Below are 111,861 nucleotides of genomic sequence, written 5' to 3'. Positions count from 1 at the left end.
TCTGTCCCATGCCTACGCCCAAGACCATTCTGATCATCGACGACGACGACGACCTGCGCGAGGCCTTGGCCGAGCAGTTGAACCTGCATGAGGAGTTCAAGACCCAGCAGGCCGCGACCGCGACCGATGGCGTGCGAATGGGGCGCGAGATTCGCGCCGACCTGATCCTGTTGGACGTCGATCTGCCCGACATGGACGGCCGCGAGGCCTGTCGCCTGTTACGCAAGGACGGGGTTTCGACACCGGTGATCATGCTGACGGCGCAATCGGCGGACGCCGACGCCATCCTGGGCCTGGACGCCGGAGCCAACGACTATGTCACCAAGCCCTTCCGGTTCGCCGTGCTGCTGGCGCGCATTCGCGCCCATCTGCGCAGCCATGAACAGTCCGAGGACGCCGTCTTCACCATTGGCCCCTATGAGTTCCGGCCCGCCGCCAAGGTGCTGATGGACGCCAAGGGCAAGAAGGTGCGGTTGACCGAAAAGGAAACCAACATCCTCAAATATCTCTATCGCGCCGGGGCCAAGCCGGTGTCGCGCGAAGAGTTGCTGACCGAGGTCTGGGGCTACAACGCCGGGGTCACGACCCATACGCTGGAAACCCACATCTATCGTCTGCGGCAGAAGATCGAGCCGGAGCCGGGCCATGCCCGCCTTCTGCTGACCGATGCGGGCGGATACCGCCTGCAGCCTTAAGGGCTCAGTCGGCCGTCTTCGGGCGGACCGTGAACAGCGGCAGGAAGACGTGGACCAGCGGGCCGATAGTCAGGGCGTAAAGCAACGTGCCCACCCCGACCGAGCCGCCCAACAGCCAGCCGACGGCGATAACGGCTAGTTCGATGGCCGTCCGCACCCATTTCACCGGCCAGCCTGTGCGCGCGACGATGCCGGTCATTAGGCCGTCGCGGGGGCCGGGACCGAGGCCTGCGCCGATATAGGCGCCGCTGGCCACGCCATTCAGGACAATGCCGGCGATGAGCAGGCCGGCCCGGAGCGGTAGGCCCAGGTCGGACGGGATCGAGTCCAGGCCGAAGTTGGCGACCGTGCCGATGACCAAAACATTGGCGACGGTCCCGATCCCTGGCTTCTGGCGCAGGGGAATCCATAGCAGAAGCACGGCCATACCGATCAGATTGACCACCAGACCGAAGCTCATACCGGCGGGTTTCGCAAACCGCTCGAACACCCCTTGGTTCAGTACATCCCACGGATCCAACCCGAGATCGGCGCGGACGATCAGGGCGATGGACAGGCCGTAGAGAAAAAGGCCGGCGAAGAGCTGGATCAGGCGACGGGTCATAAATCGATCTGATGCGCCAAACTGGCTATCGAAAATAGAGCCAGTTATGCCATTCTGGCCTGATGTCGTCGCGATCGATCGGTCTTGTTTCCCTGACGCGCCATCTCTGCGCCTGGCGGTCGTCGGGCGCAGGCGCGGCCTATCGGCAGCTCGCAGGGGCGATACGACTGCTGATTCTGGATGGCCGACTGCCCTTGGCGGCGCGTTTGCCCGGCGAACGGGAAATGGCCCAGGCGCTGGGCTTGAGCCGAACGACCGTCTCGGCCGCCTACGGCCGCTTGCGGGATGACGGGTTTCTGACCGGCGGGCAGGGCGCCGCCGCACGCACCAGCCTGCCGAACGGACCGGCACCGCGTCATGAGGCGACGCAAACGGACAGGTCCGGCCTGATCGACATGACCGCCGCCGTCCTGCCGGCCGATCCCAATGTGCATGCAGCCTATGTGCGGGCGCTGGAGCGATTGCCGGCGAACCTGCCAAGACACGGGTATGAGACGGCGGGGCTAGAGGAACTGCGCGAAGCGGTGGCGGCTGGCTATCGGCGGCGCGGCCTGGCGACCTCTTCGGGTCAGATTTTGATCACGCACGGCGCGCATAACGGCCTGGTCCATCTTCTGCGCCTGACGACGCGCCCCGGCGCCCCGGTGGTGTTCGACCATCCCACCTATCCGCAGGCGATCGACGCCATCCTGGCGGCGGGCGGTCGCGCCGTGCCCGTCGCCTTGCCGGACGGCGAGGGCGAGGAGGGATGGGATGTCGAGGGTCTGGTTGCGGCCTGCCGAAGCAGCAACGCGGCTATGGCCTATCTGGTGCTGGACCACAACAATCCGACAGGCCGGATGATGCGGGCGGCGGACCGGACGCGCTTGCTGGCGGGGCTCAAGGGGTCGGAGACCCTGCTGGTGCTGGACGAGACCCTGGTCGAACTGACGTTGAGCGGGCCGCCGGCCCTCAGCGCCTCTGCCGTCGATGCGCCGCGCATGGTCCGGCTTGACTCCATGTCCAAGAGCGTCTGGGGCGGCCTGCGAATCGGCTGGATCCGCGCGGACCGGGCGGTGATCCAGCGCCTGGCCCAAAGTCGCGCCAGCTTCGATCTGGGTGTTCCGATCCTGGAGCAGCTGGCGGCGGTCGAACTTTTGAACGACGGCGGCAAGGCCTTGGCGGCGCGCCGGCCCCTCTTGCGCGCCCGGCGGGATCATCTGCGGGCGCGGCTCGCCGAAAAACTGCCTGAGTGGGTCTGTCCGCGCCCGGCTGGGGGACTGTCCCTGTGGGCGCGGCTGCCGGGGCCGATCAGTTCCGCTTTGACGATCGCAGCCGAGGCCGAAGGCCTGCGACTTGCCGCCGGTCCGCGATTCGGCGTCGACGGCGCCTTCGAACGCCGGCTGCGCCTGCCCTATACCTTGCCGGAAGATCAGCTGGACGAGGCGGTGGTCCGGCTCGGGCGCGCCGCCAGAAAGGTCGGCCGGGGGCGAAAGGCGCCGGCGTCGGTCAAGCCGGTCGCCGTCTATTGAGGATCAGACGTCCAGATCAACCGTGACCGGCGCATGGTCGCTGGGACGATCCCATTCGCGCACATCGTCGTGGATGCGGGCGGTATCCTTGACCACGGCGGGGGTCAGGCCAGGGGAGGTCCAGATGTGGTCCAGGCGCAGGCCGCGATTCGATTTGCGGAAGTCGGCGGCGCGGTAGCTCCACCAGCTGGCCAGTTTCTGGGGCTCGGGGAAACGGTCGCGCAGCACATCGGCGAAACCGCCCGTCTCCTGAAGCCGGTTCAGGGTCTCGACCTCGATCGGCGTGTGGCTGACGATCTTGGACATGTAGCGGTGGTTCCACACATCGCCTTCGCCGGGCGCGATGTTGAAGTCGCCGGCCATGACCAGAGGGCGAGACTTGTCCTGCTTGGCCACGATCTCGGTCAGCTGTTCGTAGAAGTCCATCTTGTGATCGAACTTGGGGTTCAGCACCCGGTCGGGGATGTCGCCGCCGGCCGGAATGTAGAAGTTCTGCACGTCGATGCCGGACACGCGGGCCGAGACGCAGCGCGCATGACCCAGTTTGCACACCTGGAAGGTGTCGCTGTCCTCAAGCGGCAGGCGGCTGGCGATGGCGACGCCGTGCCATCCCTTCTGGCCCGCCACGCGAAGGTGGGGCATGCCCATGTCCTCGAAGGCGCCGCGCGGGAACTGGTCGGTGGTGCATTTGATCTCCTGCAGCATCAGGACATCAGGCTCGCGTTCGGCGACGAAGCGGGCCACCTGATCGATGCGCAAGCGGACAGAGTTGATGTTCCAGGTGGCGAGGCGAAGGGTCATGCCCCCGTCTAGCAGGCGCGCCGCGTAAAAAAAGCCCGGCCGCGACGGGCCGGGCTCTGGGAGGTTCGTCTCTCTCGCCGCCGGGGAGGGGGATATTCCAGGGCGGTAGAACGGCCGCCGCCGCTCGTGTGCTCAAAGTGTCACTGACGATCATAAAAGTCAAATCGTCACAATTGTCCGCTTGCGCGTGCTGATTATGAAACAGTCAGGACGCGGATCAGTCTCGCGGCGTATGCGCCTGCGGCGCCGTCGTCCATTCGCCGCGCCAGTCGTAGCTGAGCGTCACGCAGTGTCGATAGGCGCCGTCCGACCACCGACCTACGGCCTGCATGGTCAGGGAACGGGGCGCACGGACACGACCCATAATCAGCCAGACCCCGTCGGCGCCGGGACACAGGGCGCGCGACAGGCCGCGGCCGTCGCCGTCCTGATCGATGGCGTAGATGTCGTTTTCCTCAGCGCCCTGGGGCAGGACGCGTCGCGCGTCGTCCGGTCCGCCGCGCGTGAAGCCTGCCGTGCCGCGCGCGGTGGTCGAAAACAGACGTTCCACCTGCACCGCGCCGAACAGACCGCGCCGCACCTGCAAGGTGACGCCCTTGGTCAGCGCCTGGGTGATCCGGTCCGACGCATTATAGGCCAGGTAGCGGGTGTCCGCATGAGCGGGCGCCGCTGCCGAACCGACGATGATCAGGGCGAGAGCGGTGGCGGTGATACGGCGCATACGTTTCTCTTCCTCAGGTTTTGCGGCGAGAACGGGGCCTGATCCGATCAGTGTTCGCCGAGGCAGCGCAGCGCGACCTCGAGATTGCGCAGGCCGTCTTCGCCGGTGACCGCCGGCGTTTCGCCGGTCGTGATGGCGCGGGCGAAGGCCTCCAGCTCCTTTCTAAGCGGTTCGGCCGGCCAGCTGTTCAGCATCCGGGTCGAATAGGAGCCGTCCGGCTGCTGGCCGAAATATTCTGTGACCTGGCGCGTGATCAGATCGGCGACGATGAACTTGGTCTTGGTCGCCACCTGCAGCGTGCGGGTCTTGTAGGGCGTGACCCAGTTGGTGGTGATGTGGGCGATGACCCCGCTGTCCAGGCGGAACTGAAGCAGGGCCGTGTCCTCGCGATCGGCGCGGGTACGGGCCAGTTGCGGCTGGACCTCGACGATCTCCGAGCCCGTCAGGTGGCGGATGATGTCGATGTCATGCACGGCGAGGTCGATGACCACGCCGACCTCGCCCATGCGGGGCGGGAAGGGACCGACCCGGGTGATCTGGATCGAGATGATGTCGTCGTCGGTAACGGCGCGCTTGACGGTTTCGACTGCGGGATTGAAGCGCTCGACCTGACCGACCATCAGAACGCGGTCATTGGCCTTGGCCGCATCAATCATGCGCTGGGCATCGGCGACGCTGGCGGCGATCGGCTTTTCGACCAGGACGTGGACGCCCTTTTCCAGCAGGGCGACGCCGATTTCGGCGTGGAATCGGTTGGGCGTGGCGACGATGGCGGCGTCCAGACCGGCGTCGACGAAGGCCTGGGCCGTCGTGACAGGTGATGCGCCATAGGCGGCGGCGACGCCCTCGGCCGTCACCGCATCGGGATCGAAGACGGTGGTCAGGTCGAACTCGCGCATCTCGGAGGCGACGCGCGCATGGTTGCGGCCCATGACGCCGACGCCGGCGACGCCGATCTTGAGGGCGGGGGTGTTCGGCATAGGCTTAGCCCTTGTAGCTGGCGACGGCGGCGACGACCTTGTCCTGGGTCGCCTCGTCCAGATCGGCGTGCATCGGCAGGCTGAGGACCCGGTCCCTCAGCCGTTCGGTGACGGGCAGGCCGCCCGCACCCTGAGGGAAGCGCTGATAGGCCGGCTGCATGTGCATGGGCACCGGATAATAGACGGCGGTGGGCACGCCCTGATCCTTCAGGTGCGCGGCCAGCCCGTCGCGGTCCTCATGCTCGATCGTGTACTGCGCCCAGATGGAGACGCCGCCGTCGATGACGTGGGGCACGGCCGAGACATGGGGTGCGAGGCGTTCGTTGTAGCGGGCGGCGATCCGGTTGCGCCACTCGATCTCCTGACCGAAGACCTTCAGCTTCTCGATCAGGATGGCGGCCTGGATGGTGTCCAGCCGGCTGTTCATGCCGATGCGCATGGCCAGATATTTGGGGTCGTGGGCGAAGGCGGCGGCGCCGGCCTCCAGGTCCTTGGCGACGACCTTGCCGTGCACGCGAAGGGAATCCATTTCCTGAGCCAGATCGTCGTCGTCGGTCAGCACCGCCCCGCCGTCGCCGTAGCAGCCCAAGGGCTTGGCCGGGAAGAAGCTGGTCGTGGTGACATCGGCCCACTTCAGCGGATGATCGCCGTTCAGGCTGCAGCCGAAACCTTGCGCCGAGTCCGAGATCAGCTTCAGCCCATGACGGTCGCAGATGGCGCGGATTGCGGGATAGTCGGCGGGCTGACCGAACAGATCGACGGCGATGACCACCTTGGGCGTCAGGCGACCTTCGGCCTTGACCGCTTCGATGGCCGCCTCAAGCTTGGCCGGGTCCATATTGTAGGTGTGGGCGTCGACGTCCACGAACACGGGCGACGCGCCCAGCCACGGCACGACCTCGGCCGTGGCCGTGAAGGTGAAGCTGGGGCAGAAGACGGCGTCGCCGGTGCGGACGCCCCAGGCGATCAACGGCAGGATCAGAGCGTCGGTGCCGTTGCCGCAGCCCAAGGCGTGCTTGGCCTGACCGAAGGCGGCGAGGTCGGCCTCGAACTGGCGGACCTGCGGACCCATGACCCAGGCGCCGCCGACGACGGCCTCCTGAACGGCGGCCTCGATCTTGCCGCCAAGGCGCTGGCGCTGGGCCTGAAGGTCGATGAAGGGGATCATGGGGGACGCTCTCCACGGGGGATCGGTGGCGGCGGCCGGACAGGCGGGCCGCGAATGTCGGATCGTCCTAGCAAGATCGGGCGCGCGGGCCAAATCGCGCGGCGTCACATCGCGTTGCCCTTTGCTACCGCACACAGGTCTTGGCGCCCGTCGGCTTGCGCCGTAAGCCAGCGCCATGACGACGCTTTCCGCCGCCCGGACCAGGGTCTCGAACTGGCTGTTCGACCAAGCCCTGCCGCTGTGGGCCGAGCGGGGCGTGGATGCGCAGGGGCGCTTCTTCGAGCAGCTGGATTTCCACGGCCGGCCGGTCACCGGTCTTCGTCGTCGCACGCGGGTTCAGGCGCGCCAGATCTATGTGTTCTGCGAAGCGGCCGCCTTGGGATGGGCGCAGGGCCGAGCGGTGGCCCAGGCCGGGCTGGATCAACTGATATCCAGTCGCCGACGAGACGACGGCCTTTGGGTCTCGGCAACCGATGACGACGGCGTGGTGGTCGATGAGACGCCTGATCTTTACGACCTGGCCTTCGTCCTGTTCGCGCTCGCGGCGGCGCAGCGCGTCCTGAGTGATGCGCGAGCGCGGCCTCTAGCGCTGGAGACGCTGGCTGCGATCGATCGGTTGATGGCGTCTCCGCATGGGGGATGGGAGGAGGCCCTGCCGCCACGCCTGCCGCGGCGTCAAAATCCTCACATGCATATGCTGGAGGCGATGCTGGCCTGGCAGGCGATTGCGCCTGATCCGGCGTTCGAGGTGGCGGCGCGGGTGTCGCTGGACCTGTGCAAACATCGCTTCCTGGTCGACGGCACGATCCGCGAATATTTCACCGAGGATTGGTCCGCCGATCCAGCAATGGGTCATGTGATCGAGCCGGGCCACCTCGAAGAATGGGCCTGGCTGTTGAAACAAGGCGGGGACGGTTCTGATCTGGCCACGGCGCTGCATCGTCGGGCGGCAGCGCAGGGTTATCGCGACGGATTCGCCATCCGCGAGATCGGCCCGGCGGGAGAGACGCTGGATGGCGGACGGCGCCTGTGGGCTCAGACCGAGGCCATTCGCACAGGATTGAGTTTTGGCGACGCGGGCGTTTCAGCTTTGATCGTCGCCGTGTTCGACACCCATCTGGCCACCACTGTGCCGGGTCTATGGGTGGACAGCTACGACGCCCAAGGCCGCTCTCACGATGCGGCGGCGCCTGCGTCCAGCCTCTATCACCTGATGACCGCCTTTTCGGAACTGCATCGGAGCGACGCATGACCGGCCGGCCCGCCGCCTTTCTGGATCGGGACGGGGTGCTGATCGAGGACAGCGGTTATCCGCATCGGCCCGAGGATCTGAAGCTAATCCCCGGCGCGGCGGCGGCGGTGCGGCGGATGAACCAGGCCGGCTATCGCACCGTGATCGTGACGAACCAGTCGGGCGTGGCGCGGGGCCTGTTCAGCGAAGAGACGATGAACGCTTTCAACGCTCTGCTGGTCGCGCGACTGGCCGAAGAGGGGGCGATCATCGACGCCATCTATTCCGCGCCCTTCCATCCCGAGGCGATCGAGGCGCGCTATCGCCATCCCGACCACCCTGATCGCAAGCCCAATCCGGGCATGTTGCTGCGCGCTATCGCCCAGCACGATCTGGATCCGACGCAGTCCTTCATCATCGGCGATCAGACGCGCGATCTGCAGGCCGGTGAGCGGGCCGGGGTGGCGGGCTACCTCTTCGAAGGCGGCGATCTGGCCGTTTTCGTGCGCGATGTGGTCGGTCTCTAGGACCGGGCGTCGCATTTCCTCGCTTGGTGAATTACTCTGAGCCAAAATCGGAGGACATCGCCAATGAGCGCGCCCTATCCATTCGTTGAACGCCGCTGGACCTCGCCGGATGGGCTCACGCTCTTTGCGCGGGATTATGCGCCCGGTTCCGGCGTCGCGCGTCCCCCGGTGATCGCCATCCACGGCCTGACCCGCAACAGCGCCGATTTCGAAGCCATCGCGCCGCTGCTAGCCCAGAGCGGGCGGCGGGTGCTGGCGGTGGACGTGCGTGGACGTGGCCTGTCGGACCGTGCGCCCGACCCCATGACCTATATGCCCGACGTCTATGCGCGCGACGTTCTGGCCCTGATGGAGCAGGCCGGGATCGATAGAGCGGTCTTCGTCGGCACCTCCATGGGCGGGTTGATCACCATGGCGCTGACGGCGATGCGGCCCAAGGCGGTGGTCGCGGCCATCTTGAACGACATCGGGCCGGAGGTGGCGCCGGAAGGTCTGGCGCGCATCGCCGCCTACAGCGGTCAGCCCGTCGAGATCGGCTCTTGGGCCGATGCGGCGGCCTATGCAAAGCGGATCAATGCGGTGGCGTTCCCGCACTATACGGATGCGGACTGGGACGCCTTCGCCCGGCGCATTTTCCGCCAGCAGCCGGACGGTGAGATCGCGCTGGACTACGATCCCGACATCGCCGTGCCGATCCGAGCGGCGGGGGCTAAGGCGCTGGTCCCGAACCTGTGGCCGATGTTCCGGCGGCTGGCGAAGAAGAAGCCGACGCTGCTGGTGCGGGGCGCTCAGTCGGATCTGCTGAGCGCCGACATCGCCGCGCGGATGAAGAGGGCGGCTCCAACCATGGCCTATGTCGAGGTTCCCGGCATCGGCCACGCGCCCATGTTGGATGAGGCCGAGGCCAAGGCGGCGATCTTCGAATTCCTGGCCGAGGTCGATTAGTCCCTGGTCGGATCGACCCGCGACGCATCACCGTAGGTCAGGGCCAGGAAGACATCCTCCAGGTCCGGATCTTCGGTGGTGATGTCGGCGATGGTGACGCCGGCGGCGCGCACAGCGTTGATGACCTGTTCGACCGATGACTGCCCCTTCTTATAGGCGACCGCGAAGGCGCCGCCCGGACGAGATGTCACCTCGAAGCCGGCCAGCACCGGCGGCGTCGCCTGGGGCGTTTCCGGGGTCACGACGACATTGCGGCTGTCCAGACGGCGCAGAAGCTGCGGCGTCGGCTCGCAGGCCACCACCTCGCCCCGGTTCACGATGGCGATGGTGTCGCAAAGCTCCTGCGCCTCTTCGAGATAGTGGGTGGTCAGGACGATGGTCACCCCCTCTTCGTTGATGCGGCGGACGTAGGCCCACAGCTGGCGACGCAGTTCGACGTCCACGCCGGCTGTCGGCTCGTCCAGGATCAGAATGGGTGGATTGTGGACCAGGGCCTTGGCCACCATCAGGCGGCGCTTCATCCCGCCGGACAGGGCGCGGACATAGGCGTTGGCCTTGTCCGACAGGCCCAAGGCGGCCAGCAGTTCGTCGGACCGGCGCTCGTCCTTGGGCACGCCGTAAAAGCCCGCCTGCACCTCCAGTGATTCGCGCGGTGTGAAGAAGACGTCGGCGACGATCTCCTGCGGCACGACGCCCAGGGCGGCGGCGGCGTCGCGCGGCTCCTTGTCGATGTCGCGGCCCCAAATGGTCACAGAGCCTTCGGACTTCTTCACCACCCCAGCCAGGATGTTGATCAGGGTCGATTTGCCGGCGCCGTTCGGGCCCAGCAGGCCAAAGACGGAGCCGCGCGGAATGACCAAATCGACGCCGCGCAAGGCCGTCTTGGGGGCAGCCTTTTTGGACCTGGCATAAGTCTTCTTCAGTCCCCGCACCTCGATGGCGTTGTCGGGCAGGGCGGGGGTCTGTGACATGGTCGGCTATTCACTCGGGCGGGACGGCGAGCGGCATAGGTAGGGCGAGCGATCGCAATCGCCAACCTGCCTCGCCGACAGCATCAGACAAGCAGGCCTGTCTATGTGTCAACGGTGCTTGACTTAAGCAACTGATGTGTCTAGTCTGCTTGTCATAAAGACAACCAACCTTGATGGAGATCGCCGTGACCCCCGTTCAAAAAGCCAAGACGCCTCTGACCCGTACCCGCCTGATCGGCTTCGTCGCCATGGCGGTCTGCGCCATTGGCTACATTGGTGGAGGACTGTCGCTGCTGGCGGGCAAGACCGATCAGATCGAGATGACGCATGCCGCCATCGCCGGCGCCGTTCTGCTGCTGATCGGCGAGATCGGTCTGTGGGTCGGCGCGGCCTGTCTGGGCCTGACCTTGTTCAAGAAACGCAAGGCGATGCTGAACCGTCTTCTGGGCCGTCGCCCGGCGGCGCCCAGCGAGGTTTGACCTTCGGGTCCGGTCCGCCTAGGAAGCCCGCAAGCCTTTCAGACCCGGACCGGACCATGCCTCCCCGCCATTCCGACGCCATCATCCCGCCGCCCGAAGAGATCGTCGTCTCGACCAAACGCGTGGCCTGCGACGGCGGCGGCGGGGCCCTGGGCCATCCGCTGGTCTATATGGACATGGGCGAGGACGACTTCATCGAGTGCGGCTATTGCGACCGGCGTTTCGTCCTGTCGGCCCAGGCGCACGACGAAAACGAATATCTGAGCCCTGCGGCCCGCGCGCCCGAGGCCCACTGAGACCGTAACCTCAGTTCAGTCGCGGTGTTGCGGAGGTTGGGTCTATAGACGGCTGACACGCTGTTCGGACGGAGACGAGCCTTGCGCTATCTGCACACCATGGTCCGGGTAAAGGACATCGACGCCTCGCTGCACTTCTATTGCGACCTTCTGGGTCTGCAGGAGGTGCGCCGCACCGAGAACGAGGCGGGTCGGTTCACCTTGGTCTTTCTCGCAGCGCCCAAGAATCTGGAACAGTCGGCGGCGGAGCGTTGCCCCGAGGTCGAGCTGACCTTCAACTGGGATCCGGAAGAGTATCAGGGCGGCCGCAACTTCGGTCACCTGGCCTATAAGGTCGATGACATCTACGCCGCCTGCCAGACGCTGATGGACGGCGGGGTGACGATCAACCGTCCGCCGCGCGACGGCAACATGGCCTTCGTCCGCTCTCCCGACGGCATCTCCATCGAATTGCTTCAGGAAGGCGCGCCGCTGGCGCCGGCCGAGCCTTGGGCCTCCATGCCGAACGTCGGCGCCTGGTGATGACGGCGCGGACGGCGGCTCTGCTGACGGTTGCGGCGGTCGTGCTGTCGGCCTGCGCCTCGACCACCGAAAGCAACACCGGCCGCACAGCGACGGAGCAACTGCTCTTGGCGCGCGCCTCGGACCGGGCGGTCGAGGGGCTGGTCTTGCCATTGCCGACGGGCGCTTCGGTCTTCATCGACGACGCCTATTTCCAGGGCGAGGGCACACGCTACGCCGTCAGCGCGATCCGCGGCGCGATCTCGGACGCCGGTTTCAGCCTGGCCCGCAACAAGGACGAGGCGAACGCCGTGTTCGAAATCCGCGCCGGCGCGCTTTCGCTGGAGCAGATGCGGCGCGTCTTCGGCATTCCCGAGATGCGGATCCCGATCAACGAGACCTTTAACGTCGTCTCCCTGCCGGAACTGTCGGTCTACAGCCACCGCGACCGGGTCGGGGTCGCCGAGTTTTCCGGCTTCCTCTACGAAGCCAAGACCGGAGCGCCCTTGGGCGCTGTGGTGCCGATGATCGGCACCTATCGCATCCGCAGCCACAAGGCCTTCATGGTCGTGTCCTGGGGCCAGCAGCAGGCCCAGCCGGGTCAACGCGATCCGGGATCGAGCTGGACCGAATTCTGACGCTGACGCGGGGGCGTTGGAGCCCTATGTTCCCGCCATGACCGAGACGACTGCGCCCAAAAATCCAGAAACTGAACGCCAGATGACGCAGGACGGCCCTGCGCTGCGTCTGTGGATGATCGACGCCTCGGCCTATATCTTTCGCGCCTATCACGCCCTGCCGCCATTAACGAGAAAGTCCGACGGCCTGCCGGTCGGCGCGGTCCAGGGCTACTGCAACATGTTGTGGAAGCTGCTGAAGGACATGAAGGGCGCCGATGGCCCCACCCATCTGGTGGCCATCTTCGACCATTCGGAAAAGACGTTCCGCAACACCCTGTACGATCAGTACAAGGCCCATCGTCCACCGCCGCCCGAGGATCTGGTCCCGCAGTTTCCGCTGGTGCGCGAAGCGACGGCGGCGTTCGGCGTCCATTGCGTCGAACTGCCCGGGTACGAGGCCGACGACCTGATCGCGACCTACGCCTGCAAGGCGCGCGATGCGGGCGGGGAGGCGGTGATCGTCTCGTCCGACAAGGATTTGATGCAACTGATCGGCGGCGGCGTCGTGATGTGGGATCCAATGAAGGACCGGCGTCTGGCCGAGCCTGAGGTCTTCGAAAAGTTCGGCGTCGGCCCCGAGAAGATGGTCGATCTGCAGGCCCTGATCGGCGACAGCGTGGACAATGTCCCCGGCGCGCCAGGCATCGGACCGAAGACGGCGGCGCAGCTGCTGGACGAATACGGCAATCTGGACACCCTGTTGGCCAGCGCCGGTGAGATCAAACAGCCCAAGCGCCGCCAGACTCTCATCGACTTCGCCGACCAGATCCGGCTGTCGCGCGAGCTGGTGCGCCTGACCTGCGATGCGCCGGCGCCCGAGGCGATTGACGATTTCGCCGTGCGCGATCCCGATCCCGCGATCCTGTCGGCCTTTCTGGAGACGATGGAGTTCCGCTCGCTGCAGCGCCGCGTCGGCGACGGCAAGGCGGGACCCAGCGACGTCTCCGCCTTTGCGCCCAAGCGTGCGCCGAACCTGAACGCGCCGGTCGCGACCCCTCGCTACGGCCAGGTCGTCGAAGGCCCGGTCGAGGTCCAGACCTTCGATCACGCGGCCTATGAATGCGTCCAGACCGAAGAGGCCCTGGATCGCTGGATCGCGCGCGCGACCGAGGTCGGCGTCGTCGGCTTCGACACCGAGACCGATACGCTGTCGGCGACCCATGCGGGACTGTGCGGCGTGTCGTTGGCGGTGGGGCCGAACGAGGCCTGCTACATCCCCCTGACGCATGAGCACGAGCCGCAGGCCGGCGAGGGCGGTCTCTTTGGCGAAGCGGGAGAGGTGCCCGAGCCGATCCATCAGCTGGACAAGCCCACGACCCTGGCCAAGCTGAAGACGTTGCTGGAAGACCCGTCGGTCTTGAAGGTGCTTCAGAACGCCAAATACGACATCGCCGTCATGGCGCGTCGAGGCATCCGCGTCGCGCCTTATGACGACACCATGCTGATCTCCTATGTGCTAGAGGGCGGACTGCACGGGCACGGAATGGACGAGCTGGCGCGCCTGCACCTGGGCCACGAGCCGATCGCATTCAAGAGCGTGGCGGGTACGGGCAAGAGCCAGAAATCCTTCAAGCACGTCGCGCTGAAACCGGCCTCGGAATATGCCGCCGAGGATGCGGATGTGACGCTGCGGCTGTGGCGTATCCTGAAACCCCGTCTGGCGCGGGAGGGCCTGTCCACCGTCTATGAGACGCTGGAGCGCGGCATGCCGACGGTGCTGGCGGACATGGAGCTGAACGGGGTCCGCATCGATCCCGACCGGCTGAAGCGTCTGTCCAGCGAGTTCGGCCTGCGCATGGCCGAGCTGGAGGCCCAGGCCCATGAGATCGCAGGGCGCCCCTTCAACATCGGCTCGCCGCGCCAGATCGGCGAGATCCTGTTCGGCGAACTGAACCTGCCGGGCGGCAAGAAGACCGCCTCGGGTCAGTGGGGCACCGACGCCAGCGTGCTGGAGGAACTGGCGCTCAGCCACGATCTGCCGCGCGCGATCCTGGACTGGCGCCAGCTGTCCAAGCTGAAGGGCACATACACGGACGCCTTGACCGCGGCCGCCGATCCCAAGACGGACCGCGTTCACACCAGCTATCAACTGGCCGCCGCCACCACGGGCCGCCTGGCGTCCAGCGATCCCAACCTGCAGAACATCCCGATCCGCACCGAGACGGGCCGCGAGATCCGCCAGGCCTTCATCGCCGCGCCCGGCAATGTCCTGATCAGCGCCGACTACAGCCAGATCGAGCTGCGCCTTTTGGCCCATATCGGCGACATCCCCGAGCTGAAGCGCGCCTTCAAGGCCGGTTTGGACATTCACGCCGCCACGGCCTCGGAGATGTTCGGCGTCCCCGTCGAGGGCATGCCGTCCGAAACCCGTCGCCGGGCCAAGGCCATCAACTTCGGCATCGTCTACGGCATCTCGGCCTTCGGCCTCGCCAACCAGCTGGGCATCGATCAGGGCGAGGCGGGGGCCTATATCAAGACCTATTTCGAACGCTTCCCCGGCATCCGCGCCTATATGGACAAGACCAAGGCCGAGGTGCGCCAGACGGGCTTCGTCTCGACCGTCTTCGGCCGCCGCATCCACATCCCCGCCATCCACTCGAAGTCGGGCGCCGAACGCCAGTTCGGCGAGCGCGCCGCCATCAACGCCCCGATCCAGGGCGCCGCCGCCGACATCATCCGCCGCGCCATGATCCGCATGCCCGCTGCCCTGACCGAGGCCGGTCTGGCGACGAAGATGCTGCTCCAGGTCCACGACGAACTGGTGTTCGAGGCGCCGGAAGCCGAGGCCGACCGCGCCATCGCCGTCATCAAACGCGTGATGGAAAACGCGTCGGACCCAGCCGTGGTCCTGACCGTACCCCTCGTAGTGGATGCCCGCGCGGCGTCGAACTGGGACGCGGCGCACTGATCGTTACATGAGCAATGAAATTGAAAACGCTTTCAGGTTAGGTTAAGAACAATCCGAGGTTTGTGGTCTGCGGGGCTGAGATATGTCTGTTGGGCTTTTATTCGCAACGGTTTTACTGGCTGGCGGAGGTCAGGCGATACAGCCTTCGAATGCGAGCGGCCCTGTTCAAGTTGAAGACGTCATCGTCAACGCCCGGAGATTCGAGGATGCAGCCGAACAATACGTTGGCGCTGTAGCCGATCCTGCTGGCGCAAGAGGTTTGGCGCGTTGGCGGGATGGCGTCTGTATTGGGATCATCAATCTGCGCGCCGATGTGGCTCAGGAAATTGCGGATCGTCTGGGGGATACGGCTCGCGGACTGGGCCTCCAGGTGGGGGCGCCGGGCTGTCGGCCAAACATCAAGGTCACAGCTTCAGATCAGCCATCGAAACTGGCTGGAGCACTTGTGTCGCAGTCGTTCAGGGCGTTCCACACAGGCGGCAGCGGCACTGATCAAGGCCGGGCGAAGCTCGATGCTTTTATCAACACTGACCGTCCTGTGCGCTGGTGGCAGGTCAGTTATCCCGGTAATGCCGAAACAGGCGAAGTCGCCGTTAGACTGCCCGGATACTACAACACACTTGCGATGGGGTTGGACGGTAACGATGTTTTAGCCTACGCGCCAAGTGTTCGCGTAACAAGCCCCACCCGCCTGCGTTCATCAATCTCTGACTTTCTTTATCATATACTCATCATTTTAGATGTCGATCAGGTGCAAAGCGCCTCCATAGATCAACTGAGCGACTACCTGTCTATGGTAGCCTTTGCCCAGATCGACCCCGCAGCACAGACCAGAGATTTTGCAACAATCCTCAATCTGTTTTCAAATCCCGAAGATGCGCCATCGGGTTTGACGAGTTGGGACAGGGCCTATCTGGACGGACTTTACCAATCCGACCTGACCCGCATCCAAATCGGTAACCAAGCGTCGGCATTAGCGTCCTCCGCACGAGCGATGAAAGCTGCTTCTGATAGAGCGGTCATAGACGACTAGCGGTATGAATTTAGGCCAGCCCGCCGTCGTAACGTACGCTACGCCGCGATCATGCCGATATCGTCGGGAAGTTCGCCGCGGCCGAGCAGGCCGGTTTCGAAGTCCATGAAGATGTCCATCAGCTCCTCGACGTTCACCGGAGAGGCCGACGGGCCGAAGCGGAAGCGCCAGTAGCTGACGATGTGCTGGACGGCGCCTAGCTGGTCCCCCAGCTTGGCGAACATGGAGGGAGCGTCCAGCAGGAAGTCGCGGAAGGCGATCGGGCGGCCTTCCTGGGTCAATTTGGCGTAGGCGTCGTCATAGACGCGCAAGGTGCGGCTGACTTCGTCGCAGGTCTTGATGATGCGGCCGCGCAGGACATCGCGGCTGCGCGCCAGATATTCCTTGGCGGCGCGATCGACCTTGCCGACGGGCTTGATGGTGCGCACGGCCTCGGCGACCCCGGCGACCTCGCCCAGCAGGGCGGCAAGCGTCCACTTGTAATAGAGGAAGCCTTTCCAGCAGAAGACGCCCTCCTGATATTGTTCGGGCGCCAGGCGCAGGGTCAATCGCAGGGCGTCCAGCTGATCGCCGGGCGTGTTCGACAGAATCTTGGACGCCATCCGCCCGGCGGAATCCGAATTCACGGCCACCGTATCCGCGCCGAGGCTGAGCGTCACCAGCGGCTCGATCTCGCTGCGGACGAAGGCCAGCATTCGCTGAAGATCACTGTCGCTGATCGAGAAGTAGCAGGGCGAGGGGTCCAGGCCGCCGCGACGCAATTGCTCGCGCAGCAAAAAGGGGTCCAGCGACGGCAATTTGTCGATCAGGCGCAGGGTTTCGATATCGGGGTGGTTGGGCGCAACGCCGAACGCCTCCATCATCATCCGCTCAAAGCCGATCTGATTGACGAAGACGTATCGGCCGCCGGTCTTCAGGTCCGCATCGTCGATGGGGATGACGACCTTGGTCGCCACCTGGCGTCGGCCGGTGAACAGATCGGTCTCGTTGCGCCGCAGACGATGTTTGATGATGAGGGCGCGGTTCAGGGCCGCCGTACGGAAGATCGGACGCGCCGCCCAGTCGGGATTGCGTACGGCGCCGTCGGGCGCGCTGTCGCCGTTCTCCTCCCACACACGCAGCAGATTCAGCACGCGAGCTGTGGAGGCCGAGCTCTTGAGGTGCTCCAGGTTGCGGACGGCGCGATCAGTCATGGCGCTGACGTTACGCCAACAATCGTCACCAAATGGCTTAGCTCGGGAAATAAAATATCTTCGGTCGGCGAACTTCTGCCGTTCGATCCTGCGCGTCGGACAATGGCTTTGAGCGCTGCGCTGGCGCGTGACGGCGATCCGGGTCTAGAACGGCGGCATGCAGATTTTCGACATTCTGATTATCCTCGCGATCCTGGCCGTGACGATCACCTTGGGCTTCGGCCTCTATTCGCTGTTCCGGGGCGGGGACTACGCGCGCAGCCATTCCAACAAGCTGATGCGGCTGCGCGTCGGGCTTCAGGCGGTGGCCGTCATCCTGCTGGTCGTCGGCATGATGTGGAAGGCGACGCAGGGGGCCTGATCATGGTGACGTTGAACAAGATCTACACCCGCACGGGCGATGACGGTCGCACGCGGCTGGCGTCTGGCGCGCCAGTTTCCAAAAGCAATGCTCGGGTCGAGGCCTATGGCGCGGTGGATGAGCTGAACGCGGTGATCGGGGTCGCCCGGCTGAACAGCGGCCAGAACGACCGGATCGACGCCATGCTGGGCCGGATCCAGAATGAGCTGTTCGATCTGGGCGCCGATCTGGCCACGCCTCTAGACCCGCCGCCGGCCTGGGAGGCTTTGCGCATCGTCGAGAGCCAGGTTGCGCGCCTTGAGCAGGAAATCGACTGGATGAACGAGAGCCTGAAGGCGCTCGACAGCTTCATCCTGCCGGGCGGTGCGCCCTTGTCGGCCCATCTGCATGTCGCGCGCACCGTCTGCCGACGGGCCGAACGCGAGGCGGTGCGTCTGATCGAAAACGGCGAGGCCGTGAACGTCGAGGCGGTCAAATATCTGAACCGCCTGTCCGACCATCTGTTTGTCGCGGCTCGACGCGCCAACGCCAACGGCGCCAGCGACATCAAATGGAAGCCCGGCGCGACCCGCTAGGCGAAACCGGTCAGGCGGCGGGACGCGCCGCCGCCAGTGCGGCTTTCTGACGCTCGGCCTCTGCGGCTCGGGCGCGGCTCTGGGCGGCGAGATCCTGTTCGATGCGAACCAGCTCCCGGTTCTTCTCGGCCGAAGCCTCGGCGCGCGACACGCCATTGGGGCGGCCGGTGATCTGGGCGATGGAGATAGGCTGGGCGCAGATGCGGCTTTCCATGTCGTACCATTTGCCCGCCGCCTCGCAGCGTTTGCCGGGCGCGACCCAGTAGTCCTGAAGGGCGAAAATCCCGACGACTGTGATGCCGAACAGGCCGAAGAAGATCATCGCCAGGCGGGGAAAGGTCAGGAAACGCTTCATCTCGTGGTCCGTTGGATAGGGATCGAAGCCATAGCTTGACCCCACGTTACGTTGACAGGCCTTCGCGACCGCTCCATGTCCTGCCCACACATTCAGGCGATTTCACGGATAGACCCATGAAGGTACTCGTCCCCGTCAAACGGGTGATCGACTATAACGTCAAGGCCCGCGTCAAGGCGGATCAGTCGGGCGTCGATCTGGCCAACGTCAAGATGAGCATGAACCCCTTCGACGAGATCGCCGTCGAAGAGGCGGTTCGTCTGAAGGAAGGCAAGGAACACCATGCTGCTGGCACCGCGACGGAAATCGTCGTGGTCTCCATCGGGGTGACCCAGGCGCAGGAAACCATCCGCACGGCGCTGGCCATGGGCGCGGATCGGGGTCTGCTGATTCAGTCGGACACGGATCTTGAGCCGCTGGCGGTCGCCAAGCTGCTGAAGGCGGTGGTCGAGGAAGAAAAGCCCGACGTGGTCCTGATGGGCAAACAGTCGATCGACGGCGACAACAATGCGGTGGGTCAGATGCTGGCCGCCCTGCTGGACTGGCCGCAGGCGACCTTCGCCGGCAAACTGGTGATCGATGCCGGCAAGGCCACGGTCACGCGCGAGGTCGATGGCGGCCTGCAGACGATCGCCGCCGAACTGCCGGCGGTGGTGACGGTGGACCTGCGGCTGAACACGCCGCGCTACGCCTCCCTGCCGAACATCATGAAGGCCAAGAAGAAGGAGATCGCCATGAAGGCGGTCGCCGACTACGGCGTCGATGTCGCCGACCGCCTGAAGGTCATCAAGGTCACCGAGCCGCCCAAGCGGTCGGCCGGCGTCAAGGTGGCCGATGCGGCCGAACTGGTTTCCAAGCTCAAGTCTGCGGGAGCGCTGTAATATGGCTGTCCTCGTCATCGCCGATCACGACGGTTCGACCGTTCGCGACACCACCCACAAGACCGTGACCGCGGCGCTGGGCCTCTCGTCCGATGTGGATGTCCTGGTTCTGGGGCAGGGGGCGCAGGCCGCCGCCGATAGCGCCGCCAAGATCGCGGGCGTCCGCAAGGTGCTGCTGGCTGATAGCGCCGGTCTGGGCAAGATGCTGGCTGAGGCGGTCGAGGCGACCGTCCTGCCGCTGGCCGGGGGCTACGACGCCATCCTGACGCCTGCGACTACGGACGGAAAGAACTTCGCCCCGCGTTTGGCCGCCAAGCTGGATGTCGCGCCGATCTCGGACATCATCGAGGTGGTGTCGGCCGATACCTTCGTGCGCCCCATCTATGCCGGCAATGCGCTGGAGACGATCCAGTCGGCCGACGCCAAGAAGGTGATCACGGTGCGCCCGACCGCCTTCGCCGCCGCCGCCGAGGGCGGATCGGCTGCGGTCGAGAGCGTCGCCGGCGCCGATGCGCCCAAGACGGCCTTCGTGTCCGAGGAAATGGTCAAGTCGGACCGGCCCGAACTGGGCGCCGCCAAGATCATCGTCTCGGGCGGTCGCGCCCTGGGCTCGGCGGACGAGTTCCATGCCGTGATGGAGCCGCTTGCCGACAAGCTGGGCGCCGCCATCGGCGCCTCGCGCGCAGCGGTCGACGCCGGCTATGCGCCCAACGACTATCAGGTCGGTCAGACCGGCAAGGTGGTCGCCCCGGCGCTCTACATCGCCATCGGCATCTCGGGCGCGATTCAGCACCTGGCCGGGATGAAGGACTCCAAGACCATCGTCGCCATCAACAAGGACGCGGACGCCCCGATCTTCCAGGTCGCGGACTATGGTCTGGTCGGCGACTACAAGACGGTGGTGCCGGAACTGATGGCCGCCTTGGGCTAGGCCCAGGTCGAATCGATCTGAAGAGGGCGCGGCGCCGATCGGAGCCGCGCCCTTTTTCTTGCCCGTAGAGGACCGCATGGCGAACTTGCCTGTAAGGCTGCAGCCCGGCGCTGCGGCCGATCGCATTGATGGCTGGGCGACCGACGCCGAGGGACGACCCGTGCTCAAGGTGCGCGTCCGCGCCCGTCCGATCGAGGGAGAGGCCAACGACGCCCTGATCCGGATGCTGGCCAAAAGCCTTGGCGTGCCGAAGTCGTCGATCAGCGTGGGACGCGGCGGACAGTCGCGCTCGAAAATGATCGTCGTACAGGGACTGGATGACGAAGAGCTGCGCTCGCGCCTCGTCGACGGTCTTTCTGGCGATTGAGGAGAGCCATCCGGCCGATTGATGCGTTCTGCATCGGAACAGGAGACCAGCCCAATGACGATGGACGCCCGCATCCTCCACGCCCGCAGCGGCGTCACGCTCGAGCAGAAGGACGATGTCTATAGGGTCTCAAGCCTGCGGCTGTCCGACCCGGCGACTTTCTCGGAAGAGGCGGACGCCCAACGCGCCTTCGATGCTGAGGTCGCGGCCTCTGAGCAGGATCCAGAACTGATGTCGCGTCTCGGCGGGGCCTGAGAAGGCGAAACGCCTGTATTTGCCGGTCCCGAACGCGCTCTGGGACTGCGATTCCTGATCGACGATCATGAGTCTGCGAGAAACTTCCCCCTGTTGGTCAGAATCCGCTTGCTGACAAATCCGCCTCTCCGTATAGAGCCGCCTCGCTCGGAAACGGGCCGGCCGGCGGGCCGCGGGGGTTTAGGTCCTCACGGTTTCAGGGAAGAAAGAAGCGAAAAACTTCTTGCTTTCATCGGTTGGTTTCACTAGGTTCCGCGCTCCAATCGAATCGCCGACGGGTTTTTAGAGGTAAGCCTCGCTTTCCTCCGGTGGTTTCTTGCGGTCTGAAGGGTTCGCTCTTCTCTCCGAAAGATCTCTGAAAAGAGCGGTTGACACGGGGTTTGCGGTTCTCTAAATCGCCGCCTCCGCCGACGACACGGCGCTAAACGGTCGGGCCTCTTCGGAGGTTCCAGGTCTTTGACATTGTTGATTTGGAAAGAGAAACGCAGGCGGCGGTGTTCTTGCGATGACCCTAGAAGGTCATCATACGACACTGACTATCTGCGGTCTTTTTGAAAAGATACCATGCGTCGGTCTTCGGATCGATGACGTGGGAACTCGTCAATAAAATACGTAGAACTAATGCCAAGACCGCTTCGGTGGTCTTCAAGCTTAGGTCAGAAGTCAACTCAACCTGAGAGTTTGATCCTGGCTCAGAGCGAACGCTGGCGGCAGGCCTAACACATGCAAGTCGAACGAACTCTTCGGAGTTAGTGGCGGACGGGTGAGTAACACGTGGGAACGTGCCTTTAGGTTCGGAATAACTCAGGGAAACTTGTGCTAATACCGAATGTGCCCTTCGGGGGAAAGATTTATCGCCTTTAGAGCGGCCCGCGTCTGATTAGCTAGTTGGTGAGGTAAAGGCTCACCAAGGCGACGATCAGTAGCTGGTCTGAGAGGATGATCAGCCACATTGGGACTGAGACACGGCCCAAACTCCTACGGGAGGCAGCAGTGGGGAATCTTGCGCAATGGGCGAAAGCCTGACGCAGCCATGCCGCGTGAATGATGAAGGTCTTAGGATTGTAAAATTCTTTCACCGGGGACGATAATGACGGTACCCGGAGAAGAAGCCCCGGCTAACTTCGTGCCAGCAGCCGCGGTAATACGAAGGGGGCTAGCGTTGCTCGGAATTACTGGGCGTAAAGGGAGCGTAGGCGGACATTTAAGTCAGGGGTGAAATCCCGGGGCTCAACCTCGGAATTGCCTTTGATACTGGGTGTCTTGAGTATGAGAGAGGTGTGTGGAACTCCGAGTGTAGAGGTGAAATTCGTAGATATTCGGAAGAACACCAGTGGCGAAGGCGACACACTGGCTCATTACTGACGCTGAGGCTCGAAAGCGTGGGGAGCAAACAGGATTAGATACCCTGGTAGTCCACGCCGTAAACGATGATTGCTAGTTGTCGGGATGCATGCATTTCGGTGACGCAGCTAACGCATTAAGCAATCCGCCTGGGGAGTACGGTCGCAAGATTAAAACTCAAAGGAATTGACGGGGGCCCGCACAAGCGGTGGAGCATGTGGTTTAATTCGAAGCAACGCGCAGAACCTTACCACCTTTTGACATGCCTGGACCGCCAGAGAGATCTGGCTTTCCCTTCGGGGACTAGGACACAGGTGCTGCATGGCTGTCGTCAGCTCGTGTCGTGAGATGTTGGGTTAAGTCCCGCAACGAGCGCAACCCTCGCCATTAGTTGCCATCATTTAGTTGGGAACTCTAATGGGACTGCCGGTGCTAAGCCGGAGGAAGGTGGGGATGACGTCAAGTCCTCATGGCCCTTACAGGGTGGGCTACACACGTGCTACAATGGCGACTACAGAGGGTTAATCCTTAAAAGTCGTCTCAGTTCGGATTGTCCTCTGCAACTCGAGGGCATGAAGTTGGAATCGCTAGTAATCGCGGATCAGCATGCCGCGGTGAATACGTTCCCGGGCCTTGTACACACCGCCCGTCACACCATGGGAGTTGGTTCTACCCGAAGGCGCTGCGCTGACCGCAAGGAGGCAGGCGACCACGGTAGGGTCAGCGACTGGGGTGAAGTCGTAACAAGGTAGCCGTAGGGGAACCTGCGGCTGGATCACCTCCTTTCTAAGGATGCTTCTCCAGGCCGTCTCTCACGAGACTGTCTATTGAGGCTCCAATAGCTGATGCGCTCAAGCAGCAATGCGATAGCGCTAGGCACAAACGGCGGAACGCCGCCGTCTCCGTTTCTCTTTCCACTTTCGTCATCGACGCCTCGACCATACGGGTCGTTGAGTTGGTGACGCGATCGCGAGCCTGGGTGTCTATGACCCGGCTGTCGCTGCCATAGGCCCGTAGCTCAGGTGGTTAGAGCGTACGCCTGATAAGCGTAAGGTCGGCAGTTCGAGTCTGCCCGGGCCTACCAGGACTTCTGGTTCGCTGGGGGTTCTCAGCCTCAAGACGGCATCGCCGACAGCTCTCCTGGGCTTCGCACTATTCCTGATGGAATGGGGCCATAGCTCAGTTGGTAGAGCGCCTGCTTTGCAAGCAGGATGTCGTCGGTTCGACTCCGTCTGGCTCCACCAGGATCTTGTGATCGCATCAAGAATTGCCCGTCGGCGCTCGCCGGCTGGCATTGATATCGTAAAGGAAGAACGTGACCGGCTCCCCTGAGCTTTGAGGTCCTGTTCGAGAAGAAGACATTGTCTGACAAAAATCAGGCTTGGTCCCCCGGCATCTTTCCAGTCGGGCGGAATAAACCAAGCATGAGTTTTGCTGAGAAACGATCAAACGTTGAAGGGCTTCTGACGGATGCCTTGGCGTAGAGAGGCGATGAAGGACGTGGCAAGCTGCGATAAGAACCGGGGAGGCGCTAGCACCCTTTGATCCGGTTATTTCCGAATGGGGAAACCCACCTTTACAGTCTTCCAACTCTGTTTCTTCGGAAGCAGCGATTGGCGGATTGTTCAAAGGTATAATGAGCTGAATACATAGGCTTCATTAAGCGAACCCGGGGAACTGAAACATCTCAGTACCCGGAGGAAAGGACATCAACCGAGACTCCCGTAGTAGTGGCGAGCGAACCGGGACCAGGCCAGTGCTCTTGTGAAATAAAGACGAACGATCTGGAAAGGTCGGCCATAGTGGGTGAAAGCCCCGTAGTCATCAAACAGCAAGAGACTCGAGTAGGGCGGGACACGTGAAATCCTGTCTGAACATGGGGGGACCACCCTCCAAGCCTAAGTACTCCTCTACGACCGATAGTGAACAAGTACCGTGAGGGAAAGGTGAAAAGCACCCCGACAAGGGGAGTGAAACAGATCCTGAAATCGGAAGCCTACAAGCAGTCGGAGCCGCCAAGCGCGGTGACGGCGTACCTTTTGTATAATGGGTCAGCGACTTCATGTGTCGAGCAAGCTTAAGCCGTTAGGTGTAGGCGCAGCGAAAGCGAGTCTGAATAGGGCGCTAAGTTCGACGTATGACGACCCGAAACCAGGTGATCTATCCATGAGCAGGTTGAAGGTTGGGTAACACCAACTGGAGGACCGAACCCGTGAATGTTGAAAAATTCTGGGATGACTTGTGGATAGGGGTGAAAGGCCAATCAAACCTGGACATAGCTGGTTCTCCGCGAAATCTATTTAGGTAGAGCGTCCGACGAATTCCTTGGGGGGTAGAGCACTGGATGGTTGCGGGCTGCGCGAGCGGTACCAATACTAACCAAACTCCGAATACCCAAGAGAACTATCGGGCAGACACACGGCGGGTGCTAACGTCCGTCGTGAAAAGGGAAACAACCCTAACCATCATCTAAGGCCCCCAAGTCACGGCTAAGTGGGAAACGATGTGGGATTGCTTTGACAATCAGGAGGTTGGCTTAGAAGCAGCCATCCTTTAAAGAAAGCGTAACAGCTCACTGATCAAGCGATCCTGCGCGGAAAATGTAACGGGGCTCAAGCCGTGCGCCGAAGATATGGGTTTGCAGTTTACTGCAAGCGGTAGCGGAGCGTTCCGTAGGCCGGTGAAGGTCAGGCGTGAGCCTGGCTGGAGGTATCGGAAGTGAGAATGCTGACATGAGTAACGATAAGAGTGTGAGAGACACTCTCGCCGAAAGACCAAGGGTTCCTGCGTAAAGCTAATCTGCGCAGGGTTAGTCGGCCCCTAAGGCGAGGCTGAAAAGCGTAGTCGATGGGAAGCAGGTAAATATTCCTGCACCAGCTGGAAGTGACGGATGGCTTAACTCGTACCCACTTATTGGATTGTGTGTGCGGGGGCGTTGTCCCAGGAAATAACTCCAGCAGAGACCGTACCCGAAACCGACACAGGTGGTCAGGTAGAGCATACCAAGGCGTTTGAGAGAACTATGCTGAAGGAACTCGGCAAATTGCACGCGTAACTTCGGAATAAGCGTGACTCACCTTGCGCAAGCAGGACTGAGTGGCACAAGCCAGGGGGTAGCGACTGTTTAGCAAAAACACAGGGCTCTGCGAAGCAGCAATGCGACGTATAGGGTCTGACGCCTGCCCGGTGCCTGAAGGTTAAAGGGAGATGTGAAAGCGTCGAACTGAAGCCCAGGTAAACGGCGGCCGTAACTATAACGGTCCTAAGGTAGCGAAATTCCTTGTCGGGTAAGTTCCGACCTGCACGAATGGCGTAACGACTTCCCCACTGTCTCCAGCATAGGCTCAGTGAAATTGAATTCCCCGTGAAGATGCGGGGTTCCCGCGGTCAGACGGAAAGACCCTATGAACCTTTACTATAGCTTCGCCTTGGCGTTAGCGACCGTATGTGTAGGATAGGTGGGAGACTATGAAACCGGGGCGCCAGCTCTGGTGGAGTCGTCCTTGAAATACCACCCTTACTGTCGTTGACGTCTAACCGAGGGCCGTTATCCGGTCCCGGGACATGGCGTGGTGGGTAGTTTGACTGGGGCGGTCGCCTCCTAAAGTGTAACGGAGGCGCGCGATGGTGGGCTCAGACCGGTCGGAAATCGGTCGTCGAGTGCAATGGCATAAGCCCGCCTGACTGCGAGACTGACAAGTCGAGCAGAGACGAAAGTCGGCCATAGTGATCCGGTGGTCCCGAGTGGAAGGGCCATCGCTCAACGGATAAAAGGTACTCTAGGGATAACAGGCTGATTTTGCCCAAGAGTCCATATCGACGGCAAAGTTTGGCACCTCGATGTCGGCTCATCACATCCTGGGGCTGGAGCAGGTCCCAAGGGTATGGCTGTTCGCCATTTAAAGTGGTACGTGAGCTGGGTTCAGAACGTCGTGAGACAGTTTGGTCCCTATCTGCCGTGGGTGTTCGAAGCTTGAGAGGATCTGTCCCTAGTACGAGAGGACCGGGATGGACATACCTCTGGTGTACCTGTCATGGCGCCAGCTGTGCAGCAGGGTAGCTAAGTATGGAATAGATAACCGCTGAAAGCATCTAAGCGGGAAACTAACCTCAAAACAAGGCTTCGCTGAGGATCGTGGAAGACTACCACGTTGATAGGCCAGGTGTGGAAGTGGGGCGACCCATGAAGCTTACTGGTACTAATAATCCGATCGGTTTGATCGTTTCTCAGCAAAACTCATTCGATGATCGTTCAGACCAGAACGATCGCAGACAATGTCTTCTCATCATCCGCTGTCCCCCTGGTTGACCTGGTGGCTATGTCGGAGGTTCCCCACCCGATCCCATTCCGAACTCGGTCGTTAAGCCCTCCAGAGCCAATGGTACTTCGTCTCAAGGCGCGGGAGAGTAGGTCGCCGCCGGGTCTACCAGGCGGACAGCCGATGATGAACAAACACCGCAATCGCGGTCCTTCTCGAACCGTTCTTCCTTCTCGATACACTACCGTTTGCCGCGGGATGGAGCAGCCCGGTAGCTCGTCAGGCTCATAACCTGAAGGTCGTAGGTTCAAATCCTACTCCCGCACCCACAATACCAAAAAGCCCCACCGCCAAAAGCCGTGGGGCTTTCTGCGGTTTGATGACTAGATGCCGAGTTGCGGTCAAACTCCCGTGTACCTGAAGACCGAACCTGCCCAACATTCCAACAGATAGGAATCCATGCGGCAGCATTACGTCACCGAGGTTATGGACACCCGTTTGATGGAAGACATCGCCTAGGTGGCGTCGGCAGGTTCGACGTAAAGGTGCGCTGCGACGCCATCCGTTTTTTGGGCAAGACCCGGCACTTCGTCGAGCTGGCGAAGGCTGGTGAACAGACCGCGTTCCTCACGATAGCGGACAATCTCAAACCCATGGCCACGCAGGATTTCGACGCCATCGAGTTCGGCCGCAGTGGCGATGTTTAAATCAATCATCTCTCGCGGTCCGTAGTAGAGCCTCGCGGCCGGTGGCCGCAGGGTTGCGCGGGCTGGCGACTTCGCCGGCTGGTGAAACGTTCAAGCGCTTGGAAAGGACGTGCAGCAAGCCGCGCCCTGATGCAGGTCGGAAGGCCCTGAGCCCCTAGATCCCGCCGCTTCGCATGACGACGACCGCGATCAGCGTCAGGAAGACGACGGCTGCGGCCGCTATGGCGAGAGCCGTGATGCGAAAGGCGCCGCGTGTCGGCTTGTCGGGCCGGTCTTCGTAGCCAATCGGGACTTTGCGGGGTTCTTTGTCGGTCATGGGCGATCAACGCACGGAGGCGGTTCGCGTTCGCCGACGCGTGTGAGCGTTCGGCGCAACCAAGGCTGCGCCGAAGGCTCTCGATGTTCGTCAGAAGCGGTAGGCGACGCCGACCCGAAGATTGCGGCCGGGCAGAGGGGCGATGTCCTTGAGGAAGGACACGTGTTCGCGGGCTTCCTCGTCCGTCAGGTTCCGCGCCTCGGCGAACAGGGTGACGTTCTGCTGGGCGAAGGGACGGACCGCGACCGAGGCGTTGACCAGGGTGTAGTCGTCGGTCGGCAGTTCGAATTCGTTAGCGACCCGGTCCTGTTCTCCGACGTGGCGAACCTCGGCGCTGGCGTCGAACTTGGTCGATGTCCAGGCCAGACGTCCGGTGACGGAGTAGGGCGGGATCCGCGCGGCAGGGCCGAAGTCCGTCTGGGCGTGGACATAGTCGGCCGCGCCTTCCAGCGACAGTTTGCGATCGCCGTCCTGCCAAAGCGCATAGGCGCCTTCCAGCTCGAAGCCATAGAACTTCGCGTCGGTCTGGACGAACCGATAGATGGGGAAGAACTCGTCCTCTTCCTCGAAGTAGAACTGGTCGCCCGTCGGCCGTTCGTCGATGAAGCCGTTATACCAGGAGTGATAAACGTGCAGATCGCCGGTGAACCGGCCGCGATCATAGTGGGCGGTGCCCTCCAGCGTCGTCACCTTCTCGGAGTTCAGCGTCAGGTCGCCGGTCTCGTAGGCGGCGGTGGCGATGTGGACCCCATCGGCGAACAGTTCGACCTCGCTGGGCGCGCGCTCGTTGTGGGCCAGGCTGAGGCCCAGGAACAGGCCGGTGGTCGGGCGGATGAAGGCGGCGGCAGACGCCGACCAGTTGTCGAACTCGCGCGTGACTTCGCTTGCGCCGCCGATGGGCGTGCCGCTGAGTTCGCGCCGGTCATAGCGCAGGCCATGATCACAGCCTTTGCCACCGTCGCCTGTTCGTTGTGGCTAATGCTTCGGAAAAGCTGACGGTGCAGTCGAGGCTCACACCGACCCAGCGACATCCTGCGACGGGCGTTCGGTGAAGTCCCCGAAGGCTTGCCCAACATGTTGACGCAGATCGGCGAACGACCTCTGCCGCGCGCAAAGGACTACCTCGCTCTGTGCGCCCTCCTCGCCGAAAGTGATGGGCGAGCCGCCGACGCTTTGCGCGGTTCAGGCCGGATCACATGCCGGAAGTTGGATGTCCTGCAAGCGTTGGAGCCGCGCTGGCGTCATGCCAACACGCTGGAGCGGATCGACAGCGGCGGCGAAGCCCTGATGTTTAATCAGGCCATTGGCTTCATTCAGGCACTGAACTCGAAAGCGACCGATGAGGTGGTAGCTGGAGCTATCGCCGTGATGCGTCCGACCTCCACGTTGGCTCGGCTGCTCGACCGATTCCTACAACGTGCCGATCAACTGCCCCCGCATCCGCCGCCTTCAGCGGGCACTTCGCCTCGATCACGACCAATGGGATGCCGTTCACGAACACCACCAGATCGGCGATGCGGGTTCGCTGCGCCTCGACCTTGAACTGGCGCACAACGTGGTAGCGGTTCCTATCGGGCCGCTTGAAGTCGATCAGGGCGACCGGCCGATCCTTGGCTTCGCCCTTCAGTCGCCGGGAATAGGCGCCGCGCAGACGCCGCTGCCATTCCTCGTTGTCCGACAGGGTGGACAGGTCGCTGTAGATCCGGTCCACCCTTCCAGCACACCAACCGCATCAAGGGTGCCCCGCAAGACGTCTCTGATAGATGTCAGTTTGTGAAATGGCCCTGCTTTGTCTGGACTTGGCGTCATGGTCGCCAACGCAGTATCGCAGTCTACCTTCAGTCGACGTGCAAGGAGAACGGGATCGGTCGCCGGATTGAACTGTGAGGCCGCAACGCCCAGTTCGAGTGACAGTGCAATCGTTCGCCAAATTAGGTTCGTGAGCCGGGCCTCGAAGGCTGCACGCCAGTTTCCATTGGCGGTGGCACCGGCAACCTCTTCCTCATGGTCGGCTGCTGCCCGACGAAGGGCGTTCACCATTTCGTCTTTAGTAATCACGTCGCCCATTCCTCTGTCTGTCATTGGCGCCAATAGCGCCGATAGGGTTCGGGCATGGTGGCTGGATCGTGGGGTAATCGTGCGTGCGAAGGTCTGAAGAAAATGTCGCCTGCGTGTTCTCTTATAAGACATCGGGCGACATTTTCGGGCCTTGGCTCTCGGGACCGAGGTAGCGAAATTCTGCAACGACGGACGAATGACTGGCGTGGATCGAGGAGGCCGACCGTCAACGGCGGCTGACGCGATCCATGGCCATCATCGTCAGGAGCGGACGACCGCCTCGGCGGTTGGCCGTCCCGGCGATAGGTCACATGACCAAACTGATCGGCCGCGCCCGTCGCGTTCCGCTCCGGCCCCGACGTTCAGCATGGCCGTGATCGACCCGACTGACGTCGTGTCGTTCATCGACCTGCTGACCTGAAGAAGGTTCATGTCGTCGGCGCCAGAGAATTCAGGTGACGAGGCCGAAGGCCGACCAAGCACGCAAGCGACAGGTTTAGGCCGGGGCTATTGGCCCTATTGGCGCCGTGACAAAAACCCCTCCGAAATTCGCCCTCCAGACCCCAGCAAATCCGGGCCTCCCAGACTCCGTTTTCGGCGTGCTGAAAGACACCCGCGAAAACCACAGGCCCACTCGGCTTGACCGACAAAATGATCGGTGTTTTTCTAACGGTCGATGGGACGGCTGCTCGACAAGCTGAAGCGCGGCGCCCCCGCCTACGACGTAAAGGTCGAGCGGGACGGCTTCACGCTGATCGGCAAGCCTGACCACATCGACGAGTTCAGCAACATCGTGCGCGAGGCGGCAGAACAAGCGGGCGAGGAGTTCGTCGTCTTCACGACCAGCGATGGCCACCAAGGCTACAGCCAGATGTTCGTCATGCCCTTGGACGACATCCGCTCGCCCAGCTAAAGGCGCCGCCCCTCTGACATCAGGCGACGCCATGAACGAGACCATCCACATCCGCGCCTACCGCGCGGAAGACCTCGATGTGCTGATCGACCTGTTCGCTGGATCAGTGAGGCATGTGGCCAGCCGGGACTACAGCCCGACCCAGATCGACGCATGGGCGCCGGTCGCTGTGAACCGAGAGCAGTGGGCGACGCGCCTCGGCGGCCGACCGACCTTCGTGGCGGAAGTCGCCGGAGAAATCGCGGGCTTCAGCGATCTGGAGCCAGACGGCCACATCGACATGATGTTCGTCCACGCAGACCACCAAGGCCGAGGCGTCGCGCGTGCCCTGCTGGATCACATCCACGACCATGCGAACCGACACGGCATCGACCGGCTGTTCACCGAGGCCAGCATCACCGCCCGCCCGTTCTTCGAACGCAACGGCTTCGAGGTGATCGAGGCGCAGGACGTCGAACTCCGGGGAGAGACCTTCCGCAACTACCGCATGGCCAAGGCCCTCTCCGCGCCGATCTGATTGACGCCCCGCCGATCCATGAGACCTTCTGATGGATGAAGCGATGCGGCCTCTACGTCAGATGTTCGACCGACCAGCAAACGGTCGAGAACCAGATACGCATCCTCACCGACGTCGGCGAAAAGGCGGGCTGGACCATCGTGCGGGTGTTCGAGGATCAGGCGATCTCGGGCGCCAAGGGCCGGGACCAGAGGCCGGGCTACGACGCCCTCTTGAAGGCGATCCACCGGCGAGAGATCGACATCTGCGCGGCTTATGCGGTGGACCGTCTGGGACGCTCCTTGAGCGATCTGGTGGCCTTCCTGTCCGACATCCAAGCCCGTGGCTGCGACCTCTATCTGCACCAGCAGTCCGTCGATACGAGCACACCCTCCGGCAGGATGCTCTTCCAGATGTTGGCCGTGTTCTCCGAATTTGAGCGCGAACTGATCAGGGGCAGGGTCCGAGCGGGCCTCGCCCGTGCTCGTGCGAAAGGCGTCCAGTTCGGTCGCCCCAGTCTGTCACCCGACCGTGTGGAGAGGGTCGAGAAGGCCCTGAAGGACGGTCAGAGCATCCGAGCGGTAGCGAAGGCGACCGGCACTTCCACGGCATCGGTCCAGCGCATCAAACGCTCCATGCTCGCGGTCGAGGAAGGCCGTCTGGAGAGCGTTGCCTCCTGACGTCAGGGACGGCGGAGGTGTGAGCCTCGACTGCACCGTCAGCTTTTCCGAAGCATTAGCCACAACGAACAGGCGACGGTGGCAAAGGCTGTGATCATGCCTCCGACATGTCCTGCAATCATAGACAAGATGCCAACGCCGGTTGCCGTCACCAGCCCAAGGCCACCCATGACGCGCCCGTAGCGGAGATAAAAACGGTCACGTTTCCGCTCTTTCACCTCTCGCTCAAGCGACATCTGGGTAGCGAAATGCTGTTCCGTTTGTCGGCTCTCCTCAAGAACAGACTCGATGCTCAAGCCGCGCCGACGAGCAGTATCATTCAGCGCGACGCGCGCCTCCTCTTCGAACGTGATCGGTGCCCGATGAAGCTCAAGCAAAAGATGCTTCAACTCCGCATCGCCGAGGCTCGAAAAACGCTGTGTCATCCCGATCTCCTCCCCTTGGAATCGACTACACCTTGCTGACGTTGTGACCGCCCGGCGCCGACAGGATCGGTCATAGGCGTCCAGCCATCGTCGCTCAAAGCGTTGACGGGAATCGCTTCCCTCACGATGGCTGGATGCTCCAGATCAGGGGCACCGCTATGACCGAGGAAAACCACCACCCGAGGAATCCTGTCGGGTGCGCCAGCCTTCCAAACATCGTTGAAAACGCTGCGGAAATACCGTCCGCCGGACCGTCTTTCGACGATTGCTACACATCCTTGCTACATAATTCGACTGACGATCAGGGGCTAAAGCGTTCTGATCGTTGAGACCAAGGGAGCCCAGATGACCAAATTTCGTTGGAATGATCCCCCAAATGAACGCGATCCAGCCAACTACGATCCAGATCGCGATCCGAAGCTGATGTTCACTGGAAGGAAAGACGGCCACTCCATCACAGAACGCCAAACAATACTGAACAGAATAATCGAAATAGACGATTTGATAATAACCTACGAGGCCGAAGTTGAACCATACGCGCCTGATCCCGGCTTTCTGATGGGAGATGACCTGAAACGATACGAAGAGCTAAATAATTTCGACCACTCTTTTAGCAGCACTGGCGATGGAGGCGCGCTGATTGCGAGGGAAGTTTCACGCCTAAAGGCGGAGCGACTGGAATTGATAGAACGCCTTGCTGCCTTCCCTCGGACCGATAGATTTTGAAGTGAGCGGCATGAAGTGCCCAAAACCTATCAGCAACACGCTGCGAGCATTTCCGCACTATCTCCGCATTGCGAGGTGCGACAGATCAAGACCGGGATAGCTTACGCGGTCGATGGCTTCTTTCAACGTCGCCATCCGGTAGCCGCTGCCATAGGCGTCAAAAACAGAAGTGCCGCCGCTCGCTGTCGTCCAGCCGCCTAACGCCAGTGCGATGTCACGGTCGATGCGCGCTTCACGGAGGGCGTCACGGAAGCCGTGCCGAAAGCTGTGAAAGCAGGTCTTTGGTGAATCTGCTCCCGCTTTGACGACGAAGCGGCGAAACCACGCAGAGAAGGTCGAAGACCTATACCCCGTGGCCCCCATCGCCACTTCGCCGAACAGCTTAATCTCGCCAGCCCGCTTTCGTTGGCGCACAAAATCCATGAACCCGAGATCGAGCAAGGTCGCGTGGACCGGCACGATGCGCTCGCTGGAGGCGGTCTTCAGTCGCTTGTCGGTCTGCTCGCCTTCCGACCTTTCGGTGATGACGAAGCAGTCCACCTCGTCGACCCGCCGGATGTCGGCTGCGTCAAATTGGCAGGCCTCGTTCAGACGTAGGCCACCAAAAAGCGACAAGAGGGGAATCCAGAACCGAGCGTTGCGGGGTTGCTCTGGGCCGGGCGTGGCGTAGCCGTGTCCGTCGTCGCGGCAGCCGGTGTAGAGAGGTGCCGAGAAAATCGCCTGCAACTGGGCTGGAGCGAATGGACGCCGCTTGTCCCGGCGAGCCACAGGGTCGGGAACGCGCAGGCCTTGCGCCGGATTGCGGTCGAGCAATTCCTCCTTCACCGCCCAGTTCAGCACCCCGCCGAGCTTGTTCAGGTAGGTGTTAATGTTGGAGGCGTTGATCAGGTCCGTGCGTCCTTCGGTCTTCGCTCGTTCTGCGATTTCGATGGGATCGAGCTTGGGGAACAACTTTGAGGCGTTGCGCGGCTGCCAACGCAGGACCTCGATCATCTCGCGGCATTGGCTACGGGTGATGCTTCGGACTGGCGTGTCCTTGCCGAGGATCGACAGCACGGTCCGCTTGGTCGTCTGGTAGGCCATGCGCGTAGTCGGCGACCAATCCCGCGTCGGATCGTTCATGTAGGCATCGTAGAGGTCGTCGAGCGTGACGCCGGTCGGAGCTTCCGCTTCTGCGACTATCGGCGCCGCCACGACTGGCGCGCGTTCGTCAAATCTCTCCAACACGATCTTATCGATGGTCAGGCCGACCTTCGAACGCGCAACTTCGAACTCATGCTCGATCTGCGCGGCGACTCGTAGGGCGCGACGCTTGGCCACCGTTGGGCTGTCCGTCCCCAACGATCTCCAGATTTCTTTCCTGCCGATAATGCCCCGAAGGGCCTCGGGCACCCGCCGCCGGTAGTAGATGCGACCACCACCTCGTTCGACCAAATGCGTTCGAACATTGTGTAGCGGGTTTTTGTAGCAAGCCTTGCGCCGTTTTCCTGAATGATCAGAACGCTTTAGCCCCTGATCGTCAGTCGAATTATGTAGCAAGGATGTGTAGCAATCGTCGAAAGACGGTCCGGCGGACGGTATTTCCGCAGCGTTTTCAACGATGTTTGGAAGGCTGGCGCACCCGACAGGATTCGAACCTGTGACCTCTGCCTTCGGAGGGCAGCACTCTATCCAGCTGAGCTACGGGTGCGTCGGCCGGCGCGACGCCGGAACAGGCCGCTTACAGCATGGCGCAAGCGGCCTCAATCCCGAATGCGCGGATGACGACCGGATGGCCTCCATCAATCACCGACAAGGAAGGCCAGCGGCCTCAAGCAGCGCGAAGCGCGGTAGGCCCAAAAAGAAAGCAGTAGGGCGCTCGCGCCCTACTGCGCCGTCATGCCGCCGTCGATCTTGAACTCGGACCCCGTGACGAACTTGGATTCGTCGGACGCCAGATAGAGGACGCAGTAGGCGACGTCGTCGGGTTCGCCGATCCGCTTCAACGGAATGCCACGCGCGAGGCGCTCGTGCGCCTTGTCCTCGTCCCCGCCGGCCATAGCGATGAAGGGATCCAGGATGGGCGTCTTGATGAAGACGGGATGGACCGAGTTGCAGCGCACGTTCCATTCGGCCTTGGCGGCCTCCAGCGCCAGCGTCTTGGTGTACATCCAGACCGCCGCCTTGGTGGCGTTATAGGCGCCCATGCCGGGGGCGGCCGCGAGCCCTGCGATCGAGGAGATGTTGATGATCGAGGCCGGAGCCGAGGCGCGCAGATGCGGCATGGCGTGTTTGGCCCCCAGCATGATGGAGCGCAGATTGATCTCGTACTGACGCTGCCAGTTCTCGATCGTGTCCTGCTCGACGAAGGCCAGGGGGCCGCCGACGCCGGCGTTGTTGACCAGCACCGACAGGCCGCCGAGATCGGCGACAGCGGCGGCGATCACGCCTTCCCATTCGGCCTCGCTGGCCACGTCGTGGGCATAGGCGAAGGCGGCGTCCGGAACTTCCGCATTGATCCGGCTCGCCAAGGCTTGAGCGCGTGCGGCGTCGATGTCGGTGACGGCGACGCGGGCGCCCTCGCGGGCCAGCATGAAGGCCATGGCTTCGCCCAGGCCGCCGGCCGCGCCGGTGATCAGGGCCGTCTTGCCGGCGACGCGGCCGGAACGCGCGGAGCCGCTCACGACTTCACCCCCATGCCGGCGGCGGCGGCGTCAATGAAGCGGGCCAAGGTCACGTCCTTGTCCGTCACGCCATCGGCGTCGTGGGTGGTGAGCAGGATCTCGACGCGGTCGTAGACATTCGACCATTCGGGATGGTGGTCCATCTTGTCGGCCATCAGGGCGACGCGGGTCATGAAGCCGAAGGCGGCGTTGAAATCCGCGAACTTCAGCGTCCGCGTGATGGCCGGGCGATCGCCGTCATGCGCTCGCCAGGCGGGCAAATCCTTCAGCGTTTCCGCTACGTCAAGCCGTGTGTCGGTCATCGCGTTTCCTCTTTTTCTTTGGCGTAGGGCGCCTGATGGATGGCGGCAAGCGGCGAAGCCGCGCGGATCCGTCCAGGGAACCCATGGTCAAGCTTGTGCATTGATCGAGCAGCGATCGTCGCTCTTCGGCGTCATCGGTCGCCAGCGGGGTTAGGATGGAAAATCTCTGGATCGCCGCTCTGGATGCGGCCGACCGCAAGCGGATCGAACCGCATTTGAAAGAGCGCGAGATCACACGCGGCCAGATGCTCTATGACGCCGGCGAGGCGGTCGATCAGGTGTGGTTTCCGATCAAGGGCGTGGTGTCGCTGATGACCATCCTGCCGGATGACAAGATGGTGGAGACGGCCGCCATAGGGCGCGAAGGCCTGATCGGCGTGACCTGCGGACCGTTCAACGCCCGCGCCGCCAGTCGGGCCATTTCGCAACGCGACGGGATCGCGGCTCATTGCTCGGCCGAGGTGTTCGGCGAGGCGCTGGAAGACAGCGAGACGCTGCGCTCGGCCCTGTCGCGCTTCACTGAAGGCTTGATGGCGCAGGTGCAGCAGGCGGCCGCCTGCAACGCCCAGCATCGGCTGGACGAACGGTTGGCCCGCTGGCTGCTGATGCTTCACGACCGGGCCGAGGACGACCGGATCGATCTGACGCAGGCTGATATCGCCGGCATGCTGGGCGTGCGTCGCGCCACGGTGTCGGAGGTCGGCACCGTACTGGAGCGCAAGTCGCTGATCCAGCGGGGACGCGGCTGGGTCAGGGTGCTGGATCGCGACGGTCTGGAGGCGGCGTCGTGCGGCTGTTACGGCCTGATGCGCGACGTGATGAAGGATTTGAAACTGCCGCAGCCCGAAGCGGCCTGATCGGGTGCCTCATCGGATGACGGGGGCGCTGCGACGCGCTAGACGATGCCCATGACCGACGCCTCCTCCCACGGCCCGCATTCGTCGGGTGATCGTTCCTCCTTCGGCTTTCGCGACGTGGATGCGCGCGAGAAGGTGAAGATGGTGCGCGGGGTCTTCGATTCCGTCGCCTCCAACTACGATGTGATGAACGACCTGATGAGCGTGGGCGTCCACCGCATCTGGAAGGACATCGCCGCCGCCAAGCTGAACCCGCGTCCGGGCGAGACCATTCTGGACGTCGCGGGCGGCACCGGCGACATGGCGCGTCGCTATTCCAAGACGGCGCGCGCGGCGCAGGAGCGGCGCGGCGGCGAGGACGCCAATGTCATCGTGCTGGACTACAACGCCGAGATGATCCTGGCGGGCGTCCACAAGGGCGGCGAACCGGAGATGCAGTGGAGCGTCGGCGACGCAATGAACCTGCCGCTGCCGGACGCCTCGGTCGACGCCTATTCGATCAGTTTCGGCATCCGCAACGTGGCCCATATCGACAAGGCTCTGGCCGAGGCGCGCCGGGTGCTGAAGCCGGGCGGTCGGTTCCTGTGCCTGGAGTTCTCGCGCCCCACGACCACGCCGATCCGCAAGGTCTATGACGCCTGGTCTTTCCACGCCATTCCGCGCATCGGCGGCTGGGTCGCCAAGGATCGCGACAGCTATCAGTATCTGGTCGAGAGCATCCGTCGCTTCCCCGATCAGAATACGTTCAAGGGCATGATTGAGGACGCCGGCTTCCGCCGCGTGTCCGTCACCAATCTGTCGGGCGGGATCGCCGCCATCCATCATGGGTGGGCGATCTGACCAGCCGGATCTATCGCACGGCCCCGCCGCCGCCCGCGACGGTCGCGGTCCAGAACCCGGTTGCGTCCTTCCTGCGCCTACTGGGCTGGCTGTGGGTCTTGGCGCGTCATGACGCCCTGATCCCGCGCGAGGTGACCCATCTGCTGCCGGCCTGGACGCGGCCGTTCGCACGGTTCGTGCAACTGTTCTCAGGTCGGGCCGGGCGTCAGGGGCGGCCGGGCCAGAGGCTGGGCAAGGCGTTCGAGCATCTGGGCCCTGTGGCGATCAAACTGGGTCAGGTCCTGGCGACGCGCGCCGATATCTTCGGGCTGGAATTCGCGCGCGATCTTGGCCGGTTGAAGGACGCCCTGCCGCCCTTCTCTCTGGAAGAGGCGCGTCGCGAGATCGAGAAATCGCTGGGTCGTCCGGCCGAAAGCCTGTTCATCGACCTCAGTCCGCCGGTCGCCGCCGCCTCCCTGGCCCAGGCGCACCGCGCGACCCTGGCTGATGGGCGGGCCGTCGCGGTCAAGGTGCTTCGGCCGGGGGTCGAGCGGCGGGTCGCCAACGGCCTGGATTCGATGCGGCTGGCCGCGCGGCTCGTCTGGCGGCTCGTGCCGATGGCGCGGCGTCTGGAGCCGTCCGCCTTTGTCGAGACCATCGCCAACTCGCTGGATCTGGAGCTGGACATGCGGTTGGAGGCCGCCGCCGCCAGCGAGATGGCCGAGGTCTTGGCCAAGGACGGATATATGTCCGCGCCGGCCGTGATCTGGGACGGGGTGGGCAAGCGCGTGCTGACGCTGGAGTGGGCGCAGGGGGTTCCCATGACGGATCCGGCGCTGCTGGACCTGCCGGGATTGGACAAGGATCAGCTGGCCGACAATGTCGTGCGCGCCTTCCTTGTCCAGGCGTTGGACCACGGGGTGTTCCACGCCGACCTGCATGAGGGCAATCTGTTCGCCAGCGCGCCAGCCCATCTGACGGCGATCGATTTCGGCATCGTCGGGCGGCTGGGACCGGCGGAGCGGCGCTATCTGGCCGAGATTCTGTGGGGCTTCATCAGCCGCGACTACGACCGGATTTCGCGCGTGCATTTCGAGGCCGGCTACGTCCCGCCGCACCACTCGGTCGAGACCTTCGCCCAGGCCCTGCGCGCCGTCGGCGAGCCGGTGATCGGCCGCGCCGCCAGCCAGGTGTCGATGGGCCGGCTGTTGGGCCAGTTGTTCGAGATCACCGCCCTGTTCGACATGCGGTTGCGGCCCGAACTGATCCTGCTGCAAAAGACCATGGTCTCGGTCGAGGGCGTGGCGCGCCGGCTGCAACCCGATCACGATCTGTGGAAGGCCGCCCAGCCGGTGGTCGAACGCTGGATCCGCCGCGAGCTGGGACCGCAGGCCCAGGCGCGTGACGCGATCAACGAAATGATCGCCGCCGCCCGCGCCATCTCGCGCCTGGTTCAGGAGCCGCCGCGCCCGGCGGCCGTGGTCATCGAAAAGTCGGGAACTCCGGCTTGGGTGACGGCTTCAGTCACGGTCGCGGTCATCGCGGCTTTGGCGGCCCTGGGCCTTTCGCTCTGGCCCTATCTGACTTGACCGGAGCTTTCGCTATGAAGCCGACCTTGATGAAGACCGCTATTGCAGCCGCCGTGCTGGTGGCGCCCATGCCCGCCTTGGCTCAGGCCGCCGCCGGCGCCGTGCCGAACGCCTTCGACCGCCCGGCTCAAGCCGCAGCGCCTCAAGCCCGCCCTGCCGCTGCGCCCGGAACGGCGTCCGCCGCCCAGGCTCCCGACATCGCCCGTTCGGAAGAGGCGCTGCGCGCCGTGATCGCCAGCGCCCAGGGGGCCGGTTTTGACTATTCGGATTTCACTACCGGCCTTGGAACCCAGATCCGTCAGCAGGAGGCGCAGGTGGTCCCGCTGATCAAGGGCTTCGGCGCCGTCAAGACGGTCGAATACGTCAAACAGGAAGGCGAGGCCCAAATGTTCAAGGTCACCTTCGACAATCAGGTTACCGAATGGCTGATCGGCTTCGACGCCGAGGACAAGATCGCCGCCCTGCTGTTCCGCCCGGCCGAGAGCTGATCGTCAGTCCAGCGAAGGCTTGCCGCGCCCCGACTTGATCGAGGCGCGGGTCGTCTTGGCCTTGAGGCGGCGTTCCTTGGACGCCTTGGTCGGCCGGGTCGGCACGCGATAGACGGGACGGATCGAGGCCTCGTCGACCATGGCCTGAAGCCGGTCGATGGCGTCGGCGCGATTGCGCTCCTGGGTGCGGTGACGCACGGCGGTGATCAGGATCACGCCTTCCAGCGTCAGCCGGCTGCCGGCCAGCTTCATCAGCCGCGCCTTGACCGGATCGGTCAGCGACGGCGAGTTCTTCACATCGAACCGCATCTGAACGGCGGTCGACACCTTGTTGACGTTCTGCCCGCCAGGACCGCCCGCGCGGTAGAAGTGAAACTCCAGCTCGTCCTCGGGGATGACAGTGGTCATGTCGCCGCCTTGCGCGCCTTGACCACCGCCTGATCCAACGCCTGCAAGAAACGCGAACGGTCAGCGGCCGAGAACGGCGGCGGACCGGATGTGGCCACGCCCATCGACCGCAGATGCTCGCCCACCATCCGTCCGGCAAGGGCCGAGCCGATGGAGTCCGGGGTGAAGGGCTGGCCGTTCGACTTCAGCGCCTGTGCGCCCGACTTCAGACAGCGGTCCGCCAAGGGGATATCGGCGGTGATGACCACGTCGCCTACGCCCGCCCGCTCAGCGATCCAGTCGTCGGCGATGTCGGGGCCGGCGTCCACCACCACCTGTTCGATCAGCGGCTCGCGCGGAACCTGCATCCAGGTGTTGGAGACGACATAGGTCTTCAGCCCATAGCGGCGTGCGACGCGATACACCTCTTCCTTCACGGGGCAGGCGTCGGCGTCGATGTAGAGCACGGTGGGCATGGGCCTGACCTAGCGCGGACGCGGCCAATGAAAAAGGGCGGGACCGTCCGGCCCCGCCCTTTCCGTTCAGACCAAAGCGGTCCTCAGTTGCGATAGGCCGGCGGCATCGGCGTCTGCTGGCGATAGCGGTCGCGCAGCATCAGCGGGCGGCTGGTCAGGGGCTGTTCGACGCCATTGACGAAGACGGCCGACGGCTGGCTGAGCGGCTCCAGCGGATCGCCAGACCAAACCACCACGTCACCCGCTGCGCCCGGCGCGATCTGGCCGAACTGACCGGCCATGCCGAAGATCCTGGCCGGATTGATCGTCAGGGCGGCGATGGCTGCGCTATAGGGCAAGCCGTGCGAGACGGCGTTGCCCGCGTTGTAACGGGCCTCGCGTGCGCGGTGGGTCGAGCCCTCGTTGCCCTTGATCGCGATGACGACGCCCGCCGCGTTCAGAGCCGCTGCGTTTTCCGCCCGCGCCGCCCGCATCTCGAAATCGCTGGGCAGGTTGGAGATGGGGTTCAGCAGCACCGGCACGCCGGCTGCGGCGATGTCACCGGCGACCAGCCAGCCTTCCTCGGCGCCGTCCAGGATCAGTTTGATCCCTTCCTCACGCGCCAGGCGCAGCACCTGCTGAATGTCCGAGGCGCGGTGGACGGTCACGATCAGCGGCATCGTCCCGTTGGCGACGGGGATCAGAGCCTCAAGATCGGCGCGCGACAGGCTGAGATCGCGCAGGCCTGCCCGCTCATAGGCCGACTTGTTGCGGGCATAGAGGCGAACCTCCGACAGCGTCTCCTTGAACAGGACGAACTGCGCCCCGCGCGCGCCGCCGGCGATATTGGCGCCCGCTTCGCCGAAGGGGGCGACCATGGCCACGCGCGGCTTGACCAGGATGTTCGAGCCTTGACCCAGGTTTATGATCGCCGCCTGACCCGCGAACAGGCCCGGCGTCTGATAGCCGCCGTCGCCGGCGCCGGCCGTCTCGTCCTCATGGACGTGGCCGCCGGACGAGCCGGGATGCTGGGGCACGACGATGGCGCGGGTGATTCCGCCCAGCCGCGCGACCGGCAGGGTGAAGGACCAGGGGTCCAGGCCGTAGGAGATGTCGAAGGCGGCGCTGAGCGTATTGGCGCTGTTGCGCAGTTCGTTGGTGCCGCTGACCGAACTGACCTCGGTCCCGGCCAAGCCGGAATCCACGGCGACGAAACCGGGCGCGACCGTCTTGCCCACTGCGTCGATGACGCGGGCGCCGGACGGCGCGCCGCCTGAGCCCACCGAGACGATCTTACCGTCGCGGATCACGACCGTGCCGTTTTCGATGACGGAGTCGCCGGTCAGGATTCGCCCGCCGACAATGGCGACGGTTTCTTGCGCCATCGCAGGAACGGCGAGAGACAGGGCCGCGACGGCGCCCGCGAGGATGTGAGACAGGCGCATCAGCGGGCTCCTTCCGTGACGTTGGCGGCGGTCAGGCCATAGCCCGGCTGACCCAGTTCGAAGTCGCTGGTCGGCTGATAGGCGGGGTTGCTGCGATCAAAGGTCAGGGCGCCGTCGATGAAGACCTGATCCGCGCGGGCGTAGATCGAGAAGGGATCGGCGCTCCAGATCACCACGTCGGCGCGCTTGCCGGGCTCCAGCGACCCGGTCTGGTCGGCGATGCCGATGGCCTTGGCGGCGTTGGAGGTGATCCAGCCGATGGCGTGCTCTTCGGAAATGTTCAGCCCGGCGCGGCGACCGGCCGAAAGCGCGGCGGCGGCTTCCTGGTTCAACCGTTGGGTCAGTTCGGCGTCGTCGGAGTGGATGACGGCGCACGATCCCTGTTGGGCGTCGACCAGGGCGGCGTTCTCCTCAATGGCGTCCAAGGCCTCCATCTTGAAGCCCCACCAGCCGGTCCACATGGCCGCGCAGATGCCGTTGGCGGCCAGTTGCGGCGCCAGCTTGTAGGCTTCGGTGGCGTGGTGGAAGGTCGTGATGCGGTAGCCGAACTCCTTGGCCATATCCATCATCAGGGCCATCTCGTCGGCGCGGTAGCAGTGGTTCTGGATCAGGATCGAGCCGTCCAGAACGCCCATCAGGGTTTCGTTCTGCAGGTTGCGGGTCGGGGCGGCGCCTTCGCCGTCCTCGCGCCACTTGTCCCACTTGGCCTTGTAGTCGCGCGCGGCGATGAAGGCGGCGCGATAGCCGGCCATATTGCCCATGCCCGTCGCCGGGCTCTGGTTGCGGCCGCCATAGACGCGCGACGGGTTCTCGCCGCAGGCCATCTTGACCGTATAGGGCGCGGCCGGGAACTTCAGGCCTTGCATGGTGATCGAGGGGACGTTTCGGATCGTGACGCCCCGGCCGCCGAACAGATTGGCCGAGCCGGGCAGGATGTGAAGCGTGGTCACGCCGCCGGCGCGGGCGGTGTTGAAACCAGGGTCCTGGGGCCAGAGCGAATGTTCGGCCCAGACCTGGGCGGTGTTCGGGCTGGTCGCCTCGTTGCCGTCGCTCATGCCCGAGACGCCGGGAGACGGATAGACGCCCAGGTGGCTGTGCACGTCGATGACGCCGGGGGTGACATAGCGGCCGCGCGCCTCGACGACGCGATAGCCGGAAGGGACGGGGGTCGAGGCGTCACCGACGGCGCCGATCTTGCCGTCAGTGACCACGACCACGCCGTTCTCGATCTTGCGATCCGTGCCGGTCAGGACGGTTGCGCCGACCACGGCGAAGTTCTCGCGCGGCAGGGGCTGATAGGTGGAGGGATAGGGATCCAGCGTCGTCGCAGGATCCAGACCGGCGGCCAAGGTCCGCTCCTTCGACGGTTTCGCGGCCGTATCATCAGGGGTCGAGCTGGTGGTGGCGCAGGCCGACAGGCCCAGCACGGCGCATGTAATGGCCGCGAGGCTGACGCCCCGCAGATGATGTCCGATCATCGAAATCCCTCTCCCGCGAAGCGTCAGCCCCGACGCCGCTTGTGATCGGCATAGAAGGGCGTTCGGCCGCGACCGTCAAAAGGTTTCGGCGTTCGTCTTCTGGACGCTAGTTCTGGACGCTTTGGCCGGCGACGGCTAACGGCAGACGCATGAACGCCGATGACCATCCCGAGGACGAAAACCCGCATCTCGACCGCCCGCTGCGATCGTTCGGCCGCATCAAGGCCCGCCCCATTAAGCCCCGCCAGGCGGCATTGATGGAGACCCTGCTGCCCGAGATCGCCGTGCCCGATCCCAAGGCCGGGCCGCTGGACCCCAAGACGATGATGCCCGAGGCGACCGAGGTCTGGCTGGAGATCGGCTTCGGCGGCGGCGAGCATATGGCCGCCCAGGCGGCGACGCGGCCCGACGCCCTGGTGATCGGCTGCGAGCCCTTCCTGAACGGGGTCGCCTCGGCCCTGCGTCACGTGGAAGAGGGCGGACTGAAGAACGTCCGCATCCATGCCGACGACGCGCGCGACCTGGTCGACGCCCTTCCGGACGCTTCGGTCGATCGGGTGCTGATCCTGTTCCCCGACCCCTGGCACAAGGCGCGCCACAACAAGCGCCGTCTGCTGCAGGACGAGACGGCCCAGGCCTTCGCACGCATTCTGAAGCCTGGCGGGACCCTGCGCTTCGTCACCGACTGGCTGGACTACGCCGAATGGGCGCTGGAACGGCTGAACCGCACGCCGGGTCTGGAGCGAATGGGTCCAGCCGACCAAGACTGGTTCGTCCCGCCCGCCGACCATGTCGTGACCCGCTACGAAGAAAAGAAGCTTGGCGACACCACGCCTGTGTTTCTGGAGTTCCGCCGCCTCCGTGAGGCGGCAGACGCGGCGCGGACCGAAAGGGGCTGACAAGCGGATGTGAACGGCCTATATGGGCGCTCACATCGTTAGACCGGCGTCCAACGGCGTCGTTCCAAGCGGCGGCCCGGACGGACCGCCGCTTTTGTTTTGGATAATCGTCGCTTGCGCGCAAGAACCGCCCAGGACCGCCAACTGCTGGAGCTGATCGACCCCATCGCGGAGTCGCTCGGCCTTGAAGTGGTGCGTCTTCGCCTGATGACCGGCTCCAAGCGCCAGCGTCTGCAAATCATGGCCGAACGCCCGTCCGACCACGACATCTCGGTCGAACAGTGCGCCAAGCTGAGCCGCGCGGTCTCGGAGGTGTTCGACGCCGCCGACCCCATCCCCGGCGAATATATGCTGGAAGTCTCGTCGCCCGGCATCGACCGGCCTCTGACCCGTCCCATCGACTTCGACCTGTTCGAGGGCGAGGAAGCGCGTCTGGAAACGGACCGGATGATCGAGGGCCGCAAGCGGTTCAAGGGCGTGCTGGCCGGCTATGAAGACGGCAACGTCCTGATCGACCTGGACGGCGAGGACGACACCGCCCTGATCCCCTTCGACTGGCTGAGCGACGCGAAGCTGGTCCTGACCGACGCCCTGATGAAACGGGGCGCCGCCATTCGCGCCGCACGCGGCGAACCCGAAGACGACGGCCTTCCCGAAGGGGAAGCCTCCGACCTGACAACCGACACCACGACCCCTTCTGAGGACAACGCCTGATGGCCGTCACCGGTATTTCCGCCAACCGCCTCGAACTGCTGCAGATCGCCGAGGCCGTCGCCCGCGAGAAGAACATCGAGCGCGAAATCGTCATCGAGGCGATCGAAGAAGCGATCCAGAAGGGCGCCAAGTCGCGCTACGGCGCGCATCACGACATCCGCGCCAAGATCGACCACAAGACCGGCGAGCTGTCGCTGACCCGTCACGTCACCATCGTCGAGGACGACTGGATGCCGGAAGACGAGCTGGAAGAGTTCAACGACAGCGCCATGGTGCGCCTGAAGGACGCCTCCAAGCGCGATCCGGAGGCGGTGGTCGGCAAGGAATACGTCGAGAACCTGCCGCCGTTCGAGTTCGGTCGGGTGCAAACGCAGATGGCCCGCCAAGTCGTGACCGGAAAGGTCCGCGAGGCCGAGCGCGCTAACCAGTACGAAGAGTTCAAGGATCGCGTCGGCGAGATCGTCAACGGCACGGTCAAGCGCGTCGAATACGGCAACACCATCGTCGACCTGGGCCGGGGCGAAGGCGTCATGCGCCGCGACCAATCCATCCCGCGCGAAGTGTTCAACATCGGCGACCGCATCCGCACCTACATCTACGACGTCCGCCCCGAGGCCAAGGGCCCGCAGGTCATGCTGTCGCGCGCCCACCCCGGCTTCATGGCCAAGTTGTTCGCCCAGGAAGTGCCGGAAGTTTATGACGGCGTGATCGAGATCCGCGCCGCCGCCCGTGACTCGGGTTCGCGCGCCAAGATGGCCGTCCTGTCGAACGACAGCTCCATCGATCCCGTCGGCGCCTGCGTCGGCATGCGCGGCTCGCGCGTTCAGGCGGTCGTCGCCGAACTGCAGGGCGAGAAGATCGACATCATCCAGTGGAATCCGGACGAGCCGACCTTCATCGTCAACGCCCTGGCCCCCGCCGAAGTCTCCAAGGTCGTGCTGGACGAAGAAGCCGGTCGCGTCGAAGTGGTCGTGCCGGACGAGCAGCTGTCGCTGGCCATCGGCCGTCGCGGCCAGAACGTCCGCCTGGCCTCGCAACTGACCGGCTGGCAGATCGACATCATCACCGAGGCTCAGGACTCCGAGCGTCGTCAGCGCGAGTTCGCCGAGCGCACCGGCCTGTTCCAGGAAGCCCTGGACGTCGACGAAGTCATCGCCCAGCTGCTGGTCACCGAAGGCTTCGCCACGGTCGAGGACCTGGCCTACGTCGATCCGTACGAAGTCTCCGAGATCGAAGGCTTCGACGAAGAGACCGCTGAAGAGCTTCAGGCCCGCGCCCGCGAATATCTGGACAAGAAGGCCGCCGAGCTGGACGCCAAGCGCGTCGAACTGGGCGTCGAGGACGGCGTGCTTCAGGTGCCGGGCGTCACCCTGCCCATGGCCGTCGCCCTTGGCGAAGGCGGCGTGAAGACGGTCGAGGATCTGGCCGACCTGGCCACCGACGAAATCCGCGGCGGCTATGAGGTCAAGAACGGCGAGCGGGTGAAGGTGCCCGGCGTGCTGGAAAGCTTCAACCTGGCGCAGGAAGACGCCGAGCTGCTGATCTTGCAGGCCCGCGTCGCCGCAGGCTGGATCGACGCTTCGGAACTGCCGCAGCCCGAGCCGGAAGAGTACGAAGAAGAGGGCGACTACGCCGAGGGCGAATACGATCCGGACCAGGTGTTCGGCGACGCGCCTGCCGAAGACGACGCGGCCGAGGGCGAAGAGTCCGACGCCGAACCGTCGAACGCGTGATGGGAGACCTGGCCACATATGAGCTTGCGCGACGCAACGATCGATAGGGAACGCCGGGACCTCGTCTCTCACGAGGTCATGGACGAATCTCGCCTGATCCGTTTCGTCGCCGGGCCCGATGGCCAGGTGGTCCCCGACCTGGGCAGGAAACTGCCCGGACGCGGCCTATGGGTCGAAGCCAGCCGCGCCTCGGTCGAGGCGGCGGTCAAGAAAAACGGCTTCACCCGCGCGGCCAAGACCAAATTGACCGCCCCGGCCGACCTGGCCGATGTCGTCGAACGGCTGCTGGCAAGGCGCTGTCTCGACCAGCTGGGTCTTGCCCGGCGCGAAGGCGTTCTTATATCCGGCTTCGAGAAAACCGCGGCGAGCCTGCGTGCGGGCAAGGCTGCCTGGGTGCTGGAAGCCGCCGATGGCTCGGCCGACGGGCGCGGAAAGATCCTCGCCCTGGCTCGTCATCAGACCGCCAAGATCTGCGGCGCGTTCACGGCGGACGATTTGAGTTTGGCCCTTGGGCTGGAAAATGCGATACACGCCGTCCTGCTTGCGGGCGGACGCGCCGATCGGTGGACCATCGAGGTCGAACGACTGGCTGGATTTCGGCCGCTTCGCCCCCTTCACTGGGACGTTTCCAGGGTCGAGGACGGATCGGCGGGAGCACCCCCTACAGGGGCGAGCTGAGGATTTTAGCGGCCGAGGGCCTGTCTCCAAGGGCGGAGACGGGCTCACGGTCGTTCATGGGTATTAGATGAGGACGGCGGGCCTTTCCGCCCCGAGTAAAGCGACCGGATGAGCGACGAAAACGACAAGACCAACCAAGGCCAGGGCAACACGGGCGGCACGCCGTCCCAGACGGGGCCGCGCGCTCCGCTGAGCCTGAAGCCGCGCGTTGTGGGATCGGTGCCGACCGGCACCGTGAAGCAGAGCTTCAGCCATGGCCGATCCAAGACGGTGGTGGTCGAGACCAAGCGCCGCGCCGGCGCCGGCGGACCGCAACGTCCGCAGGGCTTCGACGTCGCGCGTCCTCAACAGGCCGCCCAGGCGCCGCGTCCGCAAGGTCCGCGTCCGTCGCAACCCGCGGGCGGCGCCCTCTCGGCCGAGGAGCAGGAAGCCCGCCGTCGCGCCATCGCCCTGGCCACACAAGCGAACGCCGCCAAGGCTGACGCCGCCGCCGCCGCCAAGGCCGCCGCAGACGCCGCAGCCCGCGAACAGGCCGCCGCCACCGAACGCGCCGCCCAGGCCGCTCGCGACGAGGCCGCCGCCGCCAAGGCCGCCGCAGAAGCTGCACGCGCCGAAGCCGCCAAGCTGACGGCGGCTGCGCCTGTCGCGCCGGCCAAGCCCGCCCCCAAGCCGGCCGCGCCCGTGGCCGCCGCGCCTGCGCCTGTCGCGCCCACCCCGGCGCCCGCGACTCCGGCCCCGGCTGCGCCCGCCCGTCCGGCCGCTCCGGCCCGCCCGGTGGTCAACTTCGGCCAACGTGTGCCCAAGCCCGGCAATCCCCAACGCGCCGCACCCGAGCGTCCGGCCTTCGGCGGCCGTTCGGCCCGCGAGCAGGCGATGGGCGGCGGCGATCGCGCCTATTCGGACCGCCCCCAGAGCGATCGGCCGCAAGGCGACCGTCCGCAGGGCGCCCGTCCCGGACCTGGCGGTCAGCGTCCGCAAGGCGCCAAGCCGGCCGAGCCCGTCCGCTATTCGGCCCTGAATCCGCGTCCGGCGCCGGGCGCCGCCCGTCCCGGCGGCGCGCGCACCGGCCCTGGCGGTCGTCCGACCCCGAACGCCCCGCCGGCGGAGGCCAATGTTCTGCGTCCGGCCCGAGCGCCCGGCGCCGGCTTCGGTCGTCCGGCCGGTCGTGACGACGATCGCGAGAAGCGTTTCTCCGACGCCGGCAAGGCCGTCAGCCGCACGCGCGGCGAGCCCAAGCGCCGCGAAGGCCGCATGACCATCCAGTCCGTGGTCGGCGACGGCGACGCCGCCGAGCGGATGCGCTCGCTGGCCTCGGTCCGCCGTGCTCGCGAACGTGAGAAGGAAAAGCGCAAGGGCGGCTCGACCGATGCGCCCAACCGTCCGCGTGAAGTCGTCATTCCCGACGTCATCACCGTGCAGGAGCTGTCCAACCGGATGGCCGTGCGCGGCGTCGACATCATCAAGTTCCTGATGAAGCAGGGCCTGATGATGAAGATCAACGACGTGATCGATTCCGACACCGCTGAACTGGTGGCTGAAGAGTTCGGCATGGCCGTCAAGCGCGTCTCGGAATCCGACATCGAAACCGGCTTCCTGGGCGAGGCCGACGACGCCGACGCCTCCGACACCCGCGCGCCGGTCGTGGCCATCATGGGCCACGTCGACCACGGCAAGACCTCGCTGCTCGACGCCCTGCGCACGACCGACGTCGCCGGCGGCGAAGCCGGCGGCATCACCCAGCACATCGGCGCCTATCAGGTTCGCCTGCCGGACGATCAGAAGGTTACCTTCCTGGACACCCCGGGCCACGCCGCCTTCTCGGCCATGCGGGCGCGCGGCGCCAATGTGACCGACATCGTGGTCCTGGTCGTCGCCGCCGACGACGGCGTCATGCCGCAGACGATCGAAGCTATCCAACACGCCAAGGCGGCCAACGCGCCCCTGATCGTGGCGGTCAACAAGATGGATAAGCCCGGCGCGACGTCGCAGAAGGTCGTCAACGAGCTGCTGCAGTACGAAGTCATCGCCGAAAGCCTGGGCGGCGAGACCCAGATCATCGAGGTCTCGGCCAGGGAGCGGATGAACCTCGACGGCCTGTTGGAAGCCATCCTGATCCAGGCCGAGGTCATGGACCTGCGCGCCAACGCCGATCGCTCGGCCGAGGGCGTGGTCATCGAGGCCAAGCTGGACAAGGGTCGCGGTCCGGTCGGCACCGTCCTGGTCAAGCGCGGCACGCTGAAGCGCGGCGACATCGTCGTCGCCGGCGGATCGTGGGGCAAGGTTCGCGCCCTGCTGAACGAACGCAACGAGCAGCTGACCGAAGCCGGTCCGTCGGTTCCGGTCGAGATCCTCGGCCTGGACGAGGCGCCCTCGCCGGGCGACGTCTTCGCCGTGGTGGAATCCGAAGCCCGCGCCCGCGAGCTGACCGAATACCGTCAGCGGGTGAAGCGCGAAAAGGCTCAGGTCTCGGGCGGCTCGGTGTCGCTGGTCGACATGATGGCCAAGCTGGGCTCCAAGAAGGCCTCGGAACTGCCGGTCGTCATCAAGGCGGACGTGCAGGGTTCGGCCGAAGCCATCATGGGTTCGCTGGACAAGATGAGCACCGACGAGGTGCGCGCCCGCACGGTCTACTCCGGCGCCGGCGGCATCACCGAGAGCGACGTCAACCTGGCCAAGTCGGCCGGCGCGCCGATCCTCGGCTTCAACGTCCGGGCTTCGAAACAGGCGCGCGATCTGGCCGAGCGCGAAGGCGTTGAGATCCGCTACTATTCGATCATCTACGACCTGCTGGACGACATCAAAGGCGTGCTGTCCGGAATGCTGGCGCCGCTGCAACGCGAAACCTTCCTGGGCAACGCTGCTGTCCTTCAGGTGTTCGACATCTCCAAGATCGGCAAGATCGCCGGTTGCCGGGTGTCGGAAGGCGTGGTCCGCAAGGGCGCGCGCGTCCGCATCATCCGCGACGACGTCGTGGTGCTGGAGCTGGGCACGCTCAACACGCTCAAGCGTTTCAAGGACGAGGTCAACGAGGTCACGGCCGGCCAGGAATGTGGCATGCAGTTCCAGGGCTTCCAGGACATCAAGGAAGGCGACTACATCGAGTGCTTCACGGTCGAAGAGATCAAGCGCACGCTGGACTAGTTCCTCGTCGCGAGCACGAAGAGACCAAGGCCCGGAACTCAGGTTCCGGGCCTTTTCTTTTGAGGCACGGACACGATGCGTTCGAAGTGTTCGTTCGCGCTTCGCCAACGCCCATGGCTGTGCATTCGCGAACGGCGGCCGTTCATCGCCGCAAGCGCGGTGGTGAAGGGCAGGGGACCACGGCACGGTCCGATCATCGAGGGCCGGTCGTCGGTCCTCTCACCGACACAGGACACGCCGTCATGAAGACCGTCGCCGCCATCGCTCCCGTCCTCGCTCTCGCCGCCGCCCTTACCGTTGCGGCGCCGGCCGCGCCCGCCTTCGCCGCCGACCTGACCGTCGCCTTCCCGGGCGCGGCGCCCCAAGGCCAGATCATGGTGGCCGTCTTCAACAGCCAGGCCAACTATGGCGGCGAGGGCCAGCCGGCCCAGGTCGCCATGCTAGACGCCGCCGCCGGCCAGACCAGCGTTACCTTCGACGGTCTGCCCGACGGCGACTATGCGGTGCGCGCCTTCCACGACCTAAACGGCGACGGCAAGATGAACACCAATCCCTTCGGCATGCCGGTCGAGCCCTTCGCCTTTTCCAACAACGCGGTCGGCAATATGGGTCCAGCCTCGTGGGAACGGGCCAAGTTCGCGGCCGCCGGCGCGACGACCCAGTCGATCGACCTGAAGTAAGCGACGAAAGCCGGAGTTAGATCATGACCCCCTCCCGCCGTTCCTTCCTGATGGGCGCCGCCGCCCTCTCGGCCGCAGTCGCCACGCCCGAGATGGTGCGCGCCGCCGCCGCCCTGGACGCCGTCGCCGCGACGAAGGCCGACTGGGCGCTGGCGACCCAGGACATCGAAGGCGACATTGCGCGCCAAACGATGCGCTTGGTCCACGGCCGCGCGCCGGCGGGGCTGCAGGGTGCCCTTTATCGCAACGGGCCGGCCAAATTCCGGCGGCCGGGCGGCTCGGCGACCCATTGGTTCGACGGCGACGGCATGATGCGCGCCTTTCGCATCCAGGACGGCCAGGCGACGCTGGAGGCGCGGTTCGCCGACACGCCCAAGCGCCGCACGGAGACGGAGCTGGACGCGGTGGTTACGCCGGGCTTCGGCACCAAGCGCGACGACCGGGCCCGCATCGGCTCGAACGACGACGCCAACGCCGCCAACACCGCCGTCATGGTCGCCGGCGATCAGGTCTGGGCGCTGTGGGAGGCGGGATCGCCGCTGGCCCTGTCGGCGTCGGACCTGTCGACGCGTAACTTCGTCACCCTGCGCGATGATTTGAAAGGCATGCCGTTCCAGGCCCATCCGCGCTACGCCCCCGACGGCTCGATCTGGAACGTGGGGTCGGCGGGCGGTCAGGCTGTCATCTGGCATCTGCGCCTGGATCGCAGCCTGAGCGACGCCCAGGTCGTGCCCCTGCCGCGCGCCAGCTATATGCACGACTTCACCGCCACCGACCGGCATGTGATCCTGGTGCTCCAGCCCTGGGTGTTCACGACCCACGCCATGCCGGTGACCGCAGGACTGGTCTGGCGACCGGAAATGGGGACGCAGGTCCTGGTGCTGGACAAGGACGACCTGTCCAAGCGCCGCCTCTATGAACTGCCGGGCTTCTTCCATTTCCACCTGGGCGACGCCTGGGCCGAGCGCGACGGCACGATCCGCTTCGATGTCGCCGCCAGCGGCGATCCGCGCTTCGCGGTCGATGGCGCGCGGGTTCTGGTGGACGGGCATGGGGTCGTTCCGGGCGATCCGGCGAAGCTGGCTCTGATCACCCTGCATCCAGATGGCCGCGCCGACATGGCCTATAGCGATGTGGTGGGGGAATTCCCGAAAGCGGACCCGCGCCGTGCCGGGCTGAAGCGCAGCCTGACGGCCCACACATCGGGCGAGACTCGCGGCCGTCCCCTGCCGACGGGACTGGCGGTCCACGACTGGGACAGCGGTCGCTCGCACGCCTTCGAGTTCGGTGTGCATCAGGTGGTCGAGGAGGCGGTCTTCGTGCCCAAGCCCGGCGCGACGGCGGAACGGGACGCCTGGCTGGTTGGACCGTCGGTCAATCTGAAGGACGGGCGGACGGAACTGCACGTCTTCGACGTGGCGCGGATCGAGGACGGCCCGGTCGCGACCTGGCAGGCGGACGTGGCCCTGCCGGCCGGCTTCCACGGCGTGTGGGCAGGGTAGGGCCGAACGGGCACAACCGTTGCGGGTCTTCACGGTTCGAAAAGGCTGACGTGCCAAGGTGAGACCATGACCCCCGTCCAGACGCCCGCCGATCTTCGCCCCATCACCGCCCTGCGCTTCGGCGCCGCCATGTGGGTCGCCGTCTACAGCTTCTGGGAGAACCTGGCCGGCGCGGGTCAGTCAGGCCTCGTCGCCAAGGGCTATCTGGGAGTCGAGCTGTTCTTCGTCCTGTCCGGCTTCATCCTCAGCCACGTCTATCTGGCGGCGGCAGGCGAGAAGCGGTTCTCGTATCGCGGCTTCCTGTGGGCGCGGATCGCGCGCGTCTATCCGCTGCATATCGCCACCCTGATCGGCGTGGGGCTGCTGGCGGCGGCCGCCCTTTTCGCCGGTATGAGCGTGGACGCCAATGTGCTGAGTTGGGCGTCGCTGCCCGCCAACCTCTTCATGGTTCACGCCTGGGGGCTGGCGCCGGTCGCGGGCTGGAACCATCCGTCCTGGTCCATTTCTGCAGAGTGGTTCGCCTATCTCTGCTTCCCGCTGTTCGCTTTCGTCTTCTGGCGCCTGCGTCATCGGCCGATCGCGGCGGTAGTCGGTGCTGCGGCCTTCCTCGTCATCCTCTATTTCGCGTTCGAGCAACTGGCCGGCTTCGCCTTGACCGAGGCGACGATCCGCTGGGGCGCGCTCAGGATCGTGCCGTGCTTCGCCTTGGGCTGCGCCCTCTATCTCGTTTATCGCCGCACACCGTTAAAGGCGCCGTGGCTGTGCGCCGCCGTCTCGTTCGGCTTGATGGTGCTCAGCGCCGCACTCGGGCTCTGGGACGGCGTCACGGTTCTGCTGGCCGGCGCCCTGATCCTGTCGCTGGCCTCGCTGCCCAACGCGCGCGCCGGATGGATGGCCTCCAAGCCCGCCGTTTACCTCGGCGAGATTAGCTATTCGGTCTATATGGTCTGCGTGCCGTGGAAGCTTCTGGCGGTCGGTCTGGCCGCCAAACTGTTCGACGCGCCGGACAAGCAGCTTCAAATTTTCGTGTGGTTGGCGATCCTGGCCCTTCTGCCGGTTGTCGCGGCCGTCTCCTATCATCTCGTCGAACGCCCGGCGCGCAAGGCTCTAAGGGACATGGCCGACAAGCGCGCCAAGCGTCACGACAAGGTTTCAGAAGGAAATATGAAGCACGGCGATATGCCGAAACAACTTGCGACAGGACGTGATCCCGTGGCCTAAAGGGCGCTTCCAAAGGCGGGTCGGGATACCCCAAGCATGTCAAAACGGCTCAAAGCCGCCGCGGTTGCGGCGACCCTCGGTTTTTTTGCGCTGGGCGCCGTCCCCTCCACCGCAAAGGCTGATGAGCCCTACTGGCAGTGCGTGACCTTCGCGCGCATGTTCTCCGGCATCAACATCTTCGGCGACGCCTGGACCTGGTGGCGTCAGGCCGCCGCCAACTTCCGCACCGGCAAGGCCCCGGAAACCGGCTCGGTTCTGGTCTTCCGCCCCGAGGGCCGCATGAGCCGGGGCCACGTCGCCGTCGTCTCCGACATCCTGACCGACCGCGTCGTGCGCGTGACCCACGCCAACTGGGGCGGCAGCCGCGGCAAGGTCGAAGAGAACGTCACCGTCGTCGACGTCTCGCCCTCCAACGATTGGTCGCAGGTCAAGGTCTGGTACAACCCGATCAACGACTTGGGCACGACCGTCTATCCGACCTACGGCTTCATCTACAAAGGCGCCCGCGACGCCTTCGACGCCGGCCGTCAGATCGCCGCCAACGTCTCGGCCCAAGGCCAGCACTAAGCTTGCACCGCCCGCCATCGCGGGCGATAGGCGGGCATGACCCAATCCAGCGACATCACCTACGCCGGCTATCTGGCGTTGGACGACCTGCTTTCGACCCAGCACCCGCTGTCGGATCAGCATGACGAGATGCTGTTCGTCGTCATCCATCAGACCAAGGAACTGTGGCTCAAGCAAATCCTGCATGAGACGGCCCTGGCCCAGTCGATGGTACGCGCCGGCGACCTGGTCCCGGCCTACAAGAGCCTTGCGCGCGTCAGCCGTATCCAGGCGGTGATGACCCACAGCTGGGACATTCTGTCGACGATGACGCCGTCGGACTATCTGCGGTTCCGAGGGTCGTTGGGCTCATCCTCCGGCTTCCAGAGCGACCAGTTCCGACGTTTCGAAGCCATGCTGGGCCTGAAGGACGCCAGCTTCCTGAAGTTCCACGAAGACCGCCCCGAGGCACTGGCCGCGCTTCAGGCCGCCATCGCTGCGCCCAGCCTTTACGATGACGCTCTGGCCCAACTGGCCAAGGCCGGTCTGCCGGTGCCCGCCGAGGTGCTGAACCGCGACGTGACCCAGCCCTATGCGCCGTCCGAAGCCGTAGAGGCGGCCTGGCTGGAGGTCTATCGCGACACGGAACGGTGGTGGATCCTGTATCAGCTGGCCGAAAAGCTGGTCGATCTGGACGACGCCCTGCTGACCTGGCGGCACAAGCATGTCGTTACGGTCGAACGCATCATCGGTCGGCGTCGCGGCACGGGCGGAACGGAAGGCGCCGCCTATCTGGCCTCGACCCTGACCAAGCGCTGCTTCCCCGAGCTGTGGTCGCTTCGCACCAAACTTTGATGTCGCAGGCGGCAACCTTCGCCGCGCCGGACCATTTCGCCGTTTGACCGCAACAGCGGAAGGAATGGACGAGATGAGCAACCCCAACGCCCACGACATCAAGGTTCTGAACGGCCTGATCGAAACGACGCTGGACAGCGCAGACGGCTATCGCGAAGCCGCCGAACAGACGCAAGACCCGCACTACCGCACCCTGTTCGAGCGCCGCAGCAGCGAACGCCAGCACGTCGTCGATGATCTGTCGGCCGCCGTGCGCGGTCTGGGCGGCGATCCGGAGTCCGATGGATCGATCCTGGCCAAGGCCCACCGCGCGTTTCTGGATGTGAAACACGCCCTGCTGCGCAACGACAATTCCGTCGTCGGCTCGATCAACTCGGGCGAGGGGTTCATCGCCAACAAATATGAAAAGGCGTTGGAAGACACCGGCATTTCCGCCACCACGCGCGAGACGATCCGGCGGGCCTATGCGGCGGTGAAGACCGAGCATGAGCAGATGGAAGCCCTGAAACACAGCCTGGAAGGCCAGCGCGACGCGGCCAACCCCTTGTTCCCGCAGTAATCCCGGACTGACGGATTTGAAAAAGGCCCCGGCGTTTCCACCGGGGCCTTCGTCATTTGATCGTCTGGCCTGAAACTAGGCTTCTTCGGTCTTGGCGGCCGAACCGGTTTCCGGAACGACGACGCCCTTGGCGGGACGGACCGTCTGGCGCTCGGCGATACGCGCCGACTTGCCGCGACGATCGCGCAGATAATAGAGCTTGGCGCGACGCACGACGCCGCGGCGCTTCACTTCGATCGACTCGATGTTCGGCGACAGGATGGGGAAGCGGCGCTCGACGCCTTCGCCGAACGAGATCTTGCGCACCGTGAAGGTTTCGCTGATGCCGCCGCCGTCACGGGCGATGCAGACGCCTTCGAAGGCCTGAACGCGCTCGCGCTCGCCTTCCTTGATCTTCACGTTGACGCGCAGGGTGTCGCCGGGCTGGAATTCCGGGATTTTGCGTTCGCCCAGAACGCGGGCTTTTTCTTCGGCGTCCAACTGTTGAACGATGTTCATGTCATTTCTCCTCGGGCTTTGCGCCCTTTAGCTGTGAGTTGGCGAGATGCGCCTGCCAGAGGTCCGGCCGCCGCTCCCGCGTAGTCGTCGCCCGCTGCGCCTCACGCCATCCCGCGATCTTCTTGTGATCGCCCGACAGCAGCACCTCGGGTATCTCAAGCCCCTCGAACGTCCGCGGTCGCGTGTACTGCGGGTGTTCCAAAAGCCCATCCTCGAAGCTTTCGGACGACAGGCTGTCGCCTGAGCCGAGCACGCCGGGGATCAGTCTTACGCACGCCTCGATCGCGACCATCGCCGCCGCCTCGCCGCCGGCGAGAACCGCGTCTCCGACCGAGACCTCCTCGAACCCGCGTGCGTCCAGCACCCGCTGATCCACCCCCTCGAAACGGCCGCACAGCACGACGATCCCGTCGGCTTTCGCCCATTCCTTGACGCGCGCCTGGGTCAGGGGCCGACCCCTGGCGCTCATGTACAAAAGCGGCCGCTTGGGTCCCGGCAGGCTATCAACCGCCCGGGCCACCACGTCCGCCTTCAGCACAGCTCCCGGGCCGCCACCCGCAGGGGTGTCGTCCAGGAAGCCGCGCGTATCTGTGGAAAAGGCGCGAATGTCAACCGTCTCCAGGCTCCACAGGCCCTTCTCGCGCCAGGCCGTGCCGATCAAAGACACGCCGAGCGGGCCCGGAAAGGCCTCGGGAAACATGGTCAGGACGGTCGCGGTGAAGGGCATGGCGGCGGCTCATACACACAAAGTCGGAAAAATCCGACTCCAGACCTCTCCCTCCCCGCTCCGGGGAGGGTGGCTGAGCGCAGCGAAGCCGGGTGGGGGCGGCGAGGCGATGTCGTCGGCAATACCGTCCGGCATCAGCAAGTGCGTCCTTGTCGGGCCGCCCCCACCCTGTCGCTTCGCGACATCCCTCCCCGGAGCGGGGAGGGAGAAGGGCGTGTTTACGCCGTCGGGGCCCCGCCGCCCGCCGCGATCCAGCCGTCCACCTGGTCCTCCAGCACGTCCAGCGGCACCGAACCGGAGCCCAGGACTACGGCATGGAAGTCCTTGATGTCGAACCGGTCGCCCAACGCCGTCTTGGCCCGGTCACGCAGTTCCTCGATCTTCAGCTCGCCGATCTTGTAGCTGGTCGCCTGGCCGGGATTGGTGATGTAGCGCTCGACTTCCTTTTCGATGTCGCGCTCGGACAGCAGGGAGTTCTGGCGGAAATAGTCCATCGCTTGTTCGCGGCTCCAGCGTTTGGCGTGCAGGCCGGTGTCGGTCACCAGACGCACCGCGCGCCACAGCTCCGTCGAGAGGCGGCCGAAATCGGAATAGGGGTCCTGATAGAAGCCCATCTCCTTGCCCAACTGTTCGGCGTACAGCCCCCACCCTTCCGCATAGGCGCCATAGCCGCCGAACCGACGGAAGCGCGGCAGGCCCTCGATCTCCTGCGCATAGGCGATCTGGAAGTGGTGGCCCGGCGCGCCCTCGTGATAGCTGATGCCCTCGATCTGGGGCTTCAGCACCTGGGTCATGTCCGACAGATTGACGTAGTAGATGCCCGGCCGCGACCCGTCCGGCGCGGGCGAGTTATAGAAGGCGATCGAGGCCGTCGCCTCGCGGAACGGCTCCACCGCCCGCACCTCCAGCGCCGCCTTGGGCAGGGTCGAGAACCACTGCGGCGCCGCAGCCATCACCTGGGCAATGAAGCCGCGCGCGTCGGTCAGATACTGCTCCTTGCCCTCGGGCGTGTTCGGATACTGGAACCGTGGATCCGTCTTCAGGAAGGTGAAGAAGTCCTGCAGCGAGCCGGTGAAGCCGACCTGGGTCTTGATGGTCTCCATCTCGGCCTGGATGCGGGCGACCTCGGCCAGACCGATCTGATGGATCTGGTCGGCGGTCAGTTCGGTGGTGGTCGAGAGCTGGAGCCGGGCGTTGTAATAGGCCTCGCCCTGCGGCAGGCGCCACACGCCCGCATCGCTGTCAGCCTTGGGCTGCACCTCGGCCAGGGCCGTCAGCACGTTCTCGAATCCGGCCTTGTAGGGGCCGGTCAGGGCGGCGCGGGCTTCCGACAGCAGCCGGTCCTTGGTCGCCTGATCGGTCTCCAGCGCCGCGACCTTCTTGTTGAAGTCGGCCCAGACCGGATTGTCGGCCCCGTCGTCGAACGGCGCGCCGGTGATGACGTTGCGGGTGTTGGCGATGGACGGCGCGAAGACGAAGCGCGGCGAGACGACGCCCGCCGCCGCGCGCTGACGCAGTTCCTCGGCCACCTGATCCATCTGCGTCTCGGCGGCCTTGATCCGCGCGACATAGGCCTCGGCGTCGGCCACGCTGGAGACCCGGTGGTTGTTGATCAGAAAGACCGGCAGGCTGGTGGTCGGATTGCCGTTGGCGGCGAACTGAAAGCCCCAGTCGCGCCACTGGTTCGACAGTCGCGCCTGCTGGACGCCATATTCGAACATCCGCCACGACAGCGCCGCCTGCGGCCCCAGCTTCTGCGGATCGAACTGGGCCTTCATCTGCGCCAGCTGCGTTTCCTGAAGCGCCAGGGCGCGGTCGGCGGCGGCGTCCGACACATCGTCCAGCTTGTCGTAGTCGGTCTTGATGCCCAGCGACGTCATCTGCTGCGGGCTCAGCGCGATCCGCGCCTGGAAGGCCTGCTCAAAGAAGGCGTTCAGCCGCGCGTCCTCGCTTTCGGCCGCGGCTGTCTGTGCGGGAGCGGAGGTTTGCGCCAGCGCGGGCGCGGCGGACAGTACCGCCATCATGGCGGCGGACGAGATCAGAAGACGACGCATGAATAACCCCTCGTGAAACAGGGCGCACCTTCGGGGCCGCGTGCGCGCGGCGCAAGCGATCAATGCCGCCGCCGTTGCGGCGATCCGACACGTCGAAAGCAAAATTTTCGATACGGCGTCGCTTGATGCAACCCAAATTAAGGGTCGGCGTTTCGACGAAACTTGACCATACCAACAAGGGTTCACACCATGCGCAAGATCATCACCCTGTCCATCGTCGCCGCCGCTCTGGCCGTGTCGGCCTGCAACACCATCGCCGGCGCCGGTCGCGACGTCTCGGCCGCCGGTTCGGCCGTCACGCAAGGCGCGAACGACGCCAAGAACTAAGGCTTTCTGAAAGGCCGATGTTGAAAAGGCCCGCCGGATCCCGGCGGGCCTTTCTCGTATCCGTCGCATGACGGTGTTATGGTGCGCCATCATTCGGGAGACGGCGATGGGCTTTCTGGACAATGTGGTGAAGGGTCTCGGCGACGACGCCGCAGGCGGTCTGAGCGATCTGCTCAAGGGTCAGGGCGGCGTCGGCGGATTGGCCGAAAAGTTCGGTCAGGCGGGCCTGGGCGATGTGATCGGCTCCTGGGTCGGCACGGGGCCGAACGCCAACATCTCGCCCGAGCAGATCACGGCCGTCCTCGGCCACGGCCCCATCGCCGACATCGCCGCCAAGATGGGCGTGACCCCCGAACAGGCTGGCGAGACGCTTGCCGGTCTTCTGCCCGAAGCCATCGACCGCCTGACCCCCGGCGGTCAGATCGACGGCGCCGATGATCTTTTGGCCAAGCTGCCGGGTGGCCTGGGCGACATGATCGGCGGTTTTCTGAAGCGCTGAAGCCTTAGGACGGCTGGCCTTCGGTCGCCGCGATCGCAGCCTCCTCTTCCAATGCGGCTTTCTGGCGCGCCTGCAAGGCGGTTTGCTTGGAAGCCACCACGAACGCCAGAACGATGGCGAACACGCCGATGATCGTCGAATAGAGGAAGAAAACGACGTAGCCCGCGCCCAGCGCCGCCGGCGTCACGCCGCTCGTCGCCGCTCCCGCCGCCAACGACCCTTCGGGCAATCGCGCAAATAGCGGCCGCAGACCGGCGAACGGTCCTGTCCCCTCCGCAGCCCGCGCCGACGCCTCGACGATCCGGCCAGACTGCGATGCGATCAGCTTGCCCGGGAGCGCATAGAGCGAACTGAACAGGGCGTACTGCGTCGCGGTGAAGCCAATCGACGTCAAGCTGGACATATAGGCGATCAGGGCGGTGCCGGCGTAGCCGGTGGCGACGTTGTCCACCCCGATTGCGACGGTCAGGGCCGGGATGCTGGGGCCCTGGGTCGCCAGCCAAGCGAAGACCAGGTTCGAAACCGGGCTCATGAAGGCGCCAATGACCATGGTGCGGATCAGGCCCAGCTTGGCCACCGACCAGCCGCCTACGAAGACGCCCAGGGTAGTCATGACCACGCCAAACACCTTTCGCACCTCGGCCAGTTCAGTCTTGGAGAACCCGAGATCCAGATAGAAGGGGTTCATGATGTTCAGCACGAAATCGGCCAGGCGATAGACGCAGATCAGCGCCAGGATCAGCGTGGCGACACCCGCGAACCGCTTGTAAAAGTCCACCACGGGTTCGCCGAACGACCCTGCCAGATAGGCTCCAGGGCGGGTCTTGACCCCAGGCACGGGCCAACACGCCAGCACCATTACCGCCAGACCAAGGAAGACCAGACCGACCTGCAGATAGACGCCCTCGGGCTTGGCCGAGAGGGCCGACGCCACCGCCGCCTTGCCTTCCGCGCCCAGGCCGAACAATCCAAACAGCGCATTCAGCGGGCCCGACTGGCCGGTCAGGCCCGACCCCAGCACCATCGCCGCCACGCCGATGATGGCCAGGCGCACAATCCATTCGATCACCTCGAAGCCAGGGCGAGACGGCACGTCACCGACCGGGATGGCGCGGATGGAATGGGCCTTTTCACGCGGGGCGAACAGAACGCCGGCGATTCCGAAGCCCATCAGAGCGGCCATCACGGCGTAGGACAGGTTCCAGTTATAAAGATCAGCCAGGACCAGCGGCACGGCGCCCGCGACGATCATGGCGACCCGGTAGCCCATCTGATAAGCGGCGGCCATGGCGCCGTGCCGGCTGTCGTCGGCGGCCTCGATCCTCCAGGCGTCGATGACGATGTCCTGCGTCGCCCCGAAGAAGCCGACCAGGGCGGCGAATCCAGCCACCGCGATCAGGGCGTTGGCGGGGTTCAGCGTCGAGATCGACCACAGGCCGAACACGATCACGGCCTGCGTCACCAGCATCCAGGCGCGGCGATGACCCAACAGCCGCGTCAGTCCAGGCACGGACGTCCGGTCGATCAGCGGCGCCCAGACGAACTTCAGCGAATAGGACAGGGTGGCCAAGGCGAAGAAGCCGATCACTTCCAGCGTCTGGCCGCTCTCGCGAAGCCAGGCGGACAGGGTGTCGAAGATCAGCAGGTTCGGCAGGCCCGCCGAAAAGCCCAGCAGCAGCATGATGAAGACACGCCGCTCGCCATAGACGGCGAGGCCGCCGAAACGGCCGGCGGGCTTGCCGTTCGCGGGGGGATGGGCTTGGTCGGTCATGCACGGCTCCGGCGCGGCGGCCGGAAACGCGGGCGCCTGTAACTCAGCCGACCTTGGCGCGGATGTCGCGCTTCGTCCAGCGGGCGAGCGCGGCGCGCAGGGCCTCGGCGTCCAGCGGCTTGACGATATGGTCGTCCATGCCGGCTTCCAGACAGGCGCGGCGGTCCTCGGCGAAGGCGTTGGCGGTCAGGGCCAGGATCGGCGTCGTGTCGCCCGACGCGCGGATGGTGCGCGCGGCGGCGGGGCCGTCCATGCCGGGCATCCGCATGTCCATGAAGACCACGTCGTAGCGCGCGCGTTTCAACGCCGCGACGGCTTCGTCGCCAGTGGCGGCCGTCTCGACGGTGCACCCCTCGCGGCGCAACAGGGTGCGGGCCAGAAGCGCGCCGACGGGATTGTCCTCGGCCAGCAGGACGCGGATGCCTGCGAACTGAACGGGGGCGACGCGGTCGTCTTCGATCGGGGCGGCGCAGTGGGCGCTGGACTTGTCAGGCGTCTCGGCGCCGACGGCGGCCAGGACGCGCTCGGCTAGGGACGCGCGACGCAAGGGCTTGATCAGATAGCCGTGGAAGCCGACGGCGCGATAACGGGCGATCAGATCGCGTTCGGCCGGTTTCAGCAGGACGATCCCGCGACCGCTCGAAGGCAGGGCCGCCAGCGCGCCCGTCGGGGCGTCGGCGTGATCGACCAGGGTCACCGGGGCCGCATCCGCCACGACGCCGCCCGAGGCCTCGATCTGGGCGCGAGCCGCCGACAGGACAAACGGATCGACGGCGCGCACCGCGACCGTCTGGCCGCGCAACGGCTTGTCGCGCGCCACGGCGACCGCGGCGAAGGCGGCCTCGAAGCGGAAGCGGGCGCCCCCGCCGGTTGCGGCGCCGTCGGGCCGGCTTTCGACCTTCACCGAGCCGTCCATGGCGGCGGCCAGTTTACGCACGACCGCCAGACCCAGGCCGGCGCCATCCTGACGGACCGCGTCGGAACTGTCGGCGTGGCCGAATTCCTCGAATATACGTGTGCGCGCCTCGGGCGCGACGCCGGGGCCGGTGTCGTCGACCAGGAAGGCCAGACGCGGGCGCGCCGGGCTGCCGCCGACGCGCTCGACCGAAATGCGCACGCCGCCGGTTTCGGTGAACTTCACAGCGTTGCCCGCCAGGTTGAAAAGCACCTGACGCAGCCGGCCTTCGTCCGCCAGCACGTCGGGCGCGTCGGCGGCGACGGACCAGACGATCTCCAGCCCCTTGTCGTGGGCGCGCGGGCTCAGCAACTCGGCGACGCCGCGCACCAGACCTTCTAGGTCGACGGGCGCCAGGTCGAACTCCAGCGCCCCGGCCTCCAGCCGCGCATAGTCCAGCAGATCATTGACCAGACCCAGCAGATGTTCGGCCGACTGACGCGCGTTCTCGGCATAGGCGCGCTGGGCGCCGTCCAGCCGGGTCCGCTGCAACAGGTTGATCATGCCGATGACGCCGTTCAGCGGCGTGCGCATCTCATGGCTCATCAGTCGCAGGAACTGCTGGGCTGGGTCGATAGGCGCGCTCGCCCGCTCCTCGATCCGCTTCGTCGCCGTCCGTCGCGTCATGGCCGTCTCCCCAACGACACGGAGCCTAAAGGTCGACGGTTAAGGATGTCTCCACCATGACGCGGGCGCGTCACGCGTGCAGGAAGGGCGTCTGCTCGTCGTCGCCCTCGCGCAGGCCGAACCCTTCATGGCGCTGCGCCACGCGGCGGTCGAAGTCGGCTTCGGCGCCGATGGTGGTGCGGCGGTAGATCAGGGCCTCGGCGATGTGGCGACGCAGAACGCCGGTGCTGCCGTCGAGGTCGGCGATGGTGCGCGCCAGGCGCAAGGTGCGGGTCCAGCCGCGCGCGGTCAGGCCGCCGGCCTCGCCCGCCCGCATCAGCAGCATCCGCCCCGCCTCGTCCGGCGTGGCGAACCGATCCAGCGTGCCGCCGGAGGCGCGGGCGTTCAGGCCTTGGGCGGCGTCCAGCCCCGCCTCTCGCACCCGGTCCTCCTGCATGGCGCGGGCGGTCGCGACGCGCGCCCGGGCCTCGGCCGTGCCCTCGGCGGGCGGGGGAAGAGCCATGTCGGCGGCGGTGACCGGCGGTGTCTCCACCGTCAGGTCGATGCGGTCGAACATCGGACCCGAGACGCGGTTCTGATAGTCGCGCTGGCAACGCGGAGCCTTGCCGCATGCCCCGCGTCCGGCGCCGCCCATGCCGCAGCGACACGGATTCATCGCCGCCACCAACTGGAACCGCGCGGGATAGCGAATGTGGGCGTTGGCGCGGGCGACGACGATCTCGCCCGTCTCCAGCGGCGCCCGCAGCGAGTCCAAGGCCTGGGCGCTGTATTCCGGCAGTTCGTCCAGAAACAGCACGCCATTGTGCGCCAGCGAGGCCTCGCCGGGCTTGGCGCGAAGACCCCCGCCGGTCAGGGCCGCCATTGAGGCGGAATGGTGCGGGCTGCGGAACGGGCGATCGCGGGTCAGGGCGCCGCGTTCGATCAGGCCGGCGACCGACCAGACCATCGAGGTCTCCAGCAACTCTTGCGAGGTCAGGGGCGGCAAAAGGCCCGGCAGGCGCTGCGCCATCATCGACTTTCCCGACCCCGGCGGGCCGATGAACAGCAGGTTGTGGCCGCCGGCCGCCGCGATCTCCAGCGCGCGCTTGGCGCTTTCCTGACCCTTGACCTCGCGCAGGTCGGGCACGGCCTTGCCGTCCGCCAGCGGTCCGGGCTCGGGCGCGCGCAGAATCTGGGTTCCCTTGAAATGGTTGACCAGGCTGATCAGCGAGCGCGGCGCGAGGATGCGGGCGCCGCCCGCCCAGGCGGCCTCCGGTCCCGTCGCTTCGGGGCAGATCAGACCCAGGCCCATGGCGTCTGCGGCGACGGCGGCGGGCAGGGCGCCGCCGACCCGCGCGATCTGGCCGTCCAGCCCCAGCTCGCCGATGGCGGCCCAGCCGTCGAGCGCATCGGGCGCGATCACCCCCATGGCCGCCATCAGGGCCAGGGCGATGGGCAGGTCGAAATGGCTGCCTTCCTTGGGCAGGTCGGCCGGCGCCAGGTTGGCGATGATCCGCTTGGCGGGCAGGGCCAGACCGATGCCGGCGAAGGCCCCGCGCACCCGCTCCTTGCTTTCGGCCACCGCCTTGTCCGGCAGGCCCACGATGTTGAAGATCGTCGGCCCGTCAGCGCCGATCAATTGGACCTCGACGTCCACGCGCCGGGCCTCGACCCCGTCAAAGGCGACCGTGACAACCCGCGCGACCATGTCGTTCTCCCAGCTGAGCAAGAGAACGAACCATGAACCGAAATCTAATTCAAGTGGTGATCACGCAACCTGAGCGGCGCGTTTGGCTTCGATGGCGTCCCACATCAAGGCCGTGGCGTCGATGCCGGTGAAGGCCTTCAGCTGCTGGGCGCCGGTGGGGGAGGTGACGTTGATCTCTGTCAGGTAGTCGCCGATCACGTCTATCCCGACGAAGATCAGGCCGCGTTCTCTCAGTGTCGGACCGATGGCGGCGCAGATTTCCAGATCGCGGGGCGTCAGCTCGACCGGCATGGCCGTGCCTCCGACATGCAAGTTCGAGCGCACCGCCCCCGCCGCCGGGACGCGGTTTATGGCGCCGACGGGCTCGCCGTCGATCAGCAGGATGCGCTTGTCGCCCTTCGAAACGGCGGGAATGAACTTCTGGATCACCAGCGGATCGCGGCTGCCGGCGGCATGGATCTCGATCAGGGCGTCCAAGTTGGGGTCGTCGGCGCGCAGCTTGATCACGCCCGAGCCGCCATTGCCATGCAGGGGCTTCAGGACCACCTCGCCGTGCTTCTTGTGGAAGGCGTCCAGGGCGACCGGGTCGGCCGAGATCAGGGTCGGTGGTTGCAGGCCGGGGAAGGCGGTGACCATCAGCTTTTCGGGGGCCGAACGCACCTGCGCTGGGTCGTTGACCACCAGGGTCCGGGGATGCACCGTCTCCAGCAGATAGGTGGCGGTCACATAGGCCATGTCGAACGGCGGATCCTGGCGCATCAGGATCACGTCCACGTCCTCGGCCAGATCCAGCTTTTCCCAGTCGCCGAAGTCGACGTGGTTGCCGACCTCGCGCCGCACGGTGATCGGGCGGGCGCGGCAGTAGAGGCGGCCCTCTTCCAGCGCCAGGGTGCGGAAGTCATAGACCCACTGTTTGTGACCGCGCGCCTGGGCCGTCTCGGCCATCAGAAAGGTGGTGTCCCCGGCGATGTCGACGGCCTCGATCGGGTCCATCTGGATGGCGACTCTGAGGGTCATTTTTCTTGGGCCTATCGCGCGTCGCGCTACTTGAGGCCCGTTGGGCGCGCCGCGCTCAGGGCCAGTGGATGTTCGGTGTCGGTACGGCGGTCAGTCGAGCTGACGCGCTTCTTCGGCCAGCATGATCGGCACGCCTTCGCGGATCGGATAGGCCAGTTTGGCGCCCGCCGAGATCAACTCGTTGGCGTCGCGGTCATAGGTCAGCTTGCCGCGCGTGACGGGGCAGACCAGCACTTCGAGCAGGCGGGGATCGACGGAGACAGGGGTGTTGAAGGCGTCACTCATTTTTCTGGCCTATCGCGCTGGCGCTAGTTGAGAGCTCTTTAGGAGGCTATCGCGCTTCGCGCTACTTGAGCCCGTCATTGCATGGACGGCGCGGCGTCGTCACCGCCGTCGGCGGCGTCGATGCGCATCAGGGCGGTCAGGGCCTCGGCGCGGGGCATCAGGCCCATGGCCTCCAGCAGAGCCTGCTTCTCGGCGGGTTCGAACGGCAGGGCCATCGACAGGCTGTTGACCAGGGCCTCCATCGGCGCGGTCTCGGCCGTCTCCCAATCGATGTCCAGGAGCCGGTGGGCCATATAGGCGCGCAGGGCGTCGAGGAAGGCGTCCCTGTCGAAGTCCGGCTCCTCAGGCGGGGAGACGAGATCGTCCTCATAGGCCTCGAAGGCAGCGCGAACCTGGCGATAGGGGGTCTTGGACGGCATCTCGGCGGCGATGCGGAAACGCGACACGCCGGTCAGGGTGATCAGATAGCGCCCGTCGGAGGTCTCGGCGAAACTGGTGATCCGACCCGCGCAGCCGACGGGCGACAGGCCGGGCAGGGCCGGCGTGCCGCCCTTGGGCTGGACCAGGCCGATGATCCGGTCGCCGGCCATGGCGTCGTCCACCATGTTCAGATAGCGCGGCTCGAAGATGTTCAGCGGCAGCTGTCCGCGCGGCAGCAGGATGGTCCCGCCCAGCGGGAACACCGGGATCACCTGGGGCAGGTCGAGGGCGCGGACATAGCCTTGAGGCATCACTTCTCCTGGGGCCTACCGCGCTTCGCGCTGCTTAAGGCCCGCTTGTTCTGGATCACGAAAACAGAATGGACGACAGGCGGCGACGACCATCCTTGGATACGTCAGATGTCAGGCCCGCCGCCTCGAAGATGACCAGCAGCTGTTTGCGGGCCGCCTGATCGTTCCACTCACGGTCGGCCTGGATGATGGCCAGCAGATTGTCGACCGCGCCCTTGAAGTCGCCGGCCGCGCTCTGGGCCTCGGCCAAATCAAAGCGCGCCTGATGATCGTTCGGATCGGCGGCGACCTTGGCCTCAAGTTCGGCCGAGGCGCCGGAAGGGGTTTTAGACGCCAGGGCCAGTTGGGCGCGCACGCTCTGGACCGCCGGCTCCTTGGAATCCTGCGGCGCCATGGCGATGGTCTGGGCCGCCTGTTCCGGGTCGCCGCCCGCCAGATAGACCCGCGCCATGCCGGCGATGGCCTTCTCGTTCTCAGGCTCGATCGACAGGACGTGGGCGAAGGCCTGGGCCGCGCCGCCGAAGTCGTTCAGGCCCAGCGATTCCTCGCCCAGCTCCAGCAGCTGCGCCGTCTCGGTCGAGCCGCCCTGACCGCCGGTCAGCTTGTCGATGAAGGCCTTGATCTGACTGTCGGGAATGGCGCCTTGGAAGCCATCGACCGGCTGGCCGTTGACGAAGGCGTAGACGGTCGGGATCGACTGCACCCGCAGCTGGCCCGCATAGGCCGGGTTGGCGTCCACATCGATCTTGACCATCTTCACCGCCCCCTTGACGGCGCGCACGGCCTTCTCCAGCGCCGGACCTAGGGTCCGGCACGGCCCGCACCAGGTGGCCCAGAAGTCGACGATGACCGGCTGATGTTTTGACGCCTCGATCACGTCGGTCATGAAGGAGGCGTCCGTGCCTTCCTTGATCAGGTCGCCGGCGGCGTCGGGGGTCAGGGTCGGGTCGAGCAGGGTCATGGGCGAGGTCCGCGCAGAGATCGGTCAGGTTCAACGGTTCAGATGGCGTCGGGATGCGTCGGCATCAAGCCGGGAAAAGGTCGCGCCGGGATTTCAGACAGTGGTCATGAAAAACACCGTCTAATTCGTCTAATTCGTCTGAATTCTCCGCTGTGCGTCGTCATTTCGACCGTGATCCTCGAGATGGGGCGGCGGCGCAGATCGTCAAGCGAGCGTTGGTAGTGTCTGTGAGGATAGAAAGTGGATATCGGGATGCTATTGTTTTCCGCAGGCAAAACCTTGAGGGCGTCGTGGCCAAAATCAGTCGGATTGCGGCGAGCAGACTAGGCTTAGGTCTGCTCGGAGTGCTCTGGCTCACGGGGTGCCAATCCGATGACCGTCGTCCTTCTTTGATCGGTTACTGGTATGCTGTTGAGGTCGATGGCGAGCCAGCAATCGGGTCTCGCGTAGAGATGAGGCTGCCGGATTTGAACTCGGATACCATGAAAGCCTCGACGTATAGACTGTCCATCGGTTGTGAAGACTGGGGACGCCTCGATCAGAGCCGCAGTGTTTTGATCAGCGACGCGCTAGATCCTTTTGGCAAGTCGCCGCAAGCGCAATGTGATCTGCGTGATCCGGCGCGTTTGGATGCGCTGCGACAGATGACGCACGAAGGGGTTTTTATCACAGTAGACCCGATGACACTTAAGGCAGTGCTTTCCACGAAATCGGGACGAACCGCTCGCTTCGATTTTATGGACATGACGCCTGTCGATTGAAGGCGGAAAAGGATCGAACCCCAAGCCATAAGTTCTGCGACGAGACTGAATTATGAAGTCCAAATTCAGATTGAAAAGCGGTCTCTTAGTCAGACCATCGCTTCGAAATCCACCACGACCGGCTCCCGCCCCAGCAGCGCCAGCACTCGCCGGAACGCCGTCTGATCCAGCGCGGTGGTCGCCGTATTGGTCAGGGGGTGGAAGTTGACGATGTCGGCGCCCCACAGGCGCTGGTCCAGCACGAAGGTCACGCGGCGGTCGATGTCGTTGATCAGGCCCAGCGCCGTGACCGAGCCGGGGCGGACGCCCAGCGTTTCCCACATCAGCGTCTCGTTGCCGAACGACAAGCGGCCCGACCCCATGACGGCGGCGGCGCGCTTCAGGTCGATCACCGTGTCCTGACGCGCCGAGATCAGCCACAGCCGGCCTTTGTGGTCCTTGAGGAACAGGTTCTTGGTGTGGGCGCCGGGCAGGTCGGCCTTGAGGTCCAGCCCTTCCTCGACCCGAAAGACGGCCGGGTGGTCGTGGGTCGCGTGATCCACGCCGTTCGCCTTCAGCCAGACGGTCAGGGTCTCGCGGTCGAAAGCGGGTGCGTCAGTCATGGTTGAGCCGTCGGGTTTCGGGCGTTAGGAAATGGTCATGGTCGATACCGTCAACACGCGCCCGCTGGAACTGGAATGCTATCCGATGACGGCCCGGCCGCCGGACCTGGTGCCCGGCCGCCAGTCGCGCAACTGGATGGACGCCTTCATCAGCCGCCACCCCTATCGCTGCCTGCCGCTGAACATGGCCAACACGACGGGGTGGGAGATCCTGTGCCCGTTCGGCTTCTCGGCCGAGTGGAACGGCGGTCCGCGCCAGGAAGACATCGTCATCACGCCGGATCGGCCCCAGCACGATCTGGCCCATTTCGTCACCTCGCACTTCTCGCGCGGGGTGCTGACCATGCATCCGCAATATCTGTTCCGCACGCCGCCCGGCTGGGGGATGATGTGTTCGGGGTCGCCCAACCATGTGAAGGACGGCATCCAGCCGCTGGTCGGCCTGATCGAGACGGACTGGCTGCCCTTCCCCTTCACGATGAACTGGATCTTCACCCGGCCTGGGCGGATCACCTTCGAGAAGGGCGAACCATTCTGCTTCATCAATCTGATCGAGCACAAGAAGGTCGAACAGTTCCAGCCGATCATCCGCACGCTGGAATCCAACCCGGTGATGAAGGGTCAGTTCGAGGCCTGGAACCGCGCCCGCACCGACTTCAACCAGCGTCTGGCCGGCGGCGATCCGGATGCGGCCAAGGAGGCCTGGCAGCGCTACTACTTCAAGGGCGAGGTGCCGGAGGATCTGGGCACGGCGCCGGCGACCCACTCCAACAAGCGCCGGCTGAAGTCGCCGCGCGTGGGATGAAAGAAAAAGCCCCTCTCCACGCCGTGGAGAGGGGCTTTTATCATCAGGCCGCCGGGCGGGTGACCTGCGGGCCCAGGTTCTGGATCACCTCGCGGGCGTCGAAGGCGTTGGGGTCGTTGGCGGGTTTGGGGCCGCGACCCAGGACGATTTCGGCGTTGGCCTCGAAGCGGTCGACCTGGCGGACGTCGAAGTCGTTGATGCCCCACGGGCCGTAACGGTCCCACGGGCTCCAGAAGCCGCTGCGGTAGTAGCGCCACGACGGACCCCAGTAGGGACTGTAGAAGCGGTTATAGCCCGAATAGAAGGGATCGGGCGTGCCGACGAAGCGGGTGTCGCGGTCGGTGGCGCGATTGACGGTGGAGAACCAGTCGTAACCGCTCTCGACCGTCAGTTCGGCCGAACGCAGCAGCAGCGACTGTTCGACCTGCTCGCGCGACGTCAGCGAATTGCCCGAGAAGCTGACCCGGAAACGGTTGTTTTCCAGGCGCTGCTCAGCATAGCCGCCACGCTGGCCGTTGAAGCCTGCGGGTTGATATGGGGTGGCGGTGGCGCAGGCCGCCAGGGCCAGACCGGCGGCGACGGTCACCGCCAGGGTCTTCAGGGGGAGGGTTTTCATGACATCAAACTCCTTGATCGCCCATTCGGGCGCTCTGACGGCTGAACGGAGCATGAACGAAGGCGTTCCCGACCACTGTATGACGAAGCGTCGCGGCGTCTAGAGCCTCATTACGATCAGCACGGCGGCGACCATTAGCAGTAGGCCGACGAAGACGCCGAAGCCCTTTCGAAAGCGTGGTTGCTGCATGCGTTGCGACAAGGCGGCGCCGGACAGGGCATAGGTGCTCATCGACACCATATCCATGCCGATGGCCGCCATGGCGAACATCGCCATCTGCGGCGCGACCGGGCGGTTCACGTCGATGAAGGGCGGCAGGACGGCTGTGAAAAACAGGATGGCCTTGGGATTGGCGATCTGGACGGCGAACCCGTCGATCAGGGCGCTGCGGCCTTTCTTGACGACGACCTCGTCGGGATCGGCGGCGGTGGCGAAGGCGCCGCGCAGCGCCTTGATCCCCAGCCAGGCGACATAGAGCGCGCCCAGCACGGCGATTACCTTGAAGGCGGCGGGGAAGGCCTTGACCAGGGCGCCGAGACCGAGGGCCGCCGCGCCGAACCACACCAGCGTCGCGGCGTTCATGCCCAGCACGCCGATCAGGGCGGAGGCGCGGCCCTTTTCAACGCCGGTCGCGACGGCGAACAGATTGGCCGGGCCGGGCGTGATCGCCATCACCGCCATGACGCCGAGGAAGGTCGAATAGAGGTGCGGATCGACGGGCAGGGCGGGCATGCGGCGCGATGTCGCTGCTTAGTCGGGCGCGGTCAAGGCGCTCTGTCTCCTGCCCGCGTCGCGGGGAGGTGGCGCGGCGCATCTTGCGCCGTGACGGAGGGGTTCTTCACCATTCACCGGCGTCCGTAGCGATTAAAGAACCCCTCCACCGCTGCGCGGTCCCCCTCCCCGCTGCGCAGGGAGGAGACGATTGACTTAAGTCGCCGGACGGACGGGCGGGGCCGGCGGTTCGGGCGCTTCCGGGGCCTCGGGCGCTTCGACGCCCTCCTCGACGACGGCGTCGGCGGCCTGGTCCAGGGCGTATTGGGCGACCAGGCTGTAGGTCTCCATCTGCTCGGGCGTCGGATTGGTCCAGGCGCTGTTGCGGGCGATGCCTTCTGCGGTGACGACGCCCTTCTGCATCCCCTCTTCCATCGCCTGTTTGACCTCGGGGTCGTTCAGCGCCTCAGCGACAATGGCGTCGACGTCGATGTCCTTCAGCGCCTGGGCGGCCATTTCGGTGGCGTGTTTCGTCGTCTCGGCGGTGAAGGCGGCGACGTCGGGCGCATAGTCCGACCACAGGGCGGCGATGCGACGGCCGCGTTCGGCCTCGCTCAGGCTCTCGTCTTCGGAAATCGCCTCGGCCCGTTCGCCAAAGGTCTCCATGCGCGCTTCGAAGGCCTCGGCGGCGGCTTCCATGCGGGCTTCGGCGGCTTTAGCGGAAGCCGGAGCCGGCGTGGGCGCAGGCGCGGGGGTCTGCGCCAGGGCCGAGGACAGAGGCGCGAGCGCCAGGGCGGCGGTCAGGCTGAGCAGGCGGATCATGGGACGGCTCCCGTTGAATGACCCGCGCAAACTCCGCCCTCAGCCGCCCCGTCTCAAGTGAAATCGCGGTAAGGCTTGGCTTACTGCGGTTGGGCGGGGGCTGCTCCGGCGGGCGCAGCGGCGACAGCTTCCTCAATCTTGGCACGGATCATCGCAGGATAGGCTTTGATCTGCTGAGCGGCCGCGCCCATCTGGTCGGCGGGCGCGCCTTGGCTGACCACGAAGGCTAGGAACTCGTCTGCGAACGTGTCGGCGTCCGCCTGATTGCGCGCCTGGATCGCGTCGAGGTCAGTCTTGGCCTTGGCCTTGTCGGCCTGAGTTGCTGCCGCCTGCATTTCTTCGGCCATGGCTTCCATACGTTCGCCGAAGGCTTCTCCTTTCGCTTCGAAGGCGACTTCCTCGGGGCTGTCCGCTTCTTGGGCGGGCGCCGGAGCGGCCTGCGGCGCAGGCGCAGCGGCCTGACCGGCGGCGAAGGCGGGGGTGGTCAGGGCCAGGACGGCGAAGGCTGCGGCGGAAGACAGAAGGCGCATCGGAAACTCCACGACGGGCCGCCTTGCGGCCCCGAACGAGGCTGCATCCCAGCCCCGGCCGCACCCTCCTACAGTCCGATCAGATTTCAAAGACCCGATAAGGCTTGTCGCCCAGGGTCTTCAGCACCGGCAGGGCGACATTATAGACGGGCGTGCCCTTGGTGGTGCGTCCCTCCGGTCCGCCGCGATGGGCGTGGCCGTGAACGACCAGGCGGACATTGTCATAGCGGTCGATGGTCTCGGCCAGACGCGACGACCCCAGGAAGGCATGGATTTCGGGCGGCTCGCCCATCACCGTCTCGACCACGGGCGCATAGTGCAGCAGCACGACGGAGCGTTCGGTGCGCAGCATGCGGATCGAGTTTTCGATCAGATTGGCGTCCTCGACGGCCTCCTGCACGAAACGCTTGATCGAGGCCTCGCCGAACGAGGAGAGCATGTAGCGGCCGAAGCCGCCGACGAACCCCTTGCCGCCCGCAAAGCCGACGCCGTCGATCTCATAGGCCTCGCCGGTCAGCATCTTGACCCCGGCGTCGGTCAGCATCTTGGTGACGACCTCGGGCTGGCCGCACTCGTGCTCATGATTGCCCAGGACGCCGACCATCGGGATTTTGCAAAGCTTGAGATCCTCAAGCAGCCGCTCGACCTCGGGCGTCTTGCCGTAGTTGGTCAGGTCGCCGCACAGGCACAGGACATCGGCGTCGTCCGACACCCGCTCGAACAGGTCGCGATAGCGATGCTCGGTGGTCTCGCCGACATGAAGGTCCCCGACAGCGGCGACGCGCAGTGTCTTGGCGGGGCCGGGCTCTAGGCCGGGTTGGGTCGTCTGGGGATCGGGGACGGCGTCGGTCATGGCGGCTTACCTTTCAGTGGCCCAGGTTGACGGGGTCGTGGCGTTCCTCCAGCCCCTTGCCGACGACATCGCCAAAGCCCCACTCGGCGACGTCAGCGACATAGTCGCGCGGGCTGAACAGCCGGCCGCGACAGACCTTCACGCGCGGCGCCGGCAGATCGATCTGGGCCGTCAATCGTTGGACCAACTCTTCCATCAGCCAGCGCGGAATCCGGTCGCGCTCGGTCGGATAGGCGAAGCGGAAGTTCAACAGATGGGCGGCCAGCACCTCCCAATAGAGATCCATCTGGTCCAGCAGGCTCTTCCAGTCGATGGCGTCCGACTGTTTCAGGATGACGTGGTTCACGTCGGCGCCGTCATAGCGATAGCGGTCCTGGATGAAGACCTTGGACAGGATCAGGGCCGTGGGCGGGGTGATCTGGACCTGATGGCCATAGACGGTGATCCGGTCCTCGCTGAACCAGCTGTCGGACACGGCGATGGTGCCGTTCGACATGGCGAAGATGACGTCGAAGAAGTGTTTCTCGTCCTTCCACACCTTGGCGATCCAGCGCTCGTCTTCGACGTCGGTGCGGTAGCCGTGCTTCTGGAAGAAGGCCAGGATGCGGGGGTAGTCGCCGGGCTTGCAGAAGACGTCTAGATCCTTGGTCGGACGCCGGATGCCGGTGTAGGCCGTGACCGCATAGGTGCCCGACAGCAGGAAGGGGATGCCGCTTTCCTTGAGCAGGCGCAGGCTCTCTTCGTAAAAGGCCAGGGCGTCCGCCGGCGGCTCGAAGGTCGGTTCGGCGATCACGTCTGACATCGGCTGGGGCCCTTTGCTGGCAAGGGCGAGTAAACGGCGACGCTGAACGGCGGTTCCGCAATCCTACCTAGGTGGGCCGCTACAGGATCCTTAACCCCTGCGTGTCACTGTTCCGTCATGGGACTGAAGTGGGTGAACGCAGAAGGCGGGCGCTGGCGGTTTTTCCGTCACGAGGCCGGCCGCGCGGCTGGGCCGTCGCCCTACGCCTATGTGGCCTTGTTCGCCCTGTGCCTGTCGGTCGCCCAGTGGAGCATGCATGCCTTCGGCGCCACGGTTCTGTGGCCGGCCAATGCGGTGCTTCTGGCCGCCGTCCTTCAGCTTCATCGTCGCCAGGCCATCGGCGTCATGCTCGCCTGCGCGGCCATCAATCTGGCCAGCAACGTCGTGCGCGGCGATCCCGGCGTGATGATGTTCACCAATGTCGCCCTGAACCTGACGCAGGTCTGCGTCGCCGCCGTCCTGGCGCGCCGGGTCTGCGGAGCCGCGCTGGATATGCGCCGGCCCTGGCGTCTGTTCCGCTTCGCCGTCTTCGCCGCCGTGCCGGCGGTCTTGATCAGCACCCTGCTGGCGGGCGCGGTCGCGGTGCTGATGAGCTGGAAGGTGCCGGGCACGCTGGCGTTCCGGATGCACCACCTGTTCGACATGGAACTGCTGGCGATGATGATCGTCACGCCGTCCCTGCTGCTGCTGGCGCGCAATCACCGTTTCAGGGACGACGCCCAGGCCACGATGACGGAGGCGGCCGCCCTGCTGGTGCTGGTCGGCGGCGTCACGCTGTGGGTCTTCACCCAGACATCGGCGCCAGTGATGTTCGCGGTGTTTCCGCCGCTGATCCTTCTGGCCTTCCGGCTGTGCCCGCCGACCACCGCCTGCGCGGTGGTGCTGGTCGCGGCCATCGGCGGCGCCGCCACGCTGAGCGGGCGTGGGCCGGTCGTGCTGACCCGCCTGCCGTCCGATCCGGTTCTGGCGGCCCTGCCCGAAGTGATGCGCCAGATGAATGTGTTTCATCTGTTCCTGCTGTGCGTCGTCGGGTCGGTTCTGCCCATCACCACCCTGTCGACCGAGCGTCGACGGCTGACGGCGCGTCTGAGGGCGCGCACGGCGGCGGCGCTGGACGCCCTGGCCCTGGCCAAGCGCGCCGATGAGGCGAAGTCGCGCTTCCTGGCCTTGATGAGCCATGAGATGCGCACGCCCCTGACCGGGGTCACCGGCTATGCCGACCTGTTGTCGCGCTCGACCAGCCTGGACGCGGAGGGCCATCGGCAGGTCAATGCGGTGCGCCAGTGCGGCGAATCCATGCTGCGTCTGGTCGAGGACTTGCTGGAGATTTCGCGCGGAGGCGACGAGGTCGTGCTGAAGCCCGCCGATCTGCGCGCCTTGATCCAAGACGCCGTGGCGCCGGCGCGCGAGTGGGCCGAGATCCGCGGCCTGACGTTCGACCTGCACATTGCGCCGGAGGCCGAGGGCTGGGTGCTGACCGACATGCGGCGGCTTCGCCAGATTCTGCATCATCTGACTCTGAACGCCTCGAAATTCACCTCGCACGGGGGCGTGGGCGTCATGGTCGATCGGACCGACGACCGGCTGCGGATCGCCGTGTCGGACACCGGCTGCGGCATGGACGCCGAGACCCTGGCGGGCGTGTTCCGCCTGTTCGAACAGGCGGACGCCTCCACCAGCCGCGCGCATGAGGGGGCGGGCGTCGGCCTGGCTCTGGCCAAGAGCCATGCCGAGCGCCTGAACGGAACCATCGCCGTCGAAAGCGTCCAGTGGCAGGGCTCGACCTTCACCCTGGAGATCGAGGCGCCCCTCGTGGCCCCCGTAGAGACGGACGGCGGCGCGCCGCTGGACAGCCGCCGTATGCGGGTGCTGATCGTCGATGACCACCCGGCCAATCGGGATCTGCTGCGCATCATGCTGCAGGCCGCCGACTGCGACACCGCCGAGGCCTGCGATGGGCGCGAGGCGGTGAACGCCGCCTCGGCCGAGGCCTTCGATCTGATCCTGATGGATGTGCGCATGCCGGTGATGGATGGTCTGGCCGCCACGCGTGCGATCCGCGCCCTGGCCGATCCCGCCAGCCAGACGCCGATCCTGGCCGTCACCGCCGAGGCCATGCCCGAAGACGCCGCACGGTGCCTGTCCGCCGGCATGGACGGCCATCTGGCCAAGCCGGTGACCCAGGCCAAGCTCTACGCCGCCATCGACGAGACGCTGAGCGCTGCCGCGTCGCGACTGGACGCCCAAGCCGCCTGGCCGTCGGGCGCGTCTTCATCCCCAGGCCCGTCCCCAGGGATGTGCGGCACGGACACAACATCTAGCGGTCGAGATAAATCGTGATCGCAACATAGACCTATTTTGACTTGGCGCCGACGTCTTCAAATCGCATGGTGAACGCGTTTTCAGAATCGCCCTCAGGTCCAGTTTCGATGAACGCCATCACTCCGATCATCCTCCCCGAGCGCGCCGGTCTTCTGACCCCGTCGGCCGCCTACAAGCCGTTCCGCTATCCGTGGGCGTTCGACATGTGGAAGAAGCAGCAGCAGGTCCACTGGATGCCCGAAGAGGTGCCGCTGGGCGAGGACGTCAAGGATTGGGCCTCGACCCTGAACGACGGCGAACGCAACCTGCTGACCCAGATCTTCCGCTTCTTCACCCAGGCGGACATCGAGGTTCAGGACAACTACATGGAACGCTACGGTCGGGTCTTCAAACCGACCGAGGTGAAGATGATGCTGGCCGCCTTCGGCAATATGGAGACGATCCATATCGCGGCCTACGCCCTGCTGCTCGAGACCATCGGCATGCCCGAGAGCGAGTTCGGGTCCTTCATGGAATACGAGGCCATGCGGGACAAGCACGACTATATGGGCCAGTTCGGGGTCGATTCCGACGCCGACATCTGCCGGACCCTGGCCATGTTCGGCGGCTTCTCGGAAGGCGTTCAGCTGTTCGCGTCCTTCGCCATGCTGATGAACTTCCCGCGCCAGAACAAGATGAAGGGCATGGGCCAGATCGTGTCCTGGTCGGTGCGCGACGAGAGCCTGCACTGCGAAGGCATCATCAAGCTGTACCACGCCTTCAACAAGGAGACGGGCGCCGTCACCAAGTCGGTCGCGGACGACATCGTCGACTGCTGCAAGACGGTGGTGAACATGGAGGACAAGTTCATCGACCTGGCCTTCGAGATGGGCTCGGTCCAAGGCATGACGCCGGACGACATCAAACAATACATCCGTTTCATCGCCGACTGGCGCCTGCGTCAGCTGAAGCTGCCGGAAGTCTATGGGGTGACGGAAAATCCGCTGCCGTGGTTGCAGTCGCTGCTCAGCGGCGTTGAACACGCCAACTTCTTCGAGGCCCGCGCCACCGAATATTCCAAGGCGGCGACGCAAGGAAACTGGCACGGCGCCGACGGCGTCTGGACCGAGTTCGACCGCATGATGGCGCGGCGCGACATGAGCCTGGCCGCGGGCTGACACATCTCCCATTTCGGGCGTAGGCTCTCTCGAAAGGGAGAGCACCCCATGAGCGAAGAGATCGTCTTCTACACCAACCCCATGTCGCGCGGACGCATCGTCCGCTGGATGCTGGAGGAGGCAGGTCAACCCTATCGCACCGTCGTGGTCGATTATCCGGCGATGAAGTCGCCGGACTATCTGGCGATCAATCCGATGGGCAAGGTGCCGGCCATCGCTCATCGCGGCGTCGTCGTGACCGAATGCGCCGCCATCTGCGCCTATCTGGCCGACGCCTTTCCTGACACCGGCCTGGCGCCGGCGACGGACGATCCGCTGCGCGGCCTTTATTATCGCTGGATGTTCTTCGCGGCCGGACCGGTCGAGGCAGCGGTGACGGCCAAGTCGCTGGGCCAACTGCCGCCGCCCGAGAAGTCGGCCATGGTCGGCTACGGCTCGTTCGATCAGGTGATCGACGGGCTGGAACACGCGTTGGATCGCAGCCCGTGGATCCTCGGCGAACAGTTCAGCGCCGCCGATGTCTATGTCGGCAGCCAGATCGCCTGGGGGCTGATGTTCAAGAGCCTGCCCGAACGTCCGGCGTTCACGGCCTATGCCGAGCGGATCACGACACGCCCGGCCGCTGTGCGCGCCCGCGAAATCGACGACGCCCTGATCGCCAAGGCGAAGGCCAAGGCGGACTGACGGCGTTCACTGCGCCGGTTCGACCCACGCCGGCCGGGCGGTGCAGGCGGGGCGGAAGCCCGTGCGGCACAGTCGCACCTGTTCCTGCCAAGCGGCATAGTCGCGGTCGTATTTCTCCTGGGCCAAGCGGGCGGTTTCGGCGGCGGCGCGGGCCTGTTCCTCGGCCTGGCTGACCTCGATCTGATGACGGGCCAGGGCGGCGTCGTAGTCCAACCGGTTGGCGGCGTCGGTCTTGTCGGCCAGGGCGTTCTGGGCGGCGATCTCGTCGTTGAGGGCGCGGGTGGTGCGCAGTTCCTCTTCGGTCTGCTGGGCGTCGCTGGCCCGGTGATAGGCCTCGCCCCGCGCCTTCAGCAGGGCGTCGCGGCTGGCGGGATCGGCCGGGTCGGGCAGGGCGCGCTGATCGCGATAGGGGTCGGCGGTCGCCGGCGCCGTCGTCGTCTGGGCGGCGACGGGCGCGGTCAGGGCGGCGGCCAGCATGGCGGCGGCGACGGCGGTGCGAACGATCATGACTGTCTCTCCCGAGGCCGTGGCGTTCTGCGCAGCTTGGCCATTGTGATCCTGCTGCACAACGCCGCAGCGATGAAAAGGTGGCGAAAGGCTCGGCTTCGCGTCATGGTCGATCTCTCCCGACCGCAGCCTAGCCGAGAAGATCGATGATCCTGAGCACCGCGTCCGGCGACTTCCCCATTCCCGCGGATGTCGCGCGTCAGTTGCCAAACGTGCCGGCCCTGCCCGATACGACCGCCGCAGACGCCCGGCTTCAGATCGAGGACTTCCGTCACTGGCTGGACGCCTCGCCCGAGCACGCCATCGACTATGAGCGGCTGCGGCGCTGGCATCTGGTCCAGGAGGAGCTGGCGGCCCAGGCCAAGGCGGAGAACCGGCCCTTCGTCGTGTCCGACGACGGTCTGGAATAGGGCGACGCTGGAACGTCTTTGAGCGCGGGGGATTGCGGCAACATCCCCTTGCCCCCGGAGACTTTCATGTTCCAATCAATCGGTTACGGCGCAAAGACCGCCCGGTCGAAGCTCGAGCCCATGACGTTCGAGCGCGACGATCCCAAGCCCAATGAGCTGGTGATCGAGGTTCTTTACGCCGGCGTCTGCCACTCCGACATCCACCAGGTCAAAAACGAATGGGCCAACACGGTCTATCCGTGCGTGCCGGGCCACGAGATCGTCGGGCGGGTCAAACAGGCGGGCGCCGAGACCTCGCGCTTCAAGGAAGGCGATCTGGTCGGCGTCGGCTGCATGATCGACAGCTGCCGCCAATGTGAGGCCTGCAGCGCCGGCGATCAGAACTACTGCGAGGGTCCGAACAGCTGGTTGGCGACCTATAACGGCCCCATGACGCCAGCGACCGAGACAGAAGACGGCGCCAACATGTACGGCCGGGACAATACCTACGGCGGCTATTCCGATGTGGTGGTCGTGCCCGAGGACTTCGTGTTGCGCATCCCCGAAGGCCTGGACCCCAAGGCGGCCGCGCCCATCCTGTGCGCCGGCGTGACCACCTGGTCGCCGCTGAAACACCGGGGCGTCAAGGCGGGGGACAAGGTCGCCGTCCTGGGCTTTGGCGGTCTGGGCCATATGGCGGCCAAGCTGGCCAAGGCTCTGGGGGCGGAAGTGACCGTCCTGACTTCGACGCCCGAAAAGATCGAGGACGCCAAGCGGCTGGGCGCCGACGCGGCCCATGTCGAGACGGACAAGACGGCCCTGGCGCCCCTGGCGGGAACGTTCGACTTCATCCTGTCCACCGTGCCCGAGAAGCACGAGATCGGCGCCCTGCTGGACCTGATGAAGCGCGATGCGGCCTTCATCGTCGTGGGCAATCTCGATGTCGTGGACGGGGTCGATAACTCCAAACTGGCCTTCAAACGCCAGACGGTCGGCGGCTCCTTGATCGGCAATCTTCAGGAAACCCAGGACGTGCTGGACTTCTGCGCCGCCAACGGCGTGGCCCCCGAGGTCGAAATGATCGACATCGCCGAGATCAACGACGCCTATGTGAAGATCGAGAACGGCGAGGCGCGCTACCGCTACGTCATCGACATGGCGACCCTGAAGGCGGCCTGATCGCCTATCCGGGCAGGCGCAGTTCGAAGGCTGCGCCTGTTCCGTCGGTCTCGACCAGCCGCAGATCGCCGCCGTGGAGGGCGGCCAGTTCGCGCGAGATGGTCAGGCCCAGGCCCGAACCGTCCGAGCTCTTTGAGCTGACAAAGGGTTCGAACAGGCGTTCGGCCAGACGCGGCGGAATGCCGGGGCCGTCGTCGGCGATGCGCACGACGCAGAAGCCGTCCTGACCGAAGGCGCTGACGGTGATGGCGCCCTTACCGCGCCGCTCGGGCGGACGCGTGGGATCGGCCTCGATGGCCTGGCGGGCGTTGCGCATCAGATTGACCAGGATGCGATACAGCTGATCCGGGTCGGCTTCGACGGCGAACCGGGGCGGCAGCTGTTTGACCAGGCGCACGCCGTCGGGGTCCAGTCCGGCGTCCTCGGCCGCCAGGGTCAGAGCCTTGGTCAGGACGACGCGAGTCTTCTGGGGGGCAGGCTCCTCGCTCTTGCCGTATTCCAACACATTGCGCGACAGGCCGGCGGCGCGGCTGAGCGCGCGCTCCAGCCGGGGCAGGGCCTTGGCCACCTGCGGGTCGGCGGAGGTCGCCAGCCGCTCGGACGCCATCTGCGCCGAGGTCAGCATGTTGCGCAGGTCATGGTTGATCTTGGCCACCGCCTCGCCCAGCGCGACCAGACGGGCGCGCGAGCGCAGGGAATGGCGCACCTCCTCCTGCATCCGGCTGAGTTCGCGCTCGACGCGACCGATCTCGTCGTGACGGTCGGACGGCGCCTCGGCCTCGCTCTCGGGATCGGCGGCGAACCGCTCCATCGAGCGGGTGACGCGACGAAGCGGCCGCAGCACCAGCAGGGCCAGACCACCATACAGCAGCGCGCCCGCCGTCACCGACACCAGCAGCGACACCAGCAGGCTGTTCAGCAGGAAGGCGCGCAGTTCCAGCTTCAACGGCTGGGCGGGGGTGACGATCTCGATGAAGTCGCCCGAGCGATAGCGCGGCTTGGCCTGAACCCGCAGCGAGCGGTCCGGATGGCCGAACAGGGTGCGCCACGGGTCGGTCAGGCGCGACCAGCTGTCCTGACGCCTGAGGTCGATCAGTTCGGGCGCGCGGGGCAGGTTGGGGGCCTGAAGCAGCAGGCGGCGCACGCCTTGCTCTGTCAGGGCGACCGCCTGAACCCCGCCGATCCGCATCAACTCGGCGGCCGTATCGTCCTCGACCGCGCTATAGGGCAGGGCTTCGACCCCGACCGAGGCCAGTTCGGCGGCCTGGAGCCGGTCGCGCAGCCAGCGCTCGTGGAAGGCCGCCAGGTTCGGGCCCAGGATCAGAGCCTCGACCGCCAGGGTGAAGGCGACGGTCAGCAGCAGCAGCCGCGCCGACAGGCCGTCGGGCGCGCGCGGGGTCAGGCGCTCGCGCCAGAGACTGGCCTGGTCCGGCGTCAGGTTCAGCCGCGCCGCGATCCGGTCGAACAGGGCGCTCATGCCGCCGTCGCCCCGATCCGGCGGGCGCGGATCATCTGGAACAGCTTGATGCCGATGGGCAGAAGCAGGGACAGGAAGACCACGCCCATCAAAGGCCAGAAGAACTGTTGCAGCAGCATCGGCAGGTCCGGCCGCACGCCCGCGCGCAGCAGGTCGCCGAGTTGCGATCCGATCCAGGTATAGATGAAGGTGGACGGCAGCAGTCCGATGAAGGTGGCGATGATGTAGGGTCTCAGCGGCACCGCCATCATCCCCGCCGTCGCGTTGACCAGGACGAAGGGCACGCTGGGGATCACGCGCAGGGTGAACAGGGTGGTGAAGGCGTTGCGGTCGATGCCCTTGGCCAGCCGATCCATGAAGCCGGCGTCGGCCTCGAACTTGGCGCGCAGCCAGGAACCGATCGAGGTGCGATAGACATAATAGATGACGACCGAACCGATGGTGGCCCCCGTCGACTGGGCCAGGGCCCCGACATAGGGGCCGAACATCATCCCGCCCAGCAGGGTCAGGAAAACGGGTCCGGGAATGGTCGAGGCGGTCGCCAGGGCGTAGACGGCGATGAAGGCGACCAGCGCAATCCACCAGTTCTGTTGCGCATAGGCCTGAAGGTTCAGCCCGTGCTCGCGGATCAGATCCATCGACAAATAGCGGTTCCAGCCCAAGGCGAAGAAGGCGATCACCAGGCCGGCGATGGCCGCCAACGGCGCCAGCCGCAGGGCCCATTCCTTCGCCGTTCGTTTCGCCATCCGTTTCATCGTCCCGAAATGCCGTCCGAGCGTTGACTCACGCGGACATGCGACTTATACGCCCGCCCTTCCTGCGGCGGACGCCTCTTGCCCCGTCGCCCAACCTTTTAACGTCAGGAGCCGACCGTGAAGCGGACCTATCAGCCGTCGCGACTCGTGCGCAAGCGCCGTCACGGCTTCCGCAGCCGGATGGCCACCAAGAACGGCCAGAAGATTGTTGCGCGCCGTCGCGCCAAGGGCCGCAAGCGCCTGACGGCGTAAGCGGCTTACGCGTCCGGATCTTTTGGACGCATGAGCGACCTTTTACAGATCAAGCGTCTGTTGCGGCGGCCCCAGTTCCTGGCGGCCGCCAAAGGCGTTTCCGAGGCGCGCGGCGCCGTAGTGATCCAGCGGCTGGAGCGCGGCGACGGTTCGCCGCACATCGGCCTGGGCTTCACCGCCACCAAGAAGATTGGCGGGGCGGTTCAGCGCAACCGCGCCAAACGCCGTCTGCGCGAGGCCGCACGGGCCATGCTGGCCCAGCATGGCGTGCCCGGAAGCGACTATGTCTTCATCGCCCGCATGGGCACGACCGAGCGTGCGTGGGACCGTCTGCTTGACGACGTGAAATCGACGCTTACAAGGCTGGCGACACCGCGACATGATCGGGGGGCCCACAAGCCCTCGCCCGCCCGCGCCCCCTCCGGCCAGGACCGCCAGAATCCATGAAAAACGAAAACACGCGCAACACGATCATCTTCATCGTGTGCTCGGTCCTGATCATGGGGATCTACTATTTCGCCGTGCTGCGTCCGCAGGCCGAGCGTCGCGCCGTGCAACAGCAGGCCCAGGCCGAACAGTCGCAGACCGCCGATAACGCCGCGCGCACGGCGCTGAGCCCGCAGGGCCCGACCTTCGTCACCGACCGCAGCCAGGCGCTGAGCACCGCCGCGCGCGTGCCGATCCAGTCCGGCACCCTGAAGGGGTCGCTGTCACTTCAGGGCGGCCGGATCGACGACCTGTTCCTGACCGACTACCGCGAGGTTCAGGACAAACCCCAGCCGGTGGAGCTCTTCCGCCCGCAGGGAATGCAGAACGCCTACTTCGCCCAGTTCGGCTGGACCGGCCCCAATGTCGCCGGCGGCGTGCCCGGACCCAATACCGTCTGGCGCCTGACCAATGGTTCGACCCTGACGCCGACGACTCCGGTCACCCTGACGTGGGACAACGGCCAGGGCCTGCGCTTCACGCGCGTGATCTCGGTTGATGACAAATACGTCTTCTCGGTGCAGGACACGGTCCAGAACCTGGGCACGCAGGCGATCACCATCGCCCCCTACGGCAGCGTCCAGCGCCAGGGCGTGCCGCCCGCAGCCGGCTCGTCGCATATCGTCCACGAGGGCGCGATCGGCACCTTCGGCAAGCCGGGCGACTACCGGACCGAGCAGAAGAAATACAAGGACTGGCTGAAGGAGCCGCGGATCGAGAACGCCTCGACCGGCGGCTGGCTGGGCATCACCGACAAATACTGGCTGGCGGCCCTGCTGCCCCAGCAGAACGAGGCGGTCGAGACCGAATTCCGCGTGCGCGACCTGAACGGCGCCCAGCAGCTGGAAGCCAATGTCCTGGGCACCACCCGCACCATCCAGCCCGGCGCGACCGCGACCGAGACCCAGCGCCTGTTCGCCGGGGTCAAGCGCGCCGAGGTGCTGAAATCCTATGAGCAGAGCCTGAACCTGCCGCGCTTCGTCTATGCGATCGACTGGGGAATGTTCTGGTTCCTGACGCGTCCGATCTTCTGGATCCTGGAGAACGTCTATGGCCTGGTCGGCAGCTTCGGCGTCGCCATTCTGGCCCTGACCGTCATCGTCAAGCTGGTGATGTTCCCGCTGGCCAACAACGCCTACGCCTCGATGTCCAAGATGCGGAACCTCCAGCCCAAGATGGAGGAGATCAAGAAGAAGTTCAAAGACGACCCGCAGAAGCAGCAGCAGGAGACGATGGCCCTGTATCAGCGCGAGAAGATCAATCCGGTCGCCGGATGCCTTCCGCTGGTGCTGCAGATCCCGGTCTTCTACGCCCTGTACAAGGTGCTGACCGTGACCATCGAAATGCGTCACCAGCCGTTCCTGGGCTTCATCCATGACCTGTCGGCGCGCGATCCGTCGTCGATCTGGAACCTGTTCGGCCTGATCCCGTGGGATCCGGCGATGGCGCCCCTGATCGGCGGCCTGTTGGCCGGCCCGCTGCACCTGGGTCTGCTGGCGATCGCCTATGGCCTGACGATGTGGCTGCAGACGGCGATGAACCCGCCGGCGGCCGATCCGGTCCAGCGCCAGATCTTCCAGTTCATGCCGCTGCTGTTCACCTTCATCATGGCGCCGTTCGCGGCGGGCCTGCTGATCTACTGGGCCTGGTCCAACATCCTGACCATCCTGCAGCAGTATGTGATCATGCATCGCTACAAGGCCGAGAACCCGATCGATACCTTCTTCGCCCGGTTCAAGAAGTCACCGGCGTGATCGACGAGACCGAGTTCACGCCCGAGGACATCGAGGCGGCGCGCGTCCTGTTCGCGCGGCCTGCGACCTTCGTCATGGGCGCGGCCAAGATCGAGCAGTTGCCCGACCCCGATCTGCCCGAGATCGCCTTCGCTGGGCGCTCGAACGTGGGCAAGTCCAGCCTGATCAACGGGCTGGTGGGCATGCACAAGCTGGCCCGCGCCTCGAACGAGCCGGGCCGCACGCGCGAGGTCAACTTCTTCGACCTGGACGGCCGGATGCGTCTGGTCGACCTGCCCGGCTATGGCTGGGCCAAGGCGTCCAAGACTACGGTCAAGAAGTTCCAGGATCTGGGCCGCGACTATCTGCGCGGCCGGGTGACGCTGAAGCGGGTCTATCTGCTGATCGACAGCCGCCACGGGCTGAAATCAGTGGATACGGAGGCGCTGGATGCGCTGGACCTGGCCGCCGTCAGCTATCAGATCGTCCTGACCAAGGCCGACAAGCTGAAGAAGGGCGAGGGCGAGGCCGTGCAGGCCGCGACCCTGAAGGCCATCTCCAAACGCCCCGCCGCCTTCCCGGTGGTGGCCCTGACCTCGTCGGAAAAGGGTCTCGGTCTGCCCGAACTGCGCGCCGAGATCATGCGCACGACGGGCGCGACGCTGGACTAAAGGCCCTCATCGTCGTGTCACGCCCGAGCATGACGGCAAAAAGAAAAGGCCCGGAGATCGCTCTCCGGGCCTTTGTCGTTCTGGTCTGTCGTCGCCCTACTGGGCGGCGGGGGCCGCCGCGCGGACCTCGACAGGGATGCCCAGGGCGTCCAGTTGCGGCTTGACCACCGAGGCGTCGCCGACCACGACCCAGACGAACTTGGACGGGTCGATGGCGGCCTTGGCGGCGGCGTCCAGCTGGGCTGCGGTCAGGGCGTTGGTGCGCGCCGCGATGGTTTCCGGATAGTCGTCCGGACGGCCCAGCAGGGCGTTGGAGCGCATGGCGCCCAAGACGGCGGCCGAGGTCTCGTAGCTGCCGGCCAGACGGCGGGTGTTGCCGTTGATCGTGCGTTGAAGCTCCTCGGGCGTCACGCCCTTGCCGCCCGACAGGAAGTCGTTGAACTGCTGGTTCAGGGCTTCGATGGCCGGGCCGGTCTTGTCGGCCTGGACCGGGGCGGTGACCAGATAGGGCACGCGTCCGGCGAACGGATTGACCGAGGCGTTGACGCCATAGGACCAGCTCTTGGTCTCACGCAGATCCGAGTTGATGCGCGACAGGAAGTCGTTGCCGAGCACATTGTTCGCCGCGTTCAGCACCAACAGGTCGTCAGTGCCCGACAGGCCCAGGACCTCGCCGCCCATGATGTAGGACTGGGGCGATTGCGGACGGTCGATCAGCACGATCTTGGGCGTCGCGGCCGGGATTGGGGCCGAGAAGTCCTTGATGGCCTTGGCCGATGCAGGCGGGACCCACTGACCGAAGGCGCTGTCCAGGATCGGCGTCAGCTCGGCTAGGGGGCGGTCGGAGACGACGAACAGCTTGGCGTTGTCCGGGCGGATCCACTTGGCGTAGTCGGCGCGGATGTCGGCGTCGGTGATCGCCTTGACGCTGGCCTCGTCGCCATTGCCGCTGAACGGACGGCCATAGGGGCTGTTCGGCCCATACATCAGTTCCGGCAGGGCGCGGCTGGCCAGGGCGGCCGGCTGGGTACGCTCGGCGGCGATGCGTGACAGGCGGGTGGCGCGAAGGCGCTCCAGCTCGGCCGGGGCGAAGGCGGGATTGCGCACCACCTCGGCCATCAGATCCACCGAAGGCTTCAGGTTCGGCGTCACCGCCGACAGCTGGACGACCGAGCTGTCCATCGTCGCCCCGGTGGTGATGGTTGCGCCCAGGGCCTCTTGCGCCTCGGCCAGCTGCGTGGCGTTCAGGGTGCGGGTGCCCTCGTCCATCAGGTCCAGCATCAGGGTCTGCAGACCCAGTTTGGAGCGGTCGTCGGCGGCCAGACCGGCGTCGAAGTCGAGCGCGATCTTCGTCGTCGGGGTGGCGTCGCGCTGGGCGTAGATCACTTCCATGCCGTTCGACAGGCGGGTGCGCTCGACGGCCGGGAAGTCGACGTTGGCGACCTGACCGATCTCGGGCTTGGGCATGCGCGGCTTGCGCTCGATTTCCGGGGCCGGCGTGCGGTTGGCGCCGGACGGCGCGGCGGCCGCCTCCTGATAGGCTTCGCGCTGGCCGGGCAGGGTGGTCAGCGTATAGGCCGGACGGGTCAGCCACTTCTGCATCGCCGCCTTGACCTGGGCCGGCGTGACGGCGGCGTAGGCGGCCAGCTGCTTCTTGTAGAACTCCGGATCGCCGGCATAGAGCTGGCCTTCGGCGAGCGCCGTGGCCTTGCCGCCGAAGCCGCCGACCTGTTCCAGGCCCTGGATGCGGCGCGAGGCGTATTGGGTGACGACGCGGTTGATCTCGTCCTGCGTCGGGCCGTTCGCGATCAGGCCGTTCAGGATTTCGCGCATGCGCGCTTCGACGGCGGCGGGATCTTCGCCCGGCTTGATCGTGGCGCTCATCTCGAAGATGCCGACGCGGTGGAAGGCGCTGTTGCCGGCGCTGGCCGAGACGGCGGTCTGTTCGCCGCGCACCAGCTCATTGTCCAGGCGCGAGGAGGCCAGGCCGCCTAGGACCGATGCCGCGACGCTGAGCGGCACCGAGTCCGGGTCGAGCATGCCGGGCACGGCCCAGCTGACCTCGACCTGGGCGTTCGAGACGCGGTCGTGGGTGGTTTCGCTGAGCGGGGCGGACAGGGTCGGCACCGGGGCCTGGGCGGGATTGTTCACCGGACCCTTGGCGATCGGGCCGAAGTATTTGTCGGTCAGTTCACGCGCCTTGGCGGGGGTGATGTCGCCGGCCAGCACCAGAACGGCGTTGTTGGGTCCATAGTTGGAGGTGAACCAGTCGCGCACCGTCTGCATCGAGGCGGCGTCCAGATCGGCCATCGAACCGATGGTCGAGTGGCGATAGGGGTGGCCTTCGGGGAACAGGGCCTCCAGCTGCTTGTACTGGTTCAGGCCATAGGGCTGGTTGTCGCCCTGACGTTTTTCGTTCTGGACGACGCCGCGCTGCAGATCGAGCGTTTCCTGGCTGATGGCGCCCAGCATGTAGCCCATGCGGTCGCTTTCCATGAACAGGGCCTGTTCCAGCGCCGGAGTCGGGACCGTCTCGAAATAGTTGGTGCGGTCGAAATAGGTGGTTCCGTTCATGTCGGTCGCGCCCATGTTGCGCATCGGCGTGAAATAGCTGCCGGGCGCATTTTCCGAGCCGCCGAACATCAGGTGTTCGAACAGGTGGGCGAAGCCGGTCTTGCCGGCCGGCTCGTCCTTGGAGCCGACATTGTACCAGACCGAGACGGCGACGACGGGGGCCTTGTGGTCCTCGTGGACCAGGACGGTCAGGCCGTTGTCGAGGGTGAACTTGGTATAGGGGATGTCGACTTCATTGATCAGCTGCGACACCGGCGCAGCCTGGACGGCGGGCGCGGCGGCCTGACCAGCGGCCTCGGCGGCGGGTGCAGAGGCCACGGAGGCCCAGACAGGCGTTGAAACCGCCAGAAGGGCGGCGGCGGCGACGAGAGAGCCAGTGCGGCGCATGCGATATCCTCGGGATTGCAGTTGGAGGGGACCATAACGCCGGTCTGCCGCCTGGCAACGCGACCAAATGGAACATGACGAAAGGTTCATGTTCTCCCCCGCGCGACCCGGAAAAGGTTGCATCGCCGGACCCCCGGTCTTATGCGCGCGTCAACTCCCCGACTGACCGCCCCTTGCTGAAAGAGCCGCCATGTCCGCCCCCGCCGACAAGCCCGTCAAGAAAGTCGTCCTCGCCTATTCGGGCGGGCTGGACACCTCGATCATCCTGAAGTGGCTCCAGACCGAATACAACGCCGAGGTCGTAACCTTCACCGCCGACCTGGGCCAGGGCGAAGAGTTGGGCCCGGCGCGCGAGAAGGCGCTGAAGCTGGGCATTAAGCCCGAAAACATCTTCATCGACGACCTGCGCGAAGAGTTCGTGCGCGACTTCGTCTTCCCGATGTTCCGCGCCAATGCGCAGTATGAAGGCGACTATCTGCTGGGCACCTCCATCGCCCGCCCGCTGATCTCCAAGCGCCAGATCGAGATCGCGCGTCAGGTCGGCGCCGACGCCGTCTGTCACGGCGCGACCGGCAAGGGCAACGATCAGGTCCGGTTCGAACTGGGCTACTATGCGCTTGAGCCCGACATCCGCGTCATCGCCCCGTGGCGCGAATGGGAATTCCGCAGCCGCGAGGCCCTGCTGGACTTCGCCGAAAAGAACCAGATCCCGATCGCCAAGGACAAGCGCGGCGAGGCGCCCTTCAGCGTCGACGCCAACCTTCTGCACTCCTCGTCTGAGGGCAAGGTTCTGGAAGACCCGGCGGTCGAGGCCCCCGAGTTCGTCCACCAGCGCACGATCAGCCCGGAAGACGCGCCGGATAAGGCCACCGTCATCGAGATCGGCTTCGAAAAGGGCGACGCCGTCTCGATCAACGGCGAGGCCATGTCGCCCGCCACGATCCTGACCGCCCTGAACCAGTATGGTCACGACAACGGCATCGGCCGTCTGGACCTGGTCGAGAACCGCTTCGTCGGCATGAAGTCGCGCGGCGTCTATGAGACCCCCGGCGGGACCATCCTGATTGCGGCGCACCGCGGCATCGAAAGCATCACCCTGGACGGCGGCTCCATGCACCTGAAGGACCAGCTGATGCCGAAATACGCCGAGCTGATCTACAACGGCTTCTGGTTTTCGCCCGAGCGCGAGATGCTGCAGGCCGCTATCGACAAGAGCCAGGAAAACGTCTCCGGCACGGTCAAGATCAAGCTGTACAAGGGCAATGTCTCGGTCATCGGCCGCGAAAGCCCCAACAGCCTGTACGATCAGGACCTGGTGACCTTCGAAGAAGGCGTCCAAGCCTATGACCACAAGGACGCGGCCGGCTTCATCAAGCTGAACGCCCTGCGCCTGCGCGTCCTGGCCAAGCGCGATGCGCGCAAGAGCTAGGGCGTCCTATCCGACCGGGCGATCCTGAGGATCGCCCGGTTTCGGTCGTCCGTGACCCAGATCGATCCGTCGGCGGCGACGGCCAGCACGACCGGCGCGCCGCGCGGCTGACGGCCTGCGACCGTGTCCCAGCCCGGCGTCAGCACCTTGCCGCGTATGCTGGGCGCGCCGGCGGGATAGGACAGGGCGCCGCGCGGATAGATGGCGTAGCGGCCGCCGATATCGGTCAGGGGGCGGCCCTCGCCATCCGTCTCGCCCGCCACGATCCGGCCGCCCGCGCGACGATAGCCGTGCCAGCTCATCAGCAGCCGGCCGCGCAGTTCGGGAAACATCGCCCCGTCGTAATAGATCAGGTCCAGAGGCGCCGCGTGCGGCGGCAGCAGGGCCAGCGGCCGATCCCTCTGGCCGCACCGCGCCTGGGCCGCGCTCCATCCCGGCAGGGGCGTCGCCAGGTCCACGCAATAGGGCCAGCCGTAGTGGCCGCCGGTGCGCAGGACGTTGATCTCGTCATAGGGATGATCCGGCGTGGTCAGATCGACCGAATTCTCGCTCTGCAGGATCGTGCCTGACGAATGCCGGACCAGGGCGATGGAGTTCCTCAGGCCCGAAGCGAAGACCGTGCTGTCTTCATCCCATCGGCCGTTTCCCAGATAGGCGTGACGCCGCACCTGGCCGTCGCCGCGCTGTCGATGCAGGCGCCCGCCGCATTGGCGCGCGCTCTGCCTCGCGCATCCACGCAGCGGTCGCTGGGGGCGCCGACATTGACCAGCAGGTCGCCGTTCGCGTCGAAGACGAAGCTGGACAGCGGGTGGCGATTGGCGTGCAGCCGGTTGTCGGGCAGATCGCCGATCACGGTGCGCACCGTCGCCGCCGGATCGGCCGCGTCGGGGTCCAGCGTCAGGATGCGGTTCATCTCAGACACATAGATGCGGCCGTCCGGCCCGCGCGCCGCCGTGTGCGGCATGTTCAGCCCCTGGGCCAGCCGTCTCCAGCGCGGCGCACCGTCGGCGCCGAACGACAGCCGCCAGATCGCGCCATTGCCCGGATACCAGTTGCCGAGATCCGTCACCAACCAGTCGCCGTTGGGTAGCGCCAGCAGGCCGCGCGGCATTCGCGGTCCCTCGGCCCCGGTGCCCTGCCAGACCAGGCCCAGGCAATAGCTGGGCGCCATGCGCACGGTGGTCATAGGACGGCCGCCGCAGTCGCCGTCGGTCGCATAGGCGCCTTGGGCCGCCCTGGCGCTAACAGGCGCGGCGACGAGGAGGGCGAGCAGGGCCAGAAGGCGGACGGTCTTCATGACGCCAGAAGTCCCGACGGACGGCCCAAGATCAAGCCGTAGTTCAAGTTGTCGGGGCGTCAGATCAGACCCTGCTCGCGCGCCGCCGCCGTCAGGCCGTCGCGAAACTCCGGCGCGGCCAAGGCGATCAGGGCGCGGGCGCGTTCGCTGGACGACTTGCCCTTCAGATTGGTCCAGCCGTGTTCGGTGGCGACGATGTGGGTGTCGTTGCGCGGGGTGGTGACCGGCCCGTCCAGACGGGCGACGATGCGTGAGGCCGTCCCCTTGGCCGCCGTGGAATGGCAGGCGATGATCGACTTGCCGCCCTCCGATCCATAGGCGCCGCGCACGAAGTCTAGCTGGCCGCCGGCGGCCGTGAACTGGCGCCCGTTCAGAAACTCTGAGCAGCAGGCGCCGCTCAGGTCGACCTGAAGCGTGGCGTTGACCGAGATCATCTTCGCATTGCGCGCGATCACGGCCGGGTCGTTCACATAGGAGACCGGATGGGCCTCCATACCGCGATTGCCGTCCAGAAATTCATAGGTGTTGAGGTCGCCCATCGAGAAGGCGAAGACGCCCACGCCGGGATGCAGGGTCTTGCGGGCATGGTTGGCCACGCCGGCCTGCATCAGCTCGACCAGGCCGGGCGTCAGCATCTCGGTGTGAACGCCCAGATCGCGGTGGTCCATCAGGGCGTCGCAGACGGCGTTGGGCAGGGCGCCGATCCCCATCTGAAGCGTCGCCCCGTCCTTGACCAGGCCGGCGATGATGCGGCCGATGGCCAGGTCCGCCGGTTGGGGTTCGGCGCGCGGCACGACCAGCAGGGGCGCGGCATGTTCAACGATGCCGGCGACCTTGGACACATGGACGGTGCAGTCGCCGAACACGCGCGGCATATGCGGATTGACCTCGACGATCACAGTCTTCGCCGTTTGCGACACCGGCTTGGCATAGTCGGTGTTGGTGCCGAACGAGAAGAAGCCGTCCGCATCCATCGGCGAGACGGTGCAGATCAGGGTATCCACCCCGACCTCGTCGCACAGAAGGCGCGGCGATTGCTGAAAGCCCGTGGGGATGAACTGGACGGGGTTGGGGCGCCCCTCCTCGTGCGCGCGCTGTTCCAGCCGGCGTTCGATGGCGCTGTGGAACAGGCTCCAGGGGCGGATCCGGTCCATCAGTTCATAGCGCAGCACCGTGTCCCCGGCGATGGCGGTCGAGAGCAGATAGTAGAGGTTCACGTCCTCGACCTCGCCGCGCGCGGCCCGGTCTGCCAAGGCCTTGAGCAGGGCCGGCGGCTGGGACACGCCAAGGCCCATGGCGACCTTAGCGCCCGGCACGATCAGGGCGGCGGCCTGGTCGGGGGTCTTCAGGCGTTCGGCGTAGAGGGCGGCGTGGTCCATGGCGTGCGTCTCCGACATGCCGCCAGACTAGCCTGTCGCGAGGCGGATCAAGGGCCTAGACTTTGGTCGGGTCGGGGGCGGCTTCGATCGGGGAGGCTTCGTCCTGCAGCGCCGCACGGTGGCGCTTCTGCCAGCGCGCCACCCCATAGGCGACCAGCCACAGGGCCATGGCCCAGGCCGCGCCGACCGCCCAGCCGGCGAAGACGTCGGTGGCCCAGTGGGCGCCCAGATAGATGCGCGTCAGCCCGACCAGCAGGGCCAGCAGAATGCCGACGCCCAGGACGAAGACCTTGAACCGCTCGCGCGGGAAGGCGCGGGTCAGCATGACGGCGACGCTGAGATAGAAGACGGTGGACAAGAGGGCGTGGCCGGAGGGGAAGCTGGCGTTGATCGTTTCCACCGCCTGAGCGGCGGCAGGTGGCCGGGCGCGCTCGAACACCGCCTTCAGGCCCTCCGAGAGCGCGACGCCGCCGGCCAGGCCCACGACCAGCAGCAGGGACGACAGCCATTTCCGCTGGCTCAGCAGAAAGACGATCACGATCAGGGCGAACAGACCCAGCACCGAGATGCCGCCCAGCGAGGTGATGTCCGCCGCCGCCTCCTTCAGCCACCACGGCCCCCACGGCCGGCCGGGATCGTCGGCATAGGGCCGCATCAGCGCCAGGACATGAAGATCGAAGGCTTGGCCCTCGCCCTCAGTCATCTCATCGGCGAGGCCGGCGAAGGTCAGAACGCCGCCGGCGACGACCAGCAGGGCCAGAAGCGCGGCGATTTCCGTGCGGGCGACCGCCAGGGCGCGTATCAAAAAGGCGCGTAAGTCAGAAAGCGTCATGCGCGAGCCAACGGCCAAGCTGAGCAGTCGTTCCGATCACGCGTTCGTGATCATACCGTCGCGGGCTCGTAAAACGGACGTGCTGGCTTGCACGCGGGCTTTTCCCCAGACGGCTGGGACTTGTCCGACCGATTCGCCCACAATGGTCGGCGTCAACCCGTTGACGGGTCATTAGGCATATGCGCCCTATATGTGGGCTCGGGGAGCGCAGAGGCCACAAGATGATGTGGTTGCGGCGTGGGCGGCTCAAACGATTTTTTGTTCAGGACGCAGATGACCATGGCTGGCGGCGAGGCATTGAAGACGACGGAATTCCAAGGCGTTGCGGCGACGCCGACGCCGGAGCGCCCCCACCTGACCGTGGTCAAATCGGTCCAGGTCGATCGCTCGCGCGATGATCTGCTGACCGACTTCGGCAAGAAGACGCTGGAAGATCGCTATTTGCTGCCGGGCGAAAGCTATCAGGACATGTTCGCGCGCGTCTCGACCGCCTTCTCGGACGACGCCGAACACGCCCAGCGCCTGTATGACTATATGAGCCGCCTGTGGTTCATGCCGGCGACCCCGGTCCTGTCGAACGGCGGCGCGGATCGCGGCCTACCCATCTCCTGCTTCCTGAACGCGGTGGGCGACAGCCTGGACGGCATCCAGAATGTCTGGAACGAGAACGTGGCCCTGGCCTCCAACGGCGGCGGCATCGGCACCTATTGGGGCGGCGTCCGCTCCATCGGCGAAAAGGTGAAGGGCGCGGGCAAGACCTCGGGCATCATCCCCTTCATCCGCGTGATGGACAGCCTGACGCTGGCGATCAGCCAGGGTTCGCTGCGCCGCGGTTCGGCCGCTGTCTATCTGGACATCCACCACCCGGAAATCGAAGAGTTCCTGGAAATCCGCAAACCGTCGGGCGACTTCAATCGCAAGTCCCTGAACCTGCACCACGGCATCAACGTCACCGACGAGTTCATGGAGGCGGTCAAGGTCGGCGGAACCTTCGATCTGAAGTCGCCCAAGGACGGCGCGGTCATGAAGACCGTCGACGCGCGCTCGCTGTGGACCAAGCTGCTCGACATCCGCATGCAGACCGGCGAGCCCTATCTGATCTTCTCGGACACGGTGAACCGCCAGATGGCGCCGCACCAGCGCGACCTGGGCCTGAAGGTCAAACAGTCGAACCTGTGCGCCGAGATCATGCTGCACACCGGCCGCGACCACCTGGGCGTGGATCGGACCGCCGTCTGCTGCCTGTCGTCGGTCAACGCCGAGACCTTCCTGGAGTGGCGCGAGGAGCCGCGCTTCGTCGAGGACCTGATGCGGTTCCTGGACAATGTGCTGGAGGACTTCATCCGCCGCGCCCCGCCCGCCATGGCCGCCGCCGTCTATTCGGCCAAGCGCGAGCGTTCGGTGGGTTTGGGCCTGATGGGCTTCCACTCCTTCCTGCAGGGGCAGGGCGTGGCCTTCGAAAGCGCCATGGCCAAGTCGTGGAACATGCGCCTGTTCAAGCATCTGCGCCGCGAGGCCGACAAGGCCAGCCGCCTGCTGGCCGAAGAGAAGGGCCCGTGCCTGGACGCCGAGGAGCGCGGCGTGATGGAGCGGTTCAGCCACAAGCTGGCGATCGCCCCGACCGCCTCGATCTCGATCATCTGCGGCGGCACGTCCGCCGGCATCGAGCCGATCCCGGCCAACATCTACACCCACAAGACCCTGTCGGGCTCGTTCGCGGTCAAGAACCCCTATCTGGAGCGCCTGCTCGACGACAAGGGCATCAACACCGAGGCGGTGTGGAGCTCCATCCTGGAGAACGAAGGTTCGGTCCAGCACCTCGACGCCCTGAACGAGGACGAGAAGGGCGTGTTCAAGACCGCCTTCGAACTGGACCAGCGCTGGGTGATCGAACTGGCCGCCGACCGCGCGCCGGAAATCTGCCAGGCCCAGTCGCTGAACCTGTTCATCCCCGGCGACGTGAACAAATGGGACCTGCACATGCTGCACTGGTCCGCCTGGGAACGCGGCGTGAAGTCGCTGTACTATCTACGCTCTAAGTCGGTCCAGCGCGCCGCCTTCGCAGGCGCCGAGGACAAGGCCGAAGAGGTGATCGATCCCAATCAGCCGGATCTCTTCTCCCTGCCCAAGACTGACTACGACGAGTGCCTGGCCTGCCAATAAGGCCATCTGCACCAAACGACCCGAAGGGCTCCGCAACAGCGGGGCCCTTTTTCGTTTGGGAACCGCTGCTGGTCGTCCTCGTTCAAAAGCGACGAAACCATGACCAAAAGCCGTTGGACTCTTGCGCCAGAGGGTTGCAGTGTGTGTCCAGCGGATCGGTGGGGAGACCGGATGCGATTAAAGGCCTGTATTGTCGGCTTTGGGGGCGTGTTGGCGATGGCCGGCGCGAGCGCCGCCTGCGCACAGACCTGGGCCCCCAACGCCTTCGACGCCTCGCCCGATGTCGAGGCGCGCCTGACTGAACAGACCAGTTTCCGCGTAGCACCTGACGCCCGGTTCGGCGCCCAGATCGAAATCCCGACCGCCTTCCGTCCCGATGACCGATCCGGCCTGTCCGCCAGCACGCGCAACGACGTCTGGATCGATCGCACCGACTTCACCGACCGGGTGACGCTGGAGACGGCCGGCCGTCTGCGCCGCGCCGACGGCTCTCCCTTGCCGGTCACGCCCGTCGATCGGGCCGAACTGGACCCCGACGCCTATGATCTGCGCTATGTGCGCGGTTTCCGCGGCGCGCGCGGCCATACCGCCTCGGGCCTGGAAGTCAGCCTGACGCCCCACGCGGGCCTGGGCGTCGGCAGCGAAGGCCGTTCGGCCGAGGCTGGCGTCACGCTCAAGATCGGCGAGGGGCTGGATCGTCTGGCCCCAAACGGACGCGAGCGGTTCGGCGATCGGCCGCGCTGGTATCTGTATGCCGCCGGATCGGGCCGGGCCGTGGGCTACAACTTCGCCCGTACGCGCGACGGCGACTATGCTCGCTCGGGCTATACCCAAGACAAAGGCAGCTTCCTGGGCGACGCCTCAATCGGCGTGGCCTATCGCAAGGGCGACATGCAGACGTCATTCGGCGTCGTCTATCGCGAGATCGACGCCGGCAAGGGTCTGCGCGGCATGAACGGCCTGGACACCGACGTCAGCGAAGGCCTGCTGGCCTTCCAGCTGTCGATCCGTCCCGGCCGCTGAGCCTTTAGCGAACCTCCGAGACCGCCACGCCCTCGCGACGCGGATCGGCACCTCCGTCCCAGCGACCGTCGCGCCAGATCGCGCCATGAAGGCCCGAGGTCTCGGTGGCGTTGGGCTTCAGGGCCATGCCCGCCGCCGCCAAGGCGTCGCGGATATCCGGCGCGATCAGGTCGGTGTCGGCCCCGACCATCTCGCCCCGCACCACCAGATTGGGCAGGGCGATCGCCTCCTGCATCGACAAGCCCCAGTCCATCGTCCCGACCAGGGCCTTGGCGACATAGGCCAGGATGCTGGACCCGCCCGGCGAGCCGATGGCGCCGACCAGCCGCCCCTGACGATCCAGAATCAGCACCGGCGTCATCGACGAGCGCGGCCGCTTGCCCGCCGCCACGGCATTGGCGGCCGGATGCCCGTCCTCCTGCGGCGTGAAGGAGAAGTCCGTCAGCTGGTTGTTCAGGAAGAAGCCGTCGACCATGCGCCCATTGCCGAAGATGCTCTCGACCGTCGTGGTCATGCTGACCGCATTGCCCCAGGCGTCCACCACGACCATGTGCGAGGTGCCGCCCGGCTCGGCGGTCTGGTCGACCCCGCGCGGCGGCGATCCCGTCGGGGCGCCGGCCTCGACCGGGCCGTTCACCTGCGGGGCCAGGGCCGCGCGCGTCGCGACGTAATCGGGATCCAGCAGACCGGCGATCGGCACCCCGACGAAGTCATTGTCGCCGATATAGCGGTCCCGGTCGGCATACATCAGCCGCTGCAACCGCCCGAAGGCGACCCAGGCCTCAGGGCTCCTGGCCCCCTTGTCCAGATCGGGCGTTTCCTCGGCCATGGCCAGGAACTGCAGCAACGCCACGCCGCTGGACGGCGGCGGCGGCACGCAGATCACATAGGCCTGATAAGGCCGGCAAAGAGCGTCGCGGCGCAATGGGCGATAGCCGGCGATGTCCGCCTCGGTCAGACCGCCGGGACGTGGTCCTTCGCGAACCGCCGCCGCGACGTCGCGCCCGATCGCCCCGCCATAAAAGACGCCCGGCCCCTGCTGCGCCAACCGCGCGACCGTGTCGGCGTAGGCGGGGTTCTTCAGCGTATCGCCCGCTTGATACCGCGTGCCGTCGGACTTGGTGAAATAGGCGCTGGCCCACCGCGTCCGCGCCTGCGGACTGCGTCCATTGATCATGCCTGCCAGGCGCGGGCTGACCGTGAACCCGTCGCGCGCCAGCCGTTCGGCGTCCCCGAACAGATCGCGCCAGCCCAGCTTGCCGTGATCCTTCTGCGCCATGGCCAGCATGGCCACCGCCCCCGGCGCCCCGGTCGAGCGGCCCGACAGCACCGCGTCGATGAAGGGCAGGGGCTTGCCGTCCTCATAGAACAGTTCGGGCGTCGCCGACGCGGGCGCCGTCTCGCGCCCGTCATAGGCCGTGACGGTCCCGGTCTCGGCGTCATAGCTCATCAAAAAGGCGCCGCCCCCCAGGCCTGAAGACTGCGGCTCCACCAGGCCCAGCACCGCCTGGATCGCTACCGCGGCATCCACGGCCGATCCTCCGCGCCGCAACACGGTCATCCCCGCCTCGACCGCCAGCGGATTCGCCGCCGCCACGAATGGCCCCCGAGCGGGCGATGCGGCAATCGACGGGGCCGACACGGCCGGCGGCGACGCTGTCGTCGGCGAGTGCGCGCCGTGGATGTCTGTCGCGGTCTGGCATCCCGCCATGAGGACGGGAACCAGCACAGCGGCGATCTGGCGACGGAATGAACGCATGGAAGATCCGAAAGCAGGGGAGCGTCAGACAGGCCTAAGCCGTCGCAGCCGCCACGCCAACAGCTTCAGACGCAGAAACTGCATTCCCCCGCTTGCGTCCGCCCGATCCACCGGCTAAAGACCCGCCCTCGCCGCAAGGCAGCCGCACCCGTAGCTCAGCTGGATAGAGCATCAGACTACGAATCTGAGGGTCGGGCGTTCGAATCGCTCCGGGTGCGCCACTTCTTCCAAATAATGAGACTTCAAACGCTTCGCCGATTTTGGCAGGCCGTTCGCCGCCTCGCGAGACGTCGCAGCGCATCGCGAGGGCTTCTATGCGCGCCTAGAACTGTTTCGACAACGACACGAAGGTGCGCCAGCCTTTGTCAGGTTGGTTGTAGGGCGCACGGGACAGGGGTTTGGCGAACTCGATGCGCAGGGTGGCCTTGCGGTCGAAGGTGATGCGTGAACCGACGCCGGCAGACGTCAGCTGTTCGGACCAGTCGCGACCAGGCGTCTTGTTCCACACCTTGGCGGTGTCGAAGAAGGCGAAAGCCTGAGCGAAGGTGATAAGGTCGCCCTTGGGATCATATCCCACCCGCGCCTCAATCATCCCGGCGACGGCCTTGTCGCCGCTGGCTTCGCCATAGTCATACGCCCGGCCGTAGGTCGGGCCGCCGACGAAGAACTCTTCGGAGCTGAGCAAGGCGTCGTCCGACCATTGGCCTGAGGCCTCGACATAGACGCCGACATACTTGCTGAGATCGCGATAGGCGCTGACCTGGGCGTTGACCTTGAAGAACTCGCCCGTCGCGTCGTAGCGCGTATTCAGCGGCGAGCGCTCGGTCGTGGCGCCGAAGGCGTCAATCCCTTTCGACAGCTGAACCGAGCCCGCCATCCAGCCGGAGCTGGAACGCCGCTGTCCCGCCACCGACATCCGCGCCACGGTCAGGGTCTCGTCGGTGCGACCCGTGGCGACGTAGTTCTGCTCGACGCGACGGACATCCAGTCCCGCGTTGAGCCAGAGGTTCTTGTCGCGCGAACGGACCAGAGGATGCGAGAGCGTGACCGAGGCCATGCGGCTGCTCCCCCCGACCCAGCCCGATGCGTTCTGAAGCGGCGCATCCGTCTCATAGCCCGATACGCCAAAGCGGACGCGGCCGCCTCCGGACGCGACGACAGAGTAGGACGCATCGATATAGGTAAGTTCGTCAGGGCGATCCGGCACCGTCAGCACGCCCAATGTGATCTGGTCGCCGGCCATAAAGGTCGAGTTGCGGGCGCCGGACAGGTAGACTTGCCACGGACCCTGGGTTTCGGAACCGCGATTGTCGACATAGACGCCGGCGCTGCCCGAGGTCATTGCCGTCTCGACAACCAAGCGGTGTTGGGCCGGGTCGCCGATGATCGGCTCGATGCGGCTGGTCAGTTTGACGCCGGGCACGTCGGACGCCAGGGACAGGCGGCGATCCAGTTCGCCGATGGTGAGGGGGCGCTGGTTCACCAAGGGCTTTAGGATCGGTTCGACGGCGCGTGCGCCATCGCCGGTCAGTTTCAGTTCCGAGATATAGCCTTCAAACACCACGATGCGGGCGGCGCCGATGGCGGGGTCGGTTTCGGCGACGACGGCGCGGGTCAGAAAATATCCGTCGTTGCGATAACGGGCGGTGATTGCATTGGCCGACTGCACGAGATCGTCCACCGAGACGCGCCGCGCCAACTGCTGGTCATAGGTGTCGGCGAGATCGGCGAGTGGATAGGCGCTCACCCCCTGGATCAGCATGCTGGTCAGGATCAGACATCCGGCGCATCCGGCGTCCGGCGTCGAGGCCGGCTCAGCGTCCGCGCGAACCGGTCCCGCGACAGCCATGGTCAGCACCGCCACCATCCCCCACAGGACGCTGATTGTTCTTAACCATGAAGTCGAAAAAATATGACGCACGCTGTTCTCCAGACACAGGAGATCATTTACGGCGTTCGGGCTAAAAATCGTGTTAATATCACCAGTTAAGAGCTTGGCAGGCACGTCCTGATATCCAGAACATCAAACAGAATGTCTGGAGTGTGTGTTGGCCAATCGATACGCAATATTCTTCGCGGTCCTCTTCTTCTTTGTGCGCTACCCGACCCAGGCTCTGGCGGATGAATGGCGCATCAGGGAAGTGGCGGGCGTTGTTCGCGTGGCCATACCGGCGCGGCCCGCTGCAAACGGCGCGGTTGGGCAGGTATTACCGACCGGAACCAGCGTCACGACGGGTGGAAACGGCCGTGCGATGATCACGAACGGTCAGCAAAGGGTCGTGGTAGGGCCGAACAGTCGCACCACGCTCGCGCCAGAAGTCGGAGGCATGACGCGGGTCTTGCAGGACCTCGGCTCGGCCCTTTTCCAGGTCGATCGGCAGAGGCAGCCGCACTTCCGCGTGGAGACGCCGCTGCTTGCCGCCGTGGTGAAGGGGACGACATTTACAGTCACCGTCGACCCCATGGGCGACCGCGTGCATGTCGCAGAAGGTCTGGTCGAAGTTCGCGCCAATAACGGCAATGCCGTCAGCGACGTGGCGGCGGGCGCCACCGCCCTGGTTCCACGCCAACAGCCGTCCAGCGTCGAGGTTTCCACACCCGTTGCATCGGTTCCTATCGAAGCGGCGCCCGTTGCGGCGCCGAGTCTGGACTACGAGGCCTTGACCGATGGTCTGGTCCAGAACCCCCCAGCGGCCGCGCCGGCAGCCACTACTGTGACGGCGTCCACATCAGGCGCCTCGACGGCCGCGACGACAACAACAGCGGCTACGACCACAAGCACGACTTCGGTTCCAACGACGTCTTCAGCAGCGACGTCCACCGCTGCGGCAGGAAACTCCGCTTCAAGCGGAAACCCTTCACTGCCGCCAGCTGCAACCAACGCAAGCAACAATGCCGCAGCGGGCCCCAGTAACAGCGCCAATACCGGGGCGACTAATCCTGGCAACCCCGGCACCGGCAACCCCGGTTCCGGCAACCCCGGGAACGGCACCCCCGGCTCGGGCAATCCGGGCAATGGTAACCCTGGCTCGGGCAACCCCGGCAACGGTAACCCCGGTTCCGGCAACCCCGGCAACGGCAATCCGGGCAACGGTAATCCGGGCTCGGGTAACCCCGGTTCCGGCAACCCCGGCAACGGCAATCCGGGCTCGGGCAACCCCGGCAACGGTAATCCAGGCAACGGCAACCCCAGTCCCGGCAACCCCGGCAACGGCGATCCCGGCAACGGTAACCCCGGTTCCGGCAACCCCGGCAACGGTAACCCCGGTTCCGGCAACCCCGGGAACGGTAACCCCGGCAACGGTAATCCAGGCAACGGTAATCCCGGTTCCGGCAACCCCGGCAACGGCGATCCCGGCAACGGCAATCCGGGCAACGGCAACCCCGGCTCGGGCAACCCCGGCAACGGCGATCCCGGCAACGGCAATCCGGGCAACGGCAACCCCGGCTCGGGCAACCCCGGCAACGGCAATCCGGGCAATGGTAACCCCGGCGCCGGTGACCCTGGCAACGGTAATCCGGGCAACGGCACCCCCGGCTCGGGCAACCCCGGCAACGGTAACCCCGGTTCCGGCAACCCCGGCAACGGCAATCCGGGCAACGGTAATCCGGGCTCGGGCAACCCCGGCAACGGCAACCCCGGCAACGGCAATCCGGGCTCGGGCAACCCCGGCAACGGTAATCCCGGCAACGGCAACCCCAGTCCCGGCAACCCCGGCAACGGCGATCCCGGCAACGGTAACCCCGGTTCCGGCAACCCCGGAAACGGTAACCCCGGTTCCGGCAACCCCGGGAACGGTAACCCCGGCAACGGTAATCCAGGCAACGGTAATCCCGGTTCCGGCAACCCCGGCAACGGCGATCCCGGCAACGGCAATCCGGGCAACGGCAACCCCGGCTCGGGCAATCCGGGCAATGGTAACCCTGGCTCGGGCAACCCCGGCAACGGCGATCCCGGCTCGGGCAATCCGGGCAATGGTAACCCCGGCGCCGGTGACCCTGGCAACGGTAATCCGGGCAACGGCACCCCCGGCTCGGGCAATCCGGGCAATGGTAACCCTGGCTCGGGCAACCCCGGCAACGGTAACCCCGGTTCCGGCAACCCCGGCAACGGTAACCCCGGCAACGGTAATCCCGGTTCCGGCAACCCCGGCAACGGCGATCCCGGCAACGGCAATCCGGGCAATGGTAACCCTGGCTCGGGCAACCCCGGCAACGGCAACCCCGGCAACGGCAACCCCGGCAACGGTAATCCGGGCTCGGGCAACCCCGGCAACGGTAACCCCGGTTCCGGCAACCCCGGCAACGGTAACCCCGGTTCCGGCAACCCCGGCAACGGCAATCCGGGCAACGGCAACCCCGGCTCGGGCAACCCCGGCAACGGTAACCCCGGTTCCGGCAACCCCGGCAACGGCAATCCGGGCAACGGCAATCCGGGCAACGGTAATCCGGGCTCGGGCAACCCCGGCAACGGCAACCCCGGCAACGGCAATCCGGGTAACGGCAATCCGGGCAACGGCAACCCCGGCGCCGGTAACCCTGGTTCCGGCAACCCTGGCTCGGGCAACCCAGGCAATGGAAACCCCGGCAATGGCAACCCGGGTGGGGATGATCCCGGCAAGGGTGGTCCTCGGCCTCCGAAGCGGTGACCATGCGCGCTTCTGCTGATGAACTCGGTCGACGTCGACTTTCTGTCGTCATCTGGTCCGTGCTGATCCTGGCGTTCGCGGGCATTGGAATGCTCGCGAACGCCTTCCGGCCCCTCGACGATGTTATCGCCTCTGCGCGGTTCTCGGTTCTGGAGCGGCCTGCCAGCCAGAGTCTGACGATCGTCGAGATCGATTCCCGAAGCCTCATCGCCGCAGAGGCCTGGCCATGGGATCGGCGACGGTATGCCCAGGCGATCGACAATCTGATTTTGGCGGGCGCGACCCTGGTCGCGGTTGATGTCGATTTCAGCGCGCCGTCGAACCCCGCGTCCGATCAGGCGCTGGCGGCGGCGGTATCGCGCCACCCCGGCCAGGTGGCGTTGGCGACCTTTGAGCAGATGGAGTCATATGGCGCCGGCGAAGGACGCAGATCGGGCAATCGTCCGATCGCGCCGCTTCTGAATGATTCCTTGCTCGCTTCGGTCAATGTGCCTGTGGATGGCGACGGAAGGGTGCGCCATTACGATTATGGCGCCTCAGATGAAGCGCCGCCATCGGTCGCGGCCCTCCTGGCCGATGCCGCGGTGCGACAGGGCGCTTTCACCGTCGATTTCGGGATCGAGCAGAAATCGATCTCCCACCTCAGTTTCGAGGACGTCTACAGCGGCCGCTTCGACCCCTCGCTCGTGCGCGGCAAGAAGATTCTGATGGGGGCGACGGCCTTGGAACTCGGCGACGAGTTCGCCACGCCCGTCGGGCTGTTGCCCGGCGTCATCATCCACGCCCTCGCCTACGAAAGTATCGCTGGCGGACGGGCCTTGATCAGCCTCAGCCCGCTGGCTCTTCTGATCCTCTGCGCCGGACTCGTCGCGGCGCTGCAGCCCGTCAGAAGCGGGGGCGCTGCTCTGTGGCGGTTAGTCGTGCGCCATGTCGCCGTCACGGCCTTGATCGTGATCGCGCCGGTCGTGCTTCAGGCCTTGTTGCCGGTTAGCATCGACATCGCCGCGCTTCTTTTCACGCAGACACTGATGGCGATCTGGGCGACCCGCGTCGAGCTGACGAGGCAGGCCAAGGCGATCGTGCAGGCGCGAGAGGCCGGCCTGCTTCATCTGGCGATGCATCAGCCGGAAACCGGGCTTCCAAACCGCCGAGCCCTGCTGGCGGGCATCGACGATCTCATCGCCACAGCCGAGACGAACGTCGCCGTCTTTGCGATCGGCGTGGATCGCCATGCGGAAATGCGCGGGGTCGTCGGTTATGACGTCGCCAACACCTTGATGGTCCAGCTTGCCGATCGCTTGGCCGATTTGGCCGAAGTGGACCGGGTGGCGCAAATCGCGTCCTCGGTGCTCGCCTTCTCGCGGGCCGATCTGTCCGCCGATCAGCAACACGCCCTGGCCAGATCTCTTCGCGCCGTAGAGACGACCTTCACAGTCGACGGCCAGCCGCTGGATCTGTTCGTCCGCATCGGCAGCGCCTCGCAGGATAGGCAATCGGCGAGCGGCGACGCCCTGATCGAACGGGCGACGACGGCGCTTAACCAGGCCGATCTCTCGGACGACCGTACGGTGCTTTATGACGAGGCGTCCTTTGTCGATCCCGACAACAACCTCGCCCTGATGTCGGAACTTCGCGACGCCCTGCGCACGAGCGACGTCAGTCTGCACTATCAGCCCAAGCGCAAGACCTCGGATGGCTCAACGGCTTCTGTCGAGGCGCTCTGCCGCTGGCATCATCCCGTTCGCGGTCGGATCGGGCCGGACCTGTTCATTCCCATCGCCGAACAGACGGGACAGATCAGGGCCCTCACCGAATGGAGCATCGTCAAAGCGATCGAGGATCAGGCCGCGCTCAGGGCTCGGGGCGTTCATCTGGCCATCGCTCTGAACGTGTCCGGACGGCTCCTTGTGGACGAGGCCTTCCAGGCGCGTGCGCTCCAGTTGATCGAGGGCTGTGACGCCGATCTGATCTTCGAAATAACCGAAACCGCCGTCATCGAAAACCCGAAAATCGCGGCCCAGGCGATCGCGGCCTATCGGGCGGCGGGGGTGCGGATTTCGATCGACGACTACGGCGCCGGCCTATCTTCGCTCAGCTATCTGAAAATGCTGAACGCCGACGAGTTGAAGATCGACCGGTCCCTGATCCTTGATGTCCTCGACAGCGGGCGTGATCGCCTGATCATCAAATCCACCGTCGATCTGGCCCACGGCTTAGGCATGACCGTCGTCGCCGAAGGCGTTGAAACCGAGGAAGTCTTTGACGCCTTGTCGGCTCTGGGATGTGACACCATCCAGGGCTACTGGGTCTCGCGACCACTGCCTTTTGAAGGTCTGGTGAGTTTTTTGACACCATCCGAAAGCACAAAAGTTCTGTCCGACCCCCATCTAGGCACCGCTGCATAGAGCTTGAGGATCGTAACATGAAGCTTGGGGCAGCACGCGATTGGTGCTCGTTACAGGATTGATGATTCTAACGTGCAGAAAATCGGGCATATTTTCCCAGACTACGAATCTGAGGGGTCGGGCGTTCGAATCGCTCCGGGTGCGCCACTTCTTCCAATGACTTGATGATCCGCGCGCGTGCTCATGGACGCGTGGTTACAGTCGTTCTGCACCATTCTTTGAAGTCGGCGCTCGGCTGGGATGGTCTAATCGGCATCCAGCACGTCACCGGTTCGCGAACCGCGCCGCCGAAGTTATGTGGCCCGGTCCATCGTTTGTTTTGATGGAAGACATGGAAGCGCGGCGGACGGTTTTGATGGCTTTGCGAAACCAGCGTCAGTTTATAAGTTGAAAACTCAGTCTGAGGCCGCCGGTAATGCCTTTGACGCCCATGCGCATGCAGATGGCGCGCAGGTGGGCGCGCACGGTGTGGATCGACATATCCATCTTTCGGCCGATGTCCTTCGGGGCCTCGCCTTGGGTCAGATGGGACAGGACCAGGAGTTCGGCCCGGGTCAGACCGAAGATGGCGCGTAGCGGCTCCATAACCTCCACACCCATGCAGTGGGCCGGGCGCGCCGTGGCGAAGATGCGGTCGATCGCATCGGGCGCCGTCGCCAGATCCAGCAGGCACCAGGCGTCATCGCCGGCGCGAAACAGAAGGCGGCCTTGGGATTGTCGTCCTTCCAGCAGACGATTGACCAAGGCGTCGAAGTCGCCCCGATTGCGATGGGAGGAGCAAATAAAGGCGCCGCCAGCGCCCAGCACACCCGCTGCAATCATGGCTCTGGCATTGGCGTTGGCATGGATCACGCAGCCCTGAGGATCCAGAACGAACCGGGCGAGAATGTCATGTTCGAACCAGGCGGTGCAGTCCGCACGGGGCAGAGGTGTCGGATTTCCGGTTGATCTGATTGGCGTCCGGCGCTGCTCAAATTCTCCGTGCAGGATTGCTGAAACAGCACGGCCGTCTTTTCGCGACGACGCCGCTATCTTTTGCTCATACATTTGCGCCACCCATTTCTGCAGGCTGTCCAAACCCGGATCGGGCTGTCAGCCTCAAGCTTACGATCTGTGTGTGCCGGCTCCTCCAAACAGCCGGTTCATCGCGTTAACTTTGTTACCAGTTTGACGGTCGGGTGTTAATCGCCGCTATGGGCTAACCATGATGGGGTATCTCTCGTCAGCGGCGCGATATGTCGATGGCGAGCACATCCTGATAGCGACCGGCCATCTGATCCTTGATCTTGCCCAAGGTGAACAGCATCGGCAGCGATATGCCGGCGAGGGTGCGGGGCGGATCGACCTCCTTGGTCCAGGGCGCCTGTAGATCGACCGGCGTCCCGTCAAGCTCGACGGCGTAAGCGACGCTGGACGGGGTCTCCGCGTCGCCCTGACGCTGCATCAGGCCGCGATGTTCGGACGTGATCGCGATGATCGACGGTGCATTGGCGCGGACCTGAATGAAGATGCGCCGCGTCAGGCCGGTAGAGGCGTCACCGAAATCGACCACCTCCACACTGGAACCCGAATCAAAGGCGCCGGCGGCGCCAGCCAGATTCAGTTGTGCTCGGGGCGTGGAGACCAGCTGCATACGGACCGGGATTGGGGCAAGCAAAGCCGTCCCATCAGCGTCCTTGACCAGCAGCTTCAGGTCGCTGGCGTAGGTTCCTGCGTCGGGCACGGCGTCCACGACGATGGCGGCGTCCAACTGCGCCTGACCTGTCGCTTTGCCTGCGAGAGTGTAGCGCAAGACCCCAGGCTCGACGTCAGACGTCTGAAGCCCCGACGCCTCTCGCGGGCGGAACTGCACCCCCACCCCCCCAAGCGCCAGGCCGGACACAATCGCCCCGCCGTCGTCCACGACGGACAACCGCAGCTCGCAGACCTCGTCTGCCTGGTTCTTCAGGCCCAGATCGATGGCGCCGCTCGACGGTCCCGCAGCGAAGGGATTGTAGTTGATGACGACAGTGCTGGGGCTCTGGGTCAGGGCAAGGTCGCAGGCTCTCGCCTTAGAGGCGGTCACGGCCAGAATAGCCGCCAGGACCAGCGAGACGATGACGGTCAGCGTTTCAGACCAGGTTGGAACCCGGATCTTTCGGTCACCGTGCGCCTTACGCCTACGGCGACGGCGGAGACGTGCGGATTTCGCCGACATCGACTGTTCCTTCCACTCTCTCGGGAATGACGAATTCTCCCACCACGGCGCCCTGGATCACCAAGCGATAGCGGCCCGGAGCCAGGCCATCGGCGACGAACCGTCCGGACCGGTTGGTGAAGAAGGGCTTGCCCTCGGCATCGGCCGGTGCGCCTGCCGCCTGGATGACGCCGCCGGCCAGAGCGACCGGCCCATTGGCGGACATCAGGACGCCTCGCGCGGTGCGCGACGCGTCGCTACCCACCACGAAGCGGTAACCGTTGCCGTAGCCAGGGAAGATGTTGATGACGCCGCTGCCCAGGTCATAGCCCTGCGGCAACGGATCGGCCTCGATCTCGTAGCGATTGACGCCATAGCCGCGATCCAACCCGACCAGAGCCGGCCCCAGCCATCCGCTGTGCGCGACCGTATAGCCGCTGGAATCCGTCAGCTTGATGCGCGAGCGGGACAGGGTAGGGTGGGGCGTTGCGATGACGAAGCCCTCGCGCGCCGAACGTCCCACGCCAAAGGCGCCGTTGGCGTAACCGATCATCGTCGACATTCGCCACAATGACTCCTGGCGCGTGACTCCGCCGGGCTCGGACGAAACCAGCCGATTCGATACGAGTTCGGCGTCGAACCGATTATTGATGTAGCGCAGGTCCGCCGTGATCGCTTGGTTGGTTCGATCTTGCGACAGCCGCAGGTCGCCGCTCAAGTCGTTGAGGCGGCCCGAAGATGCGCGTGACACCCCAACCTCGCGCAGGTCGTTGTCGGTGTCGTAGCGCGCGGTGGTGCTCCAGCGCCCGCCGAAGCGCGACGTCAGCGTCAGTCCGAAGCGGTCCTCGTCGCGGCCATCTTCGGTGGACCCGCGCTGCCAGGCCAGATTGACCGCGAAACGACGGAAAGTGCGGCCCAGGCCCAAGCTAAAGTCGGTGCGATCTTTTTGTTCGCGACCCTTTACGAAGGCGACGCCGCCGCTGATCGAATAGTCACGAAAACGCACAAGCAGCCGCGCGGCGGCGCGCCATTTCTCGTTGTTGAAGGCGGACGGGTCGAAGGCGCTCTGAAAATAGCGGCTGGTCGCCTGGGCCGACGCCACAAGGCGCGCATCAGCGTTCTTGCCCAAAGTCCTTTCAAGGAGATAATCGACAGAGGCGACGTAGCCGTTTTTTCCGGTGTCGCCGTTGTGGCTGGCGGCGCTGCTCAGCTGGATCAGACCCAGTTTGGAACCCCATGTCGCTATTGCGCCGGCTTGCCCCTTTCGGTCGGCGATCTGAGCGTTGACGCCGACGGTCAGAACATCGGACAGGCCCTTGCGAACAAAGCCACTCGCGGCCAGCGTCGAGCCGTACTGAAGATCTCCGCCTTCTTCCAGCAGTCCGGCCGACACGCCAAAATCCAACACGCCGCGATCCAGCAGCCCGGCGCCGCCGAACAGGTCAAACACAGCGATCTCGCGCCGACCGCTGTCGTCTTCGACGAGCAGGCGCACCGTGTTGGCGCCTTGCGCGAAGGGAAAGTCGCCAATGGAGTAGGGGCCGGCGTCCAGACGGATCCGTTCCGCCACCACGCCGTTGACCTCGACGACGACCAAGGCCGGACGGTCTAGGATGAACTGCCGGCGCCCTGCGGGACGCACGTTCTGGAAGGGTCGAATGGTTGAATACGCGCGTGCGGCCGATAGCCCCAAAAACCTTTGCGAGCCCTGAAAACTGTCGATAGGGGGCGCGAACTCGCCGGCGGTCAGACGCACGGCGGATTTGAAGATGTCCTTGGTCAGACGGATTTCGCGGCGCTGCCAGCGGCCTTGCGTGTTGTTTCCGTCGTAATCGACGCCGGTGGTCAGCGTGACGCCGTCAAACCCGCCGAGGTTGGCGAAAAAGTCGATGCCGCCCTGTAGCGGCGAAAAACGCGTGTCGGTGTGGGAGTAGAGTTGGGCCAGGGTGATATTCGCGCCAGCCGAAAAGTCCGCCGGTTGATCGAAGGCGGCAGGGTCGATCACCGGGGTCTGGGAGAAGCCGACATCGCGCCGTGCTCGGCTTTCCGGCGTGGATGTCGCAACGAAGGTCAGAGACAGGGGATCGAAGGTCAGAGAGAAGGTGTCGCTGACAAGGTCCGCCATATTGACCTTAGTCTGTGTCGCGATCCGGCCTGACAGAGTGGTGAAGAGTTCGGACCCGATCTGAGGCCGCAATAGGTCCAGCAGGGCTGTCGCATCCACCAATCCCTGGCCCTGGGCGTCGACCGAGCCGCTGATGTCGCCAAGATATTTGCCGTCGAGCGTTAGCGGCCCCTGGATCGGCGTAAAGACCGAGGACGGCCTGACCGAAGGAGACTGGTCCTGAATGGGCGGCGAAGCTTCGGTGACTGGGCGTTCGCTTTCGTCTCGATCGATGGCTACGACGGCGGAATAGTCCGGCGGCGCCGTGCGCATGACCTCATCGGTCAGCACGACGGGAGCGGCATGCGCCACGGTAGCCAACCCGCCCCCCATGCAGGCGACGGCCCCGATGCGGCGAAAGGCGGTTCGCGCTCCGGACCGCCCGCCCTTAAAGGACTTGCGGGCCATCGCCGGCCCTCACAGCAGCACGATAGAAGCGGTGAGGTCGCCGGATGCCGATGCGGCGAGGGCCGCCGGTATCTTCACCTGCCGCGTGGCGCCGCCGGCGATCACGCTGACCTGTCCGACATCCACTTCGGCGGCCGGCACCTCATGCGACTGTCCGTCCGCCGTCTTCAGGATGATCCTGGACTCACGGATATAGGCGAAGCCGGTCCCTGAATTATGGGCGGTCAGGATGACGTCGCCGTTCGGCTCGCGCGATACCGCAGTGACCTGCACTTCGGCGCGCGCTCTGGGCGGGGCTACGAACACATAGGTATTGATCGTGAAGGCGACCTGAATGTCAGCGCCGACGCCGCCGTCGCTGGGCGTTGTCTGCATATTGATCGGCAATTGAGCTGCGCGGACCAGATACATACGGCCCTCTTCGGTAGCGTCGCCTGTGTAGCGGACTTGGATCACCTGCTCGCGATTGGCCGGGATGACGGACTGGACAGGAAACACCGTGATGTCTTTGTCGTCTTCGACCAGAGACCGGGCGCCGTTATCATCGACCTGCATGCGATAGGTCTCGATTTCGACCGTCGCTGGTGTGGCGCTGTCGTTCCTGACGGTCATCCGATAGCTGGACCCATTGCCGGATGGCGTGATCTTCGAGATCATGGGCGACACGTCCATGGCCTTGGCCGGTGCAGTCGCGCCTGCCATCAGGACTGTCGTTAAAGCCGTTGCGGCCATCAGTGTCGCGAATACACGACGTGTCATTGTTGCCCCCGTTGTGTTGTCAGACTTCTCACGAAGAAGCAGGGGCCGTCCGAGGGCGGCCCCTGCATTTCGCGACGATCAAGCGGGATCGAGCGAGAAGGTGAAGGTTTCCGTATAGGTTCCGGCCGGAGCCGAAGCGGCGCCTGGACCCGAGGGGGAGGCAGCACAACCCGAAGAGCCCGGGTTGCTCGGATCGCCCTGTGTTCCGCCCACACCGCTGCCGCCGGGGACGTTGTAGCAGAGGTTCAGGAACAGATCGCCGAAGACGCCGTCAGCCAGTTTTTGGCCCGGCCAAGCGAT

Annotated in this window: 105 protein-coding genes, 6 tRNA genes and 3 rRNA genes; 62 read left to right on the top strand and 52 right to left on the bottom strand. The window is 65.4% G+C overall.

Annotated elements, in window-relative coordinates:
• Positions 1–8 precede the first annotated feature (8 nt).
• Complete coding sequence (locus E4341_RS01650) at positions 9–695, top strand: response regulator transcription factor (protein ID WP_066553631.1); 687 nt, start codon at positions 9–11, stop codon at positions 693–695.
• A 4-nt stretch (positions 696–699) separates the two neighbouring features.
• On the opposite strand, the gene E4341_RS01645 is transcribed toward E4341_RS01650, so the two are convergent.
• Positions 700–1,299 (bottom strand): YitT family protein, encoded by a 600-nt coding sequence (locus E4341_RS01645; protein WP_165114672.1) that lies wholly within the window; start codon positions 1,297–1,299, stop codon positions 700–702.
• A gap of 62 nt (positions 1,300–1,361) precedes the next feature.
• On the opposite strand from E4341_RS01645, the gene E4341_RS01640 reads away from it, so the two are divergent.
• Positions 1,362–2,810 carry a PLP-dependent aminotransferase family protein gene (locus E4341_RS01640; protein WP_165114670.1) on the top strand — a complete coding sequence of 483 codons (1,449 nt, stop codon included), beginning with the start codon at positions 1,362–1,364 and terminating at the stop codon, positions 2,808–2,810.
• Between the two features lie 3 nt (positions 2,811–2,813).
• On the opposite strand, the gene E4341_RS01635 is transcribed toward E4341_RS01640, so the two are convergent.
• The 4 genes from E4341_RS01635 to E4341_RS01620 all read right to left on the bottom strand — a co-directional run bounded on the left by E4341_RS01635 (position 2,814) and on the right by E4341_RS01620 (position 6,480).
• The gene (locus tag E4341_RS01635; protein WP_165114668.1) at positions 2,814–3,611 is read right to left on the bottom strand and encodes an exodeoxyribonuclease III; all 798 of its coding nucleotides are present in this window, start codon (positions 3,609–3,611) and stop codon (positions 2,814–2,816) included.
• Positions 3,612–3,828: 217 nt separating this feature from the next.
• Complete coding sequence (locus E4341_RS01630; RefSeq protein ID WP_165114666.1) at positions 3,829–4,332, bottom strand: hypothetical protein; 504 nt, start codon at positions 4,330–4,332, stop codon at positions 3,829–3,831.
• A 47-nt stretch (positions 4,333–4,379) separates the two neighbouring features.
• Positions 4,380–5,312, bottom strand: coding sequence for a Gfo/Idh/MocA family protein (locus E4341_RS01625; RefSeq protein ID WP_165114664.1), 933 nt, complete (start codon positions 5,310–5,312; stop codon positions 4,380–4,382).
• Between the two features lie 4 nt (positions 5,313–5,316).
• Positions 5,317–6,480: a DegT/DnrJ/EryC1/StrS aminotransferase family protein gene (locus tag E4341_RS01620; protein ID WP_055809545.1), complete on the bottom strand. Its 1,164-nt coding sequence runs from the start codon at positions 6,478–6,480 to the stop codon at positions 5,317–5,319.
• 175 nt (positions 6,481–6,655) lie between these two features.
• Between E4341_RS01620 and E4341_RS01615 the strand changes: the two genes are divergently transcribed.
• The 3 genes from E4341_RS01615 to E4341_RS01605 all read left to right on the top strand — a co-directional run bounded on the left by E4341_RS01615 (position 6,656) and on the right by E4341_RS01605 (position 9,183).
• Complete coding sequence (locus E4341_RS01615; RefSeq protein WP_165114662.1) at positions 6,656–7,732, top strand: AGE family epimerase/isomerase; 1,077 nt, start codon at positions 6,656–6,658, stop codon at positions 7,730–7,732.
• Positions 7,729–8,238 carry an HAD-IIIA family hydrolase gene (locus E4341_RS01610; RefSeq protein WP_165114659.1) on the top strand — a complete coding sequence of 170 codons (510 nt, stop codon included), beginning with the start codon at positions 7,729–7,731 and terminating at the stop codon, positions 8,236–8,238. Before E4341_RS01615 ends, E4341_RS01610 begins: the two co-directional genes overlap by 4 nt.
• 63 nt (positions 8,239–8,301) lie before the next feature.
• Positions 8,302–9,183: an alpha/beta fold hydrolase gene (locus E4341_RS01605; RefSeq protein ID WP_165114656.1), complete on the top strand. Its 882-nt coding sequence runs from the start codon at positions 8,302–8,304 to the stop codon at positions 9,181–9,183.
• Here E4341_RS01605 and E4341_RS01600 read toward each other — a convergent pair.
• Positions 9,180–10,154: an ABC transporter ATP-binding protein gene (locus E4341_RS01600; RefSeq protein ID WP_165114653.1), complete on the bottom strand. Its 975-nt coding sequence runs from the start codon at positions 10,152–10,154 to the stop codon at positions 9,180–9,182. The two genes, E4341_RS01605 and E4341_RS01600, sit on opposite strands and share 4 nt — an antisense overlap.
• 185 nt (positions 10,155–10,339) lie before the next feature.
• Between E4341_RS01600 and E4341_RS01595 the strand changes: the two genes are divergently transcribed.
• The 6 genes from E4341_RS01595 (at position 10,340) to E4341_RS01570 (ending at position 16,051) form a co-directional block, all read left to right on the top strand.
• The gene (locus E4341_RS01595; protein WP_240893595.1) at positions 10,340–10,633 is read left to right on the top strand and encodes a hypothetical protein; all 294 of its coding nucleotides are present in this window, start codon (positions 10,340–10,342) and stop codon (positions 10,631–10,633) included.
• Between the two features lie 56 nt (positions 10,634–10,689).
• Positions 10,690–10,929: a zinc-finger domain-containing protein gene (locus E4341_RS01590; RefSeq protein WP_017505425.1), complete on the top strand. Its 240-nt coding sequence runs from the start codon at positions 10,690–10,692 to the stop codon at positions 10,927–10,929.
• Positions 10,930–11,010: 81 nt separating this feature from the next.
• Positions 11,011–11,451, top strand: coding sequence for a VOC family protein (locus tag E4341_RS01585; protein WP_165114650.1), 441 nt, complete (start codon positions 11,011–11,013; stop codon positions 11,449–11,451).
• Positions 11,451–12,068, top strand: a complete 618-nt coding sequence (locus tag E4341_RS01580) for a DUF6655 family protein (RefSeq protein ID WP_017505427.1) — start codon at positions 11,451–11,453, stop codon at positions 12,066–12,068. The genes E4341_RS01585 and E4341_RS01580 overlap by 1 nt, the downstream gene beginning before the upstream one ends.
• Positions 12,069–12,105: 37 nt before the next feature.
• Positions 12,106–15,018: a DNA polymerase I gene (gene polA, locus E4341_RS01575; protein ID WP_165114647.1), complete on the top strand. Its 2,913-nt coding sequence runs from the start codon at positions 12,106–12,108 to the stop codon at positions 15,016–15,018.
• Positions 15,019–15,100: 82 nt separating this feature from the next.
• Positions 15,101–16,051 (top strand): hypothetical protein, encoded by a 951-nt coding sequence (locus tag E4341_RS01570; protein WP_165114644.1) that lies wholly within the window; start codon positions 15,101–15,103, stop codon positions 16,049–16,051.
• A 38-nt stretch (positions 16,052–16,089) separates the two neighbouring features.
• Here the strand turns inward: E4341_RS01570 and E4341_RS01565 are convergent, their stop codons facing one another.
• The gene (locus tag E4341_RS01565; protein ID WP_091751784.1) at positions 16,090–17,244 is read right to left on the bottom strand and encodes a hypothetical protein; all 1,155 of its coding nucleotides are present in this window, start codon (positions 17,242–17,244) and stop codon (positions 16,090–16,092) included.
• A 157-nt stretch (positions 17,245–17,401) separates the two neighbouring features.
• Between E4341_RS01565 and E4341_RS01560 the strand changes: the two genes are divergently transcribed.
• Together E4341_RS01560 and E4341_RS01555 are read left to right on the top strand one after the other, a co-directional pair.
• Positions 17,402–17,605 carry a twin transmembrane helix small protein gene (locus tag E4341_RS01560; RefSeq protein WP_055755048.1) on the top strand — a complete coding sequence of 68 codons (204 nt, stop codon included), beginning with the start codon at positions 17,402–17,404 and terminating at the stop codon, positions 17,603–17,605.
• Between the two features lie 2 nt (positions 17,606–17,607).
• A complete protein-coding gene (locus E4341_RS01555) occupies positions 17,608–18,180 on the top strand; it encodes a cob(I)yrinic acid a,c-diamide adenosyltransferase (protein ID WP_165114641.1) in 573 nt (190 codons plus the stop codon).
• Between the two features lie 10 nt (positions 18,181–18,190).
• On the opposite strand, the gene E4341_RS01550 is transcribed toward E4341_RS01555, so the two are convergent.
• Positions 18,191–18,535, bottom strand: coding sequence for a hypothetical protein (locus E4341_RS01550; RefSeq protein ID WP_055755047.1), 345 nt, complete (start codon positions 18,533–18,535; stop codon positions 18,191–18,193).
• 116 nt (positions 18,536–18,651) lie between these two features.
• Here E4341_RS01550 and E4341_RS01545 point away from each other — a divergent pair, with 116 nt between their 5' ends.
• The 10 genes from E4341_RS01545 (at position 18,652) to E4341_RS01500 (ending at position 26,901) form a co-directional block, all read left to right on the top strand.
• Positions 18,652–19,416: an electron transfer flavoprotein subunit beta/FixA family protein gene (locus E4341_RS01545; protein WP_165114638.1), complete on the top strand. Its 765-nt coding sequence runs from the start codon at positions 18,652–18,654 to the stop codon at positions 19,414–19,416.
• A gap of 1 nt (position 19,417) precedes the next feature.
• Positions 19,418–20,347 (top strand): electron transfer flavoprotein subunit alpha/FixB family protein, encoded by a 930-nt coding sequence (locus tag E4341_RS01540; RefSeq protein ID WP_091751778.1) that lies wholly within the window; start codon positions 19,418–19,420, stop codon positions 20,345–20,347.
• 76 nt (positions 20,348–20,423) lie between these two features.
• Positions 20,424–20,714, top strand: a complete 291-nt coding sequence (locus tag E4341_RS01535; protein WP_165114635.1) for a DUF167 domain-containing protein — start codon at positions 20,424–20,426, stop codon at positions 20,712–20,714.
• Positions 20,715–20,768: 54 nt separating this feature from the next.
• Positions 20,769–20,969 (top strand): hypothetical protein, encoded by a 201-nt coding sequence (locus tag E4341_RS01530; protein ID WP_165114632.1) that lies wholly within the window; start codon positions 20,769–20,771, stop codon positions 20,967–20,969.
• Positions 20,970–21,638: 669 nt separating this feature from the next.
• Positions 21,639–23,099: ribosomal RNA gene (locus E4341_RS01525) — 16S ribosomal RNA — on the top strand.
• 221 nt (positions 23,100–23,320) lie between these two features.
• Positions 23,321–23,397, top strand: a tRNA-Ile gene (locus E4341_RS01520).
• 84 nt (positions 23,398–23,481) lie between these two features.
• Positions 23,482–23,557, top strand: a tRNA-Ala gene (locus E4341_RS01515).
• Between the two features lie 199 nt (positions 23,558–23,756).
• Positions 23,757–26,537, top strand: a 23S ribosomal RNA gene (locus tag E4341_RS01510).
• Positions 26,538–26,622: 85 nt separating this feature from the next.
• Positions 26,623–26,737 (top strand): 5S ribosomal RNA (gene rrf, locus E4341_RS01505).
• The 16S, 23S and 5S rRNA genes sit together here with 3 tRNA genes alongside, the layout of an rRNA operon.
• 87 nt (positions 26,738–26,824) lie before the next feature.
• Positions 26,825–26,901, top strand: a tRNA-Met gene (locus E4341_RS01500).
• Positions 26,902–27,087: 186 nt separating this feature from the next.
• Here the strand turns inward: E4341_RS01500 and E4341_RS01495 are convergent.
• The 4 genes from E4341_RS01495 to E4341_RS01480 all read right to left on the bottom strand — a co-directional run bounded on the left by E4341_RS01495 (position 27,088) and on the right by E4341_RS01480 (position 29,306).
• On the bottom strand, positions 27,088–27,288 hold the full coding sequence (locus E4341_RS01495; protein ID WP_165114629.1) for a helix-hairpin-helix domain-containing protein: 201 nt from the start codon (positions 27,286–27,288) through the stop codon (positions 27,088–27,090).
• Between the two features lie 145 nt (positions 27,289–27,433).
• The gene (locus tag E4341_RS01490) at positions 27,434–27,595 is read right to left on the bottom strand and encodes a hypothetical protein (RefSeq protein ID WP_153923917.1); all 162 of its coding nucleotides are present in this window, start codon (positions 27,593–27,595) and stop codon (positions 27,434–27,436) included.
• Positions 27,596–27,685: 90 nt separating this feature from the next.
• On the bottom strand, positions 27,686–28,492 hold the full coding sequence (locus E4341_RS01485) for a TonB-dependent receptor domain-containing protein (RefSeq protein ID WP_240893646.1): 807 nt from the start codon (positions 28,490–28,492) through the stop codon (positions 27,686–27,688).
• A gap of 460 nt (positions 28,493–28,952) precedes the next feature.
• Positions 28,953–29,306, bottom strand: a complete 354-nt coding sequence (locus E4341_RS01480; protein ID WP_205751333.1) for a type I restriction endonuclease — start codon at positions 29,304–29,306, stop codon at positions 28,953–28,955.
• A gap of 1,023 nt (positions 29,307–30,329) precedes the next feature.
• On the opposite strand from E4341_RS01480, the gene E4341_RS01475 reads away from it, so the two are divergent.
• The 3 genes from E4341_RS01475 to E4341_RS01465 are packed head-to-tail and all read left to right on the top strand — an operon-like array spanning position 30,330 to position 31,742.
• Positions 30,330–30,566: a hypothetical protein gene (locus E4341_RS01475; protein WP_045811927.1), complete on the top strand. Its 237-nt coding sequence runs from the start codon at positions 30,330–30,332 to the stop codon at positions 30,564–30,566.
• A 31-nt stretch (positions 30,567–30,597) separates the two neighbouring features.
• Positions 30,598–31,083: a GNAT family N-acetyltransferase gene (locus E4341_RS01470; RefSeq protein WP_165114626.1), complete on the top strand. Its 486-nt coding sequence runs from the start codon at positions 30,598–30,600 to the stop codon at positions 31,081–31,083.
• Positions 31,084–31,118: 35 nt separating this feature from the next.
• Entirely contained in the window at positions 31,119–31,742 is a 624-nt protein-coding gene (locus E4341_RS01465) for a recombinase family protein (protein ID WP_165114619.1), read from the top strand.
• 38 nt (positions 31,743–31,780) lie between these two features.
• On the opposite strand, the gene E4341_RS01460 is transcribed toward E4341_RS01465, so the two are convergent.
• Positions 31,781–32,167: a hypothetical protein gene (locus tag E4341_RS01460; RefSeq protein ID WP_165114616.1), complete on the bottom strand. Its 387-nt coding sequence runs from the start codon at positions 32,165–32,167 to the stop codon at positions 31,781–31,783.
• A gap of 345 nt (positions 32,168–32,512) precedes the next feature.
• On the opposite strand from E4341_RS01460, the gene E4341_RS01455 reads away from it, so the two are divergent.
• Complete coding sequence (locus tag E4341_RS01455; protein ID WP_165114613.1) at positions 32,513–32,893, top strand: hypothetical protein; 381 nt, start codon at positions 32,513–32,515, stop codon at positions 32,891–32,893.
• 57 nt (positions 32,894–32,950) lie between these two features.
• Here E4341_RS01455 and E4341_RS01450 read toward each other — a convergent pair whose 3' ends face one another.
• The 4 genes from E4341_RS01450 to E4341_RS01435 all read right to left on the bottom strand — a co-directional run bounded on the left by E4341_RS01450 (position 32,951) and on the right by E4341_RS01435 (position 35,858).
• Positions 32,951–34,285, bottom strand: a complete 1,335-nt coding sequence (locus tag E4341_RS01450; RefSeq protein ID WP_370458461.1) for a DUF6538 domain-containing protein — start codon at positions 34,283–34,285, stop codon at positions 32,951–32,953.
• Positions 34,286–34,506: 221 nt separating this feature from the next.
• Positions 34,507–34,583, bottom strand: a tRNA-Arg gene (locus E4341_RS01445).
• Between the two features lie 175 nt (positions 34,584–34,758).
• Entirely contained in the window at positions 34,759–35,556 is a 798-nt protein-coding gene (locus E4341_RS01440) for an SDR family oxidoreductase (protein ID WP_165114607.1), read from the bottom strand.
• Positions 35,553–35,858, bottom strand: a complete 306-nt coding sequence (locus tag E4341_RS01435; RefSeq protein WP_165114604.1) for a 4a-hydroxytetrahydrobiopterin dehydratase — start codon at positions 35,856–35,858, stop codon at positions 35,553–35,555. The genes E4341_RS01440 and E4341_RS01435 overlap by 4 nt, the downstream gene beginning before the upstream one ends.
• 155 nt (positions 35,859–36,013) lie before the next feature.
• On the opposite strand from E4341_RS01435, the gene E4341_RS01430 reads away from it, so the two are divergent.
• From E4341_RS01430 to E4341_RS01415, 4 genes are read left to right on the top strand one after another with little or no spacing between them, the layout of a single operon-like run.
• Positions 36,014–36,715 (top strand): Crp/Fnr family transcriptional regulator, encoded by a 702-nt coding sequence (locus E4341_RS01430; RefSeq protein ID WP_055754686.1) that lies wholly within the window; start codon positions 36,014–36,016, stop codon positions 36,713–36,715.
• A gap of 51 nt (positions 36,716–36,766) precedes the next feature.
• Positions 36,767–37,555, top strand: a complete 789-nt coding sequence (locus tag E4341_RS01425; RefSeq protein WP_165114601.1) for a class I SAM-dependent methyltransferase — start codon at positions 36,767–36,769, stop codon at positions 37,553–37,555.
• Positions 37,543–39,123, top strand: a complete 1,581-nt coding sequence (gene ubiB / locus E4341_RS01420) for a 2-polyprenylphenol 6-hydroxylase (RefSeq protein WP_066553687.1) — start codon at positions 37,543–37,545, stop codon at positions 39,121–39,123. The genes E4341_RS01425 and ubiB overlap by 13 nt, the downstream gene beginning before the upstream one ends.
• A 14-nt stretch (positions 39,124–39,137) precedes the next feature.
• Entirely contained in the window at positions 39,138–39,611 is a 474-nt protein-coding gene (locus tag E4341_RS01415; protein ID WP_165114598.1) for a hypothetical protein, read from the top strand.
• A gap of 3 nt (positions 39,612–39,614) precedes the next feature.
• On the opposite strand, the gene arfB is transcribed toward E4341_RS01415, so the two are convergent.
• From arfB to E4341_RS01395, 4 genes are all read right to left on the bottom strand, one after another.
• Positions 39,615–40,019, bottom strand: coding sequence for an alternative ribosome rescue aminoacyl-tRNA hydrolase ArfB (arfB, locus tag E4341_RS01410; RefSeq protein WP_055809476.1), 405 nt, complete (start codon positions 40,017–40,019; stop codon positions 39,615–39,617).
• Positions 40,016–40,474 carry a YaiI/YqxD family protein gene (locus E4341_RS01405; RefSeq protein WP_055809473.1) on the bottom strand — a complete coding sequence of 153 codons (459 nt, stop codon included), beginning with the start codon at positions 40,472–40,474 and terminating at the stop codon, positions 40,016–40,018. Before E4341_RS01405 ends, arfB begins: the two co-directional genes overlap by 4 nt.
• An 83-nt stretch (positions 40,475–40,557) precedes the next feature.
• Positions 40,558–41,898: an amidohydrolase family protein gene (locus E4341_RS01400; protein WP_165114595.1), complete on the bottom strand. Its 1,341-nt coding sequence runs from the start codon at positions 41,896–41,898 to the stop codon at positions 40,558–40,560.
• Entirely contained in the window at positions 41,898–43,376 is a 1,479-nt protein-coding gene (locus E4341_RS01395) for an amidohydrolase (protein ID WP_165114592.1), read from the bottom strand. Before E4341_RS01395 ends, E4341_RS01400 begins: the two co-directional genes overlap by 1 nt.
• A gap of 149 nt (positions 43,377–43,525) precedes the next feature.
• On the opposite strand from E4341_RS01395, the gene trmB reads away from it, so the two are divergent.
• The 11 genes from trmB to E4341_RS01340 all read left to right on the top strand — a co-directional run bounded on the left by trmB (position 43,526) and on the right by E4341_RS01340 (position 55,904).
• Positions 43,526–44,275: a tRNA (guanosine(46)-N7)-methyltransferase TrmB gene (gene trmB, locus E4341_RS01390; RefSeq protein WP_165114589.1), complete on the top strand. Its 750-nt coding sequence runs from the start codon at positions 43,526–43,528 to the stop codon at positions 44,273–44,275.
• Positions 44,276–44,389: 114 nt separating this feature from the next.
• The gene (gene rimP / locus E4341_RS01385) at positions 44,390–44,989 is read left to right on the top strand and encodes a ribosome maturation factor RimP (protein WP_165114586.1); all 600 of its coding nucleotides are present in this window, start codon (positions 44,390–44,392) and stop codon (positions 44,987–44,989) included.
• Positions 44,989–46,722: a transcription termination factor NusA gene (nusA, locus tag E4341_RS01380; protein WP_165114583.1), complete on the top strand. Its 1,734-nt coding sequence runs from the start codon at positions 44,989–44,991 to the stop codon at positions 46,720–46,722. Before rimP ends, nusA begins: the two co-directional genes overlap by 1 nt.
• Positions 46,723–46,740: 18 nt before the next feature.
• Entirely contained in the window at positions 46,741–47,400 is a 660-nt protein-coding gene (locus tag E4341_RS01375) for an RNA-binding protein (protein WP_165114580.1), read from the top strand.
• Positions 47,401–47,508: 108 nt separating this feature from the next.
• Complete coding sequence (gene infB / locus E4341_RS01370; protein ID WP_165114577.1) at positions 47,509–50,541, top strand: translation initiation factor IF-2; 3,033 nt, start codon at positions 47,509–47,511, stop codon at positions 50,539–50,541.
• Positions 50,542–50,783: 242 nt separating this feature from the next.
• Complete coding sequence (locus tag E4341_RS01365) at positions 50,784–51,221, top strand: DUF2141 domain-containing protein (RefSeq protein ID WP_055809448.1); 438 nt, start codon at positions 50,784–50,786, stop codon at positions 51,219–51,221.
• Positions 51,222–51,244: 23 nt separating this feature from the next.
• On the top strand, positions 51,245–52,723 hold the full coding sequence (locus E4341_RS01360; protein ID WP_165114574.1) for a carotenoid oxygenase family protein: 1,479 nt from the start codon (positions 51,245–51,247) through the stop codon (positions 52,721–52,723).
• Positions 52,724–52,789: 66 nt separating this feature from the next.
• Positions 52,790–53,944 carry an acyltransferase gene (locus E4341_RS01355; RefSeq protein ID WP_165114571.1) on the top strand — a complete coding sequence of 385 codons (1,155 nt, stop codon included), beginning with the start codon at positions 52,790–52,792 and terminating at the stop codon, positions 53,942–53,944.
• Between the two features lie 36 nt (positions 53,945–53,980).
• The gene (locus E4341_RS01350; protein WP_055809437.1) at positions 53,981–54,511 is read left to right on the top strand and encodes a CHAP domain-containing protein; all 531 of its coding nucleotides are present in this window, start codon (positions 53,981–53,983) and stop codon (positions 54,509–54,511) included.
• Positions 54,512–54,547: 36 nt separating this feature from the next.
• Complete coding sequence (locus E4341_RS01345; RefSeq protein ID WP_165114568.1) at positions 54,548–55,345, top strand: tryptophan 2,3-dioxygenase; 798 nt, start codon at positions 54,548–54,550, stop codon at positions 55,343–55,345.
• 73 nt (positions 55,346–55,418) lie between these two features.
• Positions 55,419–55,904, top strand: a complete 486-nt coding sequence (locus tag E4341_RS01340) for a PA2169 family four-helix-bundle protein (protein ID WP_165114565.1) — start codon at positions 55,419–55,421, stop codon at positions 55,902–55,904.
• A gap of 75 nt (positions 55,905–55,979) precedes the next feature.
• Here E4341_RS01340 and rplS read toward each other — a convergent pair whose 3' ends face one another.
• The 3 genes from rplS to E4341_RS01325 form a co-directional block, all read right to left on the bottom strand.
• The gene (gene rplS / locus E4341_RS01335) at positions 55,980–56,402 is read right to left on the bottom strand and encodes a 50S ribosomal protein L19 (RefSeq protein ID WP_017505017.1); all 423 of its coding nucleotides are present in this window, start codon (positions 56,400–56,402) and stop codon (positions 55,980–55,982) included.
• Position 56,403: 1 nt separating this feature from the next.
• On the bottom strand, positions 56,404–57,129 hold the full coding sequence (gene trmD / locus E4341_RS01330) for a tRNA (guanosine(37)-N1)-methyltransferase TrmD (RefSeq protein WP_017505018.1): 726 nt from the start codon (positions 57,127–57,129) through the stop codon (positions 56,404–56,406).
• 218 nt (positions 57,130–57,347) lie between these two features.
• Positions 57,348–59,183: a DUF885 family protein gene (locus tag E4341_RS01325; protein ID WP_165114562.1), complete on the bottom strand. Its 1,836-nt coding sequence runs from the start codon at positions 59,181–59,183 to the stop codon at positions 57,348–57,350.
• A gap of 189 nt (positions 59,184–59,372) precedes the next feature.
• On the opposite strand from E4341_RS01325, the gene E4341_RS01320 reads away from it, so the two are divergent.
• Both E4341_RS01320 and E4341_RS01315 read left to right on the top strand, forming a co-directional pair.
• Entirely contained in the window at positions 59,373–59,510 is a 138-nt protein-coding gene (locus E4341_RS01320; protein WP_039247129.1) for an entericidin A/B family lipoprotein, read from the top strand.
• A gap of 67 nt (positions 59,511–59,577) precedes the next feature.
• On the top strand, positions 59,578–60,009 hold the full coding sequence (locus E4341_RS01315; RefSeq protein ID WP_240893594.1) for a YidB family protein: 432 nt from the start codon (positions 59,578–59,580) through the stop codon (positions 60,007–60,009).
• A 4-nt stretch (positions 60,010–60,013) separates the two neighbouring features.
• On the opposite strand, the gene E4341_RS01310 is transcribed toward E4341_RS01315, so the two are convergent.
• The 7 genes from E4341_RS01310 to trxA all read right to left on the bottom strand — a co-directional run bounded on the left by E4341_RS01310 (position 60,014) and on the right by trxA (position 68,043).
• The gene (locus tag E4341_RS01310; protein ID WP_165114559.1) at positions 60,014–61,780 is read right to left on the bottom strand and encodes an MFS transporter; all 1,767 of its coding nucleotides are present in this window, start codon (positions 61,778–61,780) and stop codon (positions 60,014–60,016) included.
• A 43-nt stretch (positions 61,781–61,823) separates the two neighbouring features.
• Positions 61,824–63,362, bottom strand: coding sequence for a response regulator (locus E4341_RS01305; RefSeq protein ID WP_165114556.1), 1,539 nt, complete (start codon positions 63,360–63,362; stop codon positions 61,824–61,826).
• A 70-nt stretch (positions 63,363–63,432) separates the two neighbouring features.
• Positions 63,433–65,049: a YifB family Mg chelatase-like AAA ATPase gene (locus tag E4341_RS01300; protein WP_165114553.1), complete on the bottom strand. Its 1,617-nt coding sequence runs from the start codon at positions 65,047–65,049 to the stop codon at positions 63,433–63,435.
• 60 nt (positions 65,050–65,109) lie between these two features.
• Positions 65,110–66,066, bottom strand: a complete 957-nt coding sequence (gene gshB / locus E4341_RS01295) for a glutathione synthase (RefSeq protein WP_165114550.1) — start codon at positions 66,064–66,066, stop codon at positions 65,110–65,112.
• A gap of 90 nt (positions 66,067–66,156) precedes the next feature.
• Positions 66,157–66,351 (bottom strand): Trm112 family protein, encoded by a 195-nt coding sequence (locus E4341_RS01290; RefSeq protein WP_055754657.1) that lies wholly within the window; start codon positions 66,349–66,351, stop codon positions 66,157–66,159.
• A 74-nt stretch (positions 66,352–66,425) separates the two neighbouring features.
• The gene (locus tag E4341_RS01285) at positions 66,426–67,082 is read right to left on the bottom strand and encodes an LON peptidase substrate-binding domain-containing protein (protein WP_026108391.1); all 657 of its coding nucleotides are present in this window, start codon (positions 67,080–67,082) and stop codon (positions 66,426–66,428) included.
• Positions 67,083–67,137: 55 nt separating this feature from the next.
• The gene (gene trxA, locus E4341_RS01280; RefSeq protein WP_165114547.1) at positions 67,138–68,043 is read right to left on the bottom strand and encodes a thioredoxin; all 906 of its coding nucleotides are present in this window, start codon (positions 68,041–68,043) and stop codon (positions 67,138–67,140) included.
• A gap of 152 nt (positions 68,044–68,195) precedes the next feature.
• Here trxA and E4341_RS01275 point away from each other — a divergent pair, with 152 nt between their 5' ends.
• A complete protein-coding gene (locus tag E4341_RS01275) occupies positions 68,196–68,804 on the top strand; it encodes a hypothetical protein (RefSeq protein ID WP_165114544.1) in 609 nt (202 codons plus the stop codon).
• Positions 68,805–68,893: 89 nt separating this feature from the next.
• Here E4341_RS01275 and E4341_RS01270 read toward each other — a convergent pair whose 3' ends face one another.
• Positions 68,894–69,406: a prolyl-tRNA synthetase associated domain-containing protein gene (locus E4341_RS01270; RefSeq protein ID WP_165114541.1), complete on the bottom strand. Its 513-nt coding sequence runs from the start codon at positions 69,404–69,406 to the stop codon at positions 68,894–68,896.
• 37 nt (positions 69,407–69,443) lie between these two features.
• Here E4341_RS01270 and E4341_RS01265 point away from each other — a divergent pair, with 37 nt between their 5' ends.
• Positions 69,444–70,211: a DUF6065 family protein gene (locus E4341_RS01265; RefSeq protein ID WP_156146787.1), complete on the top strand. Its 768-nt coding sequence runs from the start codon at positions 69,444–69,446 to the stop codon at positions 70,209–70,211.
• A gap of 43 nt (positions 70,212–70,254) precedes the next feature.
• Here the strand turns inward: E4341_RS01265 and E4341_RS01260 are convergent, their stop codons facing one another.
• The 6 genes from E4341_RS01260 to E4341_RS01235 form a co-directional block, all read right to left on the bottom strand.
• Entirely contained in the window at positions 70,255–70,827 is a 573-nt protein-coding gene (locus tag E4341_RS01260; protein WP_165114538.1) for a hypothetical protein, read from the bottom strand.
• Between the two features lie 99 nt (positions 70,828–70,926).
• Positions 70,927–71,559 (bottom strand): LysE family translocator, encoded by a 633-nt coding sequence (locus E4341_RS01255; protein WP_165114535.1) that lies wholly within the window; start codon positions 71,557–71,559, stop codon positions 70,927–70,929.
• 195 nt (positions 71,560–71,754) lie between these two features.
• The gene (locus E4341_RS01250) at positions 71,755–72,360 is read right to left on the bottom strand and encodes a hypothetical protein (RefSeq protein ID WP_165114532.1); all 606 of its coding nucleotides are present in this window, start codon (positions 72,358–72,360) and stop codon (positions 71,755–71,757) included.
• Between the two features lie 80 nt (positions 72,361–72,440).
• The gene (locus tag E4341_RS01245) at positions 72,441–72,890 is read right to left on the bottom strand and encodes a translation initiation factor IF-2 (protein WP_165114529.1); all 450 of its coding nucleotides are present in this window, start codon (positions 72,888–72,890) and stop codon (positions 72,441–72,443) included.
• A 79-nt stretch (positions 72,891–72,969) separates the two neighbouring features.
• Positions 72,970–73,743, bottom strand: a complete 774-nt coding sequence (locus E4341_RS01240; RefSeq protein ID WP_185225515.1) for a metallophosphoesterase — start codon at positions 73,741–73,743, stop codon at positions 72,970–72,972.
• A gap of 13 nt (positions 73,744–73,756) precedes the next feature.
• Complete coding sequence (locus E4341_RS01235; RefSeq protein ID WP_055754649.1) at positions 73,757–74,545, bottom strand: nucleotidyltransferase family protein; 789 nt, start codon at positions 74,543–74,545, stop codon at positions 73,757–73,759.
• A gap of 117 nt (positions 74,546–74,662) precedes the next feature.
• Here E4341_RS01235 and E4341_RS01230 point away from each other — a divergent pair, with 117 nt between their 5' ends.
• The 3 genes from E4341_RS01230 to E4341_RS01220 all read left to right on the top strand — a co-directional run bounded on the left by E4341_RS01230 (position 74,663) and on the right by E4341_RS01220 (position 78,708).
• Complete coding sequence (locus E4341_RS01230) at positions 74,663–76,885, top strand: response regulator (protein WP_165114526.1); 2,223 nt, start codon at positions 74,663–74,665, stop codon at positions 76,883–76,885.
• A gap of 89 nt (positions 76,886–76,974) precedes the next feature.
• Positions 76,975–78,024 carry a ribonucleotide-diphosphate reductase subunit beta gene (locus E4341_RS01225; RefSeq protein ID WP_165114523.1) on the top strand — a complete coding sequence of 350 codons (1,050 nt, stop codon included), beginning with the start codon at positions 76,975–76,977 and terminating at the stop codon, positions 78,022–78,024.
• 48 nt (positions 78,025–78,072) lie between these two features.
• Positions 78,073–78,708 carry a glutathione S-transferase family protein gene (locus E4341_RS01220; protein ID WP_165114520.1) on the top strand — a complete coding sequence of 212 codons (636 nt, stop codon included), beginning with the start codon at positions 78,073–78,075 and terminating at the stop codon, positions 78,706–78,708.
• 6 nt (positions 78,709–78,714) lie between these two features.
• Here E4341_RS01220 and E4341_RS01215 read toward each other — a convergent pair whose 3' ends face one another.
• Positions 78,715–79,215 (bottom strand): hypothetical protein, encoded by a 501-nt coding sequence (locus E4341_RS01215; RefSeq protein ID WP_165114517.1) that lies wholly within the window; start codon positions 79,213–79,215, stop codon positions 78,715–78,717.
• A gap of 146 nt (positions 79,216–79,361) precedes the next feature.
• Here E4341_RS01215 and E4341_RS01210 point away from each other — a divergent pair, with 146 nt between their 5' ends.
• Both E4341_RS01210 and E4341_RS01205 read left to right on the top strand, forming a co-directional pair.
• The gene (locus E4341_RS01210) at positions 79,362–79,625 is read left to right on the top strand and encodes a hypothetical protein (RefSeq protein ID WP_039246564.1); all 264 of its coding nucleotides are present in this window, start codon (positions 79,362–79,364) and stop codon (positions 79,623–79,625) included.
• Between the two features lie 66 nt (positions 79,626–79,691).
• A complete protein-coding gene (locus E4341_RS01205) occupies positions 79,692–80,783 on the top strand; it encodes an NAD(P)-dependent alcohol dehydrogenase (RefSeq protein WP_165114514.1) in 1,092 nt (363 codons plus the stop codon).
• A 4-nt stretch (positions 80,784–80,787) separates the two neighbouring features.
• Here E4341_RS01205 and E4341_RS01200 read toward each other — a convergent pair whose 3' ends face one another.
• Both E4341_RS01200 and E4341_RS01195 read right to left on the bottom strand, forming a co-directional pair.
• Entirely contained in the window at positions 80,788–82,260 is a 1,473-nt protein-coding gene (locus E4341_RS01200) for a sensor histidine kinase (RefSeq protein ID WP_055809375.1), read from the bottom strand.
• Entirely contained in the window at positions 82,257–83,006 is a 750-nt protein-coding gene (locus E4341_RS01195; protein ID WP_165114511.1) for a TVP38/TMEM64 family protein, read from the bottom strand. The genes E4341_RS01200 and E4341_RS01195 overlap by 4 nt, the downstream gene beginning before the upstream one ends.
• Before the next feature lie 126 nt (positions 83,007–83,132).
• Here E4341_RS01195 and rpmH point away from each other — a divergent pair, with 126 nt between their 5' ends.
• Genes rpmH through yihA form a run of 4 tightly spaced genes read left to right on the top strand, consistent with a single transcriptional unit; the run spans position 83,133 to position 86,157 of the window.
• On the top strand, positions 83,133–83,267 hold the full coding sequence (gene rpmH / locus E4341_RS01190) for a 50S ribosomal protein L34 (RefSeq protein WP_003164000.1): 135 nt from the start codon (positions 83,133–83,135) through the stop codon (positions 83,265–83,267).
• 30 nt (positions 83,268–83,297) lie between these two features.
• Complete coding sequence (gene rnpA / locus E4341_RS01185; RefSeq protein WP_091752382.1) at positions 83,298–83,714, top strand: ribonuclease P protein component; 417 nt, start codon at positions 83,298–83,300, stop codon at positions 83,712–83,714.
• Entirely contained in the window at positions 83,711–85,507 is a 1,797-nt protein-coding gene (yidC, locus tag E4341_RS01180; RefSeq protein WP_055754639.1) for a membrane protein insertase YidC, read from the top strand. Before rnpA ends, yidC begins: the two co-directional genes overlap by 4 nt.
• Positions 85,504–86,157, top strand: a complete 654-nt coding sequence (gene yihA / locus E4341_RS01175; protein WP_055809369.1) for a ribosome biogenesis GTP-binding protein YihA/YsxC — start codon at positions 85,504–85,506, stop codon at positions 86,155–86,157. Before yidC ends, yihA begins: the two co-directional genes overlap by 4 nt.
• A 96-nt stretch (positions 86,158–86,253) precedes the next feature.
• On the opposite strand, the gene E4341_RS01170 is transcribed toward yihA, so the two are convergent.
• On the bottom strand, positions 86,254–89,118 hold the full coding sequence (locus E4341_RS01170) for a pitrilysin family protein (RefSeq protein ID WP_165114508.1): 2,865 nt from the start codon (positions 89,116–89,118) through the stop codon (positions 86,254–86,256).
• A 190-nt stretch (positions 89,119–89,308) separates the two neighbouring features.
• Here E4341_RS01170 and E4341_RS01165 point away from each other — a divergent pair, with 190 nt between their 5' ends.
• Complete coding sequence (locus tag E4341_RS01165; protein WP_165114505.1) at positions 89,309–90,547, top strand: argininosuccinate synthase; 1,239 nt, start codon at positions 89,309–89,311, stop codon at positions 90,545–90,547.
• Here the strand turns inward: E4341_RS01165 and E4341_RS15465 are convergent.
• From E4341_RS15465 to E4341_RS01150, 4 genes are read right to left on the bottom strand one after another with little or no spacing between them, the layout of a single operon-like run.
• A complete protein-coding gene (locus tag E4341_RS15465; RefSeq protein ID WP_240893593.1) occupies positions 90,544–91,215 on the bottom strand; it encodes a sorbosone dehydrogenase family protein in 672 nt (223 codons plus the stop codon). The genes E4341_RS01165 and E4341_RS15465 overlap by 4 nt on opposite strands.
• The gene (locus E4341_RS15460) at positions 91,146–91,844 is read right to left on the bottom strand and encodes a hypothetical protein (RefSeq protein ID WP_240893592.1); all 699 of its coding nucleotides are present in this window, start codon (positions 91,842–91,844) and stop codon (positions 91,146–91,148) included. Before E4341_RS15460 ends, E4341_RS15465 begins: the two co-directional genes overlap by 70 nt.
• A 59-nt stretch (positions 91,845–91,903) precedes the next feature.
• Positions 91,904–93,223, bottom strand: coding sequence for an acetyl-CoA hydrolase/transferase family protein (locus E4341_RS01155; protein WP_165114502.1), 1,320 nt, complete (start codon positions 93,221–93,223; stop codon positions 91,904–91,906).
• 55 nt (positions 93,224–93,278) lie between these two features.
• The gene (locus E4341_RS01150) at positions 93,279–94,055 is read right to left on the bottom strand and encodes a phosphatase PAP2 family protein (protein WP_165114499.1); all 777 of its coding nucleotides are present in this window, start codon (positions 94,053–94,055) and stop codon (positions 93,279–93,281) included.
• Between the two features lie 273 nt (positions 94,056–94,328).
• Between E4341_RS01150 and E4341_RS01145 the strand changes: the two genes are divergently transcribed.
• Together E4341_RS01145 and E4341_RS01140 are read left to right on the top strand one after the other, a co-directional pair.
• A complete protein-coding gene (locus E4341_RS01145) occupies positions 94,329–96,218 on the top strand; it encodes a ribonucleoside-diphosphate reductase subunit alpha (RefSeq protein WP_153923998.1) in 1,890 nt (629 codons plus the stop codon).
• A 216-nt stretch (positions 96,219–96,434) separates the two neighbouring features.
• Complete coding sequence (locus E4341_RS01140; RefSeq protein WP_205751332.1) at positions 96,435–97,241, top strand: lipid A-modifier LpxR family protein; 807 nt, start codon at positions 96,435–96,437, stop codon at positions 97,239–97,241.
• A gap of 4 nt (positions 97,242–97,245) precedes the next feature.
• Here the strand turns inward: E4341_RS01140 and E4341_RS01135 are convergent, their stop codons facing one another.
• The gene (locus E4341_RS01135) at positions 97,246–99,000 is read right to left on the bottom strand and encodes a gamma-glutamyltransferase family protein (RefSeq protein WP_165114496.1); all 1,755 of its coding nucleotides are present in this window, start codon (positions 98,998–99,000) and stop codon (positions 97,246–97,248) included.
• A gap of 144 nt (positions 99,001–99,144) precedes the next feature.
• Here E4341_RS01135 and E4341_RS01130 point away from each other — a divergent pair.
• Positions 99,145–99,221: transfer RNA gene (locus tag E4341_RS01130), tRNA-Arg, on the top strand.
• 101 nt (positions 99,222–99,322) lie between these two features.
• Here E4341_RS01130 and E4341_RS01125 read toward each other — a convergent pair.
• Positions 99,323–100,849 (bottom strand): ShlB/FhaC/HecB family hemolysin secretion/activation protein, encoded by a 1,527-nt coding sequence (locus E4341_RS01125; protein ID WP_165114493.1) that lies wholly within the window; start codon positions 100,847–100,849, stop codon positions 99,323–99,325.
• Between the two features lie 403 nt (positions 100,850–101,252).
• On the opposite strand from E4341_RS01125, the gene E4341_RS01120 reads away from it, so the two are divergent.
• The 3 genes from E4341_RS01120 (at position 101,253) to E4341_RS01110 (ending at position 106,201) form a co-directional block, all read left to right on the top strand.
• Complete coding sequence (locus E4341_RS01120; protein WP_165114490.1) at positions 101,253–103,649, top strand: FecR domain-containing protein; 2,397 nt, start codon at positions 101,253–101,255, stop codon at positions 103,647–103,649.
• 2 nt (positions 103,650–103,651) lie between these two features.
• Positions 103,652–106,054, top strand: a complete 2,403-nt coding sequence (locus E4341_RS01115; RefSeq protein ID WP_165114487.1) for an EAL domain-containing protein — start codon at positions 103,652–103,654, stop codon at positions 106,052–106,054.
• Positions 106,055–106,128: 74 nt separating this feature from the next.
• A tRNA-Arg gene (locus E4341_RS01110) sits at positions 106,129–106,201 on the top strand.
• A gap of 228 nt (positions 106,202–106,429) precedes the next feature.
• On the opposite strand, the gene E4341_RS15410 is transcribed toward E4341_RS01110, so the two are convergent.
• The 4 genes from E4341_RS15410 to E4341_RS01090 form a co-directional block, all read right to left on the bottom strand.
• On the bottom strand, positions 106,430–107,131 hold the full coding sequence (locus E4341_RS15410; protein WP_205751331.1) for a LuxR C-terminal-related transcriptional regulator: 702 nt from the start codon (positions 107,129–107,131) through the stop codon (positions 106,430–106,432).
• Between the two features lie 145 nt (positions 107,132–107,276).
• Positions 107,277–108,119 (bottom strand): hypothetical protein, encoded by an 843-nt coding sequence (locus tag E4341_RS01100; RefSeq protein WP_165114484.1) that lies wholly within the window; start codon positions 108,117–108,119, stop codon positions 107,277–107,279.
• Positions 108,120–108,213: 94 nt separating this feature from the next.
• Positions 108,214–110,802 (bottom strand): fimbria/pilus outer membrane usher protein, encoded by a 2,589-nt coding sequence (locus tag E4341_RS01095; protein ID WP_165114481.1) that lies wholly within the window; start codon positions 110,800–110,802, stop codon positions 108,214–108,216.
• 9 nt (positions 110,803–110,811) lie between these two features.
• Positions 110,812–111,504, bottom strand: a complete 693-nt coding sequence (locus E4341_RS01090; protein ID WP_091751352.1) for a fimbria/pilus periplasmic chaperone — start codon at positions 111,502–111,504, stop codon at positions 110,812–110,814.
• Between the last annotated feature and the right edge of the window lie 357 nt (positions 111,505–111,861).

It is taken from the genome of Brevundimonas sp. 'scallop', from assembly GCF_011045535.1.
Classification (GTDB): domain Bacteria; phylum Pseudomonadota; class Alphaproteobacteria; order Caulobacterales; family Caulobacteraceae; genus Brevundimonas; species Brevundimonas vesicularis.
This window is presented reverse-complemented; position numbering and strand designations above follow the sequence as displayed.

Coding starts and splice junctions, on each gene's coding strand:
- E4341_RS01650 (WP_066553631.1), top strand. CDS start 9: ATGCCTACGCCCAAGACCATTCTGATCATCGACGACGACGACGACCTG.
- E4341_RS01645 (WP_165114672.1), bottom strand. CDS start 1,299: ATGACCCGTCGCCTGATCCAGCTCTTCGCCGGCCTTTTTCTCTACGGC.
- E4341_RS01640 (WP_165114670.1), top strand. CDS start 1,362: ATGTCGTCGCGATCGATCGGTCTTGTTTCCCTGACGCGCCATCTCTGC.
- E4341_RS01635 (WP_165114668.1), bottom strand. CDS start 3,611: ATGACCCTTCGCCTCGCCACCTGGAACATCAACTCTGTCCGCTTGCGC.
- E4341_RS01630 (WP_165114666.1), bottom strand. CDS start 4,332: ATGCGCCGTATCACCGCCACCGCTCTCGCCCTGATCATCGTCGGTTCG.
- E4341_RS01625 (WP_165114664.1), bottom strand. CDS start 5,312: ATGCCGAACACCCCCGCCCTCAAGATCGGCGTCGCCGGCGTCGGCGTC.
- E4341_RS01620 (WP_055809545.1), bottom strand. CDS start 6,480: ATGATCCCCTTCATCGACCTTCAGGCCCAGCGCCAGCGCCTTGGCGGC.
- E4341_RS01615 (WP_165114662.1), top strand. CDS start 6,656: ATGACGACGCTTTCCGCCGCCCGGACCAGGGTCTCGAACTGGCTGTTC.
- E4341_RS01610 (WP_165114659.1), top strand. CDS start 7,729: ATGACCGGCCGGCCCGCCGCCTTTCTGGATCGGGACGGGGTGCTGATC.
- E4341_RS01605 (WP_165114656.1), top strand. CDS start 8,302: ATGAGCGCGCCCTATCCATTCGTTGAACGCCGCTGGACCTCGCCGGAT.
- E4341_RS01600 (WP_165114653.1), bottom strand. CDS start 10,154: ATGTCACAGACCCCCGCCCTGCCCGACAACGCCATCGAGGTGCGGGGA.
- E4341_RS01590 (WP_017505425.1), top strand. CDS start 10,690: ATGCCTCCCCGCCATTCCGACGCCATCATCCCGCCGCCCGAAGAGATC.
- E4341_RS01580 (WP_017505427.1), top strand. CDS start 11,451: ATGACGGCGCGGACGGCGGCTCTGCTGACGGTTGCGGCGGTCGTGCTG.
- polA (WP_165114647.1), top strand. CDS start 12,106: ATGACCGAGACGACTGCGCCCAAAAATCCAGAAACTGAACGCCAGATG.
- E4341_RS01570 (WP_165114644.1), top strand. CDS start 15,101: ATGTCTGTTGGGCTTTTATTCGCAACGGTTTTACTGGCTGGCGGAGGT.
- E4341_RS01565 (WP_091751784.1), bottom strand. CDS start 17,244: ATGACTGATCGCGCCGTCCGCAACCTGGAGCACCTCAAGAGCTCGGCC.
- E4341_RS01560 (WP_055755048.1), top strand. CDS start 17,402: ATGCAGATTTTCGACATTCTGATTATCCTCGCGATCCTGGCCGTGACG.
- E4341_RS01555 (WP_165114641.1), top strand. CDS start 17,608: ATGGTGACGTTGAACAAGATCTACACCCGCACGGGCGATGACGGTCGC.
- E4341_RS01550 (WP_055755047.1), bottom strand. CDS start 18,535: ATGAAGCGTTTCCTGACCTTTCCCCGCCTGGCGATGATCTTCTTCGGC.
- E4341_RS01545 (WP_165114638.1), top strand. CDS start 18,652: ATGAAGGTACTCGTCCCCGTCAAACGGGTGATCGACTATAACGTCAAG.
- E4341_RS01540 (WP_091751778.1), top strand. CDS start 19,418: ATGGCTGTCCTCGTCATCGCCGATCACGACGGTTCGACCGTTCGCGAC.
- E4341_RS01535 (WP_165114635.1), top strand. CDS start 20,424: ATGGCGAACTTGCCTGTAAGGCTGCAGCCCGGCGCTGCGGCCGATCGC.
- E4341_RS01530 (WP_165114632.1), top strand. CDS start 20,769: ATGACGATGGACGCCCGCATCCTCCACGCCCGCAGCGGCGTCACGCTC.
- E4341_RS01495 (WP_165114629.1), bottom strand. CDS start 27,288: ATGATTGATTTAAACATCGCCACTGCGGCCGAACTCGATGGCGTCGAA.
- E4341_RS01490 (WP_153923917.1), bottom strand. CDS start 27,595: ATGACCGACAAAGAACCCCGCAAAGTCCCGATTGGCTACGAAGACCGG.
- E4341_RS01475 (WP_045811927.1), top strand. CDS start 30,330: ATGGGACGGCTGCTCGACAAGCTGAAGCGCGGCGCCCCCGCCTACGAC.
- E4341_RS01470 (WP_165114626.1), top strand. CDS start 30,598: ATGAACGAGACCATCCACATCCGCGCCTACCGCGCGGAAGACCTCGAT.
- E4341_RS01465 (WP_165114619.1), top strand. CDS start 31,119: ATGAAGCGATGCGGCCTCTACGTCAGATGTTCGACCGACCAGCAAACG.
- E4341_RS01460 (WP_165114616.1), bottom strand. CDS start 32,167: ATGACACAGCGTTTTTCGAGCCTCGGCGATGCGGAGTTGAAGCATCTT.
- E4341_RS01455 (WP_165114613.1), top strand. CDS start 32,513: ATGACCAAATTTCGTTGGAATGATCCCCCAAATGAACGCGATCCAGCC.
- E4341_RS01435 (WP_165114604.1), bottom strand. CDS start 35,858: ATGACCGACACACGGCTTGACGTAGCGGAAACGCTGAAGGATTTGCCC.
- E4341_RS01430 (WP_055754686.1), top strand. CDS start 36,014: ATGGAAAATCTCTGGATCGCCGCTCTGGATGCGGCCGACCGCAAGCGG.
- E4341_RS01425 (WP_165114601.1), top strand. CDS start 36,767: ATGACCGACGCCTCCTCCCACGGCCCGCATTCGTCGGGTGATCGTTCC.
- E4341_RS01415 (WP_165114598.1), top strand. CDS start 39,138: ATGAAGCCGACCTTGATGAAGACCGCTATTGCAGCCGCCGTGCTGGTG.
- arfB (WP_055809476.1), bottom strand. CDS start 40,019: ATGACCACTGTCATCCCCGAGGACGAGCTGGAGTTTCACTTCTACCGC.
- E4341_RS01405 (WP_055809473.1), bottom strand. CDS start 40,474: ATGCCCACCGTGCTCTACATCGACGCCGACGCCTGCCCCGTGAAGGAA.
- E4341_RS01400 (WP_165114595.1), bottom strand. CDS start 41,898: ATGCGCCTGTCTCACATCCTCGCGGGCGCCGTCGCGGCCCTGTCTCTC.
- E4341_RS01395 (WP_165114592.1), bottom strand. CDS start 43,376: ATGATCGGACATCATCTGCGGGGCGTCAGCCTCGCGGCCATTACATGC.
- trmB (WP_165114589.1), top strand. CDS start 43,526: ATGAACGCCGATGACCATCCCGAGGACGAAAACCCGCATCTCGACCGC.
- nusA (WP_165114583.1), top strand. CDS start 44,989: ATGGCCGTCACCGGTATTTCCGCCAACCGCCTCGAACTGCTGCAGATC.
- E4341_RS01375 (WP_165114580.1), top strand. CDS start 46,741: ATGAGCTTGCGCGACGCAACGATCGATAGGGAACGCCGGGACCTCGTC.
- infB (WP_165114577.1), top strand. CDS start 47,509: ATGAGCGACGAAAACGACAAGACCAACCAAGGCCAGGGCAACACGGGC.
- E4341_RS01365 (WP_055809448.1), top strand. CDS start 50,784: ATGAAGACCGTCGCCGCCATCGCTCCCGTCCTCGCTCTCGCCGCCGCC.
- E4341_RS01360 (WP_165114574.1), top strand. CDS start 51,245: ATGACCCCCTCCCGCCGTTCCTTCCTGATGGGCGCCGCCGCCCTCTCG.
- E4341_RS01355 (WP_165114571.1), top strand. CDS start 52,790: ATGACCCCCGTCCAGACGCCCGCCGATCTTCGCCCCATCACCGCCCTG.
- E4341_RS01350 (WP_055809437.1), top strand. CDS start 53,981: ATGTCAAAACGGCTCAAAGCCGCCGCGGTTGCGGCGACCCTCGGTTTT.
- E4341_RS01345 (WP_165114568.1), top strand. CDS start 54,548: ATGACCCAATCCAGCGACATCACCTACGCCGGCTATCTGGCGTTGGAC.
- E4341_RS01340 (WP_165114565.1), top strand. CDS start 55,419: ATGAGCAACCCCAACGCCCACGACATCAAGGTTCTGAACGGCCTGATC.
- rplS (WP_017505017.1), bottom strand. CDS start 56,402: ATGAACATCGTTCAACAGTTGGACGCCGAAGAAAAAGCCCGCGTTCTG.
- trmD (WP_017505018.1), bottom strand. CDS start 57,129: ATGCCCTTCACCGCGACCGTCCTGACCATGTTTCCCGAGGCCTTTCCG.
- E4341_RS01325 (WP_165114562.1), bottom strand. CDS start 59,183: ATGCGTCGTCTTCTGATCTCGTCCGCCGCCATGATGGCGGTACTGTCC.
- E4341_RS01320 (WP_039247129.1), top strand. CDS start 59,373: ATGCGCAAGATCATCACCCTGTCCATCGTCGCCGCCGCTCTGGCCGTG.
- E4341_RS01315 (WP_240893594.1), top strand. CDS start 59,578: ATGACGGTGTTATGGTGCGCCATCATTCGGGAGACGGCGATGGGCTTT.
- E4341_RS01310 (WP_165114559.1), bottom strand. CDS start 61,780: ATGACCGACCAAGCCCATCCCCCCGCGAACGGCAAGCCCGCCGGCCGT.
- E4341_RS01305 (WP_165114556.1), bottom strand. CDS start 63,362: ATGACGCGACGGACGGCGACGAAGCGGATCGAGGAGCGGGCGAGCGCG.
- E4341_RS01300 (WP_165114553.1), bottom strand. CDS start 65,049: ATGGTCGCGCGGGTTGTCACGGTCGCCTTTGACGGGGTCGAGGCCCGG.
- gshB (WP_165114550.1), bottom strand. CDS start 66,066: ATGACCCTCAGAGTCGCCATCCAGATGGACCCGATCGAGGCCGTCGAC.
- E4341_RS01290 (WP_055754657.1), bottom strand. CDS start 66,351: ATGAGTGACGCCTTCAACACCCCTGTCTCCGTCGATCCCCGCCTGCTC.
- E4341_RS01285 (WP_026108391.1), bottom strand. CDS start 67,082: ATGCCTCAAGGCTATGTCCGCGCCCTCGACCTGCCCCAGGTGATCCCG.
- trxA (WP_165114547.1), bottom strand. CDS start 68,043: ATGACCCTGCTCGACCCGACCCTGACCCCCGACGCCGCCGGCGACCTG.
- E4341_RS01270 (WP_165114541.1), bottom strand. CDS start 69,406: ATGACTGACGCACCCGCTTTCGACCGCGAGACCCTGACCGTCTGGCTG.
- E4341_RS01265 (WP_156146787.1), top strand. CDS start 69,444: ATGGTCGATACCGTCAACACGCGCCCGCTGGAACTGGAATGCTATCCG.
- E4341_RS01260 (WP_165114538.1), bottom strand. CDS start 70,827: ATGAAAACCCTCCCCCTGAAGACCCTGGCGGTGACCGTCGCCGCCGGT.
- E4341_RS01255 (WP_165114535.1), bottom strand. CDS start 71,559: ATGCCCGCCCTGCCCGTCGATCCGCACCTCTATTCGACCTTCCTCGGC.
- E4341_RS01250 (WP_165114532.1), bottom strand. CDS start 72,360: ATGATCCGCCTGCTCAGCCTGACCGCCGCCCTGGCGCTCGCGCCTCTG.
- E4341_RS01245 (WP_165114529.1), bottom strand. CDS start 72,890: ATGCGCCTTCTGTCTTCCGCCGCAGCCTTCGCCGTCCTGGCCCTGACC.
- E4341_RS01240 (WP_185225515.1), bottom strand. CDS start 73,743: ATGACCGACGCCGTCCCCGATCCCCAGACGACCCAACCCGGCCTAGAG.
- E4341_RS01235 (WP_055754649.1), bottom strand. CDS start 74,545: ATGTCAGACGTGATCGCCGAACCGACCTTCGAGCCGCCGGCGGACGCC.
- E4341_RS01230 (WP_165114526.1), top strand. CDS start 74,663: ATGGGACTGAAGTGGGTGAACGCAGAAGGCGGGCGCTGGCGGTTTTTC.
- E4341_RS01225 (WP_165114523.1), top strand. CDS start 76,975: ATGAACGCCATCACTCCGATCATCCTCCCCGAGCGCGCCGGTCTTCTG.
- E4341_RS01220 (WP_165114520.1), top strand. CDS start 78,073: ATGAGCGAAGAGATCGTCTTCTACACCAACCCCATGTCGCGCGGACGC.
- E4341_RS01215 (WP_165114517.1), bottom strand. CDS start 79,215: ATGATCGTTCGCACCGCCGTCGCCGCCGCCATGCTGGCCGCCGCCCTG.
- E4341_RS01210 (WP_039246564.1), top strand. CDS start 79,362: ATGATCCTGAGCACCGCGTCCGGCGACTTCCCCATTCCCGCGGATGTC.
- E4341_RS01205 (WP_165114514.1), top strand. CDS start 79,692: ATGTTCCAATCAATCGGTTACGGCGCAAAGACCGCCCGGTCGAAGCTC.
- E4341_RS01200 (WP_055809375.1), bottom strand. CDS start 82,260: ATGAGCGCCCTGTTCGACCGGATCGCGGCGCGGCTGAACCTGACGCCG.
- E4341_RS01195 (WP_165114511.1), bottom strand. CDS start 83,006: ATGGCGAAACGAACGGCGAAGGAATGGGCCCTGCGGCTGGCGCCGTTG.
- rnpA (WP_091752382.1), top strand. CDS start 83,298: ATGAGCGACCTTTTACAGATCAAGCGTCTGTTGCGGCGGCCCCAGTTC.
- yidC (WP_055754639.1), top strand. CDS start 83,711: ATGAAAAACGAAAACACGCGCAACACGATCATCTTCATCGTGTGCTCG.
- E4341_RS01170 (WP_165114508.1), bottom strand. CDS start 89,118: ATGCGCCGCACTGGCTCTCTCGTCGCCGCCGCCGCCCTTCTGGCGGTT.
- E4341_RS01165 (WP_165114505.1), top strand. CDS start 89,309: ATGTCCGCCCCCGCCGACAAGCCCGTCAAGAAAGTCGTCCTCGCCTAT.
- E4341_RS15460 (WP_240893592.1), bottom strand. CDS start 91,844: ATGAAGACCGTCCGCCTTCTGGCCCTGCTCGCCCTCCTCGTCGCCGCG.
- E4341_RS01155 (WP_165114502.1), bottom strand. CDS start 93,223: ATGGACCACGCCGCCCTCTACGCCGAACGCCTGAAGACCCCCGACCAG.
- E4341_RS01150 (WP_165114499.1), bottom strand. CDS start 94,055: ATGACGCTTTCTGACTTACGCGCCTTTTTGATACGCGCCCTGGCGGTC.
- E4341_RS01145 (WP_153923998.1), top strand. CDS start 94,329: ATGACCATGGCTGGCGGCGAGGCATTGAAGACGACGGAATTCCAAGGC.
- E4341_RS01140 (WP_205751332.1), top strand. CDS start 96,435: ATGGCCGGCGCGAGCGCCGCCTGCGCACAGACCTGGGCCCCCAACGCC.
- E4341_RS01135 (WP_165114496.1), bottom strand. CDS start 99,000: ATGCGTTCATTCCGTCGCCAGATCGCCGCTGTGCTGGTTCCCGTCCTC.
- E4341_RS01125 (WP_165114493.1), bottom strand. CDS start 100,849: ATGGCTGTCGCGGGACCGGTTCGCGCGGACGCTGAGCCGGCCTCGACG.
- E4341_RS01120 (WP_165114490.1), top strand. CDS start 101,253: ATGATCACGAACGGTCAGCAAAGGGTCGTGGTAGGGCCGAACAGTCGC.
- E4341_RS01115 (WP_165114487.1), top strand. CDS start 103,652: ATGCGCGCTTCTGCTGATGAACTCGGTCGACGTCGACTTTCTGTCGTC.
- E4341_RS01095 (WP_165114481.1), bottom strand. CDS start 110,802: ATGGCCCGCAAGTCCTTTAAGGGCGGGCGGTCCGGAGCGCGAACCGCC.
- E4341_RS01090 (WP_091751352.1), bottom strand. CDS start 111,504: ATGGCAGGCGCGACTGCACCGGCCAAGGCCATGGACGTGTCGCCCATG.